Annotated in this window: 109 protein-coding genes, 1 tRNA gene and 3 pseudogenes (1 of these 113 cut by a window edge); 62 read left to right on the top strand and 51 right to left on the bottom strand. The window is 63.1% G+C overall.

Translation table 11 applies throughout. The annotated features are described in order from the left end of the window. The 4 genes in view from IPL79_14310 to IPL79_14295 are tightly spaced (at most 55 nt apart) and all read right to left on the bottom strand, a layout consistent with a single transcriptional unit that may run on beyond the window. A protein-coding gene (locus tag IPL79_14310) for a PEGA domain-containing protein (GenBank protein ID MBK9072156.1) crosses the window boundary here: on the bottom strand, positions 1–928 show its 5' portion. Its footprint begins 503 nt before the window's first position; the window shows 928 of its 1,431 coding nt (coding positions 1–928); the start codon lies at positions 926–928; its stop codon lies off the left edge, out of view. Between the two features lie 55 nt (positions 929–983). Then, positions 984–1,469 carry a hypothetical protein gene (locus IPL79_14305; GenBank protein ID MBK9072155.1) on the bottom strand — a complete coding sequence of 162 codons (486 nt, stop codon included), beginning with the start codon at positions 1,467–1,469 and terminating at the stop codon, positions 984–986. A 38-nt stretch (positions 1,470–1,507) separates the two neighbouring features. Beyond that, on the bottom strand, positions 1,508–2,227 hold the full coding sequence (locus IPL79_14300; GenBank protein MBK9072154.1) for a nitroreductase: 720 nt from the start codon (positions 2,225–2,227) through the stop codon (positions 1,508–1,510). Beyond that, positions 2,224–2,559, bottom strand: coding sequence for a DUF971 domain-containing protein (locus IPL79_14295; GenBank protein MBK9072153.1), 336 nt, complete (start codon positions 2,557–2,559; stop codon positions 2,224–2,226). Before IPL79_14295 ends, IPL79_14300 begins: the two co-directional genes overlap by 4 nt. A gap of 70 nt (positions 2,560–2,629) precedes the next feature. Here IPL79_14295 and IPL79_14290 point away from each other — a divergent pair, with 70 nt between their 5' ends. Both IPL79_14290 and queC read left to right on the top strand, forming a co-directional pair. Then, complete coding sequence (locus IPL79_14290) at positions 2,630–4,249, top strand: hypothetical protein (GenBank protein MBK9072152.1); 1,620 nt, start codon at positions 2,630–2,632, stop codon at positions 4,247–4,249. A 63-nt stretch (positions 4,250–4,312) separates the two neighbouring features. Then, positions 4,313–5,011, top strand: coding sequence for a 7-cyano-7-deazaguanine synthase QueC (gene queC / locus IPL79_14285; GenBank protein ID MBK9072151.1), 699 nt, complete (start codon positions 4,313–4,315; stop codon positions 5,009–5,011). A gap of 357 nt (positions 5,012–5,368) precedes the next feature. Here queC and lpdA read toward each other — a convergent pair. After that, positions 5,369–6,788: pseudogene (gene lpdA / locus IPL79_14280) on the bottom strand (dihydrolipoyl dehydrogenase). Positions 6,789–6,864: 76 nt separating this feature from the next. On the opposite strand from lpdA, the gene IPL79_14275 reads away from it, so the two are divergent. Together IPL79_14275 and IPL79_14270 are read left to right on the top strand one after the other, a co-directional pair. After that, positions 6,865–7,332 (top strand): hypothetical protein, encoded by a 468-nt coding sequence (locus IPL79_14275; GenBank protein MBK9072150.1) that lies wholly within the window; start codon positions 6,865–6,867, stop codon positions 7,330–7,332. Beyond that, positions 7,274–8,200 carry a hypothetical protein gene (locus IPL79_14270; GenBank protein ID MBK9072149.1) on the top strand — a complete coding sequence of 309 codons (927 nt, stop codon included), beginning with the start codon at positions 7,274–7,276 and terminating at the stop codon, positions 8,198–8,200. Before IPL79_14275 ends, IPL79_14270 begins: the two co-directional genes overlap by 59 nt. Positions 8,201–8,206: 6 nt before the next feature. On the opposite strand, the gene IPL79_14265 is transcribed toward IPL79_14270, so the two are convergent. The 4 genes and pseudogenes from IPL79_14265 to IPL79_14250 all read right to left on the bottom strand — a co-directional run bounded on the left by IPL79_14265 (position 8,207) and on the right by IPL79_14250 (position 12,771). Continuing rightward, the gene (locus tag IPL79_14265) at positions 8,207–9,358 is read right to left on the bottom strand and encodes a hypothetical protein (protein MBK9072148.1); all 1,152 of its coding nucleotides are present in this window, start codon (positions 9,356–9,358) and stop codon (positions 8,207–8,209) included. Positions 9,359–9,370: 12 nt separating this feature from the next. After that, positions 9,371–10,623, bottom strand: a pseudogene (locus IPL79_14260) (2-oxo acid dehydrogenase subunit E2). 3 nt (positions 10,624–10,626) lie between these two features. Next, positions 10,627–11,601, bottom strand: a complete 975-nt coding sequence (locus tag IPL79_14255) for an alpha-ketoacid dehydrogenase subunit beta (protein MBK9072147.1) — start codon at positions 11,599–11,601, stop codon at positions 10,627–10,629. Positions 11,602–11,628: 27 nt separating this feature from the next. Beyond that, entirely contained in the window at positions 11,629–12,771 is a 1,143-nt protein-coding gene (locus IPL79_14250; GenBank protein ID MBK9072146.1) for a thiamine pyrophosphate-dependent dehydrogenase E1 component subunit alpha, read from the bottom strand. A 196-nt stretch (positions 12,772–12,967) separates the two neighbouring features. Here IPL79_14250 and IPL79_14245 point away from each other — a divergent pair, with 196 nt between their 5' ends. From IPL79_14245 to IPL79_14230, 4 genes are read left to right on the top strand one after another with little or no spacing between them, the layout of a single operon-like run. Next, positions 12,968–14,392, top strand: coding sequence for an alginate export family protein (locus IPL79_14245; protein ID MBK9072145.1), 1,425 nt, complete (start codon positions 12,968–12,970; stop codon positions 14,390–14,392). 13 nt (positions 14,393–14,405) lie between these two features. Beyond that, positions 14,406–15,113 carry a response regulator transcription factor gene (locus IPL79_14240; protein ID MBK9072144.1) on the top strand — a complete coding sequence of 236 codons (708 nt, stop codon included), beginning with the start codon at positions 14,406–14,408 and terminating at the stop codon, positions 15,111–15,113. A 5-nt stretch (positions 15,114–15,118) separates the two neighbouring features. Next, entirely contained in the window at positions 15,119–16,579 is a 1,461-nt protein-coding gene (locus tag IPL79_14235) for a HAMP domain-containing protein (protein ID MBK9072143.1), read from the top strand. Between the two features lie 38 nt (positions 16,580–16,617). Further along, complete coding sequence (locus IPL79_14230; GenBank protein ID MBK9072142.1) at positions 16,618–17,238, top strand: DUF4178 domain-containing protein; 621 nt, start codon at positions 16,618–16,620, stop codon at positions 17,236–17,238. Positions 17,239–17,245: 7 nt separating this feature from the next. Here the strand turns inward: IPL79_14230 and IPL79_14225 are convergent, their stop codons facing one another. Beyond that, on the bottom strand, positions 17,246–19,534 hold the full coding sequence (locus IPL79_14225; GenBank protein ID MBK9072141.1) for a S46 family peptidase: 2,289 nt from the start codon (positions 19,532–19,534) through the stop codon (positions 17,246–17,248). Positions 19,535–19,558: 24 nt separating this feature from the next. Further along, a complete protein-coding gene (locus IPL79_14220; protein MBK9072140.1) occupies positions 19,559–21,691 on the bottom strand; it encodes a UvrD-helicase domain-containing protein in 2,133 nt (710 codons plus the stop codon). Positions 21,692–21,783: 92 nt separating this feature from the next. On the opposite strand from IPL79_14220, the gene IPL79_14215 reads away from it, so the two are divergent. Beyond that, positions 21,784–22,338 carry a hypothetical protein gene (locus IPL79_14215; protein ID MBK9072139.1) on the top strand — a complete coding sequence of 185 codons (555 nt, stop codon included), beginning with the start codon at positions 21,784–21,786 and terminating at the stop codon, positions 22,336–22,338. Positions 22,339–22,435: 97 nt separating this feature from the next. After that, positions 22,436–23,035: a methyltransferase domain-containing protein gene (locus IPL79_14210; protein MBK9072138.1), complete on the top strand. Its 600-nt coding sequence runs from the start codon at positions 22,436–22,438 to the stop codon at positions 23,033–23,035. Between the two features lie 2 nt (positions 23,036–23,037). Here IPL79_14210 and IPL79_14205 read toward each other — a convergent pair whose 3' ends face one another. The 6 genes from IPL79_14205 to IPL79_14180 all read right to left on the bottom strand — a co-directional run bounded on the left by IPL79_14205 (position 23,038) and on the right by IPL79_14180 (position 29,067). Then, positions 23,038–24,207, bottom strand: coding sequence for a hypothetical protein (locus tag IPL79_14205; protein MBK9072137.1), 1,170 nt, complete (start codon positions 24,205–24,207; stop codon positions 23,038–23,040). 52 nt (positions 24,208–24,259) lie between these two features. Next, the gene (gene serS / locus IPL79_14200; GenBank protein ID MBK9072136.1) at positions 24,260–25,552 is read right to left on the bottom strand and encodes a serine--tRNA ligase; all 1,293 of its coding nucleotides are present in this window, start codon (positions 25,550–25,552) and stop codon (positions 24,260–24,262) included. A gap of 81 nt (positions 25,553–25,633) precedes the next feature. Beyond that, the gene (gene gatB / locus IPL79_14195) at positions 25,634–27,094 is read right to left on the bottom strand and encodes an Asp-tRNA(Asn)/Glu-tRNA(Gln) amidotransferase subunit GatB (GenBank protein ID MBK9072135.1); all 1,461 of its coding nucleotides are present in this window, start codon (positions 27,092–27,094) and stop codon (positions 25,634–25,636) included. 11 nt (positions 27,095–27,105) lie between these two features. Further along, a complete protein-coding gene (gatA, locus tag IPL79_14190; protein MBK9072134.1) occupies positions 27,106–28,578 on the bottom strand; it encodes an Asp-tRNA(Asn)/Glu-tRNA(Gln) amidotransferase subunit GatA in 1,473 nt (490 codons plus the stop codon). 32 nt (positions 28,579–28,610) lie between these two features. Beyond that, entirely contained in the window at positions 28,611–28,925 is a 315-nt protein-coding gene (locus IPL79_14185; protein ID MBK9072133.1) for a hypothetical protein, read from the bottom strand. A 69-nt stretch (positions 28,926–28,994) separates the two neighbouring features. Beyond that, a tRNA-Ala gene (locus tag IPL79_14180) sits at positions 28,995–29,067 on the bottom strand. 197 nt (positions 29,068–29,264) lie between these two features. Here IPL79_14180 and mtgA point away from each other — a divergent pair. Next, complete coding sequence (gene mtgA / locus IPL79_14175; GenBank protein ID MBK9072132.1) at positions 29,265–30,008, top strand: monofunctional biosynthetic peptidoglycan transglycosylase; 744 nt, start codon at positions 29,265–29,267, stop codon at positions 30,006–30,008. Between the two features lie 11 nt (positions 30,009–30,019). On the opposite strand, the gene IPL79_14170 is transcribed toward mtgA, so the two are convergent. Together IPL79_14170 and IPL79_14165 are read right to left on the bottom strand one after the other, a co-directional pair. Next, positions 30,020–30,766: a hypothetical protein gene (locus IPL79_14170; protein MBK9072131.1), complete on the bottom strand. Its 747-nt coding sequence runs from the start codon at positions 30,764–30,766 to the stop codon at positions 30,020–30,022. A gap of 104 nt (positions 30,767–30,870) precedes the next feature. Continuing rightward, positions 30,871–31,506, bottom strand: coding sequence for a hypothetical protein (locus IPL79_14165; GenBank protein ID MBK9072130.1), 636 nt, complete (start codon positions 31,504–31,506; stop codon positions 30,871–30,873). A gap of 134 nt (positions 31,507–31,640) precedes the next feature. On the opposite strand from IPL79_14165, the gene IPL79_14160 reads away from it, so the two are divergent. Further along, positions 31,641–32,264, top strand: a complete 624-nt coding sequence (locus IPL79_14160) for a thymidine kinase (protein ID MBK9072129.1) — start codon at positions 31,641–31,643, stop codon at positions 32,262–32,264. Positions 32,265–32,300: 36 nt separating this feature from the next. On the opposite strand, the gene IPL79_14155 is transcribed toward IPL79_14160, so the two are convergent. The 4 genes from IPL79_14155 to IPL79_14140 form a co-directional block, all read right to left on the bottom strand. Then, positions 32,301–32,927, bottom strand: a complete 627-nt coding sequence (locus IPL79_14155; protein ID MBK9072128.1) for a C-type lectin domain-containing protein — start codon at positions 32,925–32,927, stop codon at positions 32,301–32,303. A gap of 32 nt (positions 32,928–32,959) precedes the next feature. After that, positions 32,960–33,883 carry a neutral zinc metallopeptidase gene (locus IPL79_14150; GenBank protein ID MBK9072127.1) on the bottom strand — a complete coding sequence of 308 codons (924 nt, stop codon included), beginning with the start codon at positions 33,881–33,883 and terminating at the stop codon, positions 32,960–32,962. Between the two features lie 71 nt (positions 33,884–33,954). Continuing rightward, positions 33,955–34,374 carry a hypothetical protein gene (locus IPL79_14145; GenBank protein MBK9072126.1) on the bottom strand — a complete coding sequence of 140 codons (420 nt, stop codon included), beginning with the start codon at positions 34,372–34,374 and terminating at the stop codon, positions 33,955–33,957. After that, entirely contained in the window at positions 34,371–35,165 is a 795-nt protein-coding gene (locus tag IPL79_14140; GenBank protein ID MBK9072125.1) for a Stp1/IreP family PP2C-type Ser/Thr phosphatase, read from the bottom strand. Before IPL79_14140 ends, IPL79_14145 begins: the two co-directional genes overlap by 4 nt. A 231-nt stretch (positions 35,166–35,396) precedes the next feature. Here IPL79_14140 and IPL79_14135 point away from each other — a divergent pair, with 231 nt between their 5' ends. The 6 genes from IPL79_14135 to IPL79_14110 all read left to right on the top strand — a co-directional run bounded on the left by IPL79_14135 (position 35,397) and on the right by IPL79_14110 (position 41,941). After that, a complete protein-coding gene (locus IPL79_14135; protein ID MBK9072124.1) occupies positions 35,397–37,052 on the top strand; it encodes a DnaJ domain-containing protein in 1,656 nt (551 codons plus the stop codon). 3 nt (positions 37,053–37,055) lie between these two features. Beyond that, entirely contained in the window at positions 37,056–37,817 is a 762-nt protein-coding gene (locus IPL79_14130; protein ID MBK9072123.1) for a TlyA family RNA methyltransferase, read from the top strand. 86 nt (positions 37,818–37,903) lie between these two features. Next, positions 37,904–39,394, top strand: coding sequence for an alkaline phosphatase D family protein (locus IPL79_14125; protein ID MBK9072122.1), 1,491 nt, complete (start codon positions 37,904–37,906; stop codon positions 39,392–39,394). A gap of 6 nt (positions 39,395–39,400) precedes the next feature. Next, positions 39,401–40,285, top strand: coding sequence for a GNAT family N-acetyltransferase (locus IPL79_14120; GenBank protein MBK9072121.1), 885 nt, complete (start codon positions 39,401–39,403; stop codon positions 40,283–40,285). Positions 40,286–40,295: 10 nt separating this feature from the next. Then, a complete protein-coding gene (locus IPL79_14115; protein MBK9072120.1) occupies positions 40,296–41,282 on the top strand; it encodes an NDP-sugar synthase in 987 nt (328 codons plus the stop codon). Beyond that, positions 41,279–41,941, top strand: a complete 663-nt coding sequence (locus tag IPL79_14110) for a hypothetical protein (GenBank protein ID MBK9072119.1) — start codon at positions 41,279–41,281, stop codon at positions 41,939–41,941. Before IPL79_14115 ends, IPL79_14110 begins: the two co-directional genes overlap by 4 nt. Here IPL79_14110 and IPL79_14105 read toward each other — a convergent pair. The 5 genes and pseudogenes from IPL79_14105 to IPL79_14085 form a co-directional block, all read right to left on the bottom strand. Continuing rightward, a pseudogene (locus IPL79_14105) lies at positions 41,927–42,483 on the bottom strand (RNA polymerase sigma factor). The gene IPL79_14110 and the pseudogene IPL79_14105 sit on opposite strands and share 15 nt — an antisense overlap. A gap of 20 nt (positions 42,484–42,503) precedes the next feature. Continuing rightward, on the bottom strand, positions 42,504–43,352 hold the full coding sequence (gene mutM, locus IPL79_14100; GenBank protein MBK9072118.1) for a bifunctional DNA-formamidopyrimidine glycosylase/DNA-(apurinic or apyrimidinic site) lyase: 849 nt from the start codon (positions 43,350–43,352) through the stop codon (positions 42,504–42,506). Positions 43,353–43,358: 6 nt separating this feature from the next. Further along, complete coding sequence (gene rsmA, locus IPL79_14095; GenBank protein ID MBK9072117.1) at positions 43,359–44,216, bottom strand: ribosomal RNA small subunit methyltransferase A; 858 nt, start codon at positions 44,214–44,216, stop codon at positions 43,359–43,361. After that, the gene (gene tsaD / locus IPL79_14090; protein MBK9072116.1) at positions 44,213–45,292 is read right to left on the bottom strand and encodes a tRNA (adenosine(37)-N6)-threonylcarbamoyltransferase complex transferase subunit TsaD; all 1,080 of its coding nucleotides are present in this window, start codon (positions 45,290–45,292) and stop codon (positions 44,213–44,215) included. Before tsaD ends, rsmA begins: the two co-directional genes overlap by 4 nt. 40 nt (positions 45,293–45,332) lie before the next feature. Next, the gene (locus IPL79_14085; GenBank protein MBK9072115.1) at positions 45,333–48,704 is read right to left on the bottom strand and encodes a DUF4388 domain-containing protein; all 3,372 of its coding nucleotides are present in this window, start codon (positions 48,702–48,704) and stop codon (positions 45,333–45,335) included. A gap of 286 nt (positions 48,705–48,990) precedes the next feature. On the opposite strand from IPL79_14085, the gene IPL79_14080 reads away from it, so the two are divergent. Next, complete coding sequence (locus tag IPL79_14080; GenBank protein ID MBK9072114.1) at positions 48,991–49,578, top strand: class I SAM-dependent methyltransferase; 588 nt, start codon at positions 48,991–48,993, stop codon at positions 49,576–49,578. Between the two features lie 20 nt (positions 49,579–49,598). On the opposite strand, the gene IPL79_14075 is transcribed toward IPL79_14080, so the two are convergent. Beyond that, positions 49,599–50,285, bottom strand: a complete 687-nt coding sequence (locus IPL79_14075) for a dethiobiotin synthase (GenBank protein MBK9072113.1) — start codon at positions 50,283–50,285, stop codon at positions 49,599–49,601. A 220-nt stretch (positions 50,286–50,505) separates the two neighbouring features. On the opposite strand from IPL79_14075, the gene IPL79_14070 reads away from it, so the two are divergent. Beyond that, on the top strand, positions 50,506–51,915 hold the full coding sequence (locus IPL79_14070) for an 8-amino-7-oxononanoate synthase (GenBank protein MBK9072112.1): 1,410 nt from the start codon (positions 50,506–50,508) through the stop codon (positions 51,913–51,915). Between the two features lie 58 nt (positions 51,916–51,973). Here IPL79_14070 and dnaA read toward each other — a convergent pair whose 3' ends face one another. Beyond that, positions 51,974–53,422, bottom strand: coding sequence for a chromosomal replication initiator protein DnaA (gene dnaA, locus IPL79_14065; protein ID MBK9072111.1), 1,449 nt, complete (start codon positions 53,420–53,422; stop codon positions 51,974–51,976). Positions 53,423–53,989: 567 nt separating this feature from the next. Between dnaA and rpmH the strand changes: the two genes are divergently transcribed. From rpmH to IPL79_14015, 10 genes are all read left to right on the top strand, one after another. Beyond that, on the top strand, positions 53,990–54,142 hold the full coding sequence (rpmH, locus tag IPL79_14060) for a 50S ribosomal protein L34 (protein MBK9072110.1): 153 nt from the start codon (positions 53,990–53,992) through the stop codon (positions 54,140–54,142). Between the two features lie 32 nt (positions 54,143–54,174). Further along, positions 54,175–54,555 carry a ribonuclease P protein component gene (gene rnpA / locus IPL79_14055; GenBank protein MBK9072109.1) on the top strand — a complete coding sequence of 127 codons (381 nt, stop codon included), beginning with the start codon at positions 54,175–54,177 and terminating at the stop codon, positions 54,553–54,555. Beyond that, entirely contained in the window at positions 54,552–54,785 is a 234-nt protein-coding gene (gene yidD / locus IPL79_14050; GenBank protein ID MBK9072108.1) for a membrane protein insertion efficiency factor YidD, read from the top strand. Before rnpA ends, yidD begins: the two co-directional genes overlap by 4 nt. Before the next feature lie 24 nt (positions 54,786–54,809). After that, entirely contained in the window at positions 54,810–56,501 is a 1,692-nt protein-coding gene (locus tag IPL79_14045; GenBank protein MBK9072107.1) for a YidC/Oxa1 family insertase periplasmic-domain containing protein, read from the top strand. A gap of 30 nt (positions 56,502–56,531) precedes the next feature. Then, positions 56,532–56,981 (top strand): KH domain-containing protein, encoded by a 450-nt coding sequence (locus IPL79_14040; GenBank protein ID MBK9072106.1) that lies wholly within the window; start codon positions 56,532–56,534, stop codon positions 56,979–56,981. Further along, positions 56,978–58,321 carry a tRNA uridine-5-carboxymethylaminomethyl(34) synthesis GTPase MnmE gene (mnmE, locus tag IPL79_14035; GenBank protein ID MBK9072105.1) on the top strand — a complete coding sequence of 448 codons (1,344 nt, stop codon included), beginning with the start codon at positions 56,978–56,980 and terminating at the stop codon, positions 58,319–58,321. The genes IPL79_14040 and mnmE overlap by 4 nt, the downstream gene beginning before the upstream one ends. 247 nt (positions 58,322–58,568) lie before the next feature. Next, complete coding sequence (gene dnaN, locus IPL79_14030) at positions 58,569–59,666, top strand: DNA polymerase III subunit beta (protein MBK9072104.1); 1,098 nt, start codon at positions 58,569–58,571, stop codon at positions 59,664–59,666. Positions 59,667–59,681: 15 nt separating this feature from the next. Further along, complete coding sequence (locus IPL79_14025) at positions 59,682–60,815, top strand: DNA replication/repair protein RecF (GenBank protein ID MBK9072103.1); 1,134 nt, start codon at positions 59,682–59,684, stop codon at positions 60,813–60,815. A 119-nt stretch (positions 60,816–60,934) separates the two neighbouring features. Next, complete coding sequence (gene gyrB, locus IPL79_14020; protein MBK9072102.1) at positions 60,935–63,391, top strand: DNA topoisomerase (ATP-hydrolyzing) subunit B; 2,457 nt, start codon at positions 60,935–60,937, stop codon at positions 63,389–63,391. 216 nt (positions 63,392–63,607) lie between these two features. After that, positions 63,608–64,606 carry a ketoacyl-ACP synthase III gene (locus tag IPL79_14015; GenBank protein ID MBK9072101.1) on the top strand — a complete coding sequence of 333 codons (999 nt, stop codon included), beginning with the start codon at positions 63,608–63,610 and terminating at the stop codon, positions 64,604–64,606. A gap of 467 nt (positions 64,607–65,073) precedes the next feature. On the opposite strand, the gene IPL79_14010 is transcribed toward IPL79_14015, so the two are convergent. The 5 genes from IPL79_14010 to IPL79_13990 form a co-directional block, all read right to left on the bottom strand. Further along, complete coding sequence (locus IPL79_14010) at positions 65,074–65,511, bottom strand: hypothetical protein (GenBank protein ID MBK9072100.1); 438 nt, start codon at positions 65,509–65,511, stop codon at positions 65,074–65,076. Between the two features lie 954 nt (positions 65,512–66,465). Further along, on the bottom strand, positions 66,466–66,978 hold the full coding sequence (locus tag IPL79_14005) for a CarD family transcriptional regulator (GenBank protein MBK9072099.1): 513 nt from the start codon (positions 66,976–66,978) through the stop codon (positions 66,466–66,468). A 181-nt stretch (positions 66,979–67,159) separates the two neighbouring features. After that, complete coding sequence (locus tag IPL79_14000; GenBank protein ID MBK9072098.1) at positions 67,160–68,716, bottom strand: leucyl aminopeptidase; 1,557 nt, start codon at positions 68,714–68,716, stop codon at positions 67,160–67,162. A gap of 94 nt (positions 68,717–68,810) precedes the next feature. Next, positions 68,811–69,566, bottom strand: coding sequence for a hypothetical protein (locus tag IPL79_13995; protein MBK9072097.1), 756 nt, complete (start codon positions 69,564–69,566; stop codon positions 68,811–68,813). Between the two features lie 69 nt (positions 69,567–69,635). Next, positions 69,636–71,279 carry a hypothetical protein gene (locus IPL79_13990; GenBank protein ID MBK9072096.1) on the bottom strand — a complete coding sequence of 548 codons (1,644 nt, stop codon included), beginning with the start codon at positions 71,277–71,279 and terminating at the stop codon, positions 69,636–69,638. 64 nt (positions 71,280–71,343) lie between these two features. Here IPL79_13990 and fsa point away from each other — a divergent pair, with 64 nt between their 5' ends. Genes fsa through hisB form a run of 3 tightly spaced genes read left to right on the top strand, consistent with a single transcriptional unit; the run spans position 71,344 to position 73,129 of the window. Then, positions 71,344–71,988, top strand: coding sequence for a fructose-6-phosphate aldolase (gene fsa, locus IPL79_13985; protein ID MBK9072095.1), 645 nt, complete (start codon positions 71,344–71,346; stop codon positions 71,986–71,988). Positions 71,989–72,008: 20 nt separating this feature from the next. Then, complete coding sequence (locus tag IPL79_13980; GenBank protein MBK9072094.1) at positions 72,009–72,461, top strand: NUDIX domain-containing protein; 453 nt, start codon at positions 72,009–72,011, stop codon at positions 72,459–72,461. A gap of 32 nt (positions 72,462–72,493) precedes the next feature. Continuing rightward, entirely contained in the window at positions 72,494–73,129 is a 636-nt protein-coding gene (hisB, locus tag IPL79_13975; GenBank protein MBK9072093.1) for an imidazoleglycerol-phosphate dehydratase HisB, read from the top strand. On the opposite strand, the gene IPL79_13970 is transcribed toward hisB, so the two are convergent. Both IPL79_13970 and IPL79_13965 read right to left on the bottom strand, forming a co-directional pair. Continuing rightward, positions 73,078–73,701, bottom strand: a complete 624-nt coding sequence (locus IPL79_13970) for a hypothetical protein (GenBank protein ID MBK9072092.1) — start codon at positions 73,699–73,701, stop codon at positions 73,078–73,080. The genes hisB and IPL79_13970 overlap by 52 nt on opposite strands. A 19-nt stretch (positions 73,702–73,720) precedes the next feature. Then, a complete protein-coding gene (locus IPL79_13965; GenBank protein ID MBK9072091.1) occupies positions 73,721–74,176 on the bottom strand; it encodes a hypothetical protein in 456 nt (151 codons plus the stop codon). Positions 74,177–74,321: 145 nt separating this feature from the next. Between IPL79_13965 and IPL79_13960 the strand changes: the two genes are divergently transcribed. The 3 genes from IPL79_13960 to IPL79_13950 are packed head-to-tail and all read left to right on the top strand — an operon-like array spanning position 74,322 to position 76,571. Beyond that, positions 74,322–75,185 carry a hypothetical protein gene (locus tag IPL79_13960; protein ID MBK9072090.1) on the top strand — a complete coding sequence of 288 codons (864 nt, stop codon included), beginning with the start codon at positions 74,322–74,324 and terminating at the stop codon, positions 75,183–75,185. Beyond that, positions 75,115–76,041 carry a hypothetical protein gene (locus IPL79_13955; GenBank protein MBK9072089.1) on the top strand — a complete coding sequence of 309 codons (927 nt, stop codon included), beginning with the start codon at positions 75,115–75,117 and terminating at the stop codon, positions 76,039–76,041. The genes IPL79_13960 and IPL79_13955 overlap by 71 nt, the downstream gene beginning before the upstream one ends. A 5-nt stretch (positions 76,042–76,046) precedes the next feature. Next, positions 76,047–76,571, top strand: a complete 525-nt coding sequence (locus IPL79_13950; GenBank protein MBK9072088.1) for a hypothetical protein — start codon at positions 76,047–76,049, stop codon at positions 76,569–76,571. An 11-nt stretch (positions 76,572–76,582) separates the two neighbouring features. Here the strand turns inward: IPL79_13950 and IPL79_13945 are convergent, their stop codons facing one another. Beyond that, positions 76,583–77,383, bottom strand: a complete 801-nt coding sequence (locus tag IPL79_13945; GenBank protein ID MBK9072087.1) for an SDR family NAD(P)-dependent oxidoreductase — start codon at positions 77,381–77,383, stop codon at positions 76,583–76,585. Positions 77,384–77,453: 70 nt separating this feature from the next. Between IPL79_13945 and hisH the strand changes: the two genes are divergently transcribed. The 7 genes from hisH to IPL79_13910 all read left to right on the top strand — a co-directional run bounded on the left by hisH (position 77,454) and on the right by IPL79_13910 (position 82,286). Further along, entirely contained in the window at positions 77,454–78,143 is a 690-nt protein-coding gene (gene hisH, locus IPL79_13940; protein MBK9072086.1) for an imidazole glycerol phosphate synthase subunit HisH, read from the top strand. Beyond that, on the top strand, positions 78,140–78,850 hold the full coding sequence (gene hisA, locus IPL79_13935) for a 1-(5-phosphoribosyl)-5-[(5-phosphoribosylamino)methylideneamino]imidazole-4-carboxamide isomerase (GenBank protein ID MBK9072085.1): 711 nt from the start codon (positions 78,140–78,142) through the stop codon (positions 78,848–78,850). Before hisH ends, hisA begins: the two co-directional genes overlap by 4 nt. Continuing rightward, complete coding sequence (gene hisF / locus IPL79_13930; protein MBK9072084.1) at positions 78,840–79,634, top strand: imidazole glycerol phosphate synthase subunit HisF; 795 nt, start codon at positions 78,840–78,842, stop codon at positions 79,632–79,634. The genes hisA and hisF overlap by 11 nt, the downstream gene beginning before the upstream one ends. Before the next feature lie 68 nt (positions 79,635–79,702). Then, a complete protein-coding gene (locus tag IPL79_13925; protein MBK9072083.1) occupies positions 79,703–80,383 on the top strand; it encodes a bifunctional phosphoribosyl-AMP cyclohydrolase/phosphoribosyl-ATP diphosphatase HisIE in 681 nt (226 codons plus the stop codon). Further along, positions 80,380–81,054, top strand: coding sequence for a lipoyl(octanoyl) transferase LipB (gene lipB / locus IPL79_13920; protein MBK9072082.1), 675 nt, complete (start codon positions 80,380–80,382; stop codon positions 81,052–81,054). Before IPL79_13925 ends, lipB begins: the two co-directional genes overlap by 4 nt. A 93-nt stretch (positions 81,055–81,147) precedes the next feature. Further along, positions 81,148–82,029: an SPFH domain-containing protein gene (locus IPL79_13915; protein MBK9072081.1), complete on the top strand. Its 882-nt coding sequence runs from the start codon at positions 81,148–81,150 to the stop codon at positions 82,027–82,029. Positions 82,030–82,046: 17 nt separating this feature from the next. After that, entirely contained in the window at positions 82,047–82,286 is a 240-nt protein-coding gene (locus IPL79_13910; GenBank protein MBK9072080.1) for an Arc family DNA-binding protein, read from the top strand. Positions 82,287–82,311: 25 nt separating this feature from the next. Here the strand turns inward: IPL79_13910 and IPL79_13905 are convergent, their stop codons facing one another. Continuing rightward, positions 82,312–84,393 (bottom strand): FHIPEP family type III secretion protein, encoded by a 2,082-nt coding sequence (locus tag IPL79_13905; protein MBK9072079.1) that lies wholly within the window; start codon positions 84,391–84,393, stop codon positions 82,312–82,314. Positions 84,394–84,583: 190 nt separating this feature from the next. Here IPL79_13905 and murA point away from each other — a divergent pair, with 190 nt between their 5' ends. From murA to IPL79_13885, 4 genes are all read left to right on the top strand, one after another. Then, the gene (murA, locus tag IPL79_13900) at positions 84,584–85,840 is read left to right on the top strand and encodes a UDP-N-acetylglucosamine 1-carboxyvinyltransferase (protein ID MBK9072078.1); all 1,257 of its coding nucleotides are present in this window, start codon (positions 84,584–84,586) and stop codon (positions 85,838–85,840) included. Continuing rightward, entirely contained in the window at positions 85,840–86,520 is a 681-nt protein-coding gene (locus tag IPL79_13895) for an ATP phosphoribosyltransferase (GenBank protein MBK9072077.1), read from the top strand. The genes murA and IPL79_13895 overlap by 1 nt, the downstream gene beginning before the upstream one ends. Positions 86,521–86,530: 10 nt before the next feature. Further along, the gene (locus tag IPL79_13890; protein ID MBK9072076.1) at positions 86,531–87,223 is read left to right on the top strand and encodes a hypothetical protein; all 693 of its coding nucleotides are present in this window, start codon (positions 86,531–86,533) and stop codon (positions 87,221–87,223) included. A gap of 292 nt (positions 87,224–87,515) precedes the next feature. After that, positions 87,516–88,244, top strand: a complete 729-nt coding sequence (locus tag IPL79_13885; GenBank protein MBK9072075.1) for a hypothetical protein — start codon at positions 87,516–87,518, stop codon at positions 88,242–88,244. Positions 88,245–88,309: 65 nt separating this feature from the next. On the opposite strand, the gene IPL79_13880 is transcribed toward IPL79_13885, so the two are convergent. After that, positions 88,310–89,077: a hypothetical protein gene (locus IPL79_13880; GenBank protein ID MBK9072074.1), complete on the bottom strand. Its 768-nt coding sequence runs from the start codon at positions 89,075–89,077 to the stop codon at positions 88,310–88,312. A gap of 93 nt (positions 89,078–89,170) precedes the next feature. Here IPL79_13880 and IPL79_13875 point away from each other — a divergent pair, with 93 nt between their 5' ends. From IPL79_13875 to IPL79_13830, 10 genes are all read left to right on the top strand, one after another. Beyond that, positions 89,171–90,667 (top strand): hypothetical protein, encoded by a 1,497-nt coding sequence (locus tag IPL79_13875; GenBank protein MBK9072073.1) that lies wholly within the window; start codon positions 89,171–89,173, stop codon positions 90,665–90,667. Beyond that, positions 90,664–91,287: a HEAT repeat domain-containing protein gene (locus IPL79_13870; GenBank protein MBK9072072.1), complete on the top strand. Its 624-nt coding sequence runs from the start codon at positions 90,664–90,666 to the stop codon at positions 91,285–91,287. The genes IPL79_13875 and IPL79_13870 overlap by 4 nt, the downstream gene beginning before the upstream one ends. A gap of 346 nt (positions 91,288–91,633) precedes the next feature. Further along, on the top strand, positions 91,634–92,755 hold the full coding sequence (locus tag IPL79_13865; protein ID MBK9072071.1) for a matrixin family metalloprotease: 1,122 nt from the start codon (positions 91,634–91,636) through the stop codon (positions 92,753–92,755). 113 nt (positions 92,756–92,868) lie between these two features. Continuing rightward, entirely contained in the window at positions 92,869–93,846 is a 978-nt protein-coding gene (locus IPL79_13860; protein ID MBK9072070.1) for an ATP-binding cassette domain-containing protein, read from the top strand. Further along, a complete protein-coding gene (locus IPL79_13855; protein MBK9072069.1) occupies positions 93,836–94,822 on the top strand; it encodes a hypothetical protein in 987 nt (328 codons plus the stop codon). Before IPL79_13860 ends, IPL79_13855 begins: the two co-directional genes overlap by 11 nt. Before the next feature lie 43 nt (positions 94,823–94,865). Next, positions 94,866–95,702 (top strand): peptidoglycan DD-metalloendopeptidase family protein, encoded by an 837-nt coding sequence (locus IPL79_13850; GenBank protein ID MBK9072068.1) that lies wholly within the window; start codon positions 94,866–94,868, stop codon positions 95,700–95,702. A 77-nt stretch (positions 95,703–95,779) separates the two neighbouring features. After that, positions 95,780–97,570, top strand: coding sequence for an FHA domain-containing protein (locus IPL79_13845; protein MBK9072067.1), 1,791 nt, complete (start codon positions 95,780–95,782; stop codon positions 97,568–97,570). Positions 97,571–97,716: 146 nt separating this feature from the next. Beyond that, positions 97,717–99,555, top strand: coding sequence for an OmpA family protein (locus tag IPL79_13840; GenBank protein ID MBK9072066.1), 1,839 nt, complete (start codon positions 97,717–97,719; stop codon positions 99,553–99,555). Positions 99,556–99,577: 22 nt separating this feature from the next. Beyond that, positions 99,578–100,093, top strand: coding sequence for a hypothetical protein (locus IPL79_13835; protein MBK9072065.1), 516 nt, complete (start codon positions 99,578–99,580; stop codon positions 100,091–100,093). Further along, on the top strand, positions 100,080–100,967 hold the full coding sequence (locus IPL79_13830) for a pseudouridine-5'-phosphate glycosidase (protein MBK9072064.1): 888 nt from the start codon (positions 100,080–100,082) through the stop codon (positions 100,965–100,967). The genes IPL79_13835 and IPL79_13830 overlap by 14 nt, the downstream gene beginning before the upstream one ends. 9 nt (positions 100,968–100,976) lie before the next feature. On the opposite strand, the gene IPL79_13825 is transcribed toward IPL79_13830, so the two are convergent. Genes IPL79_13825 through IPL79_13815 form a run of 3 tightly spaced genes read right to left on the bottom strand, consistent with a single transcriptional unit; the run spans position 100,977 to position 104,762 of the window. After that, a complete protein-coding gene (locus tag IPL79_13825) occupies positions 100,977–101,822 on the bottom strand; it encodes a glutamate racemase (GenBank protein ID MBK9072063.1) in 846 nt (281 codons plus the stop codon). 51 nt (positions 101,823–101,873) lie between these two features. Continuing rightward, the gene (locus IPL79_13820) at positions 101,874–103,148 is read right to left on the bottom strand and encodes a patatin-like phospholipase family protein (protein ID MBK9072062.1); all 1,275 of its coding nucleotides are present in this window, start codon (positions 103,146–103,148) and stop codon (positions 101,874–101,876) included. 54 nt (positions 103,149–103,202) lie between these two features. Beyond that, positions 103,203–104,762, bottom strand: a complete 1,560-nt coding sequence (locus IPL79_13815; protein ID MBK9072061.1) for a YifB family Mg chelatase-like AAA ATPase — start codon at positions 104,760–104,762, stop codon at positions 103,203–103,205. 199 nt (positions 104,763–104,961) lie between these two features. Between IPL79_13815 and IPL79_13810 the strand changes: the two genes are divergently transcribed. Then, positions 104,962–105,363, top strand: a complete 402-nt coding sequence (locus tag IPL79_13810; GenBank protein MBK9072060.1) for a PEGA domain-containing protein — start codon at positions 104,962–104,964, stop codon at positions 105,361–105,363. A gap of 31 nt (positions 105,364–105,394) precedes the next feature. On the opposite strand, the gene IPL79_13805 is transcribed toward IPL79_13810, so the two are convergent. Then, entirely contained in the window at positions 105,395–106,378 is a 984-nt protein-coding gene (locus IPL79_13805; GenBank protein MBK9072059.1) for a hypothetical protein, read from the bottom strand. Between the two features lie 253 nt (positions 106,379–106,631). Here IPL79_13805 and IPL79_13800 point away from each other — a divergent pair, with 253 nt between their 5' ends. Both IPL79_13800 and IPL79_13795 read left to right on the top strand, forming a co-directional pair. Then, positions 106,632–107,216 (top strand): hypothetical protein, encoded by a 585-nt coding sequence (locus IPL79_13800; GenBank protein ID MBK9072058.1) that lies wholly within the window; start codon positions 106,632–106,634, stop codon positions 107,214–107,216. A gap of 94 nt (positions 107,217–107,310) precedes the next feature. Continuing rightward, the gene (locus tag IPL79_13795; GenBank protein MBK9072057.1) at positions 107,311–107,835 is read left to right on the top strand and encodes a hypothetical protein; all 525 of its coding nucleotides are present in this window, start codon (positions 107,311–107,313) and stop codon (positions 107,833–107,835) included. Here IPL79_13795 and IPL79_13790 read toward each other — a convergent pair. Then, on the bottom strand, positions 107,832–108,134 hold the full coding sequence (locus IPL79_13790; GenBank protein MBK9072056.1) for a hypothetical protein: 303 nt from the start codon (positions 108,132–108,134) through the stop codon (positions 107,832–107,834). The two genes, IPL79_13795 and IPL79_13790, sit on opposite strands and share 4 nt — an antisense overlap. 387 nt (positions 108,135–108,521) lie before the next feature. Further along, positions 108,522–109,346 (bottom strand): 1-acyl-sn-glycerol-3-phosphate acyltransferase, encoded by an 825-nt coding sequence (locus tag IPL79_13785; protein ID MBK9072055.1) that lies wholly within the window; start codon positions 109,344–109,346, stop codon positions 108,522–108,524. Positions 109,347–109,366: 20 nt separating this feature from the next. On the opposite strand from IPL79_13785, the gene IPL79_13780 reads away from it, so the two are divergent. Continuing rightward, entirely contained in the window at positions 109,367–110,650 is a 1,284-nt protein-coding gene (locus IPL79_13780) for a cytochrome P450 (GenBank protein ID MBK9072054.1), read from the top strand. A gap of 17 nt (positions 110,651–110,667) precedes the next feature. On the opposite strand, the gene IPL79_13775 is transcribed toward IPL79_13780, so the two are convergent. Together IPL79_13775 and IPL79_13770 are read right to left on the bottom strand one after the other, a co-directional pair. Further along, complete coding sequence (locus IPL79_13775; GenBank protein ID MBK9072053.1) at positions 110,668–111,186, bottom strand: hypothetical protein; 519 nt, start codon at positions 111,184–111,186, stop codon at positions 110,668–110,670. Between the two features lie 19 nt (positions 111,187–111,205). Further along, entirely contained in the window at positions 111,206–112,708 is a 1,503-nt protein-coding gene (locus tag IPL79_13770) for a cysteine--tRNA ligase (protein MBK9072052.1), read from the bottom strand. A 464-nt stretch (positions 112,709–113,172) separates the two neighbouring features. Here IPL79_13770 and IPL79_13765 point away from each other — a divergent pair, with 464 nt between their 5' ends. Beyond that, positions 113,173–113,649, top strand: coding sequence for a hypothetical protein (locus tag IPL79_13765; GenBank protein ID MBK9072051.1), 477 nt, complete (start codon positions 113,173–113,175; stop codon positions 113,647–113,649). A gap of 86 nt (positions 113,650–113,735) precedes the next feature. Here IPL79_13765 and IPL79_13760 read toward each other — a convergent pair whose 3' ends face one another. The 3 genes from IPL79_13760 to rplU all read right to left on the bottom strand — a co-directional run bounded on the left by IPL79_13760 (position 113,736) and on the right by rplU (position 115,188). Beyond that, positions 113,736–114,404 (bottom strand): hypothetical protein, encoded by a 669-nt coding sequence (locus tag IPL79_13760; GenBank protein MBK9072050.1) that lies wholly within the window; start codon positions 114,402–114,404, stop codon positions 113,736–113,738. A gap of 157 nt (positions 114,405–114,561) precedes the next feature. Continuing rightward, the gene (rpmA, locus tag IPL79_13755) at positions 114,562–114,828 is read right to left on the bottom strand and encodes a 50S ribosomal protein L27 (GenBank protein MBK9072049.1); all 267 of its coding nucleotides are present in this window, start codon (positions 114,826–114,828) and stop codon (positions 114,562–114,564) included. A gap of 42 nt (positions 114,829–114,870) precedes the next feature. Then, positions 114,871–115,188 carry a 50S ribosomal protein L21 gene (gene rplU / locus IPL79_13750; protein MBK9072048.1) on the bottom strand — a complete coding sequence of 106 codons (318 nt, stop codon included), beginning with the start codon at positions 115,186–115,188 and terminating at the stop codon, positions 114,871–114,873. Positions 115,189–115,343 lie beyond the last annotated feature (155 nt).

Here is a 115,343-nt window from a genome sequence, read left to right as displayed (position 1 = left end):
GCTTGCCGTCGACATAAATGCGCGCGCTTTCGATGCCGGTCCCGCGAAAGTTGAGATAGCCAACCGGCGAACCCTTGAGCGTCGCTGTGACTTCTTGATCTTGGCCGCGAATGATTTCGACCTCAGCGGTGAACTCGTCGTAGCCCTCGGCGGTCACCCACACCTTGTGCTTGCCGGGCGGCAGCTCGCTGCGATAAGGCGCCTTGCCCACGGGCGCGACCTTGTCGTCGATGTAGACCACGGCGTCGGGAATGTTTGCCTTGACCGCGAGAAAACCGAGATAGCCGGCCTCGGCGAGGCCAACTGGCACGTAGTAAAAGCGCGTCGGATCGAAATCGAGTTCTTTTTCGTACGGCTTGTAGCCATCTTTTTTAAGGGTCAGCACGTGCTTGCCTTCGATTTGGCCCGACCACGGCGTTTTGCCGAGCACCTTGCCATCGAGCAAGATGGTGGCGTCTTGCGGCGTGGTTTCGATGGTCACGCCGCCCTTGGTTTTTTGTTCGCCGAGTTGTTCGACTTCTTTTGATGTGGTGGCCGGTGCCTCGGCGGTAGCGGCCGGCAGGGCCTTGAGCCGCGCCGATTCGGTTTGCAGCACGGCGACGATTTTTTCGACCTTCGCGCGATCGGCGGCCGCCTTGTCAGCGTCGAGGTATTTCTTGTAATACGTAATGGCCTTGTCGTACGCGGCGGCGTCGGCCTTCTTCTTGCCCTTCATGTGCTGGGCCGCGGCGGCGTTATAGAGAAACTGCGGAAACGGCCGTGCCGAGTACGCCTTGAGAAAGCCGTCGCTGGCCTCGTCAAATTTCTCGGCGACGTAATCCGCCTGCGCTTGATCAAACGCCTGCTGCGCTTTTTCCAAATCGTTGGAGGCGGCCGCCGGCGCGGCGCCGAGCGCCACCGCAAACACACCGCAAACAAATACCGTCATTAACCGCGAAAAGTTCATAGAGTTCTCCGAGCGATTAGCCTATCGCTTCCCGCGGCTAGTCGCCAGTTTCGCAAGTAAATTCCGAGGTTTGCTCTGCCGCTATCGACGCCGGCGGAAACAGAGAGTCACCTACAGTAGACGACTTGCGGCCGCGGCGCTTGGGGGATGCGTCGGCACCGCGCGGCAGCGGCGCCTGGGCACTCACGTGAATGCGTTCCTGGAGCGCGGTGACAGTCGCGGCGAGGCCGAGGCGGTCCGCAGCGGCGCCGGCATAGATGCTAGCGTAGGCCAAGCCGCGCTGGGTCGTCTGGCGCAAGACCGCTTCGGCGCCTGACGCTTCTTCGCGAAGCTTGCTCAGCGTGGCAGCCGCGGCTGCGACCTCGCGGCTTAGGCTTCGATACGCCTCGGCCTGTTTTGCGAGGGTTTCGCGCGAGACGTCTGGAAACGATATCCCTTTCAAATCATTATTGAAAAGTTCGATAACCGCCTCGATTTCCGGGGCCAGAGAAGCAGCGTCTTCGCAATGTTGGTGTATTTTCATATTGAACATAGGTTCAGTAACGCAGCCTGAACAAATGGTCAAGTTATTGGCGCATAAGGCGTCGAGGTCGCGACGAACTGCACATTGTCGCTAACCGGCGAGCGCGTCGTGCGGCAGGCGTTGGCGGCGACGTCGGTGTCTTCGTAGCCAATGGCGATGCCAAATATGATCGCCTCGTCGGGCGAAATTGGCAGGTGCTTGCGCAGGGCCTGTGGGTAGTGCGCGAGCACCGCCATCGCGCACATGTCGATGCCGAGCGCCGAGGCGCTCATCATGAGCATGCCGAGCCAGATGCCGATGTCGAGGTTGGCATAGGCTCCAAGGCGCTTGTCAACGCTGACGATGGCCACGTGTGGCGCGCCAAAAATTTCATAGTTGCGCATCCAGGCGCGCAAGCGGCCTTCCTTATCGTCGCGCGCCACGCCCATCGCGCCATACAGCGCGCCACCGCACTGGCGGCGATGCGTCGCATACGGTTCGGGGTACACCAGCGGAAAGCTGACGTCGGTGTTTGGCAGGCCCGCCTTGGCGCACGACACGATCTCATCGGCGACGATTTGGGTCAGCGGCGGCATCGTGACGACGACGCGCCACGGTTGGATGTTGCACCACGAGGCCGCGCGTTGCGCCAGCTCGAACCATTCCGTGAGCTGCGCCTGCGTCAGCGGCTCAGGGCGATAGCCGCGCACGCTTTTGCGCTGCAGCAGATGCTTTCGCATTGCCTCGACGGCGGGCTCATCTCGCAACGGCGGGTTCATGATGGCCTCCCGGTCGGCGTGGCAGCCTCGTCGGCCTCGCGTTCGCGGCGCACCCGCCACAGCTCGCGAAAGCGATAGATGCCGGTGCCGTGCTTGTCGGAAAAATGAATGTTGAGGCCGTAGTTGCCGATGAGGTTCATCGCCTCGACGCTTAGCTCGGCTGGCACCGACGCTGGATCGAGCAAGCGCTCGCCAGTGGCCTCGGATTGGCAATGAGCGCACGTACAACGCAGGCGCAGATCGCGCGCTTCCCATACGTCGCTGGGACCCTCTTCCCAGACTAGGGTTACCGTGGTTTGGCCGAGGCCAATAATTTCTGCGGGTACCGCCATGGCCGACGTGTAGCACGCAGACCGTGGCCGCGAAACTCGCCGCGCCGCCGCCGCCGTGATAGATGGCTATATGCCGCAAAAACCGCGCAAAAAGGGCATGCCCGAGCTGTTCCCGCCGCGCCTGTTTGCGCCGCTGGCGCGCCAGTCCGAGGTGGAGCGCAAGGCGGCCAAATCGGAGCGCCGGGCGGCGCGGCGCGCGCCATGGGAGCCGCGCCTTCCCGAGGCGCCTGCGGTAAAAGCCAAGCCCGCGGCAAAACCAACTGCGGCGGCGCCGGCGAAGGCGACCAAACTCGCGGCATCGTCGTCGGCCAAGCGCAAGCCCGCGAACGCCGCTGGGCCGCAGTCGGCTTCGCCCCGGCCATCGTTCGGCAAGGGCCCACTCGCCACCCCCGACGCGCGCGATACATTTATTCCGCGCGACAAGCGCCGGCGCGCGCTGTCGATGGCCGAGAGCCGCGGCCGCATGATGGAGCGCGGTGATCGCACGTGGTCGACCTATGCCGCCTCCGCGTTGCGAGCGGCCTCGATGGATAGCGATCATGCGTATGCGTACACGCACGGCTTTCACACCTATCCCGCCAAGGCCCATCCGGCAAGCATTGCCTATCTGCTGCGGCGGGTGCCCGAGGCGGCGGGGATCAAAAGTAAGCCGCTGGTGCTCGATCCATTTTGCGGCTCGGGCACCGTGCTGGTCGAGGCGCGCGCGCTTGCGATGCCCGCGCGCGGCTTTGATCTAAACCCGCTCGCCGTCGCGCTCGCCAGCGTTAAGACGACGGCGGCAACCCATGCCGAGCTCGAGCGCATGGTCGACCGCGCGCGCGCAATTACCAATGCCGTTGTCGCGGAAGGCAAGCAGGCGCGTCGCTCCGGCTATCAGGCGCCCACGCACCACCACGCCGAGGCGCTGTCGGCGCGGCATCGCAACAAGCTGCTCGCCGAGTGGTTTGCGCCGCACGTGCGCCGCGAGCTCGAGGCACTCGCCGCGCGCGTCGACGAGCTTGCCACCAAGCATCCGGCGAGCGCCGACGTGTTTCGCATGGTGCTCTCCGCGATCTTGTACAAGGTATCGCGTCGCACGTCGGACACCGACCCGACGCCAAAAGAAAAACAAATTGGCCGCGGCTCGGTCGCGCGGCTCTTCTTGGCCAAGTGCGATGAGCTGTCGCGCAGCATCGCCGAGCTGCCGCCGCGCGGCGACGTGCAAGTGCGGGCGCATGACGCGCGCGAACTCGCCGCCGTCATTACGCCAGGCAGCGCGACGCATATTATTACCTCGCCGCCGTACCCCGGCACCTACGACTACGCGCACCACCACGATCTGCGCTTTGCCTTCCTGGGCCTGCCCGCCGGCGCGTTTTCCACTCGCGAGCTTGGCAGCCGGCGCTCGTTTAGCAAGGCGCCCACCACCGCGCTGCAGGCGTGGCGCGCCGACACCAAGACGGTGCTCACCGCGCTAAGCGTCGCCTTGGCGCCCGATGGCTTTGTCGCGCTCATCGTCGGCGATTCGCTGGCAGGCGGCAACGCGGTGTTCGCGCTCGACGAATTGCCGCTGCTCTTGCCGACCTCGCTCGTCATCGTCGCCAGCGCGTCGCAAGAGCGGCCCAAGCTCGGCAGCGCAGAAGGCCAGGCCTTTGGCGATCGCATCAAGGGCGAACACATTGTCATCTTGCGGCACCCCGCGAAGGCGTAAGCCGCGCTGGAATGCGCCGCCCTCGTTTTGACAGGTGCCACCAAATACCCTAGGTTCCCGCCGATGGCCGCTTTAGACGATGTTGGCAAACCCGCCGTGGTGCTGCTCTCGGGCGGCCTCGACTCCACCACCGCGCTCGCGATGGCGACGAAGCGCGGCTTTGTCTGCCACGCGCTCACCGTGCGCTACGGACAATTGCATGAGGTTGAGCTCCAGGCCGCGGCGCGCGCTGCCACTGCATGGAAGGCCGCGGCTCACCGCGTCTTGCAATTAGATCTGGCGCCCATTGCCGTATCGTCGCTGACCACCGCGAGCATGAGCGTGCCCAAAGATCGCTCGATGGTCGACATTGGCGCGCCCGGCGACGTGCCGAGCACCTACGTCCCTGCGCGCAATACCGTGCTCCTTTCGCTGGCCTTGGCATGGGCGGAAACGCTTGGCGCGCGCGATATCTTCCTCGGCGTAAACGTCCTCGACGCCAGCGGCTATCCCGATTGTCGCCCGGCGTTCGTACAAGCGTTCCAAGCGCTGGCTCAGGTCGCGACCCGCAGCGGCGGCGTACAGATTCACGCGCCGCTCATCGACATGACCAAGGCTGACATCATCCGCGCCGGTCTCGCGATCGGCGTCGACTACGGCCAAACCCACTCCTGCTACGATCCGGGCGCCGGCGGCGGCGCCTGCGGCCGCTGCGACGCCTGCCAACTCCGCCGCAAAGGTTTTGCCGACGCGGGCATCGCCGATCCGACACACTACGCCTAACACCTTCGGATCAAGTAAGTCAAAACGTCCGCGGCGCTTCCACAACGCATAGACCTACCGGCAGGTGGCGCACGTTTCTTCCGCGAGCATAGATTGCAGGGCAGTGTTTTTGGCACTGACGGATGTGGATACCACAGCCGTCTCGCTGCGCCCCGGAGGAGTGCTATCTGCGAGCAGGAAGACACGTGCGCTCACCTGCCGGTCCACACTCTATCTGCGAGCAGGAAGATACGTGCGCCCACCTGCCGGTCCACACTCTATCTGCGAGCAGGAAGATACGTGCGCCCACCTGCCGGTCCACGCGCTATCTGCGAGCAGGAAGACACGTGCGCCTGCCTGCCGGTCTGTGCCGAGGCACTAGCGATTAATAATGTGCACGGCCTCGCCGAGCGCGGCGGCGGTGGCTTCGCGCATGGCCTCGGCCAGCGTTGGGTGCGCGTGGACGGTGAGGTTGACGTCTTGCGCCACCGCGCCCATTTCGATGGCGAGCGTGCCCTCAGCGATGAGGTCCGATGCGCCGTTACCGACGATGTGCACGCCCAAGATTTCTTGCGTCTTGGCATCTAAGATCACCTTGGCAAAGCCGTCGGTGTCGTGGACGCTCACCGCGCGGCCCAAAGCCGCAAACGGAAACTTGCCGACTTTAACGGTAAGTCCCTTGGCCTTGGCTTCGTCTTCGGTAAGGCCGGCGCTGGCGACTTCCGGATCGGTGAAGACCACGGCAGGAATCGTACGCACGTCAACCGCGGCGCGATGTCCGGCGATGACCTCGGCCACCACCTCGCCGTCCTTGGTCGCCTTGTGCGCCAGCATCATGCCGCCGATGACATCGCCGATGGCGTAGATATTAGGCACGTTGGTGCGCAGTTGGTCGTCGGCGATGATGTAACCGCGCGCGTCGAGCTTTACGCCAACGGCTTCGAGGCCGAGGTTTTCGCTGTTGGGGCGACGGCCGACGGACAACAAGATTTTATCGGCATCGATCGTCGCGCTCTTGCCGTCCTTGAGTTCTACGGTGAGCACGGCGCGGTCGCCCTTGTCTTCCCAGCCCTTGGCCTTGGCGTCGAGCATAATCTCGACGCCGAGCTTGGCGAGTTTTTTCGCCACTACCGCGACGCAGTCTTTGTCCATGGCGCCAAGCAAGCTGCCGCTCGCCTCGACGACGGTTACCTTGCTGCCGAGCTTGGCGTAGACCGTGCCGAGCTCAAGGCCGATATAGCCGCCGCCGATGACGATGAGGCGCTTTGGCACTTCCTCTAGCGCCAGCGCGCCGGTGGAATCGATGATGCGTTTTTGATCGACCTTGAAGCCGGGGATTTCCATTGGCCGCGAACCGGTGGCGATCACCACGTTCTTCGCGATCACCGTGTCTTCGCCGCTCGCGGTCTTAACCGCCAGGCGAAAGCCATCGGGCCCAGCGCTGACAAACCGTGCGTCGCCATTTAGCATGTCGCACTTGTTGCCCTTGAGCAGCTGCTGCACGCCGTTTTTCATTTTAGTGACGACGCCACCCCTTCCACGCCTGCATCTTTTTCATGTCGATGACCGGCTTGCCGACCGTGATGCCGAGGTCGTCCGCGTGGCCGATTTTTTCAAACGTTTTGGCGGCGTGGATCACGGCCTTGGACGGGATGCATCCCACATTGAGGCACACGCCGCCCCAGTATTCTTTCTCGATGACGGCGGCCTTAACGCCGAGTTGGCCGAGGCGAATACCCGTGGGATATCCACCAGGTCCAGCGCCAATGATAACTGCGTCAAATCGATGTTCCGCCATAGTCTCTCCCGCTTAAGTTGGGCCAGAGATAGCAGATTTCGCCACGCCCATCAGCAAGAAGGTGTAACCTTATCAGGTGATTCTCGGACGACTATGCGTCGTGATCTTGCTGTGTTGCGGGCCAAGTTGCTACCGCGCACCGTCAGCCAGTGACCTCGATCCGGACGCGGCGCCCGATGGCGGGCCCGATGCGCAACCGGATTCGCCCGATGATGCGCCAGGCGACGGCAATCCAGATGCGCCACCGGACTCGCCCACGGATGGCCCTGGTTGTTCCCCTGCGTGCAGCGCCGACGACACGCAGCTGCTCACGTGCAACGGAAACGCGCCAGGCCCAACGATTGACTGTGCCATCGCTTGCGGTGACACGCCATCACCCCACTGCTTACAGCCGATCTTGTCCAACGACGTCGAAGCCGGTATTCCCGCGGGCATCGGGGCACTGGTGACGAGTTGTGGCGGCGATAAGCTAGTCTTTTTTAGCGATGGAAAAATTACCCAGGCTTCCCGTCACGATTCGCAACGCCGGCGCTGGCTTGGATAGCGGCATCGGGTTTCATTCCATTAGCGGCTTGTCGGTATTTTCGTTCAGCTCGCTCTCACTAACCGATTGCGAGATCTCCGCAGATGGCAATCAACCGTTGGCATTGGTGTCGCTTTCAACGATGACGCTGGATTCGGTGCGCGCGCAGTTTACCGGATCGCTCAACGGCTCAGGCGTGGTCAGTTCCGGACTTTGTGCATCGGGAGGCAGCGACGATGGGAGTGGCGGCGGCGGCGCGGGCGCTGCCACCGTTGGCGCCAAGGGCGCTGAAACCGCCCTTGGTGGGGGCACCTGCGCTACGCCGTTTGCTGGGCCGAAGACAGGCTCGGGTGGGGGTCCCGGCCTGCAAGTTAACGGCATCCTGGCGAACCGCGGCGGGCCGCCCGGTGGTGCGCTCCAGCTGTCCGCGCGTTATCAAATCTCAATCTCCGGCAGCTTTTCATTTGGCGGTGGTGGCGGCGAAGGCGCGAGCGACAATGAGCCAGGCGGCGGCGGCGGCAGCGGCGGCACCTTGATTGTTGAAGCCAATGTGGTCGAGTTTGATGGTCGTGTCTACGCCAATGGTGGCGGTGGTGGCGGCACGGTAAGCGGGGTGCCCACGGATGGAGAAGACGGCCCGGACGCCCTCGGGCCGCTGACGGCACCGGTCGGATTTGCTTTCGGTGGCCTTGGCAGCTCCCGCAATGGCAACAACTTCTACCCTGCGACCGCGGGCACCTCGGGCACAACTGGTGGCAGCCTGAACATCTTGCGCGGCGGCGGCGGCGGCGGCCTTGGCTTTTTCCGCATCAACACAAACAGCCTCACGCTAGACCCCGCGAGCGTCGTCGTCTCCAACTATTCAACCGCGGCGCTGCCGCTGCAATAGCCCGCACTATTTTAGGGCGGCGGCTTGCTCGAAGAGCAACCACGTCGGCGTCTCGAAGACGTCGTCGATAATCGATGAGGCCGGCGGCGCGGCGGGCGCGGCCTCTTGGCGGGCGATGGCGTCGCGCACCTCTTGCTCGACGGTGGCGGCGAGCACTGCGGCCTCGCCGGGCGCGAGGTAGCCGCGCGCTTCGAGAAACGTCTGCATGCGCGCCAGCGGATCCCGCTGGCGACGCCACATGTCGGTGACGGACTCATCGCGATAGCGGGTTGGGTCGTCGCTCGAGGAGTGCGCGCTGACGCGATAGGTGAGCAGTTCGATGAAGGTTGGGCCCTCGCCGGCGCGTGCCTTATCGAAGGCGTATTTGCAAATATCGTGCACCGCGAGCACGTCGTTGCCATCGGCGCGCAGCGACTCGATGCCGTAGCCAAGGCCCTTAAGCGCGATGGTGTCGGCCGCGGTTTGTTCGTTGCCGGGCGTCGAGATCGCCCATTGATTGTTTTGGCAGATGATGACCGCAGGCACCTTGAACACCGCGGCAAAATTCATCGCCGCGTGAAAGTCGCCCTCGCTGGTGCCGCCGTCGCCGATATAGCCGACGGCCACCTTGCCCAGGTCGCCCTTTAGCTTCATCGCCATCGCGATGCCCACGGCGTGCGGCAGCTGGGTCGCGATGCACGACGACATCACAACATAGTTATGCGCCCGATCGCAGGGATGACACGGCATCTGGCGGCCCTTAGTTACATCCTCGCCGTTGCCGTAAATTTGCGCGATGTAGCTATCGAGCGTCATGCCGCGTTGCAGGCCAACCCCCGCCTCGCGCAGCGCCGGCACGATCCAGTCGTGCGGCTCGGTGGCCGCCGCAGAGCCGACGATGGCGGCCTCTTGCCCCACGGCCTCGCCGTAAAAGCCGATGCGGCCTTGGCGTTGCAACGCGATGAGCCGTGCGTCCATAACGCGTATGCGAAGCATGCCGTCAAAGAGCGCGCGCAGTTGGTCGCGATCGAAATGCGCGACGTCGTTGGCGTCGGCGGTGCCGTCCTCGCCCAAGATGCTAAATAGGCCGCGCGCCTTGGCGTCGGCGTCGCCATTAAAGTAGGCGAAGGCGCCGACCATGGTCGCGTCGGGTGCGAGCTCTTGCACGGCGTCGGCCATGACGGGCGCTCCCTACACCATTTCCAAGAACATGGTGGTGGGGTCTTCGAGCAGCGCCTTGACGTCTTGCACAAACATGGCGCCGTCCCAGCCATCGACCAGGCGGTGATCGAGCGAGATCGACAGATTCATCATCCAGCGAATGACGATCTGGCCATTACGCACCGCGGGGCGCTCTTGCAGGTTGTGCACGCCGAGCACGCCAACCTCAGGAAAGTTAATAATCGGCGTCGCGTGCAGGCCACCGAGCTTGCCGAGCGACGAGATGGTGAAGGTTGAGCCGGTGAGGTCCTCGCGCGTCGCGGTGCCTTTTTGCACCGCTTCGCCAAGTCGTTGCACTTCTGCGGCGAGATCAAAGATGGACCGTTTGTCCGCATCTCGGACATTCGTCACGACCAGGCCGCCAGGCCCTTGTGCGGCGATGCCGATGTTGTAATAGCGCTTGCGGACGATTTCTTGCGTCTGCTCGTCGAGGCTGGCGTTGAGGTTGGGCCATTTTTTAAGGCCCGACACGACCGCCTTGATGATGAACGGCAAGTACGTCAGCTTGACGCCCTTGGCCGCGGCTTTTTCTTTCGCGCGATCGCGCACCGCCACGAGGTCGGTCATGTCGACCTCTTCGACGTAGGTGAAGTGTGCCGCGGTGTTTACGCTGCGCGACATGGATTCGGCGATTTTTTACGCAGACCGCGAAATGGCACGCGCTCTTCGTCACCGCCTTTGGCGATCGCGATCGGCGCGTAGCCGATGGCTGCCGTTTTGCCACCGCCGTTCGTGGCGCCGCCATCCGCGACGCGCTTGACGTCGACCGCGGTGACGCGGCCATGCTTGCCTGTGGCCTCCACGGCACTTAACTCGACGCCGAGTTGCCGCGCCATGCGGCGGGTCGACGGCGTCGCGAGCACGCGTGCGCCGCCTTTGGAAAGATCGACGACTTCGATCGCGCTGCGCGATGCGGGCGGGGGAATTGGCGCCGCCGCTGCTGGGGCCGCCGCGTGCGCCGTCGCCGGCTTGCTCGCGCTGCCGCCTTCTTCATCGATGACGAGCAGCACTTGCCCAACCGGGCACACTTGGCCGTCGCCGTAGTTGATCTTGGCGATGGTGCCTGCGCGCGGCGAGGGAATTTCCACCGTCGCCTTGTCGGTCATGATCTCGACGATGGGTTGATCCATACGGACCTTGTCGCCAACTTTGACTTTCCACGCGACGACTTCGCCTTCAACGACGCCTTCACCAATATCGGGGAGATGAAATTCAAAGGCCATAGCTCACCACTCCAGGGTCTTGCGGATCGCGGTCAGCACGCGGTCGGCGTTGGGCATGTATTCGTGTTCGAGCGTATACGGAAACGGCGTGTCGAGCCCGGTGACGCGCAAGATCGGCGCCTCGAGATATTCCATCGCGCGCTCTTGGATGCTGGCGATGAGCTCGGCGCCAAAGCCGCAGGTGCGCGGCGCTTCGTGCACGATGACGCAGCGCCCAGTTTTTTTCACCGACGCCAAGATGGTGTCGATGTCGAATGGCATCAGCGTGCGCAAGTCGACGAGTTCCACCGAAATGCCGGCTTCGGCGGCCTTCTTGACGGTTTCTTCGCCGATCGAAACCATGCCGCTATAGGCGAGCAGCGTGACTTGGCTACCCTCGGCGACCACGTTCGCCTTGCCAATCTCCAGCGTGTATTCGCCTTCTGGCACCTCGCCCTTGGAAGCGCGATAGATGCGCTTAGGCTCCATAAACAGCACCGGATCGTTTTGCCGCATCGCCGCGAGCAGGAGGCCTTTAGCGTCATATGGGTTTGACGGCGCGATGATCTTGAGGCCTGGCGTGTGAATAAACAGAGCCTCGGGCGATTGGCTGTGATAGTGACCGCCGCGAATGCCGCCGCCCACCGGCGTGCGGATGATGACAGGGCACGGATACTGGCCGCCCGAGCGATAGCGAAACTTCGCCAGCTCGTTGACGATCTGATCAAAGGCCGGAAAAATAAAATCGGAAAATTGAATCTCCGGCACCGGCCGCAGGCCGTACAGCGCCATGCCAATCGCGGTGCCGATGATGCCGTTTTCGGCGAGCGGCGTATTGATGACGCGGTCGGCGCCGAACTCGTCAAAGAGCCCGGCAGTGGCGCGAAACACGCCGCCAAACTTGCCGACGTCTTCGCCAAGAATAACGACGCGGGGATCGAGCTTCATCTGCGTTCGCAGCGCGTCGCGAACGGCTTCAAGTAGATTCATCGTTGCCATGGTGATCTCCGTAGGTGCTCGCGAAAATTAATGTTGATGCGGCGATTTAGTGCGGCCCTGCGCCATCAGCCATTCTTTTTGCTCGCGCAAATGCCATGGCATTTCTTCGTAGACATCTTCAAACAGGGTATCGAGATCGGGCGGCGGCAGCGCTTCGGCTCGCGCCATGGCCTCGGTGATTTCGGTGTTGTAGCGCTCGGTCAGCGCTTTTTCGTGCGCCTCGCTCCACAGCCCTTCGAGCTTCATATAGTTGCGCAGCCGGTTAAGCGGATCGCGTTTGATCCACGGCGCGGGCTCGTTTGGATCGCGATACACCGACGGGTCGTCTGAGCTCGAGTGGCCTTCGACGCGGTAGGTGAGCATTTCGATCAGCGTTGGGCCCTCGCCGGCGCGCGCGCGCGCGGTGGCCTCGTTCATGACTTGCAGGATGGCGAGGATGTCGTTGCCATCGACGCGAATGCCCGGCATGCCGTAGCCGACGCCCTTGCTGGCATAGGTCTTGGCGGCGGTCTGCGTGCTGCTCGGCACCGAAATCGCCCAGCCGTTGTTGCGGCAGATGAAGATCGCCGGCGATTTGTAAGCCGCCGCAAAGTTGAGCGCGACGTGAAACTCGCCGGTGGAAGACGTGCCCTCGCCGAAGTAAGCGACCGCGACGTCGTCCTTGCCTTGCAACTTGGCGGCGTGCGCCACACCCGCGGCTTGTGGAATTTGCGTGCCAACCGGTGAGCTGACGCTGACTAGGTTGAGCCAATTAGCCGAGTGGTGTACCGGCATTTGCCGACCCTTGATTGGGTCTTGCACGTTGCCAAAGAGTTGGTTCAAAAACATGTCGAGCGTGTAGCCGCGGTAAAACCACGCGCCCTGCTCGCGATAACTCGGAAATACCCAATCGCTGGGGCGCAGCGCCGCGACCGCAAAGTGCGTCGCCTCTTCGCCGAGCGACTTCATGTAGAAGCCGAGCTTGCCTTGGCGTTGGATGCGCATCATGCGGTCGTCGAGCACCCGCACCATGAGCATCGTGTCGAAGATTTTTTTGAGGGTCTCGGGCGCCACCTTGGGCACGGTGACCCCCGGGAGCACGTTGCCGTTGTCGTCTAAGACGCGGCGCAGTTCTTCGCCGTCGATAGGCGAACGCTGAGAGTCCCCGCTAAGCGTTTTGGTGGCTACCATTGGCAGCCGGTTTACTGGTAGCCCTGCGGCGAGTCAAGGATGCCAATCGGGTTACCGTTGAGTTTAATTCATGGCAGTGTGCGGCGGTCGCGCGCGGGTTGGCCGCTTCGACACCGTTGCGATTCGTAAGCGCTTGCTACTATTACATTTTTGTTACGAGCTGGCGGTGTTTCGTCGCTCGCGTTACAACCGTCCGATGACCTCCTACTTGTCTCACCTCGGACGCCCTGCGCGGCGGCAAATGTCGCGGCATTTTGCGTGGCTTGTGGCTGGTGCGCTTTGCAGCTTTTGGGGCGGCGCAACCGCGCAGCCCAAGCCGACGCCGACCGCAGCGGCGACGCCGATGTTCTCGTGGCATCTCGAACACCGATCGCGCGTTGAGGACGTCTCGGGCGATTTCCATAACAACGTCTTCGGCAGCAGCACGGGTTATTCGATGCGGACCTTGGCGCGGGTCGAGTTTCGTCACCGCGCATTTGCAGCGACGCTTGAGCTCGCCGATTCTCGGCTTTACGCAACGGAGGACACGCCACGAAATACCACCCACGTAAATGTGTTCGAGCCGCTGCAAGCTTTCGTCGCCTGGCGCGGCAAGGGCTTGTTCTCTAGCAACGACGCCCTGATCGTAAAGGCGGGGCGCATGACCATGGATCTCGGCAGCCGCCGCGTGCTTGCGCGCAGCGAGTATCGAAATACGATCAATGGCTTTACCGGCATCGACGCGTCTTGGCGGACCAACCGGGGCGACGCCGCGGTGCGCTTGTTTGCGGTAATGCCGGTGGTACGCCGCCCCCGCGATGCCTTCTTGCTGGCGGACAACAAATTTGAACTCGACCGCGAGGCAACTCGAGCATTGCTCGCAGGCGCCGTCTACAGCCGCCCGGCCGGCGACGGCACGCCGGGCGGTGAGGCTTATTTGCTCGGCTACATCGAACGAGATGGCGATGGCCAAGATATGCCGACCGCGAATCGCCGCCTGCTTATGCCAGGGGCGCGTATTCTGCTGCCGCCAGCGATCGGCATGCCAGATGGCCAGATTGAGGTGATCGGCCAATTCGGGCGTTCACACGAAACGGCTGACGACGACGACGTGACGTCGCTACGACACCGCGCCATGGCGTTGCATGCCACGGCAGGCTACACGCTAACGACGTCATGGCACCCACGCGGCGCCTTGCAGTTCGACTACGCCAGCGGCGATCGCGATCGCGACGACAATCGCAACAACCGCTTTGATCCGCTATTTGGCGCGCGTCGGTTTGATTTTGGCCCGACCGGGCTATGGGGTCCGATCGCTCGCTCCAACATAGTCGCCCCTGGCGCTCGGGTCGAAGTCACGCCAAGCAAGCGCGTCGATGGCCTGATCGCCTATCGCGCGGTGTGGCTGGCATCGGCGAGCGATGTGTGGGTCGGGGCCGGCCTAATCGACGTGCTAGGCGACACCAGCCGTTTTATTGGCCACCACCTTGAGGCAAGAGTCCGGGTAACGCTACGACCTAAACAGCTCGTGCTCGAGCTTGGCGGCGCGAGATTGGATAAGAGCGCTAAGGCTAGGAACATGGCGACTGGGCAGCTAGACCGCTCGCTATTTTCATACATCCAGCTGACGGGAACATTGTAACGTCGCGACGATTATGACGACTGCGACCATACGGCCCAAGATCGTGGTGATCGACGACGACGCCGCGATCGGCCGATTGCTGACGTTTGGCCTCGGCGAGGCCGGGTTCGAGGCGTTCTGGGCCGCGACCGGCGCCGAGGGCATCGCGCTTGTGTTGCGCGAACAACCAGCGGTGGCAATTGTCGATATGATGCTGCCCGACATCTTTGGCACCAAGGTTTGCGAACGGTTGCGCTCCGATCCCGCGGTTGGGGATGTCGCTATCTTGATCCTAAGCGCGCTAGGCGAAGAAGATGATCGCGTGGTTGGGTTTGAGGCAGGGGCCGACGATTACGTGGTCAAGCCTTTTAGTCCGCGCGAGTTTGCCTTGCGCGTGAAGGCCCTGGTGCGCCGAACCGAGCAAGTGGCGCCGGCTCGTGCCGCCCGACTCGCATGGGGAGGCTTGGTGCTTGATGACGTTCGCCACGCCGTGTTGCTCAATGGTTCGGAGATCGTGTTGCGGCCGCTCGAGTATAGATTGCTGGCAGCGTTTCTCGAGCATCCGGCACAAATGTTTTCCCGCGCAGCGCTGCTCGAATTAGTCTGGGGGATGACAACGGGCATTGGTGATCGCACGGTGGATGTGCACGTGCGCCGCTTGCGCAGTCGTCTCGGCGGATATGCCGAACTCATCGAAACCGTGCCGGGCTATGGCTATCGCCTCAAGGCGCCGCCACGCTGATCCCTATGCTCGGCCGCCGTCTGCCATTTTTTGTCAAGCTCGTGCTCAGCCATGTGCTCGTGGCGATCGTCGTTGTCGCGATTATGGCGGTGGTGCTTCACGGCGCCTTGCGACGCGAACTGTTGGCCACCACCCATGCGCATAGCCATGCCCAAGCGCGTGGCACTGCGCAATGGGTAGACCGAGACCGCCATCCCGAGCGACTCGCGCCGCGACTTGCCGCCGTGATGGGATCGCGCGTCAGCATCTTGGACGCCGATGGCGTCGTGCTTGGTGATTCCGAATTTCCCGGTGAGCCATCGCCAACGCTGGCAAATCAGGCAAATCATCCAGAAGTTGTCGCGGCGCTCGCCAGCGGTAGCGGGCGCTCGGTGCGGCGTGATGAAAACCAGGTGCTCACGCAGTATTCGGTGGTCCAAGCTGGCGATGGCTTGTATGTGCGCGTCGGCGTACCTGTTGCCGAGGCGATCGCGCCGCTGGGCGGGATGCGAATGCAGCTGCTATGGGCTGCCTTGTTAAGCGCGATGTTTGCGATCGTGCTCGGCCTGCTTGCCGCGCGGCTGGGAGCGCGCCCCTTGCGGGCAATGCGTCTGGCCGCCGAGCGCATTTCCGCGGGTGACCACGACGCGTCGTTTACCGACCTTGCAACTGGCTCGGGTCGCGGCGAGAAAGCCCCGATTGCACCGGCAAACGACGACATCTCCGCGCTGCAACAATCATTGACGACGATGGCTGCGCAACTGCGCACGCAAATTAGTGACCTCACCGCCCAACGCGATCAGCTCACGCGGATGGCGCAAAGCGCGCGCGAGCTGGTGGCCAACGTGTCGCACGAACTGCGCACGCCCGTGACAACCATCGGCGGCTTTGCTGAAACCTTGCTGAACAGCGATCTCGACCCGGCGACGCGGCGCGAGTTCACCGAGATCATCGCCCGTAGCAGCGAGCGTATGGCGCGACTAATTGCCGATTTGTTGCAACTGGCACGGCTCGACAACCAAGGTGCGTCGGCGCTTCCGCTGGAGTCGGTCGACCTGCGCGACGTCGTCGCCGCAATTTCTCCGAGTGCGCGCGACGGCCTTGCATCGCTACCGGTTCACTGGCACGCCGAGCCGCCCGTCGTCCAGGCCAATGCTGACGCGTTGGCGCAAATCTTAGAAAATTTGCTCATCAACGCTCGTCGGCACGGCGCGGCGACTAGCGTGTCTCTGGCCACCAAAGCCACACAGTCGCCGAATCGCGTATGCCTTACTATTACCGACAACGGCATCGGCATCGCGGCGACCGATTTACCGCGCGTCACCGAACGCTTCTATTGCGCCGACCCGGCGCGGTCCAGACAGGCGGGCGGCGCGGGCCTTGGCCTCGCCCTCGTCAAGCAATTGGTGGAGCTGCAAGGCGGCGTTCTGCGGGTTACCAGTGAATCTGGCCAGGGCACCGCGGTTTCGATCGAGCTAACCACGTGACGGCTTGACTGCGTTGGCTTTTCTGCCACCCTTGCGACGTGTTCGCTGGCATCGTCCTCTTCGTCATTATCGTCATCGTGTTTGGCGCGGGCGCGGTCGGTTATACGCTCTACAAGGCGCTTCCCACTGGCGCCGTGCAAAAACTTCTCGCGCCGCAGGCCGATGCGATGCGCGAGCGGAGCCTGCGCGAGCTACGCAGCGGCGATATCGTCACGCGAGGCGGCGTTGACTTTGTCTGCGAGGGTGCTATTGCTTACGAAGAACTCGGTCACCGCTGGGTGGCGGGCCTGCTCGTCGATACGCACGCGTCGCACTGGCTGATCGCTGGCATCGAACGCTCCGGCGATGCGACGGTGCGGCTGCTCGATGTCGAACCAAACCTCAAACTTGCCGAGTACCCTCCCGAGCGCATTCCCCTCGGCGAGCAAATTTTCGCACTCGACAAGCGCGGCATCGCCACCTGCACCCTTACCGGCAATGTTCGCTTCCTCGCCAAGAGTGCCAACCCCATGCGTGGCAGCGCCGAACGCTGCCGATGGTGGTTGTACAGCTCGGCCTCCGGCGAAACCTTGCTCATTGAGCAATGGGGCTCCGACTATCGCGCCCTGCGCGGCTCCAAAGTCGCAGTCGCCGAGTTCGCGATCATCCACGGCAGCTAACGCGACGTTACGGCGCCGGGGCGGACACGTTCATTTCGGCAAGCAAGTGTTTTGCGTTGTCGACGGTGTCCATGATCCAAAGCATGTAGCGAATATCGAGCGTGATGGTGCGCGTTGCGCGGCCGTCGAACACGACGTCAGAAGACATACCCTCGATGTTGCCGTCAAACGCAAGTCCGACTAGTTCGCCTTTGCCATTTAGCACCGGGGAGCCCGAGTTGCCATTGGTGATGTCGAGGTCCGAGAGAAAGTTGACCGGCACTTCGCCAAGGCGCTTATCGGCCCAGCCTCCCCAGTTCTTGGCTTCAATCGCGGCCACCAGCGCCGCCGGGGCATCAAACGGCTCCTTGCCGGTTTGCTTGGCGAGGATTTCGCTCGCCTTGGTAAACGGCGTATATGCCTCTTTGGCGCCATCGGCGGTGTAGCCGCGCACCGTGCCAAAGCTGACGCGCAGCGAGCTATTGGCGTCGGGGGCAACCATGCCGCCGGCCGACGCGATGAGGCCTTCCATGTACGTATTCATCGGCACCAGCAAATCGCCGCTGCGGGTCTCGCCGATTTTCTCGCGCTCAAGCCACAACGGCTTCACCATTAGCGCGGCGGCGATGAAGGGATCTTTCGAGGCCTTGAGTTGCTTGGCGGTGCCCTTGGTTAAAAGCTCGAGGCGCAGTTTTTCGTCGGCGAGCTTGGTCTGCCCGTAGAAACGATCGAGCGCGGCGTCGATGACCTTGTCGTCGATCGTTGCGCCGGCCTTGAGGCCGAGCAGGCCATGCAGCCATGGTCGAAGCTCGGCGGCTTCGCCCGCGGCATTTTGCAGCGCCAGCTTAAACATCGCGCGATCGATGGTTAGGTCGACGTTCTTGGTGAACGACTTTTGGCTCGCCTCGCGCATCGGCATGTCTCGCGCTTGGTAGCCCGGCTTGCGATCGGCATCCGCCTTTGCGCGCTCCTCGGCGATGCGCGCCAGCCCCAGCGCGGTGCCCATCAAGCGCGACGACGTCACCGTGTTCATGAACACTTCATCCGCGCGCTCGTGCTTCCGCGCCTCGGCGAGGATGGTTTCCACCTTGGCCAGCGCATCGCCGTACTTGGCACGCGAGGCGTCCGCCGCGACCCAGGCCGCAAACGTCGTCTCGGCGGCCTGCTTCTGCGCCAGCGTGCCGTTCTTGGCAAAGCCGGTCATCATGCCTTCGTATTTTTCGAGGTAGTTCTGCACGCCCTGATGCATGACGCCGGCCTTGATCGCCGTGGCCTTTTGCGCCTCGGTGGCGTCGGGCTTAGCGGCGGCGGCGATGAAGCCGTCGAGCAACGCCATGCGCTGCTTGGAATAGGCGATGAAGCGCGGATGGTTTGATTCGATGTCGGCCGCAAGCTCGCTCGCGGTTTGCAGGCGATTGGTGCTGCCGGGATAGCCCGTCACCATCACGAAGTCACTTGGGGCCAAGCCCGCGGTGCTGACCTTGAGCCAGTGCTTGGGCGCGAACGGCACGTTGTCTTTGCTGTATTCGGCCGGCTTGCCGTCCTTGCCAACGTAGGCGCGCATGAACGAATAGTCGCCTGTGTGCCGCGGCCACGCCCAGTTGTCGATGTCGCCGCCGTAGTTGCCAATGCTGCGCGCCGGCACGTACACGAGGCGCACGTCGCGCAATTCAAGATACTCGGCTTCGATGACGAGGGCGCCGCGAAAATAGGTGTGCAGGCGGCAACGCAGCTCGGGGCGATCTTTCTCGCACGCCGCGATTTGCTCCTTGCCGCGTTTTTCCAGCGCGGCAAAGCGCGCGGCTGGATCGGTAATGTCTGCCAGGCCGCCGTTGATCTTGGCCGTGACATCGGTGAAGGCTTGCGCCACCCAAATGCGGCCGCTGGGGCCTATCGATTTCTCGTCGGCCATGGCCTTGGCGAGAAAGCCGTTTTCGACCAGGTTATCGCTCGGCGTCGCATTGAATTGCAGGCCGCCCTGAACGCAGTGATGGTTGGTAATGATGAGGCCTTGCGGCGAGACGAATGACGCCGTGCAGCCACCCGTCGTTACGACCGCGGCCAACGGCGCGGCGAGTGGGTTGGTAAGCGCCTCGGCCGCGACCTCCACACCGAGGGTCTTAAACAACTCGGCGAAGCCCGCCATCTGTTGTGGCATCCACATGCCACCGGCGTTGACATGCGCGGCACGCGCGGTCGCGGTGACGTCGCTGCCGGCTTGGCTGCCCGCGCCGCTGCCGGTCATGCCCGCCGCCGAGCCCGATTTCTTAGAACACGCCGCCGCGAGCAGCAGCGCACACAATGCTATTTTTCTCATGCGCGCGTGATAGCAAGCGCAGCGTCATTCCTCAAACCGAAACTGCGCAAAGAAGCTCTTTACTTCCTCTGTGGGCACGGCCTGCGCCGCTTCCTCTGCAATATCGCGGACATCCAGCAGGTCATCGGGAATCTCGAGGAGAAACCTCGACGGCGTGCGCGGCACCGCCTTGCCGCGCGCGACCCGAGTGAGGGCGCGGGTGAGGTAGAGCTTGCGCTGGGCGCGCGTAATGCCGACGTACGCCAGGCGACGTTCCTCGCTGACGTCGGTGGCGTGGTCGCCATCCATAATATCGGTCGCTTGCGGCTGCAGCGTGCGTACGTGCGGCAGCAATTCTTCCTCCAGCCCGACCACAAAACACACCGGGAATTCGAGCCCCTTGGCGGCATGCAACGTGGTGAGGATAACGCGGTCGCCCTGCTCTTCCTCGTCCTTGTCGGTCTGCAGCGAGAGGTTGCGCAGGTATTGCGCCAGCGCCTCGCGGCCCGGCGCGCGCGCCTGCTGCTTTTGCAGCGACGCGATGAGGCCCTCGACGTTTTCGATGCGGCGCTGGGCAATGCCGCCCGAGGTCGAGGCGGCGCGCAAATCGGCATACAAATCGATGCGTTCGATGAGCGCACGTACCGCGGCGGCGACGTCCGTCGTCGCCAGATCGCGCGTGAGCTGGTTCATGATGCCAACAAAGCCTGCCAGCGCCGTCTGCGTGGCCGGTCGAATCTCTTCGTCGATCAGGTCTTCGCGCGTCGCCTTGCTCGGCGCATCATGCGCGGCCGTCGCACCGTCAAGCAATGAGCCTTGTCGTCCCGACCCCTGCGCCGTCGCGTGCACCGCCTCCCACAGGTGGGCATGCCGGTCGTGCGCGCGCGCCAGCAAGCGCTCAAGCGTGTTCCCGCCGATGCCACGGCCCGGATAATTGATGATGCGTCGGATTGCCAACTCATCGCGCGGGTTGAGCGCCGCGCGCAGATACGCGATAACGTCTTTGACCTCCTTGCGCTCGAAAAACTGCTGACCGCCAAACATCACGTAGGGCACGCTATGGGCCCGCAGCTCCTCTTCTAGGGCTTTTGCCTGAATGTTGGAACGGTACATCACCGCAATGTCTTGCCAGCGCCGCCCCTCGTCGTGCAGCCTAGTCAGCTCGCGCGCGACAAACTGCGCCTCTTGTTCGACCGTCGCCGCGACCGCATGCGTGATGGCGTCGCCGGACGTCAGGTCTGACCACAGCGTCTTGCCGTGGCGATTGCTGTTGTTCGCAATCACCGCATTGGCCGCGCCGAGAATGGTCTTGGTCGAGCGATAGTTTTGCTCGAGCTTGACCACCTTGGCGCCGGCGAACATGTCGGCAAACTTCAGAATGTTGGTCGGATCGGCACCGCGCCACGAATAGATCGATTGATCGTCATCGCCGACGACGCACAAATTATTGTGCTGCTCGACCAGCGCCTTGACCATGCGCAGCTGCGCCGCATTGGTGTCTTGATACTCATCGACCATGACGTAGGCAAAGCGTGCCTTCCACCGCGCGCCGATTTCGGGCGTATCGAGCAGGCGCACCGGCTCGACGATCAAGTCGTCAAAATCAAATGCCGCGCAGGCGCGCAGCTGTTCTTGGTAATTTGGATACACCTGTGCCGTGACCCAGTCGTATTCATCGGCGTCGCGCGGCACGTAGGCCTCGGGCGTGATGAACTTGTTTTTCGCGAGCGAGATGCGCGCCAAGATTGCCTTGACGTCATAGCGGCGCTCGCCATCGCGACCGATATCGTGGGTATTTCGCAGCGCCTCCCGCAGCACGCCCATTTGGTCGGCTTGGTCATAGATGATAAAGCCCTTGGGCATGCGCATGGCCTTGCGCTCGCTGCGCAGAATGGTCAAACCCAGCGCGTGAAAGGTGCCCATAGAGAGCTGCGCCGCAGTCTTGCGATCGCCCAGGAGGTGCGCCACGCGCTCGCGCATTTCTTCGGCCGCCTTGTTGGTAAACGTGAGCGCGCAGATCGCCTGCGGCGGCACCCCGCGCTCGAGCAACTGGGCGATGCGATACGTGATGACGCGCGTCTTGCCGGAGCCGGCCCCGGCGAGCACCAGCAGCGGGCCGCTTCCGTGCACCACCGCTTCGCGTTGCGGCGCATTTAGTCTGGCGAGGTCGAGCGACACGGGCTGCACACTCTAGGGCAGGGTTAAAAAATGATCAGCCCGCGCGCGCGGTTTTTGGCTCGTTTGTGCGCGTTTTGCGTTACGCTTTTGGCTTGCAAATCGCGGCCGACGTTGGTGCTCGCCTAGGCGAATTCGAGGCGGAGCTGCGCGCAAGGTTTCCGCGCTATGCCGTCCTCGAAAAGGCCGGCCGCAAGTCGCAGCGCGTTGTCGGCACCTTGCTCGCCATCGTTACGTTGGGCGCGGCGCGTGGCTACGTTCGCCATTTTCACACCACATGGGGCCAGCGCCTTTATGTCTGCGGCGCGTGGCATGACCTGAGCCCGGCTGCGCGCTACATCTTGCTGCGCCACGAAGCCGTCCACATGGCGCAGTTCAAGCGCTATGGGCACCTGGGGATGATGCTGCGGTACGCCGGCTGGCCGCTGCCGCTTGGGCTCGCCTATTCGCGGGCGCGGCTGGAATGGGAGGCCTATGCGCAGACCATCGCGGCCACCTACGAAGTGTACGGGGCGGCGGCCTTAACCCCGGCGTTTCGAGCGCACATCATCGCGCAGTTTTGTGGCGGCGATTATGGCTGGATGTGGCCCTTTCGCCGCCGCGTCGGCGCTTGGTACGACCAAGTAGCCGCCGAGCTCGCCGCGAATTAGGGGCCGCGGCGCATTGCCTCGCTTTTGCCGTTGCGGCCCCGGCGCCTCGGTGGCAGTTTGCCGCGTCCCTATGCGCGTGCGGCAACACGTTAATCCGATGGCGGCGAGCTTCGATGTGTTTCGCGGCTCGCCACCTGTGCTCGATCTAACTCGGCCAATCGAAGTGGAGATTGGCTGTGCCGAGGCGCAGTTTCTCTTTGAGCGCGCGGCGGTTGATCCGCAGCGGCAATACGTCGGCCTCGAAATCCGCGAGGACCTCGTCGACCTCGTGAACAAGCAAGCGGCTACCACAGGCGCGCCGGTGCACGCCGTATTTTGCCACGCCCAGGTGCACGCCGACATGCTGTTTCCCGAGGCGAGCGTCGATCGCGTCTACATTAATTTTCCCGACCCGTGGTTTAAACGCCGGCACCACAAACGACGCATGGTCGACGACGTCCTCATGCGCAGCGTCGCGCGCATGACCAAGCCTGGCGGTGACGTGCTGATGCAGACCGACGTCTGGGAGCTCGCGATCGAGTCGCTGGCGTTGTTTGAGGGCCTGGAGGCCTATTTCGTTAATCAGCACGAACCGTGGCGATTTTGGCGCGGCCGGCATCCGTTTGGCGTGCGCTCATGGCGCGAGATGAACGCCGAGCAGACCGGCCTACCGATTTGGCGCATGCTGTATCGCCGCACCGACACGCCGCTGCGCTAGCCCTAGGCAACCGAATTGCGCTGCAAATCGCGCAGCAACTGTTGCGCGCGGGCTTCTTGCGCCTCGTAGCGCCACGCGCGCACAAAGGCCCAAATAAATAGCCCAAGCAAGATGACCAATGCGATCACCAGCGGCGTGATGTACCAATAGGTAGACCCGTCGTCGTGAACCAGGATAACGCGCGCATCGCTGGGCACCGCGCGCGGCAGCCACAACGCGACCACGTCGATATCGCGCCAGGCCAGTGCCACGTTATCCGAAATGCGGACAACATCATTGGCCGCGGCTACCTCCGCCAGCGTCGCGACGTGGCGCACCATCGCCGGCGAAACTTCCACCGTCCATGCCAGGCCGGCAGCAGCTAGCGCCTGCGTCACCGCGGCCGGCGTCGGCAGCGCAGGCGGCAGCGCGTCGAGGCGAAACGTGGCGACGTACGGCGTTTCCGCTACCGGCGCGCCAACATCGACGCCAAGCACGGTCTGCAGCTTCTGCCTCCACGCCGCGACATCGACATGTTTGGCGACAAACACGCACTGCAACTGCACGGCGCCGGGATTTGCAACCTCGAACTCGAGCTTGGTGGCCGGCGGAGGCATAGCAATCGCATCGCCAGTCACCGATATAATCGATGATGCGCCCGATGCCAGCGCCGCGCGCAAGTCGGCGGCAGCAAAGGCAACCGGCTGCGGCTGCTTCATATAAGCCGTGAGCTGGTCGGCGAACTTGGTGTCCGCGATCCTACGCAATCGTCCTTGGTAGGCGACGGCTTGCGCGGCTGGGCGGTCGGCTTCCGCGACGTTCGGCGCGCTCCACGCGTGGCCATCGGCGGCCACCCACAGGGATAAGTTGCTGCCACCGACCGGCGCCAGCCGTATCCCTCGATCGTGCTTGCCGGTGCGAATGCGGAGCGCGCTGCCATAGTCGAGCGTCGCCTCAGGCAGCTTCACCATGGACTCCACGTGGGCGGCGCCTGCACCACGTGCCGTGATGGTCGTGACCTCACCGGCGCGCCAAACAAACTTCCGATCGGCATTGGTGCGCCACAACAGCACCACGGCGACGAGGACCACCGCCGCCGCCGTGATCATCGTGATCGTCGGACGCGGTCGGCTGAGCGCGATGAGCTCCGGATCCAGCGGTTGCGCCGAGCGTTGAGGGAGATCGTCGGACATGTTGGTCACAATGTACCTACTCTTGGGACACCTGCCCAGCTAACTGGGTTCCTCAAAGTTTGGTAATTCGTTCAATTCCGCCGACATACGGGCGCAGCGCCGGCGGCACCAACACCGATCCGTCGGCTTGTTGATATTGCTCGATAATTGCCACCAGCGTGCGCCCAATGGCCAGGCCCGACCCATTGATGGTGTGCAGCGGGCGCGGCTTTTCCCCCGCTGCGGGGCGATATCGGATTTTGGCGCGGCGTGCCTGGAAGTCTTCGAAGTTCGAGCATGACGAGATCTCGCGGTAGGCGTTTTGCCCCGGCAACCAGACCTCGAGATCGTAGGTCTTGGCCGCGCCAAAGCCGAGGTCGCCCGTGCAAAGCGTCATCGCGCGGTAGTGAAGGCCAAGGCCCTGCAAGATGTGCTCGGCATCGGCGCGTAAGCGGTCGAGCTCGTCGTAGCTGGTCTCGGGCGCAACAAATTTCACCAGCTCGACCTTGTCGAATTGGTGTTGGCGAATTAGGCCACGCGTATCCTTGCCATAGGCGCCCGCCTCGGCGCGAAAACATGGCGAGTACGCGCAGAAGTAAGCCGGCACCGCGTCGGCTTCGAAGATTTCGTCGCGATACATGTTGGTGACCTGCACCTCCGCGGTCGGCGACAAAAACAAATCGTTTGCGGGCAGTTGCTCACTCGGCTCGTTGCCCTCGAGACGCTCGATTTTAAACACGTCGGCCGCAAACTTTGGTAGCTGGCCGGTGCCCTCGAGCGAGGCGCGCTTGACCAAGGCAGGCGGCCACACCTCGCGATAGCCGCGGCTGGTGTGGCTGTCGATCATGTAGTTCATCAGCGCGCGGGTGAGCCGGGCGCCCCAATCGCGCAGCACCGTGAAGCGCGCGCCCGAGATTTTGGCGCCCGTCGCGAAATCGAGGATACCGAGCGCCTCGCCCAAGTCCCAGTGCGCCTTTGGCTCGAACGCGAACGTCGGTTTGTCCCCCCACGTGTGCAGCACGGTGTTGCCGCCTTCGCCGCCGCCCTCGGGCACAGACGGATGGGGCGCATTAGGAATATTGACCAGCGCCGCGTCGCACTGCGCTTCGAGCTGCGCGAGCTCTCCCTCGCCGCTCTTGATGCGCCCCGATAGATCTTTAAGTTCATCGCGCGCGGCGGCAAACTCCGGCGATTTCTTATCGAGCCTGGCCATCTTGTCGTTGGCGCCGTTGCGCGCCTGGCGCAGCGTATCTAGGTCGCCTTGCAGTTTGCGACGGCGTTCGTCAGCCGCGCGCCACCCCGCGACGACCGTGGCGACATCGCCACCACGGCGCAATACGGCATCCATCTTGGCTGGGTCGAGCATGGCGCAAACCTACCGGCAGCGCCCGAGGCATGCAATTAGAGCCCGCGGCCAATTCGCGCCCAAGGCGGCTGGGGCACGCGGCTAAGCGCCCGGGGCGCCACCAGCGAGCAACGCCTCGCGCACCAAGCGCTGCACAATTTTTGGATCGGCGCGGCCGCCGAATTCCTTGAGCACCTGGCCGACGAAGAAGCCGATGAGCTTGTCGTTGCCAGCGCGGTAGGCTTCGGCCTGACGCGCGTTGGCTAGGACGATGCGCTGCGCGACCGCGGCGATGGCCGCCTCGTCGCGAATCTGCGACCAGCCGTTGGCCTCGACGATCGCCGCGGGTTCGCGCACGTCGTCGAACATCGCGACCACGACATCTTTGCCAATCTTGCCGCTGATGGCCTCGCTGTGGACCAAGGCAACCAAGGCTGCCAGCCGCGGCGGCGTGACCGGGCAATCGGCGAGCAGCAGCCCGCGCGCGCCGAGCGCGCCGACCAGCTCGCTGACGATCCAATTAGCCAAGGTCTTGGGCGCGAGCGCCTGCTCGGCGGCGCACGCGTCGTCGAGATAGGCCGCGAGCTCCGGCGCGGCGACCAGGGTCTTGGCGTCATCGCTCGCCAGCCCCGCCGCCACATAGCGCCGATAGGTGGCCATCGGCAGTTCCGGCAGCGCGACGCGCAAGTGCGCGATCTCGTCGTTGGTAAGCACGAGCGGCGGCAGATCCGGATCCGGCATGTAGCGATAGTCGTTGGCTTCCTCTTTGCTGCGCATCGGCACCGATACGGCGTGGTCCGGATCCCATAGCCGCGTTTCCTGGGTCACCACGCCGCCGGCCTCGACCAAGGCAATTTGTCGCGCGATTTCGTGTTCGATCGCGCGCTCGACGAAGCGAAACGAATTGATATTTTTAAGCTCGGTGCGGGTGCCTAGGGCGGTGGCGCCGACGCGGCGAATTGACACGTTGGCGTCGCAACGCAGCTGGCCTTTTTCCAGGTCGCCATGACACACGCCAAGCGCCACCACTAAGCGATGCAGCGCGCGCATAAACTCTGCGGCCTGCGCCGCCGAGCTCATGCACGGCGTGGTAACCACTTCAACCAGCGGCACGCCAGCGCGATTTAAGTCGACAAGGGAATGTGCCCCCGCATGCGTACTCTTGCCGGCATCTTCTTCCATGTGGATGCGCGCCAGCTGCGCCGATGCCACCTCGGTTCCGGCAAAGTATTCCACCGCCCCGCCCTCGCAGATCGGCAGGTCCCACTGCGTAATTTGATAGCCCTTGGGCAAATCTGGGTAAAAATACTGCTTGCGAGAAAAATTCGACGTTTGGTTGAGCGTGCCGCCCACTGCCAGCGTGAGCCTTGCCGCGAGCAGCCCCGCCTCGCGATTGAGCACCGGCAACGCACCGGGCAAACCGAGTACCACGGGGCTAGTCAGCTCGTTCGGATCAGCGCCAAAGGCGACGGGGACCCGCGAGAGTAGTTTGTGCGTGGTGGCGAGCTGCACGTGCACCTCGAGGCCAATGACCGCTTCCCACGCGCCCTGAGCCAGGGGCATCGCCGCATCGCTCACGCGGCCTCCTGCTTGGCCATCATCGGTGGCCGCAACGTCACCATGCCCGCGCCCGCCTCAATTACCGCGCCGGCGCGCAGCAGCTTTGCCTCGCCAAACCATTTGCCCATCAGCTGCACCCCAATGGGCAGACCGTCGGCCATGGCCACCGGCACCGACATGCCAGGCACGCCGGCGAGATTGCACGCCAAGGTGAAGATATCGGCGAGATACATCGCCACCGGATCGCTTTTTTCGCCGGCGCGAAACGCTGTGGTCGGTGTCGTCGGCGTTAGCACCATGTCGACCGGCATGTCGATGAAGTCTTGGCGAATCAGCGCGCGCACTTGCTGTGCCTTCTTGAAATAGGCGTCGTAATAGCCGGTGCGCAGCGCATACGTGCCGAGCATGATGCGGCGCTTTACCTCGGGGCCAAAGCCACGGCCGCGCGTTTGTTCATACATCTCCGTAAGCGGGGCGGCGGCGTCCGCGAGGTTTTTGCCATAGCGAATGCCGTCGAACCGCGCGAGGTTGGCCGAGGCCTCCGCCGGTGCGATGAGGTAGTAGGTCGGCAAGGCCAAGGTCGTATGCGGCAAAGACATTTCCACCACGTCGGCGCCCGCGTCGCGCAACATGGTGGCGGCGGCGGCAACCGCGGTGGCAATCGCGGGCGCGACCTCGCCCTCCATGTATTCGCGCGGCAAGCCGACGCGCAGCCCCTGCAACGAGCCAGCGTGGGGCGAATGGGCCGCGATTTCGCGCACCACGCGCTCGGCCTGCGGCGCGGCGACGCTTGTGCCATCGTGCGGATCATGCGCGATCATTGCCTCGAGCAAGATCGCTAGATCGTCGACGTGACGCCCCATCGGGCCTATCTGATCAAGCGACGACGCGAAGGCAATGAGGCCATAGCGCGACACCAAGCCATACGTTGGTTTTAGCCCGGCGATGCCGCAAAAGGCCGCCGGTTGGCGAATCGAGCCACCGGTATCGCTCCCAAGGCTGGCCGCACACAAGCCCGCCGCAACCGCCGCGGCGCTGCCGCCCGAGCTGCCGCCTGGTACGCGCGTCAGGTCCCATGGATTTTTGCAAGGCCCATAGGCCGAGTGCTCGTTGCTGCTGCCCATCGCGAACTCGTCGCAATTGAGCTTGCCAAGCATGACCGCGTCTTGCCCGCGCAGCCGCGTCATCACCGTTGCGTCGTAGGGCGGGACCCAGTCTTGCAATAGTTTTGATCCTGCCGTCGTCGCCACCCCGCGCGTTACGATGACATCTTTGATGCCGAGCGGCACGCCGGCCAGCGTGCCCAAGGCCTCGCCACGCGCACGCTTGTGATCGACGGCTTCGGCGACGGCCATCGCGCTATGCTCGCCATCGCGAGGCACGGCGAGGTAGGCGCCAAGCACGTCGTTTTGCGCCGCGATCCGCGTCAGATACGTTTCCGCCAACGCGCGGGCGCTGATCTCGCCGCGCGCAACCGCGCCGCGCATGTGGCGCACGCTCCATGTCAACACCTCGGCGCTCACGGCCGCTCCGGCATGACGTTAGGCACGACAAATTGCCCGGCGCGCACCACCGCGGCGCCGCCGACCGCGACCGCGACCGGCAAGACGTCTTCGGCGACGGTGTCGCCGCCACTTGTGTTCGCGGCCTCGCCTCCCGCGTGGGGCGCGGCGCCGTAGATCATGGGGGCGATGCCCTCGGTGTTCACCGCGGCGAGTACCGCCATGTGGGCCAGCACGTCGGTTAGTTCGCCGGCGAGCTCGTGTTGCTCCGCGGCGTCTAAGTGCAACCGCGCGAGCTTGGCAATCGCTGATAATTCCGTGGCACCGAGCACCACGACGTTTTAGCGCCAGGCGCCCCGCCGCGGAAGCGACGTGGCCGCCAAACCCAACCCTAATGCTTGTGGAGTTAAGGGGTCTCGAACCCCTGACCTCTAGAGTGCGATTCTAGCGCTCTACCAACTGAGCTATAACCCCAAGCGATCGGCGGTTTCGTACCCCGATGGTCCAATGCTGTCAATAGCGCGGGCCGCGCAGATCTGGTAGGCATCTGGTTTCGGGCGACGCGCATGGGCAAGGCAAAGCAACACGTATCGGCCTCCCGAAAGGCAGCGGCGGTGCGTGGGGCGTCGCCTCGGTCTTGGTCGCGCGTGCTGGGCCGATGGCTTGCGCGGATGGCCGAACTCCTCACGCTCGTCGGCGCCATAGTCACCCTCGGTTTTTGGTGGTCGGTGCCCAGCGTCACACGGCTCGCCGCGCACAATCCTCCCACAAGCGCTTTTATCGAGATGCGAAAACAGGCGGCGGCCGCGAGCAAAAAGCCATGGCGACTGCAATGGACCTGGCGTCGCCTCGATGAGATTTCGCCGTTCATGCGCCACGCCGTGGTGCTCGCCGAGGATGATACGTTCTGGCGGCACGACGGCTTTGACATGGATGCGCTCGAGGCCGCGGCCGAGTCGGCGCTTGAAGCTGGCGTGGAGGCCACCCAGCGCGGGGGCTCGACCATCACACAGCAGCTCGCAAAAAACCTCTACCTCTCGCCGGACCGCACCTATATTCGCAAGGCGCGCGAATTATTGATCGCGATGCGGCTCGAGCGCGATCTGTCCAAGGAACGCATCCTGGAGCTTTATCTCAACCTCGCAGAGTGGGGCGACGGCATCTTTGGCATCGAGGCGGCCAGCCGGCGCTACTACAAGCGATCCGCGCGCGAGCTGTCGCCCGCGCAAGCGGCGCGCCTCGCCGTCGCCCTGCCCAATCCTTTTCGCCGCAATCCCAGCGTGCGCGCCGCGTGGCTGGGTCGACGCGCCGCGCGCTTAGTGCGTAGCATGCATGCGCAGCGTTATATCAGCAGTGCGCAGCGCGACCTGGCGCTGGCTGAGCTTGGCGTTGGCCTGACGGCGCCTGCGCCCTAGCGCGCTTGGCCTTACGGCGTCGGCGGCGGCGGCGTGCTGATGATAACGTTGAGCGAGAACGTGCCGCCGGTGTTGATGTAATAGGCATCGACATAGAGATAGAACGTGGACGTCGCGTCGGCGATCCACACCATCACCTCTTGATCGTCGGTGAACCCCGAGTCCGCAGCGTTCGCGCAGATGTCGGCCGAGCCGCAGCCATTGTTTAGGGACAGCGCCATGTCGACGCCACTGCCGCCGGTAGGCGCCGCCAGCACCGTCAAGATGTCGCCTACGGCGAGGTCGAAGCGATACACGCGGTCGAGCCCCGCGTACGAACCAAAACCGCAACTATTGTATTCGTCGCTGTTAAAGCCAAGCGTCGTGGCCTGCGCCGCATAGCCGCCGGCGAGCTTGGCCTGCGCCGTAATATCGAAGGCCGTGGCGCAGACGTCGCCGGGCGGCGGCGGCGGTGCATCGACGGGCGCGTCAACCGGGCCATCAGTGCCGCCATCAACAGGTCCGTCAGTCGATGCGTCTGCACCCGCATCGCTCGATCCACTATCAGGTAGCGCATCAATGGGGGCATCGAGCGAGGGCGCATCAGGCACCACGGGCGCGTCCTCGGGTGGCGCGTCGGTAGGTGGGTTTGGCGGTGGCGGTGCATCCGGCGCCGCAATGACTTCGAATTTTGCTTCGGCACAGTGGCACAAGCCCAGCGCGAGGACCGCCAACGCCATCCGCCCGACCCACCCGCTTGGCCCCGTATGCTTGCTCATTATGGGTCGGACATAACCCTGGCCGCGGCTGCTGCGCAAGCACAAACCGCGCTTACGTGGCCGCGAGCCGGTGCATGGCTCATGTCCCATCAGGCTCAGCGCGACTACGGGTGCGTGATGATAACGGTAAGGGCATAGGGGCCGCTCACGCCTGAGTCCCAGCTATCCGCGACGACGTAAAACGTGCCTGCCGCGGTGAAGGTGTGCTGCACCAGCTCCGTGATGCCGGATAGGCCGCCGTCAGTACCGGCAAGGCAGGACACCTCCCCGCAAGCCGCCACTAACTGAACGCTAGCGTCCCATGAGGTTGTGGGGTCCATTGTGATCGACACGACATCCCCTGCAATCACGGTGATCGCGTACACATCATCGGGGCCATCGGTTCCATAGCCAGTGCACGTAGATGGCGTCAGCACGTTATCGACGCCGCCCGTGGTAGTGCCGTTGATCGTGGTGCCACCCGCTTGCGAAGCGGCGGCCGTAATATTTTGTGCGGTGGCGCACGCATCGCCGGGCCCCGCATCCGGAGCCGCGTCTGGGCTGCCATCGGGTGAGCTATCAGGGGAGCTATCGGGTGTTGCGTCGGCTGGCCCATCCTCCCCAGGGCTGTCGGGCGCGGCATCAACCGGGGGAGGGCCATCTGGCTGCGGCCCAAGGGTGGTATCTGCGGTGGCGCAGGCGTGGAGCGCCATCGACAGCACCATTAGCGCGCCGCGCCATCCGCCTCGTGAATTTGCCATGTTCTTTTTTAGGCAGTTTGCGGCCCAGGCACAAGCGAAATGATCGCGCGATCCGGCCCCAATTCGCTAATTGAGGCGACGTCATGGCCCGGCGTCTGATGGTGCTATCAGCCCAACCGGGTAAGCTACGCCCCGTGGCGAAACTCTATTTTCGATACGGCACCATGGACAGCGCCAAGACGCTCAACCTCTTGGCCGTCGCGCACAATTATCGCAGCCAGGGCAAGCGCGTCGTGCTGGTTAAGCCGCGCCTCGACGACCGCTTCGGCGCCGATCTGATCGCGTCGCGCGCGGGCCTCGAGGCGCGGGCCGATATCATGATCGATGCGGACACCGTGCTGTCGCCCGATCAGTTTGCCGGTGTCGATTGCATCTTGGTCGACGAGGCGCAGTTCTTAAGCCCCGCGATCATCGACGCGTTTCGCCGCATCACCATCTCGCCCGGCGTGCCCGTGATTTGCTATGGCCTGCGCACCGACTTTCGCACCCGCCTCTTTCCCGGCGCGCAACGCTTGATGGAAGTCGCCGATGCGCTCGAAGAAATCAAGGTGACCTGCGTGCGTTGTCATCGCAAGGCGACCTGCAACCTGCGCCTGGTCGATGGCGTCGCGGCCATCGATGGTCCCCAGGTCTTGCTCGGCGGCAATGAACACTATGTGCCGGTGTGTTGGAGCCACTATGATGAGCTCACGACCGAGGCGCGCGTGCAGCTTTCTTTGCCGCAGAGCGCTGGCACCGATTCACGCGCACCTCGTTGAAGGACATAGTCCTGATTTAGGGAAACAAGTCGTCGCCTAGACCGTCTTGGCATTCGCAGACAAATTTGCGTTTATGTGCCTTAGGCAACCTGCGCCGTACACGCGCATCACGCCGCCGGACCCTTGTGGACCGTCGAGCTCGTCGACCTGCGCGCAAAAATCGTAACTTTCTGGCTCGCCCTGCGCCCAGGGCACCAAGTCCATGTCCGCGATCTCTGCCGTGACCCACTCCCACTGGGCATCCTGATTAACTCTTGTCAGGCCTAGGTGATGCTCGTCGGTGTCGTAGAGGGTGGCGATGGCGTCAAATTCGGCGGGCGTTTCGAGCGTTACCAAGTGCGTCCGCGACACCGCATTTTCATCAGCTTCAAATGCACAGATGGTGCGCGCGTCGGCCCACGTTTCTTTTGAATTTCGCAGTTTATACTTTGATGTGCCCGGCGCGCCCGGCACCGCGAGATAGTCGTTCGGGCAGTCCGCCGGCGCGACCTCCACCGGGCCATCGGGTGGCGCGTCGTCACCACCATCCGGGGGCGGATTGTTGCCGTCATCGGTATACGCCGCCGCGCGCGTATCAAACTGGCACCCAGCCACGGACGCACCGCCAAGCACCGCCAGCACCACGCCTAGGCCGTTACGACGATAGGTGGCCCAAACGCTCATGTGTAAAGGTTCTTTCATATTGCCGGCCCTGTCTACAGCGATTTATAGGCGCCTGAAAACGTGTCACATGCCGACAGCTTGCCGGCCTCCAGGCCGCGGCGAAACCAGCTTATTCGCTGCGCCGACGACCCGTGGGTCCATTGCTCAGGATTTACCCCACCGCCGGCGCGTTTTTGTAGTCGATCGTCGCCAATCTCGAGGGCCGCCTTGATGCCTTCGTCGATATCGCCAGGCTCAAGCACAAAGCCGCCCGTCGATTTCCCGGGCTGCTTGTAATGACCCCACACGCCGGCATAGCAATCGGCTTGCAGCTCTTGTCTAACCGACCATTGGTTGCCTTCTTCTTCGGGTAGCGCGCGCTGTTTTTGCGCGACCAAGTCGTTTATGCCCAAGATCTTCTGCGCATGGTGACCCATCTCATGCGCGATGACATAGGCCTGTGCAAAGTCGCCTGGCGCATCGAGCTTGTCGGCGAGCGTCTTGAAAAATGACATGTCGAGGTAGGCGAATTCATCGCCGGGGCAATAGAACGGCCCGGTGTCGGAGCCGGCGACGCCGCAGCTGGTCTGCACCGCTTCCGCAAACACCTTGAGCTTGGAGAGCCGATAGGGCTTAGCCAACCGCTCTTGGCTGAACTGCGTCGCGAAGACGTCTTGCACGTCGTTCATGACGCGGTTGAGAAATACCTTCATCTCGCGCGTTTGCTCGGTTTCTTCGACCGCCACATCGGTTTGCGCCGGCGCAGACGTTCCGCCGCCGGTGCCGCCACCGCTGCCACCACCGCCGCCGACCAGGCCCATGAGATTGATCCCGGTCACCTGGCTGAGCACCGCCGCAATGATCACGACGATGATGCTGCCGCCGCCAAGCTTCATCGCGCCGCCGCGCGCGGGCCGCGTGCCGCGCACGTCTTGAATATCGTCGCGCCGCCCCTTATCTGATCCTTGCCACCTCATGTGTGCTCCTTGCCGTCCCCAGCTGTAGCGGCTTTAAGAGGCAGGCGCAAGCGACGGCGTCCCACGCCACGCTAGGGCACAGCTGAGGGGCAGCCCTGGGCGGGCAGCTGCGCCAACCGCTCGACACACGTCGCCGTCATGCGGCGCAATTGATGCTGCGCCATCTTGCGCTTTTCGGTGTCGCGCACCGAGCCCTCAACGGTCAGCATGTGCGAAACGCCTTGTTGCAGCGATAGGTCTAAATCACAGGTCGCTTGCAGCTCGGGCTTAGCCTTGGCGCAGCCGCAGAGCGCCGCAACGTAGGCGTCGCAGGCTTCTACCGAGCGCGTGCGCTCGACCTCGGAAAGTGGCGCGATGGCGGCGCCGGTGGGCGTGCCACTTGGCGGTGACGATGGCGATGAGCAGCTCAGCACCAGCAGGCCTGCGGCCAAAAGCCCAGCCAGCGCGAGGTAAGCCGTGTGTGCAGCGCGCGGGCTGCGCACTAGCTTCAAGCGGCCTCCTCGATCCGCGCCAGCACGACTGAAATGTTGTCGTTGCCGCCCTCTTCGTTGGCAGCCTCTATCAGCGTGGTAACCGCGACGTCGAGATCGCGCTCGGCGCGCAAGATGTGCGCGATTTGCGCGTCGCTCAGCATGCCGGTCAGGCCATCGCTGCACAGCAGGTAGATGTCACCGATCATCGGCACCTCGACTAAGATGTCCACTTGCACGCTCTCCTTCATGCCAAGGGCACGGACGATGACGTTTTTTTGCGGCCACGACTCGGCCTCCTCGGCCGTCACGCGCTTCATCTTGACGTAGTCGTTGATGAGCGAGTGATCCTCGGTGATTTGGCGCAGGGCATTGGCGCGCAGCCGGTACACGCGGCTATCGCCGACGTGGCCAATGACCACGGCGTCGTCGAGCACGCTCATCGCGACGCAGGTGGTGCCCATGCCTTTGGATTTGCCTTCCTTTTGCGCGCGCTCCCAGATTTCGAGGTTGGCGAGCATGATCGCCGAGGTCATCCGATTGCTTTCGGCGCGCAGGTCGCGGTCGACCTTGTACGGCCACGTTAGCGTCTGCGTATCGGCGGTGCGACGGTAATAGTTGGTGACGACATCTACCGCCATGCGGCTGGCCACCTCCCCCGAAGCGTGCCCGCCCATGCCGTCGGCGACGATCGCGACGCGCATGCCATCGGGCAACGCCACCGAGTCTTCGTTGTGCTCACGTTTGCGTCCAATGTGGGTGTCCGCCGCAAATCGCAGCCGCTTGCCGTCGAGGGCGAAAGTGGAGCTCATTGCGCCAATTGTACGCAATACTTGGCGATGCAGGGTTTTCCCGCGCCCACTAAAACGCTACGCTTTTAAGCCGGTCGCGACCCGCGACCCTATGCGTGCCATGCCTATCCTTTTGACGGTCTCCCCTGGCATCATGTCGGCCTTGCTGCTCGCGTTTTGCGCGGCGGGGGTTGCGTACGCAATTAGGGTGCGGAAACGTCCCACCAGGCGCCCTCCGCCGGGAGCGCCGCGATGAGCATCGTGCACCAGGGTGATCTGGCTGATAGGCCTTGGGGCGGCCTGCTTTGGCGGCTGGCGAGCAAGGCCTTTAGCGGCGAGATCGCGATTAACGTCGCGGGCAAGGATGTGCGGCTTGCGCTGCATCAAGGCCTGCTCGTCGGCGGCGAGAGCCCGTACGCCGCCGACGGTGCGCTGCGTTTGGCCGCGCAGTCGCAAGTCGTTTCGGCAGCGCAGGTGGCATCGTTGGCCGGCAAGGTCACTGGCACGCGCGCCGAAGCCGACGCGGTCGGGCGGCTTGCCGGCCTGTCAATGCAAGATACCGCGCGCCTGCGCCGGCGCGCCATCGCGCAGGCCGCGGCGCGGACGTTTCAGGTCGAACAAGGCGCGCTGCAGGTGGACGATCGCACCAGCATCGACACCGCCGAGTCGCTCGCCCTTGATATCAGGACCATCATTATGGTCGGCGCGCGACAGCACTTTACGCAGGAACGCGCGCGGGTAGAGGTCGCGCGTTTTGGCGACGTGTTTGTCTTGCCGGTGAGCGACGACACCGCGCTTGGACCCTTTGCGTTGTCGCCAGTCGAACAGCTTGTGGTCGAGGCATTGGCCCGCGAGGCGACCTTCGATCAAATCTGTCGCCGCTGTCCGCAAACCGATCCAACGTTGGTCGGCGCGGTGATGTACGCCCTGCTCTGTGGCGGCTTACTCAACGTTACGCAAGGTGCGCCGACGCATCGCCAGCGCACCGCTTCACTGGGCAACCAAAGCAGCGGCCACTCTGGGGTACGGCCGGTGCCCTCGGCCACGCCATATTCGGGCGTTCACCCGGTGCCGCGCGCGGGCACGCAATCTGGGGTTCATCGCGTGCCGTCAGTGACCGACCAAGGCCGTCTCTATGGCGGTGGCCGGCGCATGCCGAGCCAGAGCGGCGGACCCGATCAGACCAGCAACGCCGCGGCGGCCGAAATCTTGATCAACGAGAAAATGGCGATCGTCGAGCGCGGCGGCGACCACTATGAACTCCTTGGGCTTGACCGCGCCGCGCAAGATGCCGCGATTGCCAAGGCCTACTTCGCGCTGGCGCGGCAGCTGCATCCTGACAAGATCGCCGCGCTTGGCATCGACGATGAAACGCGCGCGGCGGAGAAAGTCTTTGCACAGATCAACCTCGCCTTCGCGGTGCTCTCGGATAAGGCCAAGCGCGTCGAATACCACGAAGTGCTCAAGGCCGGCGGCAGCGCGGCGATGCGGCAAAAGCAAGCCGAGCTGCAAAAAGCCACGGCGGCGATGATTGCCGCCGAAGAGGCCTTCCATCGCGGCGAGCACGCGCTGCGCAGCGAGGATTTTCGCACCGCCTTGCAAGAATTCGAGCGCGCCATCGCGCTCAACGACAAGGAAGGCGAGTACCTCGCTTACAAGGGGTGGTGCATCTGGGTGGCGGCGACGGACCGCGTTGCCGCGCTAGCCAAGGTTCAGCCAATGTTTGAACACGCGCTTAAGCTAGCTCCCAATGGCGCGTCGGTGCCATTTTTCCTCGGCCGGATCGCGCGCATCGAGGGCCGCCTCGACGAAGCCATGACTTATTTTCAGCGCGTCTTGGCGCGCCAACCAAGCCACCAAGAAGCCAAAATCGAGATCCGCGCAATTCGCGCGCGGCGCGGGCGGTAAGGCTTGGCGGCCAAAGGCGGCAAGGTTGCCAAGGCGCGAGCCGACGTGGTCGTGGTGCGGCAAGGCCTGGCGCCGGACATCGCCAAGGCCGCGGCGATGATCATGGCGGGCGAGGTGCTCCATGGCGATCATCGGGTCGACAAGCCCGGGGTGATGCTGCCCATCGATGCCGCGCTGCGCCTCCGCGCCGAGGCGCATGACTATGTATCGCGCGGCGCGCTCAAGCTCGCGCACGCGCTTGACGTTTATAAGCTCGATGTCGCAGGCGCGATTGCGCTCGATGTCGGCGCCTCGACGGGCGGCTTCACCGAGGTGCTGCTTCGTCGTGGGGCAGCCCGCGTCTACGCGATCGACGTGGGGTACGGCCAGCTCGCGTGGTCGCTGCAGCAAGACCCGCGCGTCGTGGTGATGGACAGGCAGCATATTCGCGACGTCGCACCCGCCGCCGTTGCCGGCGCTCAGCTTGCGGTCATCGATGTCTCGTTCATCTCGCTGGGCGCCGTTTTGCCCGCGGTCGCGGGGCTGCTCGCAGACGCCGGCGCTGGGCGCGCGCGCACGATCATCGCGTTGATCAAGCCGCAATTCGAGCTGCCTCGCGAGGCGCTGGTCGGCGGCGTCGCGGTGCGCCAGGAGGATCGCGACACGGCGGTTGCCAGCATTTGTGCGATATGTCGCGCGGCGGGCTGGACAACCAGCGACGTCGTGCCTTCGCCCATCACGGGGCCCGCCGGCAACATTGAATATTTGCTTCATATTGCCCTTTAGGCTGCTTGTGGATAGGCTGCGCCGGCAGCGCCGTCTTGGGACGGTTGGCCGCAAGGAGCCCCATGTCTCGCGCACACGTAGCTAAAATGATTGCGACCGCCACGGCCTTGCTCATGACGCACGCCGGCTGCGACAAAGACGATGCTGGGCCAGTTGGCGTCAATTGCGATCTAGTGCCGCGCGTAACCAAGCGCGGTCCGGCGTCGCCGACGACCGCGGGCCTTGATCCGCAACCGATTGACGGGGCCGCCGCAGCGGCGTTTGATTACACCGCGCTTTCCGAGGATCTGGTCGCTTTTCCACTCGGGGTGCAGGCCGGCGAGACCACGCTTGATGGCTTCCTCGCGTGGACGCATACCGCGCCGGCGGCGATGGCCACCTTGCGCGTTTGGCGCGACGTCGATGGCGAGCCAATGACGGTGCTTGAAACCGAGGCCACCGCTGACGCGAGCGGCGCGATCAAGGTTGACGTCGAAGGCCTCGCCGCTGATACCGTTTATGCCTACGGCTTTTTCACCACGGCGAACAACGACGCCGGCCGCAGCCTCATCGGTCGCGTTAAGACCGCGCCGCCAGCCGGCAGCAAGCAGCAGCTCACGCTCGCCACCACCACGTGCGTCGGCACGTCATCGCCTTCGGAGCTCGCCGAGTTGGTGCCTTTTGTCGCGTTGTCGGAGATGGCGCAGGAGCCGGCAGATCTGCTGCTGCACGTGGGTGACATTGTCTATAACGACGGGGCGCTCACCGCAGAGGACTATGCGGCGAGTTGGGGAGCGCAACTATCGCAGGCCGGCTATCGCGAGCTCTTGGCCTCGACGAGCTGGTTTATGTCATGGGACGACCACGAGGTTACCGACAACTACGATCCAGAAACGATTGACCCGGCGCGCTTTGCGATCGCGCAAGATGCATTTTTTAGCCATGTCGCCCGGCGCCGAGATGAAGCAAGCCGCGTGTGGACATCGCATCAGTGGGGCGACACCGCGACCATCGTCGTGACCGATCTACGTAGCGAGCGCAAGCCTTCGACCCTGGGCACGCCGGCTGCGGAGTTTGTTTCGCCGGCGCAACTCGAATTTATCAAGACCACGCTGGCGAACTCCACGGCGCACTTTAAGATCGTGTTTTCGTCGGTCAACATGACGGCGATGCCGGGCGCGTGGATGACGCCGCTCTCGCTTAACGACCGCTGGAGCGGCTATGCGGCGCAACGCACGGAGCTGCTGCAATTTATCAAGGATAGCGACATCAAGAACGTATGGTTCATCGCCGGTGATATTCACATGGGCTTCGTCGGCCGCATCGATCGCCCGGGCGATGCGGATGATGGCGCCTTCGACAATATGTGGGAGCTCACCGTGGGTCCAGGCGCGTCCGACGTCAATCCGCTGGGCCTGCTCTACGAGGATGGGCTTTCGATCGATACGATCTTGCCGGAGGACCAATTCGTGTTTGGCCACGGGCGTTCGCAAGTGGCGACCAAACTTATCTTGGACCCGGGCACCGACACCATTCGCGCCATCTATACCGACGTCCTTACCGACGAAGTCTTATTTGACTGCGAGCTCCAGCAATAGCCGGCCATGCCGGCGCGCCGCACGACCATCGTACGCGTCGATGCGGACGCCGTGCCGCTTGAGGCGTGCGCCCGGCTAATTGCCGACGCCTATGGCCCATGGGCCGCTTTGGTCGCGCTAGAAAAATTGACCGGCGAGTCGCCGCATGGACCTTCCTCCATTTGGATCGCGCACGGCGCTAGGGGCGAGGTGCACGGCGTCGCCGTCGGGTGCGGTGCGTATCTGCGCGTGCTCGCGGTGGGCGCGGCGTGGCGACGCCAAGGCCTGGGCAGTCGCCTCTTGCAAGCGGTCGAAGCGGGCTGCGGCGCGGCCGCACTGCATGTGCATGCGGAACCTGGCAACTATTTGCTGCCCGGCATCGACGCGAGCGATACCGTTGCGCGGGCGTGGCTTATCCACCGCGGTTACCGCCCCGGCGCGTCGTGCCTAAACATGCGCGTGCCGCTGCAAGGTGCGGGCGCACCCTCGGCGGCGGCGTTGGCACATGCGATCGCCGCGATCGCGCGTCATGGCGTTACCATCTCGTCAGCCGATGCCGCGCAGCGAGCGGCCGCGCTGCCGATCATTCGAGGCGAATTTTCCCACGCCTGGGCCCATGAATGCGCGCGCGCAAAGGCGCTCTGGCTGGCGAGGACGACGGCTGGCGACATCGTTGGGTTCGCCGCGACCGGCGGCAACAATGCCGCGCTGAACTGGTTTGGCCCCACCGGCACCCTGCCCGCTCATCGTGGCCGTGGCATTGCTACCGCGCTGCTGCTCGCGGCCGTGCGCAAGCTGGCGGCGATGCAGGCCTACACCGTGATCCCGTGGACCAATGCCGATCGTTTTTACATCCACGCTTGTGGCGCGCAGGTGGAGCGGCGCTTTGTGGCGATGTCAAAAACCATGTAGGATGCCGCCCATGAAGGCCATGTTGCTCTGCGCGGGATATGGCACGCGCCTGGGGGCGCTTTCCGATGATTGCCCCAAGCCGATGCTCCCGGTGTGCGATATCCCCATCGTTCGCTATGGCATCGCCAATCTCGTCGCGCACGGCATCACCGACATCGTTATCAACCTCCACCATCGCGGCGACGTGTTTCAGCGCGAGCTTGGCGATGGCCGCGCCTTCGGCGCCAACCTCAGCTATAGCCAGGAAGAGACCATTCTCGGCACGGGCGGTGGCCTCAAGCACGCCTTGTCGCTGCTTGATCCGCAGGGCACCGACGAGCCGTTTATTTCATGCAATGGCAAGCTAATTTTCGATTTTGACGTGGCCGCGTTGCGCGCGCAGTTTGCGATCGCCGAGCGCGCCCACGGCAGCCTCGGCATGATGGTCGTGCAGCCCGTCGACGATGCCGCGGCTTGGGGCGCCGTGCAGGTCGATACGGCGGGCGATGTACCGCGGGTCGAGGATATTCTCGGGGCGGGTCGGCATATGTTTTGCGGCGTCCACATCACGCGGCCATCGGTGGTCGCGCGGCTACCCGATGGCGAGGCGTGCATGGTGCGGCAAGGCTATTTGCCATGGTTGCGCGGCGGCGCGCACGTTGGGGCCTACGTACATCGCGACGGCTACTTCGCCGAGCACTCAACACCGCAGCGCTATCTCGCCAGCAATTGGGCAATGCTCGACCGCGTCGTGCTGCGCCATCCGCCCGCGACGCTCACAGGCGTCGACCCTCGCGCCGAAATTGCCGCCGACGTGGTCATTCGCGAACCCGTGCGCATCGCGGCGGGTGCGCGCATCGGCGAAGGCGCGGTGGTTGGGCCGTACGTGGTCGTTGGCGCCGGCGCGCGTGTGGCGCCGCATGTGACGCTGCGCCACGCGGTGGTGTGGCGCGGCGCGGCCTGCGTCCGCGACGCCGAGAACGCCATCATCAATCAGCACGGCGTCGTGCAAGCGTGATTACGCTGGGCATTGATGAGGCTGGCCGCGGGCCGGCGATCGGTGAGATGGTCGTTGCCGCGGTCGCCGTCACCGAGGCGCAGGCACTGCGGCTGCGCGCCCTCGGCGTTGCCGATAGCAAGTCGTTCGGTGCTGGCGCGCGCGCCAAGTCGCGGCGGGCCGAGCTAGCCGCGGCCATTGGCGACATTGCCGACTTTGCGCAGCTTGAGGTCGCGACCGTGGAGGTCATCGATGAGCGCGTCACGCGCGGCGAGCTCAACGTGCTCGAGCGCGAGCTTGCGACGGCCTTGATCGTACGCGCCGAGCAGCGCAGTGGACCGTGTGCCCGCATCGTCGCCGACGGGACAGCGGTGTTTGGACCGCTTAGCTCACGGCATCCCGCGCTTGAGGCCCATAATGGCGGCGAGGACGTGCACATCGCCGTGGCGGCGGCCTCGGTGATCGCCAAGGCCAAGCGGGACGCGCTTTATGCCGAGATCTGCGCGCGCTATGCCGACGACTTCGGAGAGATCCGCGGAGGCGGCTATCTGAACGACGCCACGCGCGCGTTTCTCGTCGCCTATGCCAAGCTGCATGGCCGCCTGCTGCCGGAGGCGCGAAGGTCATGGCCGTATCCGTTTCTCGCGACCTACGTAACGCACGAGCTACGCATCGACTAAGAATTCGGCCAGCCCACCGCGCAGTTTTTCGAGCGCGTAGCGCATGCGGTTTTCGCGGTGTTCTCGGAGCTGCCGGTAATGTCGGCGATTTCCTTGAACGACAAATCTTGCAGCTCGCGCATAACAAAGACCTCGCGCTGATCTTGCGGCAACTGCGCCAAGAGGCGCTGCAAGGCGGCGCTAAATTCGGCATCGCCCAGCAGCGCGTCTTGCCCGCCACCAGGCGCCGCCTGCCGATCGAGCAGCGTGCTTGCGTCATCGCCTCCCATGGGTGCGTCGAGCGAGGCATGGTTGCGATGCTTGCCGCGCCGCGCGAAGTCAACGCACAGGTTGCGCGCGATGGTATAGAGCCACGTCGAGAATTTGGCTTGCTGTTGATAGCTTTGGTTCATGCGAATGACGCGCATGAAGGTGTCTTGCAGTACGTCCTCCGCGGCCGCCTGCGAACCGACGCTGCGATAAATGAATTGAAACAGGGGGCGCTTATAGCGCTCGAGCAACTGGTCAAAGGCGCGAACCTCACCCGCCTGATAGCGCAGCATGAGCTCTTCGTCGGTCGGGCTCAAAGCGTCGTTACCTTACCCCGGCGTGGTGCGGGCTGACAACGGGGGCAGCAGTACGTGTTGCGGCCCGCAACCACAAATGACTTGATCGCGACGCCGCAGCGAAGGCACGGCTTGCCGGCCCGGCCATAGACCTGCAGATAGCCCGCATTGCCCCCTGCCTCGCCGGTGCCGCTCACAAAGTCGCGCAGGCTCGTGCCATGGTTCTCGATCGCGTCGCGCATCACCTGCACCACCCCATGCGCGACCTCATCGTAGGCATGTGCCGAGAGGCGGTTTGCCGCGCGTAGGGGATGCACCTTGGCTAGCCACAGCGCTTCGGACGCGTAAATGTTGCCGACACCGGCGAGCGCGGCTTGATCAAGCAGTAGCGATTTGATTGGCGTGCGGCGCGCGCGCGCGAGCGCGGCGAGTTGCGCGCCCGCGAGGCCTTCGGCAATCGGATCAACGCCAAGCGGTGCGAGCGATGGGTGCGCCGCCAACGCGGGCGTCATCACGACCTCAAATTGGCCAAAGCGCCGCGGATCGACGAATCGCAGCTCGTGACCGCACCCGTCGGCCAGCACGGCATGGGTGTGCTTGGGGCGTGGCACGCTGGCGGCGCTCCACAACAGTCGCCCACTCATGCCGAGATGCGCGATAATCGCGCGGGCACCAAATTGCAGCACGAGATATTTGCCGCGCCGATCAATGGCACGCAAGGCAGCGCCGATGAGCGGCGTCAGCTCCGCGCGGCGGACCGCTTTACCGCGCAACGCTTGGCCGGATGCGAAGACGGCATCAACGCGCATGCCAAGCGCCGGCGCCAACGTTCGCCGCACCGTTTCGACTTCGGGCAACTCGGGCATAGATTGCTAATTGGTCCGCTTTAGATCCGGCAACGCTGCCGCCAGTTGGCCAAATTCGGCGAGGTTCAGGGTCTCGGCGCGCCGGCCTCCATCGAGGCCGGTCTGGCTAAGCGCGGCCGCGACGTCGTCGCCCGAAAACGCGGACTGCAGCGAGTTGCGCAGCGTCTTGCGCCGTTGCGCAAAGGCGGCATGCACCACCATATGATAGTGGGTTTCATCGACGTCAAAGCGGCCACGGCCTTCCGGCAACGGCGTTAGCTGCACCACCGCTGACTCAACTTTAGGCGGCGGCACAAACGAGCCCGCGGCGACCTTGGCCACCATTTTTACGTCGGCGTAGGTCTGCAGCATGACGCTCATCGCGCCATACGCGCGCGTGTCGGGCACGGCGACGATGCGGTCAGCCATCTCGCGCTGCACCATAACGACCAAGCGACTGACATGCGCGCGCGCCTCCATGATGCGGAAGATGAGCGGCGCGGCGATGTGATATGGCAAATTGCCGCAGACCGCGATGGGACCCGCCGCCCACTTTGCGGCCATTTCATAGTTGTAGGCGAGCGCGTCGCACGGCTCGATGTGGACCACGTCGTGTTGCCCAAGCTCGCCTCGTAACACGCTGATCATGTCGGGATCGCGTTCGAGCGCGATGACCTTACCCTCATAGGCGCGTTGGGCTAGGCGCGCGGTGAGCGTGCCAATGCCGGCGCCAACCTCGACCACCCAGTCCATTTCTGACTGCACGGTGGCGTCGACGATGGCGCGAAACACGCGATCAGAGGTCAAGAAATTCTGGCTAAACGACTTCTTGGCACGCAGCCCGTATTTGGCCAGCAGCTCGTGCGCAGTGGGAAACATGGTCATGCGCCCCTCACCCATTGTGGCGTCGCATGCGGTAGCGGCCAATTGGCGCGCGAATCGAGCGTGAGCTCATCGCGACCACCAGCGGCAAATCGAAAATAGCCGCGCATGGCAATCATCGCGGCATTGTCGGTGCAGTGGCTAGGTTTGGGCACGAAGAGCTCAAAGCCGTCGGCCAGCCCTGCCTGCGCCATGCCCGCACGCAGCGCGCTGTTGGCCGCGACGCCGCCACATAGCTGCACCGCCGCAACCCCGGTCGCCTCGACGGCGGCGCGCGTCTTGCGCACTAGGACTTCCACGATGGCGTGCTGATAGCTCGCGCAAACGTCCTGCATGCTTTGCGTTTGCGCAACGGCGGTGGTCGCCGTGCTCGCGGGTGAGCCCGGCACGCCGTTGGCGCGCACCCAGTGCAGCAGCGCGGTCTTCAGGCCGCTAAACGAAAAATCTAGATTGCTCTCTTTGTGCAGCATCGCGCGCGGAAATGAAATCGCCTGCGGATCGCCACCGTTGGCTAGTTGGTCGATCAGCACCCCGCCGGGATAGCCAAGCCCAAGCAACTTGGCGCCCTTATCAAAGGCCTCGCCCGCGGCGTCATCGCGCGTTTGCCCGAGCACGCCGTAGCTGCCGTGGTCGGTAACTAGCACCAGCGAGGTGTGCCCGCCCGACACAATGAGCGCCAGATGCGGCATCGGCGGCGCGCGTTCTTCAAGATAGATGGCGCTCATGTGACCTTCGAGGTGATGCACGCCGACCAGCGGCTTGCCTGCGCCATACGCCATCGCCTTGGCCGTCTGCACGGCGACCAGCAAGGCGCCGATGAGGCCCGGCCCACAGGTCACGGCGATTGCGTCAAGGTCGGCGAGCGTCACGCCCGCTGCCGTGAGCGCCGCGTCCACGACTGGAATCACATGCTCAATATGTGCGCGCGACGCCAGCTCGGGCACGACGCCTCCAAACGGCCGGTGCACGTCGTGCTGGCTCGCGACGACGTCGGCGAGCACGTGCCCGCGCGCGCCACGGCCCCGCACCACCGCGGCGGCGGTTTCGTCGCACGAGCTCTCCAGCCCCAGGATCAACATGCGCCCGTGGTGTAGCGCCGAAGCAACTTTGACGTCATGGTCAAGGACCTATAATCTCGCGGATTCGCTCGGCCGTATCACCAGTCGGCTTGCGCTTCAGATATTCGCCCCACGCCGCGCGGGCCTCGGCCTTGCGGCCGAGCGACCACAGCAGGCGGCCGCGCGCGTCCCACGCATTGGCGTAGTTGCTGGACATCGCGAGGGCTTCGTCGATCGTGGCCAATGCCTTGGTATTTTCGCCTTGGCGCCGCAAAATATCCGCCTTGACCAGCAGCGCGCGCGCGGTGCGCTTAGCAGCGAGTGATTTCTCGATGGCGAGGCGGGCGCGCGGTAGATCGCTTTGCTCGAGCCGTGCCCTCGCCTCGCTGAGGTGCTTGCGATAGGGCTCGGTGGTGCCAGCGTCGCCGCTGTCCTCAAGCTCGATTTCGCGATCTGTCGTTGGCGGTGGCGCGTCGGCGATTGCCGCATCTACTGGTGGCGGCACGATCGCGATGGCGGCATCTTTCGGCGACGCCATGGCATCGACGATGGGATCTGGCGTGGCGGCATCTGGGAGCGCGAGGCCGGCGCCGCCGCTTGCCGCATCTTGCAAGTTGCTCGGCACGGCGACGGGCTGATCGCTGGTTGCGGCCCTGCCCCCTCGCGCTTGCAACCAAAGCGCAGCCACCGCGACCGCAACGAGACAGATCGCACCTAGCAGCACCATCGGCCAGCGCCGAGGCGTGGACGCCAGATACGCCGATGTACCAGTCGACTCGCGCGCGCGCGTGCGCGTACGAGGCACCGCGATGTCGGTCGCCGTCGGCGCGCGGGGCGCCACCCGTGACACGGAAAGTTCCGTGACGGCCGAGTGCTCGCTCGTTCGTGTTCGACTCAGAGCGGGAGTCTGTTCGGCCACCTCAACGACATCGGCCGTTGTTAGGGCGTGGTCATCGACACCTAAATTTGAAAACACTTCTTCGAACTGCAACGCTTGCGCAAGTGGCGTCGCTTTCATCGCCGACGTGCTCGCTACCGCGGCTAAATCACGTGCCGCTGCTTCCGCCGCCGCTTGCTCGCGTGCCGCCGCCGCCGCTTGTTCGCGCGCCGCTGCCGCCGCTTGCTCGCGTGCCGCCGCCGCCGCTTGTTCGCGCGCCGCTGCCGCCGCTTGTTCGCGCGCCGCCGCCGCAGCTTGCTCGCGTGCCGCCGCCGCAGCTTGCTCGCGTGCCGCCGCCGCCGCTTGCTCGCGTGCCGCCGCCGCAGCTTGCTCGCGTGCCGCCACCGCCGCTTGCTCGCGTGCTGCCGCCGCCGCCGCCGCTTGTTCGCGTGCCGCTGTCACCGCTTCGGGATCTATTGCACCCGCCGCTTGTGCCACTCCTCCGCCGGGAGGGTTTGAAATACCAGGCACAATTTCTTCTCGGCTTGGCGGCGTCCACGGAACTGGCGGTGCTGGCATCGGCAAGTTTGCGACGGTTTGTGGCATGAGCGGCGCCGGCAGGAGGCGTGGCTGCGCAAGCCCTCGTGGCCGAAGCAGTTTACCAAGGCCCGGATCTGTCATTTCCTCCGTCACTTCGGTCGAAGAAAACTCATTGACCTCGTGCTCGACCAAGCCTGCGCTGCGCGCAATTGCGCCACTTGGTTCTACAGCGGCTTGTACGATCGCGGCATCGATGAGCGCACTCCGACGTCGGCTTTGGCGCGGTGATGAGATTTCGCCCGACCCGCCTTGCGCGTGCGCGAGGCCGATCGCCACCGGCACGCCATCGCCCGCAAGCGGCGCGCCAGTTCGCCGCGCACGCGGCGTAATTGTCACCCGTTGCAACGGTTCATCGCCAGATGGCGCAGCCGTCCTCGCGAGCTGCGCCAGCAGCATTTGCCCCTGCGACATGCCCGCCATCCCAGGCATGAGGGAGGCTGCTTTCGGCATCCCCAGCGGGACTATCTGGCGCGTCGCCGTATCGCTTTCAAACTCGTCATTTGCTTTTAGCGCGGCGCGAGCGATTTCGGCGGCCTTGCTCGTAATCGTGCGCGGCGTCGCGCCCGAGATGGGCGGGGACAGCGAGTCTAGGGGATTGCGCGCAGAACGTAGCGGCTCTTGTCCAAGCGGCGCGGTGTTTGGTTTCAGCCGGCGTGGCGTAATAACCGCCGGCACCGTAATCGGCGGCCTTATCGCCAAGCGTTGCGGTGCGGTGACCTTGGCGGCGTGCGGACTGGTTTGTTTTGGCTCCGTCGACAATGACGTGTCAGATGACCCAGGCGTAATGGTTGCTACCGGTGGAGACGCGGGCATGCGCAGTTGCTCCAGATGTTCGGATTCGGTCACGCGCGAGGGCACGCCGTCGAAGGCTTCTTCGAAACTAACTGTTTCGTGCGCGGGGTTCACGTTGCCGCCGACGGCGCGCGCCGCCGTTGCAGCAACAGCCTCGGCGCCGGCGCCTTCCGCTGGCCCCCGGTCCTGCAGCAAGCCCTCGAAGTAGAGCTTGGCGAGTTGGGCTAGCGCCTCTAGGTCAGCAACCCCACTCGCGTCGATTACTTGCAAAGCCGTGCGCTTGCCGTCCAGCAAGCGCAACAGGTCATTATACTCATCAGGCACATCGCCCAGCCGCCGCCTGACCTGCGCCATGTCAAAGTCGAGCCTGTGACCCAGCGGCGGCAGCTGTTCGCATAGACGGTTCCATTCGTCGAGCCGTCGCAGGCCCTCCATAAGCACCGCTTGGGTGCTTGTCGTGATGCGACGTTCATTTGGGATGTCGCGGAAGGTCACCTCGAAATTGCCGTCAAGCCACGTTAAGAAGCGATAGATCGCGCGCTCGCCTTGCAGTATCCCGAGCTGCGCGTCAACGACACTTCCATCCTTAAAATAGATGGTACCGACCTGATTTTCGAGGTCTGCCAACGCGATCGCGCCCGACTTGCGACTGATCTCGACGGTTTGCAATAGATCGACGACGCCCATGTCCGCGAGCTGGCCCGCAAAGCGCGTGCGATCACCCGCGGCCGCCTGCGTCAACTTGTTGTGCGACCGGCGCTGCAAGATCAGGCGCAAGCGCGCGACTATCTCTTTTGCAAAAATAGGCTTCGTCAGAAACTCGTCGGCGCCCAGCTCGAGACCCGCTATTTTACTTTCGACGTCGGTGAGCGCGGTCACGAACACAAACGCCGTGTTTTCAAAACGCGTCGAAGCTCGGACCATCCGTAGCAGGTCGTACCCACCCGTTGGGCGCGCCGCCTCGGTGACCCCGGGCTGTGCGGAGGTATAGAAAACCTCGCTCACAATTAAGTCTGGGGTCGCGCTGGCCAGATAGGCCTGCGCCTCAGCGAGGTCCGTGGCGCAGGCGACGTGAAACCCCGCCTTGCGCAACATCACCTCAAGCACGCGCAGGCTCGGAGCGTCGCTGTCGACGATGAGCAGGTGTTGTTGTGATTCAGGCATGCGCGGGCGGTTGACAGCGGTGCCGGTCAAACAACGGCACCACTTGGCCATTTATTTTAGTGCAGCATAGAGGGCCATACCAGGCCTGCTCAGGCAAGAACCTTTGGCGACCTCACATTTGCGGTCGTGCGGCGGCTTCAAAGGGCGCGGTGTAGTTTTGCCTCCCACCTCTTCCTAAGCTCATTTGCTACTGCTTGATTATCGATGGTTCATTTGTCGGCGTATTTCTATTGTCCGAAAACCGGACATTGTGGTCATATGTCGAGGCTTGTGGTAGCCAAGCGCCATGGCCTTTTCTGCCGCGGATTTCCTCGCCGAACTCTCTGAGGAACGGCGCAAACAAATGGAAACATTTGCAGAGGCTATGCTGCGCTGGAACAAGAAAATTAACGTCACCGCGGCCAAGAATATTGCCGATGTGCTTGACCATTGCGTTGATGGCATCGTCGCCAGTCGCCTTATTCCGCGTGATGCCAAAATGCTCGTTGACGTCGGCTCGGGCGGTGGTCTCCCGCTCGTGCCCATGGCAATCATGCGACCCGACGTCGCGATGGTCGGCGTCGAACCCATTGCAAAAAAATGGGCCTTTATCCTTTCCTGCAGCCGTGATCTTGGGCTTGCGAATCTCGAGGCCAAGCAATCTCGCGTAGAGGAGCTGGGCGCTATTGGGACGTTCGATGTTGCAACGTCAAAAGCCACGTTCGAGATGGCGCGCTGGCTGGATGTTGGACTAAGCCTGGTCAAACCAAACGGCGCGGTGCTTGGCTTTGGCTCCGCGGCAGCGATTCCGACGATTTCGTCCGAGAACGACATCATTCGTTTTTCGCGTGGTGGCTCAAATTATTGGATTTCTCGAACGTGGCGCTCCAACTAATTGTGACCGTACTCGGGGCTTCACCAACCCCACGAGCGGTCTTCTTGGATCGTCGCAATCAGTAGATCGGCATCCTCGTCGGACCTAACCCTCATGGTCGTGAGGCCGGTGCGCTGCGCGATTGCGCTTTCATTTTGGGCCGCCAGAGCGTCGTCATCGGATGCGCGTTGGGACAGGATGAGCGCGACGATCGGCAGTTGCGAAGCCTTTACCGCGCTGACGGTGAGCCTAAGTTGATTTATCGCACCAAGTCCTGCATGGCCGACGATGAGCACTGGCGCCGCTAACATCACAGCGAACTCTCTAACATCGCCATGACTACTGAGCGGCGAGAACCAGCCGCCCGCGGTCTCTACAAAGCAAAGAGTCGGCGGCGGCCCTGCTGCGCCGTCTTGCTGCGTACTGTCTGCCACGTTGCAGCGAACTTGGACAAAATTGACTAACTCGGCAATTTCGGTGGAGTTGCCTGGAACCAGCCCGGGTGCAACCGCGGGCCCAAACTGTATAAAATTGGTTTCTTTGGCGGTGCGGCCAGAGACGTTCGCCAGTACTGCGGTATCTGAGCTCGATGCGCCAGTCGCCCCAGATTCAACTGGTTTTAAGCCAAAGGCAACATAGCCTGCCCTGACTGCCGCCCTAATTAGACCGGCTGTAACAAACGTTTTGCCAACACCGGTGTCGGTACCAACGATGGTGAAGCGGCGCATATCTATCAGAGGATAGCAGATTTAAGGCGTAGCCAGAGCTGGCCCAACGCCCGGGAACTGCTGGTGCAGCGAGGGCGACATTGGGGTGTTTCACGTGAAACGACGGTCTCACCGCAGCCAGTCCAACTTGAACGGCACAAACAATGTTTCACGTGGAACACCGACAGGGGGGGGGCATACGACCCGTCGAAAGTGTCTCCGTTCCACGTGAAACATTGCTGTGCAGAGCCGCGAATCTACGCCAAATTCCAAGCGGGAACCGTCGGGACAAAATGAGACAGAGTCGCTCAAGACTCTCAACCGTCCGAGAATGGTCAACCATCAGGTCATCCCAACTCAAACTCGAAGCAATCCGCGGAATCAGCGGCTCCACGTGAAAGTTAAAGGACGGGTGTTGCGACAATTATCACCCCGAAGTGCGTTTCCTCGGCGTGCGATATATGATCACTCGGTAATGCCGATCAGCTTCCGAGAGCGACTCGCCGCGCTAGCTGAAAAGCATCTTATCCGCGAACGCTACACTCGGCAGGGAACCCAGGGCGCGACCATATCGTGGGAGCGCTCTAATGCCGACCTGGGCGCCCTGACGACTAGCGATGGGCGAGACGGTACCTCCCTAGTCAACGTGTCCTCGAACGACTACCTCGGCCTTGCACACCATCCAGCGCTGCAATCCGGTGCCATCACCGCCATGGCGTCCCATGGCAATGGCGCGGGCGCCTCGCGCCTTTTGAGCGGCAATTTTGCGTTACTCGACGAGCTGGAAAATGCCGTCGCACGCTGGCTCGGGTTCGAGAAAGCTCTGTGGTTCTCATCCGGCTATCTAGCAAATATTGGGTTGGTGCCAGCGCTTGCGGAGGAGGGCGATCACATCTTTTCCGATGCGCTCAACCACGCAAGTACCATCGATGGCTGCCGGCTCAGCAAGGCGACGCTCCACATCTACCCCCACCGCGATGTCGCTGCGCTCGAACGTGCCTTGCAACATTGTCCGAATACCGGACATAAATTCATCTTGAGCGAGAGTGTTTTTTCAATGGACGGCGACATCGCCGACGTTGCAAAGCTTCGAGAGCTCGCCGATCAACACGACGCTTTTTTAGTCCTCGATGAAGCCCACGCGCTTGGCTGCTACGGGCCACAGGGCACCGGCATAGCCCGCGCGCAGGGCGTTACCCCCGACGTAATTATTGGGACGTTTGGCAAGGCCCTGGGCAGCCAAGGCGCCTTCGTCGCCGCAAGCCAAGACGTAATTTCCTGGCTGTGGAACCGCGCGCGTTCACACGTTTTTGCGACCGCGCCGCATCCCGCGGTCGTAGGGAGCTGCCTCGCCGCTATCCAGTTAATGCCCACGCCCGAGGCCGCCGCGCGGCGTGCTAACTTGCGCCGACACATCGATCGTTTCGGCGCCGCCTCTGCCATCGTGCCGTGGATCATTGGTGCGGAAGCCGATGCATTGGCCATGGCCAAGAAGCTTGCCGACGCAGGCTACTGGGCACAGGCGGTCCGTCCACCGACCGTCGCACCCGGGACGTCGCGAGTGCGTCTCGTGCTATCTGCCGCGCATAGCGACGAGCAAATCGAAACGCTACGCGCACTGTGCCAACGCTACGGGTTCGCGCAGAAATAAGACTTCAAAATTCTCGGCTTGCACCTACGGTCGAATCAACCAAGACGCGCCCCAGCGGTCACTTCGGCAGGGTCGACTCGATCGCCATGATCTCGCCACGCAACGTCACGTCGGCGGCAAGCTTGACCGCGATCTTTTCCACCGCCGAAATAATCGTGGTGTGGTGCTTGCCACCAAACGCGCGCCCCAAGTCGGGATAGCTTTCTTGCGTGTGCTGGCGCGCCAAATACATGGCCACGGCACGTGGCGCGGCAATCGACTTGTGTCGCCGTTCGCCCTTGAGATCTGCGGCGCGGACGCCATAGTACGTGGCCACAGCCTTGATGATGGTTTCCACCGCCAGGTGCTCACGCGGCCGCATGAACGCGGGCCCAAGCGTTTCTCTGGCAAATTCGACGTCGATGACGCGCTTGGACAGCGAGGAGTATGCGGCCAACCGAATTAGCGCGCCCTCGAGCTCGCGCACGTTGGATTTGACCGCCGTCGCCACCAACATGGCTACATCGTCTGGCAAGGCAATGCCCTCCGACGCGGCCTTCTTGCGCAAAATGGCTAAGCGGACCTCTAGCTCAGGTGGCTCGATGTCGGCGAGCAAGCCCCACGCGAAGCGCGTGCGCAGGCGATCAGCGATATCCGAGATCTCATGCGGCTTGCGATCCGAGGTGAGCACGATCTGCTTGTGCGTTTCATAGAGCGCGTTGAACGTGTGGAAGAACTCGTCCTGCGTGCCTTCCTTGCCCGCCAAAAATTGAACGTCGTCGACCAGCAACACGTCGATGTCTTCGCGGTAGCGCTTGCGAAACGCGTTCATGCTGCGCGTCTGCACGCCACTGACGTACTCGTTCATAAAGCGCTCGCCGGTGGTGTAGTGAATGCGCGTGCCAGGGCGATCGGTCGCATGGACATGCCCGATGGCGTGCAGCAGATGCGTTTTGCCCAGCCCAACGCCTCCGCACAAAAAGACGGGATTATATTTTGGCGGATAAGATGCCGCTGCCGACTGCGCCGCGGCAAACGCGAGCTGGTTGGAAGGCCCCGAGACAAACGATTCAAACACGTAGCGAGGATTTAAGTTAGCGGCGGCCGTCGCGGCGGCACCCGCTTCAAGCGAACCCACCCGCCCATAGCCCTCACCGGCATCGCTATTTACGATAGCTGGCGCGCCTGCCGGCACGTCGGGGGCCTTGCCGGCCGTGGCGAACGCAACATCCGTGTCACCCACGGGAGAGGCAGGTGACCGCCGCAAAATCGCGCCTTCGGGCGCGTCGGAGGCAAATTCTACTGAAATGGGGCGGCCCGCGACGCTCACTAGCTCCGCGACGACCTCGGGCAGGAAATTGGTTTCAAACCACAGCCGGATGTAGGCGTTGGGAGCGCGCAATTTGACTATCTCGGCTCCGACATCGACACATTCGAGAGGCCGAATCCACATATCAAAATTTTGTGGGGAGACGCGTGTTTGCACGCGCTGCAGAGCGTCAAACCAGATCGAATGAGTGTCGTTCACTCTATCTTCTCCACATCCGGTTAGCTGTCCGGATTCCGGCCAGTGTTGAACAAATACTGCTAGTTAAGAGATGTGGAATCAGCGAATCCCTAAAATAATTCATAGGTTATTCACAGCGTGCATTCCCACCAACGTCCCCACGAAATGGATCGCCCGTCTAGCAGAGGCGAAGGTCATAACGCAAGAGGCTATGTGACACGCCGGTGTCGGAACGCGTCCAAGACCGCGAACTTATGGCGCTCCGGACACAAATTTTTTTTCACAATTTTTCTCGTCAAATGCGCAGCGCCGTTATCGAAAAAGAGGAGATCGGTTTCAACCCACGTCGACTACGCCTAAACAAACGAACGAATTCAGCTGATTATGGCAAAAACTAGTCGAATCCGCGCCGACATCGCGCGAACTCGAACCGTCTCTGCACCTAATTTTCGCCGAGCGCTGGTTAGCAGCCGGTCACGCAAGTAGCACTGCATAAACACCACCACGCCTCAGCCAACCCTTGCGTGCGCCGTTTGCTTGACACATGGCCCGATCCAATAGTACTCGATCCCCTCCCTAGAGGTCCTTATGCCAAAGCGCACATACCAACCGCACAATAAAAGCCGCAAACGCACGCACGGATATCGCGCTCGCAAAAAGACCCGCGCAGGCCGCGAAGTTTTGCGTCGACGCCGATCCAAAGGCCGTAAGCGCTTGTCCGTAACCACCGCCAAAAAATAGGCGTCCTAGGTCGACAACGACCTTTGTTACCCATGCCGGCGGCTGAGCGACATACCTTTCCGGCCAGACATCGAATCGCCAAGCGAAGAGAATTTCTCGCCATCGGTCACCACGGTCGACGTCACGACACTCGGCTCTTGCGCGCGTTTGTCTCGCAAGCCGCCGATATCAACGCGGGCGCGCGGCTCGGCATCACCGTCACCAAGCGGGTCGGCAACGCCGTCATGCGCAATCGCATCAAGCGCCATGTGCGGGAAGCCTTTCGCACCAATACCTGGCCCTCGGGCGTCGACATAGTCTTGATCGCGACTGCTGCAGCCGCCACGGCGACCGGCGCCGAGCTGGCGCGCTGCGTCCAAACCCTGGCTGGCCGGCTTGCAGGGCAGGCGAGGCCCACCGGCAAGCAACCATGAAACGGGTCTTGCTTTGGCTCATCTCCCTCTACCAGCGGTTTTTATCACCGCTCAAGCAAGTGCCAACCTGTAAGTACTTGCCAACCTGCTCAGAATACGCGAAAGACGCCATAACCAATCGAGGCACGCTGCATGGCAGTTGGCTAGCCATCTGGCGGATCCTCCGCTGCAATCCATTCTCACGCGGCGGGGTCGACCCCGTGCCGCAAAAACGCCACCACCGTCACTAGCAAGCAATCACGGAGTCACCATCCATGGAAGACCAAGGCAAACGACTACTCCTAGCGGCGGCGCTGGCAATTTTGGTGATGTTCGTGTGGGGCAAGCTATTTCCGCCGCCTCAGCCGACCAAACCAGCCGACACCGCGACGACGACGGCCACGACCGAAACCAAACCTATTGTGGCAGAGCGCCTGTTTGGGACCCTTCCCGACGATAGCAAGCCGGCCGCCATAGCGCGATCCGGCCGCACCCACGCCGCAAGGTTCGACAAGATTTCCGCTGAATTCTCCGACGTCGACGCCGCCATCACGCAATGGAATCTGCTCGATCCACAATTTGTCCGCAGCGAACAAAAAGGCCGCCTCGTAGAGCCTTCGCACCCCGCGCTAACCCTAAATTTTATTCGCAGCACCGCGGCCATACCTGCAGGCGCGACCTGGCAAACCACCGAAAACTCAGATCGCGGCGTCACCTATACGTACCGCGACGCGGACATGGTCGTCACCAAGCGCTTCACCGTCGACGCGCATACGTTCTCGGTGCGCCTCGCCGTTGAGCTCGAAAACATCGGCACGCGCACGCTGCAACAGCGCATGGCGATCAGCGTGCCAGGCGCGCAAGATCCAAAAGGCAAGACCCAGGCCGGCATGGGTGGCGAACAGGCGCGTGACTGGCGCGCCGCCTGTTCACGCGACGAAAAAGTCCACAACAGCGAGGTCATCAAGTGCAGCGCGTATCGCACCACCGACGCCGGCAACATGGTGGTCGACATCGAGTACCCACCCTTTACGCTCAAGCCCGGCGATCCACCCATCAAACGCGAGCTGGTCGCCTATATCGGACCCAAGTTCTACGACCGCCTTGAGGCCGTGGACGCCGTCGCGGGGTTTAACACCCACGCTCGCGACGCGGTCGACTTTGGCTGGCTCAGCGCCATCGCGCGCCCGATGCTGTGGATCTTGCAAAAGAGCTACGGCTTCCTCGGCAGCTGGGGCTTTTCCATCATCTTTCTGACGTTCCTCGTCAAGCTGGCGACGCTGTACTGGACCAACAAGTCCATGCGCTCGATGAAGGCCATGAGCGCGCTCAAGCCCAAGCTCGAGGACCTGCAAAAAAAATACGCCGACGACAAGCAGCGCCTAAATACCGAGATGATGGCGCTTTACAAGACCCACGGCGTCAACCCGGTAGCGGGATGCCTGCCCATGTTGCTGCAAATGCCGATCTGGTTCGCGCTCTATCGCATGCTGTCGACCGCCGGCGAGCTCTATCACGCGAAATTTTTCTGGCTCTCGGACCTCACCGCAGCCGATCCGCTCTACATCCTTCCCGTCGTGCTCACCGGCACGATGTTTATCCAATCGCGCCTGACGCCGGTCGCTGGCGATGCCATGCAGCAGAAGATGCTGATGTACGGCATGCCGCTGCTATTTGGCGTGATGTCGTTCTTTTTTCCGTCGGGCCTTAGCGTCTACATCCTCACCAATACGCTGCTCACCATCGGCCATACCATGTACATGAACCGCAACAACCCCGCGGCGATCAGCGCGCCAGCCGGTGGTGGTGGTGGTGCCTTGGCGACGGTTAGCGGCGTCATTGACAGCGACGACGAGGGCTCCACCGACGTGCTCGCCGCCGCGCCATCAAATGGCGACCTGCGCAAGCAAGGCGCGGGCAAATCCCCTTCCAAACAGCAACCGCGCAACAAGCGCAAAACCAACTAGAACCCTGCTTTCCAGCAAAAAGGCTGTCTTATGGATCCAATTGAAAAAGCTAGCGAATTCCTCATGGGCGTGCTCGAACGAATGGGCATCAAGGCCGACATCGACATTCACGAGACCGAAGATAACGTGACGCTCGAGGTGCATTGCGCCAATCCCGAGATGGTCATCGGCCGCCACGGCAAGACCATCGAGGCGCTGCAACACCTCATCACCAAGTCGGTCTATCGCGATCGCAGCCAAGAAAAAGGCAAGCCGATCTACGTCGACACCAATGGCCATCGCGCCAAGCATGTCGAACGCCTCGAATCGATCGCCGCGCGCACGGCGGAAAAGGTGAAGGCCTCCGGCGCACCGGTACCGATGTCGCCGATGCCCGCGTACGACCGCCGCATCGTCCACATGTACATCGCGAACATGGGCCTTGGCACGCAGAGCGAAGGCGAAGGCGACGATCGCCACATTGTCGTTCTGCCGTCATGACCACGGGCGGTGGGCACGCCGCCCCCGATACCATTGTTGCCATCGCTAGCGCGGTCGGCCCTGGCGCCGTCGGCATCTTGCGACTAAGCGGGCCTGGGGCGATGGCCGCCGCCGCCGCGCTTGTGCGCAGGCCAGCTGCAACCTTGCCCGACCGGGTCGCCACCCTCGCTACCGCCTACGATCGCAACGGCGCCGTGCTCGATCAACTCGTCGTCTTGCCCATGCGTGGGCCGCGCTCATTTACCGGCGAAGACGTCGTCGAGCTGCAGGCCCATGGCGGGACGCTGAACTTGACACGGCTCCTCGCCGCATGTGTCGACAGCGGGCTTAGAATAGCCGATCCTGGCGAGTTTACGCGCCGCGCGGTGGAAGCTGGCAAGCTCGACCTTACGCGCGCTGAGGGTCTCTTAGCGGTCATCGAGGCGACCAGCGAACGCGCCCTGCGCGTCGCGCAGGCCCAACTCGCCGGCTCGCTCGGGGAAGCAGTTGCAGGCCTAGAACGTGAAAGCACCGGCGTCCTAGCCGAAATCGAGGCCAACCTGGATTTTCCCGACGAGCAACTGCCAACCGCCTCAGCGACCGCCCTGCGTACGCAACTGCAGGCAACCATCGCTGCGTGCGACAAGCTGCTCGCGGGCTTTGCCGAGGGCAAGGCGCTGCGCTCGGGCATCACGGTCGCGCTGACCGGTCCTGTCAACGCCGGCAAGTCGTCGCTATTTAACGCCTTGCTCGGTCGCACGCGTTCGATCGTCTCGCCGACCGCCGGCACCACGCGCGACTATGTCGAGGCGACGGCGCTATGGCAGGGCGTCGAGGTTACGCTCGTCGATACCGCGGGACTACGCGCGGGCGCGGACGAAATCGAACAACAAGGCATCGACCTCGCCCAGGCTCAAATCCGCAATGCCGATCTACAGCTCATCGTTCGCGATGCGGGCGCGTCGCTCGAAACCACCGAGCTTGCCGCGCGCCAACTCCTGGTATTCACCAAATGCGATACCGTGGCAAGGCCGCCAACAGAGGCTCCTGCCATCGCCACGTCGTCAACCACCGGGATGGGCCTAGAAAGCCTCAAAACCGCGATCCTTGCGCGCGTGGGCCTTGCCGGCTCCAGCGGCGAATCGGACCCGCTTGTGACCACTGAGCGCCAGCGGCAGCATCTTGCGGGCGCGCGCCGTTATCTCGATGCGAGCCTAACTGCGTTGCGCGCGGAAGCGGACCTCTCCATCTGCGCTATTGAATTGCGGGCGGCGAGAGGCGAATTCGCCAAATTGACCGGCCGCGACACCACCGAGACGCTGCTCGACGAAATATTTAGCCGCTTTTGCATCGGCAAATAGCGTGTGCATAACGCTGTGGGAGACCCTGTGATCTAGCCACCTACCTAGGGTGTGTGTGCCCCCGAGGGTTGATGTTCCTCACCTTAAGCCCTATGCAATCCTCACCTCTACGGCTCGCGCGCCAGCCCTATTGTCGGGTAATGTCAGCGCGCTACAGAGTTGTTCACAAAACTGCATGTCTTACTATCTCTACGATCTGATCAGATCTTTCTTATAAAGATCATTATAAGAAGAGCGGGCACCCATCATGGAATTCACCATCGCAAAATCCGAATTTCTTCGCGGTCTCCGCATCGCGCAAAGCATCGCCGATCGAAAAAGCACGATGCCCATGCTGGCAAATGTGTTATTGCGCGCCACCTCGGCGGGAGGCCTCTCCATCGCCGCAACGGATCTCAACGTGTCAGTCAGCGCCAACCTCAAAGCCACGGTCGCCAAAGAAGGCGGCCTAACCGTCGAAGCCAAAGCGCTGCACGATTTGGTCGCCGCCGCCCCGGGTGACAACGTCACCTTGCGCAAGGCCGATAACAACTGGGCCGAAGTTAAAGCGGGCAAGGCTACCTACAAATTGGTCGGGATGTCCGACCGCGATTTTCCGCGCGTGCCCGATGCCAAGGAAGCAACCTTGGCACCCATCAGCGGCGCCATCTTGCGTGAAATGGCCGACCGCACGCTGTTTTCTGTCTGCAACGACGAAACCCGGTTTCACCTCAACGGCATATTCTTCGAAAGCAACGGACAAACCTCGCGCATGGTTTCTACCGACGGCCATCGCTTAAGCAAGGTCGAACGTCAAATCGCCGCGGGCCCGGTGCTCGCCGCGGGCGTTATCATTCCCAAAAAAGGAATGGTCGAATTGCGCAAGCTCGCTGACACCGCGAGCGAATGCCAGATCGCGATCAAGAGTCCTTACGTGTACCTCGTAGCCGATGACATGACGCTCGCGATCAAGCTCATCGATGCGCAGTTTCCACCGTATGAGCAGGTGATCCCAAAAACGCACAAACGAACCGCCGTGGTTAGTAGGACGGCGCTGGTGGATGCCCTGAGGCGCACGCAGCTCATGTCCTCTGAAAACCGTGGCGTCAAGTTTGCGTTCGACGCGGCCACGCTCACCGTGACTAGTGACAACCCTGATCGCGGCGAGGTGCGAGAAGAGGTCGAAATAGCCCTCGATGGCGAACCCATTACCATCGGCTTTAACCCAAAATATGTCGTCGAAATGCTGCAGCAAGTGACCGCTGAAAAAGTAGCGATCGAACTCGGCACGGAAACCGATCCTGCCGTGATTAGGCCGCAAAGCGACGAGGCATATCTTGGCCTCGTTATGCCGATGAAACTGTAAGACGCCCAAGGCCACGTGAATATCGCGCGCCTCGAGGCCCATAACTTTCGAAACCTGCAGCCGCTCAGCTTTACCCCGGGACCGCGCTTTACGGTTATCTCGGGGCAAAACGGGCAGGGCAAAACGAATCTGCTCGAGGCGATCTACGTCGTCGCGGCGCTGCGGTCGTTTCGTACCACCAAACTCGCCGATTGCATTGCGCACGGCCAACCGGCGGCGAAGTTAGCCGCACAGGTACACACGGGCGGCCTCGATCGACACTACGAGGTGACGCTCGACGAGGAGGGACGCCACGCCAAGCTCGATGGCAAAGCAGCGAGGCCGCTAAGTAAATATTTTGGTGGTTTTAACGCCGTGATGTTTGCGCCCGAAGATTTACTCTTGCCGCGGGCGTCACCTAGTGATCGACGCGATGTTCTCAACCGCTCGGTGTTTCACGCAACGCCGGCCTACCTCGGGGTTATGGCCAGCTATGACAAGACCTTGCGATCGCGAAATGCCGTGCTCCGCGACCGCGCACGTGGCTCGACAACCCATGAAGCCGCGACGCGGTTGCTCGAGGTCTACGACGTGCAGCTTGCAGAATTTGGCGCGCAACTTACGCAGGCGCGCTTTGATCACGTGCGCCGCCTAGCCGCGCGTTATCCACACAACTTTGCTGCCATCATGCGCATTGATGAGGCCAGCCTGGTGACGCTAATTGACCAGTTTGGACCGGTCGCTGATGAGCCGCTCGAAGCGAGGAGGCAGCGGTTGATCGAGCTGCTGACGCAACGGCGGCCGCAAGACCTGGTGCGAGGCACCACCACCGCTGGACCGCATCGTCAAGATCTCCATTTTCAATTTGGCGGCCGCGACGCAGCTACCACGGCCTCGCAGGGGCAGTTGCGCGCCATGGCGCTGGCATGGAAGGTCGCCGAGCTTGACGACTTGCGCGACCGGTTTGGGGCGCCGCCCGTGCTGCTGCTGGACGACGTTTCTAGCGAGCTCGACGCCGCGCGCAACGCGTACCTGTTCGAGTATCTCGACGGCAAAGTAGGCCAATGTTTTATAACCACAACGGATGCAAAATTGATTCGCTTGCAGGGCGAGCGCTACGACGTCTCCACGAGCCACGGGCGCTTTCAAATATATGATGCAAATACTTAATATTATTATATAAAATAAGATGTTACGAGACGCTTGAGCGTCGCGTTTGAGCCCCGGAATTGCTTTCGCAATTTGGGCCCGTATGGTAGAAACGCCTGCTGCAAAAAGAGAGAGCGGATATGGCCGAAATCACAGATACACCTACCGGCGACGGCACCGTTGCCGCGGGCGAATATACGGCAGATAGCATCGGCGTCCTAAAGGGCCTCGAGGGCGTGCGCAAGCGTCCGGGCATGTACATCGGCGACACCGATGACGGCACCGGCCTGCACCACCTAGTCTACGAAGTCGTCGACAACGCGGTCGACGAACACTTGGCCGGTCACTGTGGCGTTATCAACGTCGTTATCCATTACGACAACTCGGTTACCGTCGAAGACGACGGCCGCGGCATCCCGGTCGACATGCACCCGATCGAAAATCGTCCCGCCGCAGAGGTCGTGATGACCGTGCTGCACGCAGGCGCCAAGTTTGGCGGCTCGGGTTACAAGGTCTCCGGCGGTCTGCACGGCGTCGGTGTTTCCGCCGTCAATGCGCTCTCCAGCCTGCTCAAGCTCGAAATTCGTCGCGGCGGCAAGGTGTACTATCAAGAGTATTCCTGCGGCGTGCCGACCACCGAGCTCAAGTCGACTGGCGTCACTGATCGCCGCGGCACCAAGGTGACGTTTTCACCTGACGTCACCATCTTTAAGAACATCATCGAGTTCTCCTACGACCAGATCGCGCAGAAGTTGCGCGAACTCGCCTATCTCAACAGCGGCCTGGTCATCAACATCCGTGACGAACGCAACGACCGCGCCGATACGTTTCACGCCGTTGGCGGCATTCGCGATTACGTCGCGGATTTGAACTCAAACAAGACCACCTTGTCCGAGGTCATCGCCTTTTCCGGCGAGAGCGAAGGCATCGCCGTCGACGTCGCGCTGCAGTGGAATGACACGTACAGCGAAATCGTCACCTGCTTTACCAACACCATCAAAAATCGCGATGGCGGGACGCATCTCACCGGTTTTCGCCAGGCGCTGACCCGCACGGTGAATAACTACGCTACCGAGTACAAGCTGATCAAAGATGCCAAGCAATCGCTCTCGGGCGAAGATTTGCGCGAGGGCCTTACCGGCGTCATTTCGATCAAGGTCAGCGACCCAAAGTACTCCAACCAAGCCAAGGACAAGCTGGTCTCGTCTGAAGTTACGCCGGCGGTCAACGCCGCGGTTAGCGAGAAGCTTTCGGAATACCTCGAGCGTCATCCCAAGGATGCCAAGGCCATCGTCGAAAAGGCAATGCTCGCCGCGCGGGCACGCGACGCGGCCAAACGCGCTCGCGAACTCGTTCAGCGCAAAGGCGCGCTCGAGCTCAGCTCCCTGCCGGGCAAGCTTGCAGACTGTCAGGAGCGCGATCCGGCCAAGTGTGAGCTCTTCCTCGTCGAAGGCGAGTCCGCCGGTGGCTCCGCCAAGCAAGGGCGGGATCGCCATTTTCAGGCCATCCTGCCGCTCAAGGGCAAGATCTTAAACGTTGAGAAGGTGCGGTTTGACCGCATGCTGACCTCGCAAGAAATCACCACGCTCATCACCGCGCTCGGCACGAGCGTTGGTTCAGAAAAAGATGTGGAGAAGCTGCGCTACCACAAGATCATCATCATGACGGATGCCGATGTCGACGGCTCGCACATCCGCACGCTCTTGCTGACGTTCTTTTTTCGCCACTACGGCGAGTTGTTCGATCGCGGCAACATCTACATCGCGCAGCCACCGCTCTATAAAATCAAAAAGGGCAAAGTGGAGATGTATATCAAGAACGAGCAGGCGCTCGAAGACTACCTGCTGCAATCAGTGTGCAGCGACACCGTGCTCACAAGCACCAAACCTGGTGTTAATGCAGTTATCGCGGGGCCCGCGCTCGTCGAGTTTGCGCGCCGCCAACTGCAAATCGATAAGGTTCGCGCCATGCTCGGCAAGCGGGGCGAGGGCCGCATCTTGAGCGCCTTTGTCGACGCGAATCTCACGCTGGCCGATCTAAACGATCTGCCACGGCTGCAAGAGGTAACGGCAGCGGTGCGCGCGCGCCTCAAGGTCGAGTCGCCGGAGCTTGGCGCGTTTGAATTTACCTTTCGCGCGGATCCCGAACACGGCGCCCACATGGCCCGCGTTGCGGCGGGTTCAGGCTCGGTGCGCAAAGAGTCGGTTATCAGCGTCGATTTTGTACGCAGCGGCGAGTTCAAAGAGTTGCGCCGCTTGATCGATCAAAATCAAACCGCGGCGCCAGGGCCGTATTCGCTTACCTATGAAAAAGGTGAGGCACGCATCGTCAACACGCCCGAAGAGGTGGGCACCGTGATTGATGAGCTTGGCCGCAAGGGCCTGCAGATCCAACGCTACAAAGGTCTGGGCGAAATGAATGCCGAGCAATTGTGGGAGACCACGATGGATCCGAGCAAGCGCAATTTATTGAAGGTAAAGGTCGAAGAACTCGAAGAGGCCGATCGGGTATTCACCAAGCTCATGGGCGATCTGGTCGAGCCGCGACGTCTCTTCATTGAAGAGAACGCGCTCAACGTGCGCAATCTCGACATCTAACCAAGGCAAGGCCGCGAATCGGACGCCTGCGAGATCTGGTGGATGCTCACGCGCGGCGCGGCCAGCCTAACCCCTTGAATTGGCGACCGGCCTTCCTGGCATGGTCCGCGTAACGAAGTGCGCAGGTGCGTGGAAATCTTCGCGCAGCCGCAAATTTAAGCGCCAGGTCGTTCGCAAAGGTTGCGCGCTTTGCGCCGGCTCGGCTAGCTTGGCCGCATGAATCACCGCAGCCGCATCGCGGGCATTGGCGCCTACGTACCATCAAAGGTCGTCACCAACCACGACCTTTCAAAATTTATGGAGACGAGCCACGAATGGATTTTAGAGCGCAGCGGGATCGAAGAGCGTCGTTGGGTCGAGCCTGGCGAAGGCACGGCCGAGCTCGCGGCCAAGGCCGCGACCGAGGCTCTCACAGACGCCGGCATTGATGTCAAAGATATCGACATGCTCATCGTCGCGACGCTGTCGCCGGACTACTGTTTTCCTGGCACTGGCGTCTTCGTGCAACGTCTCATCGGGCTGCGCGAGATTCCCTGCTACGACATTCGCCAACAGTGCAGCGGCTTTGTCTACGCCACTGCCATGGCCGATGCCTTCATCCGCATGGGCCAGTATAAGAACATCTTGGTCATCGGCGCCGAGGTGCAATCCACCGGCATCGACGTTTCGACTGCGGGACGCGACGTGACCGTGCTGTTTGGCGACGGTGCCGGCGCGGTCGTTATGACCCGGTCGACAGACGAAAGCAGCATGGTGCTATCAACGCATCTGCACGCCGATGGCCGCGAAGCCGAGATCCTTTGGTGCGAGTTTCCTTCCAGCAAGGCGCACCCCCGCATTGATGAAAAGGCCCTCGCCGAGCGCCGCCAGTACCCGCGCATGGAAGGCAAGAAGGTCTTCAAACATGCCGTCACCAAATTGCCGCAGGTGCTCATGGAGGGCATGGTCACCAACAATCTCAAGCTCGAGCAGATCGACATGCTCATCCCGCACCAGGCCAACCTCCGCATCAACCAGATGTTCGCCAAGATGATTGGCCTGCCCGAAGAAAAGATGCACAACAACATCCAGAAGTACGGCAACACCACCGCCGCCTCCATCCCCATCTGCATGAACGAGGCTGTCAAACTCGGCAAAATAAAGCGCGGCGACATGGTGTGCCTCATCGCCTTTGGCGCCGGCCTCACCTGGGGCTCCGCCTTCCTCCGTTACTAGGCGCGAAGTCCAGCAGGCCGGTGGCCGCACGTGTCTTCCTGCTCGCAGATAGCGACCCGCTGGGGTCATACGAGAACGCTGTGGTATCCACCTCCCTCGGTGCCACCCACAGAGCGGTGCAATCTATGCTCGCGGAAGAAACGTGCGGCACCAGCCTGCTACGGTCACCGGGCACTAAGGGTCACTCCACACGCCAAATTCCATATACATTACGTTTAGTTAATAGCCGTGCTGCGTAATCGATAGGCAGGCCGGTGGGCGCACGTGTCTTCCTGCTCGCAGATAGCGACCCGAAGGGGTCATACAGGAACGCTGTGGTACCCACCGCGCTCGGTGCAAACACCACTGCCGTGCAATCTATGCTCGCGGAAGAAACGTGCGGCACCAGCCTGCTGCGGTCACAGCATCGTAGCTGGTGGAACTAGCGCGCACTGGAAGGTGCCACTAACACGGGTGGTGTGTGATCTCTACGATCCAGCACGCAGCGCTGAGATTCGCGCGCTCACATCGCGATAGCGAGCGCTGACCTCAGCGCGATCCCATTCATCCAGGAGGCGATCCGCGTGCGCTAAAACGTACGCGCACAGGTGGTCGATGGTTGACCATGCGTCAGCGATTTCTGCTGCTTCGTGATCGAGCCGGAAGGCTATCGTTCCCGGTAATGCCCCCACGACGTCCCATTCATCGCAATCGGTGGTAGCGCCCTCAAGGTAACGCAACGCTGCGGGCAGGTAGTAGACAAATGCGCGCGGCCCCATCCACATTAAATCCTCAACCGAACCGCCCTGCTTCGCGAACAACTGGGCGGCTTCCTCCACGGTCTTGCCAAGGAAATTGCGCTGAGCGACTTGCCCGTCTAGATCGTCTGGGAACGGGTTCAGCTCGCTTGCCGTTGGGAGCGCCACCTGGCTAGCCTATCATAGACAACAGGGTCACTCTCGGCCCCCGATTAACTCGTAATTTCAATATGTTAGATCCTGTGCTGCGTAGTTACGCTTGCTTGAACGTGACTACGCAGTAGCGTAGCTAACCCCTTAAAATATATTCGGGATTTCGGGCCGGGAGTGACCCCTACACAACCCCAAGTACGGCGACCCAAGGCGACGGTGAGCCAGCACGTGTTAGTCGCCACGAAACGCAAAATCGCGAGTGAATGGATACAGTCGCGAGATGCAAATTCAAATTCGCGCCGCGACGATGATGGTGCTTACGTTCGCGGTTGGATGTCGGGCAACGGAAGCCCCGTTGGCGACACCCCGAGCAACCACGGCCGTCGTCGTCTCTACTGACTGTTGGCCGTCGCTAAACGACGCGCTTTCGCCGATACGAATTGCGGTCCCTCTTCCACCGGGCGTTATGCATGGGGAGACGGGTCTAGAAAGTTGCTATGTGGTTGACGGCATTGACACCAGAGGCATGAGCCTCTGGGAATCAGACACGACCTTGCCTACAAACACCTCGGAACTGAGTCTTCATTGGACGGAACCCGTGCAAACCTGGGTGTTGCCGCATAGCGTTTCCATGCACTCAAGCTTCAACCCAGCGAGCAACCTAGCGCGGTTCTCGGCGAACCCACTGCGCTAATGGCGCCATGCGTACGGATCAAGAAGCGCCGTTACGTAACCAACAAAGCCGCGTCAGGCAGGAGGATGCACGTTTCTTCCGCGAGCATAGATTGCACGGAAGTGGTGTTGGCACCACCGGATGTGGATACCACCGCGGTCTCGCGGCGCCCCGGAGGAGTGCTATCTGCGAGCAGGAAGACACGTGCATCCCCCTGCCTGGCGTCGCCAGTGCAACCGATTTCTATCTGCGAGCAGGAAGACACGTGCGCTCACCTGCTCCGTAAGCAGCAGCCATTACGACGGCGGGACTTTTAGAGGAATGTCGGCGAAGATGGTGTCGACTTCGACTGTCGCCACGTCGTCGGCCAATTTTTTGACGGTCGAGATTTCTTTAACCATCCGCTTCTTGGCCTTGGCGAGTACGCGCTTTTCGCCAAACGAAAGTTCTTTGCGCGCGCCGAGCACGCGCAAGTCGCGTACGAGTTCGGCAATCTCGTAGAGGCTGCCGGTGTTGATCTTTTCTTCGTATTCGCGGCTGCGGCGATTCCACGTTTGGTTATCGCGCGGCACCTCGCGGCTCTTGAGCATCTCGTAGATTTCGTCGATTTCCTCTTTGGAGACGAGATTGCGAATGCCCACCGTGCCGGCATTTTTTACCGGTACCATGACCTTGAGGCCCGACTCGACGATTTTGAGGACGTAGAATTGCGCTTTGGTGCCGGCGAGTTCGCGGTGTTCAACCGACACCATTTCGGCGACGCCGTGGGTCGGATAGACAACCATTTCGCCGGGTTTAAACTCGCTCACAACCATGTCCTCGTGGGTTTCGTCACCAGCCGGCGTCTAGACGGCTGGCGCCTGCCTGCAGGTGGCGAACTTTACCCTGAATGAGGCCTAAACCCTAACAAATTCTCATGAAATTGAGGCGTTGCGGCCCCGGCTTCCAGATGGCTCACGGTCACAACGCGATGCGATTAGCACAATAATTTCAGCGATCAACGCCGTGGACTGCCACTGCGCCTGCGGCCCTTTGCGCGCGCTTAGCAAAGATACTGGACGATGGTCGCCACGGCAAACCCGGTGCCTCCACGGGGTTGCGCTGGGCGCCCCGTGTGGTAATCGAGGCTGGTCCGGCGATGTCAACGTGCACCCATGGCGTGTCCTTGGCAAAGTGCTTGAGAAACAGGCCGGCCGTGATGGTGCCGCCCCAGCGCTCACCGGTGTTGCGCATGTCGGCGATTGGGCTGCGCAATTGCTCTTTGAGGCGGCTGTTGAGTGGCAAGCGCCACATGTCTTCGCCCGTGGCCGCGGCCGCGGACAGCCACGACGATGCAAGCTTGCCGTGGTCGCTGAGCACGCCCGCGGTGTAGGGTCCAAGCGCCACCAAGCAAGCGCCGGTGAGCGTAGCAAAGTCGAACATCTCGTCGGGTTTTACTTTTTCGCGCGTGTACGTGATGGCGTCGCCCAAGGTGAGGCGGCCCTCGGCGTCGGTGTTGTTGATCTCGACGCTGGTGCCGTCCATGCCGATGAGGATGTCGCCAAGCTTGTACGCGCCGCCCGAGACCATGTTTTCGCAACAGGCCGCGATGACGTGAACCTCGTGCTCGCAGCCAAGCGTGGCGATGGCGTCCATCGCGGCGATGACGGCGGCCGAGCCCGACATGTCGACCTTCATGTCAAACATCGAGTCAGATGGCTTGAGCGAGTAACCGCCCGAGTCGAACATGAGGCCCTTGCCGATCAGCGCGACGCGCTTTTTGGCTTTTTTGGCCGGCGTATAGACCATGTGAATAAACGTTGGCTCTTCGGCGGCGCCCTTGGCGACCGCGAGGAACATGCCCATCTTGAGCTTTTCGCAGGCGGCGCGGTTGAGCACCGACGCCGTAACCGATTTGTGCTTTTTGGCCACGGCGCGCGCGTTGTTGGCCATTTCCGTTGGCGTCATGAAGGCCGCGGGCTCGTTGATCCAGTTGCGCGCGGCATTGACCGCGTGGCCGATGGCGGTGCCACGCGTAATGCCGGTGGCGAGGCTACGCGCGACGCCGGCGGCGACCTTGTCGCTCTTGCCGTGGGCCAGCAAGTGCACCGCGGTGACCGGCGAATTCTTCTTGCCCTCTTCCGTGGTGAGGTACTTGTTGAAGCGATAGGCGCCGCCAAGCACGCCCTCGACGACGAGTTGCGCGGTGGTGGTGGGCGCGCCGGCGGGGAGCACAAAGGCTAAGGTGTGCGCCTTGAGCTTTTCACCGCATTGATGCGCCAACGCCGCGAGATCGCGCAGCTGCAGCGGCGTGGCCTCGCGCTTGCCTGTGCCCGCGCCGAGCACGACGATCCGTTTAACATTTAGCCGACCAAGCGTCGGCACGACGAGCGTGGTGAGATTGGCGCCCGTGAACGACTCCGCGCTTGCGGCTTCCGCGAGCGCCCCGCCTAGCGCCTTGTTGAGCGCCGTAAACAGCGCGTCTTTGGCTGGATCGCCAAATACGATGAATGCAAGTAGGTCTCCCTTGGCCGCAAGCGGCGCCTCGGCAACGTGGACAAATTTCATAGGCGCGCAGTGTAGAGAGCGCCATCTAAAACCGCAAATGCGCCGCCCTAGAATTGGAGCGGGAAGGCAAATCGCGGACGGCGCACGCAGCGCGTTAGCCGTTGTCGCTGATCGCCTCTACCGCCGAGCGCGCATCTATAAACGCGGTTTCGGTGGCAAAGACGAGGTGCGCTGCGGGAAAGGCCCCGGCGACGCTGACCAGGGTCTCGACATTGCCTGGCCGCAGGCGCCCACGCAGCCCGAAGCCGACGACGCGGAAATACGCGTGCGTAAGCGGCAGCTGCGCGAACTCTTCGACATGCTGGCCCGGCGCGACGGCGAGCGGATCGAGGCAGGGCACGATGCCGGCGCCATTTGCCAAGGCGACCATGGTGCTGGGTTCCCAGAGGCCATCGGCGCGCCACACGCGCAAGGCGCTGCCAAAAAGCGCCTTGGTTGCCACCTCGGCGAAAAAGTGCTCGATCCGGGCGCGATTGCTCGCGGTGGGCGCAAAATCAGATGGGGTGGCAAATACCACCACGGGTGCCGAGATGGCGGCGGCGCGTTTGGCAAATTCGGCAATGATTTCGCGTGCCGCGGCATGGTCAGCGAGGTGTCCTAGCTCACCTCGAGCCGCCGCCGGCACCGCGTATCCCTGCGCCAGTGGGCTGCTGCGATGATGGGTTAAAATCGCGGGCGCGACCAGGCCAACGGCTCCGAGCGCGGCGTCGTCGGAGATGCGTTGCCATGCCTTGGGCTTGGGTGCGCGCTGAAAGAGCGCGGCCGATTCTAAATATGGGATGCGCGCGAAATACTGGCTCGCGGTCGCTCCAAACGGCAGCTCGGCACATCCAACAACAATCGATGACACGCTACCTACTTCCAACGGGCGCCAGGCAGACGCAAGCGCTGGGGCGTGGAATCGCCTCCGCCGCTGGGGCTAAGGCGTAAATTGCAGCAACATGTAGCCGTCGCCGCGCGGCCGCACCTCGAGATTGGTGACGTCGTAACCAATTGTCGCGATATCCTTCGCGATGGGCACGTTTTCAAGCACGGCTTGGGCCAACGCGCGCCCGTATCCGTTGTCATCGCGCTGCAAGTCCTTACGGCCCCGGTAGAGTTCCTCGGCGCGCTGGGTGATTAAATCCGGAAGCGCCCTCGAGATCACCTGGCGAATGATGGGCTTGGTCTTGCCCTTGTACGCAGCCAAGCCCTCGCGCAACGCGACCTGTTCGTACGGCATGCCGTCGACGACGAGCGCCGTAGGTTGGCCGCTGACGTCATCGACGACGATGTTGTTGAGGGGGCCGATGTCAATGGATGCCACGTCGACGAGAATGCCGGCGACATCGATGCTCTTGCGCTTGCCCTTGGCCTGCGCCGTCAACGTGATGAGGCGACCGGTTTCGGTAAGCTTTTTAGCGGTCTTGGTGTATTTGGAGTTGATGCCCGACGTGCCGTCGACGCCGATGACGAGATTTTTCGCATTTGGCTTGCCCGCGCGCTTCAAGATGCCGGGCTTGCGAAACTCCCCGGTTAACACGACCGAAAATGTTTGTATCATGAGCGTGACCGCGTTGTGGGCGCGCGGCTTTTCACTGGTGGTGACGCGCAATTCGGCATGGCCGTCAGGGCCTTGGGGCATGAAGGTGACGCGCAACTTGCCGGTGTCGTAGCCATGCTTCTTGAAGCTCCGCACGATGCCGGGATTGAGCGTTGTGTACGCCTGGTTCGCGGCGTCATCAACTGAAAGCTGCGGGTCCTTGGCGCGCAGCTCCCCCGCCAGCGCCTTTACGTCTTCAACTCGCGGATCGGGCGCATCATTGCTGCCACCGTACGTGATCGTGATTTGCGTACGTTTGCGGCCATTGTAGAACTTGGCGACCTCCGGCACGGCATCGAGCACGTACTCGTCTTGGTCGACCAGCTTGCCGTTGTCTGAGAACTGGCGCCGAACCTCGTCGCCATTGACGGCAATCTCGGGCGGCGTCATGCGCACGTTCGCCGCGCCGGTTTGATTATTATATTCGAAGGCGACGACCGCCACATCCGGTCCGCCTTCCTCGGTGCGCCCGAAAATTCGAACCAGCGCGTTCGTCTCGTCGATCATCTGGTGGTTGAGGCTGGGCTTCATGCGCACGCGCTTGATCGGCCTTGCGGGCCGTTTCGCTAGCGGCGCCGCGGAGGTTGTCAACTTGCGCGAGGTGCGGCTGGCCGGCCCCGTCGTGCCAAATGCAAACACCGGGATGTCGCTTTGAGCCGTGTTGGGTTCGCCGGCCTCGCCGAAAACGAGCCTATTTTGCAGCTCGGTGCGTACGGCCGCGCCCCGCGCGGTGCGGGGGCGCCCGATGGTGCGGGCGGTGCGTTTAAGCGCACGATAGCCTCGCGGCTGGTGTCGCCCCATGGGCGAGTCGAGCGCGCTATGCCGTTGATGAGACGAAAAGCCGCGGCGGAATTCGCGTCCGGCCTGGTAGTCGCCAGGTCGCATCTGAATGCCGCGGTGTTGCGCCATGGCTGGCGAAATATCGCCCGCCCAAACGCCCCAGCTGCAAAGCGCGGCGACGACGAGCAAGGGCAGGCGCATGCGTAAATGTAACATCCGGGCGATGCCGTTGCCACCGCTTTGGGCCGGGCGTAGGCTCCGCGCCATGAAGTTTTTTATCGACACCGCCGACGTCAAGGAAATCAAGGAAGCCACCGCCATGGGCCTGGTCGATGGCGTCACCACCAATCCCAGCCTGATCGCCAAATCCGGTCGCAAGTTTCGCGACGTCGTGATGGAAATCTGTGATTTGGTGCCGGGTCCGGTGTCGGCGGAGGTGGTCGGGCTAGACGCGACGACCATGATGAGCGAGGCGCGCGACCTGGCGGCCTTGCGCAAAAACATTGTCGTGAAGATTCCGCTTACCGCGGAGGGACTGAAGGCAACGCGTCAGTGCAGCGAGGCCGGCATCAAGACCAACGTCACCCTGTGCTTCTCGGCGACGCAGGCGTTGCTCGCCGCCAAGGCAGGCGCGACGTACATCTCACCCTTTGTCGGCCGGCTCGACGACATTTCGCACGAGGGCATGGGCCTCATCGCCGACATCCTGCAGATCTATGACAACTACAACTTTGAGACCGAGGTGTTGGTGGCCTCCGTGCGGCATCCGATCCACGTCCTCGAGGCGGCGAAGATGGGTGCCCACGTCGCGACGTGTCCATTGTCGGTGCTGCTGCAGCTGGCCAAGCATCCGCTCACGGACCTTGGGCTCGACAAGTTTATGGCCGATTGGAAAAAAGTTCCTCAATGAGCATGGCGGATGGTTCGGTGATGATGGCGGCCGCGCGCATCGCGGGCCGGCGTGCATTTTCTGTCGCCATCTATGCGCGACGCGGTGGGGTTGGCGGCCAGGTCTTGATGATCATGCACCGTCGGCTGCAAACCTGGTTGCCGGTAGGTGGCGAGCTGGAGTCGGGCGAGACACCGCTAGAGGCCGCGATGCGCGAGCTCGGCGAAGAGACTGGCTTAGCGGGATCGTTTCCGCGCCTGACCGAGGCGCATGCTGGCGTGCCGCCAGGGCTCCTCGGGTATGAAGAGCACATGGCGGGCAGCAAGGGCCTGCATATGAATTTTGTCTTCGTGGCAGATGTGCCCGCGGATGCCGAGGTGACGCCCAATGACGAGTTCAGCGAGTTTCGCTGGGTTGACTCGGAGGCGCTGACGGCGATGGAAATGCCGCTCAACGCGGAACAGTTTGCGCGCAGCGCGATCGCCGCAAAATAGGTACGTGCGGCCTTACGTGCTACCGTTTGCGCATGCGTCGCTTTGATGTCACGCGCACCACGCGCGAAACCGATATTTCGTTGTCGCTCAATCTCGATGGCCCTGGTGGTGCCAGCGGTGCCGTGACCGCCGAAGGGGGCGGCGCCGGCGAGGCGATCGCGACCCCGCTGCCCTTTCTCTCCCACATGCTCGAGGCCTTTGCCAAGCACGGCCGCTTTGGGCTGGACTTGCAGGCGCAGGGCGACACCGAAATCGACGGCCATCACACCACCGAGGATATTGGCCTCGTGCTCGGACAGGCCTTCAAAGGCGCGCTCGGCGACCGCGGCGGCATCGCGCGCTATGGCCATGCGGTGATTCCAATGGACGAGACGCTCGTCACCGTCGCGATCGACTTTTCAGGCCGGCCGGCCTTTGTGTGGAGCGCCGCCAGCCTAGAAGGCAAATGGATCGGCACCTTTGACTGCGAGCTCGCAAAGGAATTTTTTGCCGCGTTTGCGACGCGCGCCGAATGCAATCTGCACGTGCTGGTGCATTACGGCAGCAACGCGCATCACATCATCGAGGCCATCTTTAAGGCGTTTGCCAAGGCGTGCGATATGGCGACGACCGTCGATCAGCGGATTGCCGGCGCGGTGCCGTCGACCAAAGGCACGCTGACCGCATAGGGGCGCACGAGCCGCAACGCGAAGCCAAACGGCGAAAACCGCCCGCCGCGGCCGCCAACGTGGCGCACGTAGCGATGGCCTTGATTGTCGATCACGCGCGCTAGGAGGCGTTTGCGCTTCGTCCACGCCATAAACACGTAAACGTGGGTAGGTGCCTCGGGGGGCCCGGCAAAAACGATATCTCCACGTTGCAGGTGCGCGGCCTCGATGCGCTGGCTCTCGTAGTTCGCCGCCAGCCAACTCGCAAATGGCACGGTGAGACGGCTGGCGAAGGCGCCTTCGTGGACGGTAGTGGGCGTCAGCGGCGCGCCGAGGTGCCCCAGCGCGGTAGCGACAAACGCGACGCAGCTGTTGCGTGTGGTGCGATGCCATCCTTTGACGTCAGCGCGGACGCGGGCGTCATGCGCAAAGTCGTCCAAGTAGGTGGCGAGCTGCGCACTCGTGGTTGGCGCGGACGTTGACGGCGTTACGTCAGCACCTGCTGCACGCGGCGGGACGACCGTCGCAAGTGCAACCCACAGCGCGAGCGAGCAAGGACGCCGCCGAGGGACTTGCCGCAAGCTTTGGGGCACGTCGACAGCGTAGCGCTATTTAGTTATCGTCGCCGCCGTGCGGTTGGCAGAAGCTGGTGCCGTGTTCGATTTCGCACTCGAGGCCGGCACCACAATCGGCGTCGGTTAGGCATTCGCCGGCGGGTGGGGTTGGGTTGCTAGGATCGACCGGTTGATCGTCGCCGCTGCCGTGCGGTTGGCAGAAGCTGGTGCCGTGTTCGACTTCGCACTCGAGGCCGGCGCCGCAATCGGCGTCGGTTTGGCACTCGCCGCTCGACGGGGCCGGGTTCGTAGGATCAGCTGGCTGGCCACCGTGAGGCTGGCACGTGCCAACGCCGTGCTCGATCTCACACTCAAGTCCACCGCTGCAGTCGGCATTGCTGCTGCACGCCTCAATGGCCTGACGATCAGATTTGGAATCGAGCATCGAAATACAGCTGGGGGAGATGACGGAGGCGAGGAGACAGGTTGCGAGTAAATTGAATTTCTTTTTCATAGGTATCCTTTGGGTGCGAACCCAAGCTAACCCGCGTATCCCGTCACCGCGCTTACGGGTGATTGCAGCCTAGGTGACGGGATGAATGGCGCTGGCGCGGTGCGCGGCCGTGGTGTACCAAGAGCGGGTAGAACGGGCAAAAACGGTGCAGCAACTCCTCTTTGCGGGCAAATACGACGAGGTCATCGCGGCCTCGCATCGGCGCGACTCGTTGGCACCTGCGGAGGCCGCGGTGGTGCTTGGCGCGTACGCCTTTAGCGGCCGCATGGATGAGGCGGTCGCGCTATTTCGGCTCTATGGTCGCGATGGCGATGCCGATTTTAGCGAGGCCGCGCGCTTCTACTTGGTTGCGGGCTATTGCCATGCCGGCGACGTCAAGCGCGCCGCCACCTTGATTCATCGCGCGCCCAATCCGGCGTGGACGCCGACGCAGCGGTTTTATGCGGCGCAAGCGCACGGCCTAGTTAGTTTCTTTCGCGGGCGCATGGTGCGGTCGGCCAAGGCGGCGCGGCTGGCGCTTGAAGCCGCGGTCGCGAGCAAATTTATTTACGGCCAAATGTTGGCGCACGATCTGCGCGCATCGGCGCTTGCCGCCATGGGACGCCTAGGCGCCAGCCAACGGCTATGGGATGCCGCGCGCGAACTGGCAGGCGCGCTGGGGTTGGCACGCAACGCCGCGAGCATCGGCTGCAGCCAACTGGTGGTGATGGTGACCGCAGATCCTCACGATATCGAACTCGACGCGCGGCTTGAGGCGCGCTTGCTCGCCGGCGACGTTAGCTATTTTGCCGAACGCCACGGCTGGACCACGCTGGCCATGGCCCGCAGCCTGCGCGGCGAAACCACCGGGGCGGAGCATGCAATCGCCAAGGCAGCCAGTATTTCGCTCGCAAGCAATGACTTGCGGGCGCGCGTCCGCTGGCTGGTGGCGAGCGCCTATGTTCGCCGCTTTCGCGGCGCGGCCCCTCGGACATGCGGCGTTGCTGGCCGAGGCCTATGCGCTGGCTAAGCGCTCAGCGAACCGCGCGCTGATGGTCGACGTCTTGTGCGCACAGTACATGCTTGACCTCAGCTCCATCGCCGCTTCACGGGTGGAGATGGAAACGCTGCACGCTGTCACCGGCATTGCGCGGTTGCGGTGGATGCTCGACGCCATGGCCGGCGTGCCGCCTTATCCAGTAGAAGACTGGCTATTTTCTCAACTGCTCGACACCAGCGCCATGACCGCGGCCGAGCGCTGCATGTATTTTGCGGGTGCGGGGCTGTTTGGGTTGGCCATTGCGGCGCTGCAATTGCCGCCCCGCCATCGCATCTATCTCGCCCACGATCGCTTGCTGGTAGAACAAGGCGATGGCGTGCGCGGCTATCCCTTGCCCCTGGCCAACGCGGTGCGGGTGCTGATCGCGTTGCAGAGCGGCCCGCGCAGCAAGGCCAGTCTCTTGGCGGAGATTTGGAACGTGCACACCTACCACGCACAGGTGCACGACAATGCCCTGTTTACGGCCATCGCGCGCTTGCGAGCCTCGCTCGGCGACGCCGCCGCGTGGGTGACCAAGACCACGACCGGTTATGCGCTTGCCGCCGAGGTAGAGGTCGTCGATCTGCGCGGAACAGTGGTTGCCGCGGTGCCGCCAACGGCTGACGTGCCACCGCCTGAACTCGACGTGCGGTCACGGGCCGTGCTGGCGCTAGTGGCACGGGGTGCGGTACAATCAGCGGACGTTATGCGCGGTCTGCGCGTGTCTGAGGCGACGGCGCTGCGCGTGCTGCGCGCGCTCGTCGAGCGCGGGGCCTTGCGGCGCCGAGGCACAGGGCGCGCGACGCAATACGAACTGCAGCCTGCATCGAATCAGGAATCATCATGAAACCAATGCCTACTAGCTCTGTAATGATCAGCGCGGCGTCCGCTTGCATCATCGCCGCTGCCCCTGGACTGGGCGGCGGGTGCGCGGATGATCCAAGCGCCGCGGCACCGCCCCTGGCGCTAGAATTTGAAAGCGGGGAGTACGAGGTGCCGACCGACGATCCCGCGCTCGCCGGCGCCAACATCTACCCGACCACCAAAGTAGAGCTGCAGTCCGTGGGGGCGCAATTTGTGCTCGAATACGATCTGCCCGAGGGCTTGATTGGGGGCGAACTGTCGCTTGAGTTTACGGGACCGCGGCTCGCCAGCGGGGTTTACCAATTGGTTGGCGCGAACGGCGACGCCGACTGCACGTATGAAGATGGCGCGTTGGTGTGCAATGAAACATTTACGGATCTGGTGATCGATCATGCGGCCGTGACCAGCTATTGGAGCGCCCAGGGCTTGGAGGGCGCGGCGCTGCTACGTCGGCAAGAGGTTAGCCAGTTGTTTGAGGCCGATCCGATTGGCATCTTGCGCGCTGGCACGTGACGCCAGGTGCGTTACGGCGCGAGTTTCAATAGCCTGCGGAAGACATACCCGGCGCCGGCGACCACAGTCTGTTGCGGCAGCAAGCGCGTGCTCCAAACCCCAAGCCGTTGTACCAACCCCGGCACGACAAGGCCCCGGCGCTTTACCAACGCGTCGACTAAGTCGGCGGCACTTTGCTTAGCCGACGCGAGCCACGGGCCACCCACCGACATGCCGGCGCCCTTGACGAGATCGGTATCAATGCCCCCCGGCGCAAACACCGTGACTGACACGTTGCTGCCCGCGAGCTCCTCGCCAAGGCTCGCGCCAAAAGAGATGAGAAACGCCTTGGTGGCGGCGTACGCGGCTTGGTAGGGCAGGGGGATGAGCCCCGCGATGCTGCTGACGAGGAGCAGGGCCCCGTCGCCGCCTTGCGCGCGAAAATGCGGCACCAGCTCGCTCGCGAGCTGCACCGTGCCGGTGACGTTGAGCGCAAGCATGTGCTTGAAGTCGGCAAATGGCAGGACCTCGTGCCCGCCCATTTTTGTCATGCCGGCATTTAGTACCGCGGCGGTGACGCCTCGCTGCTTGGCGCGGGCCGCAACCTGCGCGACATCAGCCTCGTTCGCTAAATCGGCGACGAGGACCTCGACGCCGACTTGAAACTGCGTCGTCAGCTCGGCCGCGCACTGCTGCAATAAGTCGCCGCGGCGTGCGACGAGGAGCAAATTTGCCCGGTGATGCCTTGCCAGCTCGCTGGCGACGGCCCGGCCAAGCCCGGCCGAGGCGCCGGTAACGAGGACCCATTGTTGTTGTAAGGCGAGCTGCTTCATAAGAGGTTGTCTTGCGCGCGGGCATGGAAACGCAATTCGCATCAGCGGCGTGTTAGCATGACGCTGCTGAATGCGCCGCGTGGTGATCTTAGACGTTTGCTCGGGCAATGTGCGCTCTGTGCAGCGAGCCTTGCAAGCGGCGAGCGAGACCGCAACCGCAAACGATAGGGCGGCCCCTGCGCATGAGATCATATTGACAAGCGACGTGGCGGCGATTGCCACCGCGGAGGCGCTCGTGGTGCCGGGGCAGGGCGCGTTTGGCACGTTTCGCGCGGCCATGGAACGCGGCGGCTATGAGGCGCCGTTACGCGCGTATCTCGCGAGCGGCAAGCCTTATCTCGGGATTTGCCTCGGCATGCAGGTGCTTTTTGAACGCAGCGAAGAACAAGGTGAGCACCAAGGTCTTGGCGTGGTCGCAGGCGCGGTGCGGCGGTTCGCGACGGTCGGGGCAAGCGGCGCGCCGCGCAAGGTACCTCATATGGGGTGGAACCAAGTAACGTGGCACGCTGGCAACGAGGCGACGCCGCATCCGTTGCGCATGGGGCTCGCCAACGGGCAGCATTTCTATTTTGTTCACTCGTATTACGCCGATGCGGGCGAGAGCGACGCGGCGCGCGCAACCTTGGCGACCACCGACTACGACGGACGTTTTTGCGCCGCGGTGGTGCGGGGTAATATCGCGGGCGTCCAATTTCATCCTGAAAAAAGCCACGACGCGGGGCTGAAGTTCTTGACCAATTTTTTGCGGTGGCAACCATGAAGCTCTACCCGGCGATCGATCTGCTTGATGGCAAGGTGGTGCGGCTGCGTGAAGGCAAGCGCGACGAAGTCACCATGTATGGCGACGATCCGGTGGCGGTGGCGCAGGCGTACCGCGACGCGGGCGCGGCGATGATTCATGTGGTTGATCTAAACGGCGCGTTTGATCAAAGCGACGTGCAATTGCCGCTCGTCGCCGACCTCATCGCCAAGGCAGGCGTCGCGGCGCAGGTGGGCGGCGGCATTCGCAGCTTGGCGCGAGCCGCGGCGTATGTGGCACAAGGTTGTTCGCGCGTGGTCATCGGCACCGCGGCGCTCGACGAGAATTTTTTGGAAGACGTGTGCGCGGCGCATCCGGGACGCGTGGTCGTGGCGGTGGATGCCAAAGACGGCATGGTGGCGACGCACGGTTGGACGCAGGCCAGCGGCGTCACCGCGCTCGCGCTGGCGCAGCGCGCCGAGGCGGCCGGCGCGGCGGCGGTGCTTTATACCGATGTCGCGCGCGACGGCACCGGCGTGGGGCCCAACGTCGAGGCGACCGCGGCGTTGCAAACGAAGCTGAGCATCGAGGTGATCGCTTCGGGCGGCATCGGCGCGTTGGAACACTTGCAGGCCCTGGCGGCGCACGGGGTGCAGGCCAGCGTCATCGGACGCGCGCTGTTTGAAAAGCAGTTTTCGTTCGCGGAGGCGATGGCGCTTGTTGGCTAAACGCATCATTCCCTGCCTTGACGTCAAGGATGGCCGCGTGGTCAAGGGCGTGCAGTTTGAGGCCTTGCGCGACGCCGGGGACCCAGTCGAACAGGCCGCTTTTTACGACGCGCAAGGCGCCGACGAGGTGTGCTTTCTCGATATCTCTGCCGCACCCGAGGGCCGCTCGACGTTGGTCGACGTAGTGGCGCGCACGGCCGATCGCTTGTTCATTCCGCTCACCGTTGGTGGCGGCGTGCGCAGTGTTGCCGATGCCGAGCGGTTGCTGGCTGCCGGCGCCGATAAGGTCGCGCTAAATACGGCGGCGATCGATCGTCCGGAGCTGATTGCGGAGCTTGCCGATCGCTTTGGCAGCCAGGCGATCGTGGTGGCGATCGATGCCAAGCGCGACGTGCATGGGGGCGACGTGGACGCTGATGCTGGCGCGATCACGTGGCAAGTCTTCAGCCACGGCGGCCGCACGCCGCGCGGGCTCGATGCAATTGCCTGGTGCGCGCGCGTCGCGGCGCTCGGCGCAGGCGAGATCTTGCTTACCAGCATGGATCGAGACGGGACGCGCCAGGGTTATGATCTTGCGCTGTTGCGAGCGGCGGGCGCCGCGAGCGATGTGCCGCTCATCGCGTCGGGCGGGGTGGGCTCGCTCGCAGACTTGGCGGCGGGCTTGCTGCAAGGCGGCGCGCAGGCGGTGCTCGCGGCCTCGATTTTTCATTTTGGCGAGGCGAGCATTGCGGAGGCCAAGTTGTATTTGGCGGCACAGGGCATCGCGGTGCGACAGGGCGGGTAGTGTCGCGTCGCGCCCGTTGCCAGTTTGCAGGCAGGTAAAACCAGAGTAGCCTCTCGCCCATGTCAGGCATGCCAGGCGACGATGCAGCGGCCCAAATAAGCCAAATGCCCGTATTTGGCGAAAATGGCCTTGTACCAGCGATTGCGCAAGACGCGCGCAGCGGCCGCGTCCTCATGCTGGCGTGGATGAACGAGGCGGCGTGGCGGCTGACGCGCGACACCGGCGTCATGCATTTTTGGTCGCGCTCGCGGGGGGCGCTGTGGCGCAAGGGCGAGACCTCGGGCAACGAATTGCGCGTGCTAAGCCTGCGCCTGGATTGCGATCGCGATGCGGTGCTCGCCTTGGTCGAGGCGGCGGGCCCCGCCTGTCATAACGGCAGCGAAACATGTTTTTTTGATGCCGCCAGCGGTGGCGAACTAGCAACCGGAGCCAGCGTGCTCGCCGAGCTCGAGCGCACGATCAGCGCGCGGCGTGCCGCAGATGCGGGCGCTAGCTATACCAAGAGCTTGCTCGATGGCGGCGCGGCGAAGATAGGCGGCAAGGTGGTCGAAGAGGCGGCCGAGCTGGTTGCCGAGCTGCATCGCGGCGATGCGGCGGCGCTGACCCGCGAAAGCGCCGATCTGCTCTTTCATATGCTGGTTGCCTTGGCGTCGCAGCATGTGAGCTTTGGCGACGTGCTGGGCGAGCTGGCGCGGCGCGCGGGCACCAGCGGTCACGTCGAAAAAGCCAGTCGCGCCAAGTTGCCATGAAAGCGCCACCCCCGCTGCAAGTGCTTGAGCTTGGCCTGGTCGCCTATGAACAGGCGCATGCACGGCAGCTCGAGTTGGTGGGCAAACGTCAGCGCGGCGACTGCGAAGACGTCTTGCTGCTATGCGAACACCCGCATGTCATTACCAAGGGTCGTAGCAAGGCGTCAGATGCAAATGTGTTGGCGCCCGGTGACGTGCCCGTTATCGAGGTCGAGCGCGGTGGCGATGTGACGTATCACGGGCCGGGGCAGCTGGTGGCGTATCCCATCGTGTTGCTGCGCGAAGGCGAGCGCGACCTCCACAAATATCTGCGTAACCTAGAGGCGGCGGTGATCGAAACCATGGCCGCCTTTGGCCTCACCGGCGATCGCGAAGCTGGCAAGACCGGCGTGTGGACCAGCGATGTACATGGTGCCCGTCGCAAGCTGTGCTCCTTGGGCATCGCGTGTCGGCGTTGGGTTTGTTTCCATGGCTTGGCGCTCAACGTGGTCACCGATTTGACATATTTTTCCCGTATCAATCCGTGTGGTTTTGACGCTGCCGTGATGACGAGCATGTCGGCCGAGCAGACAGCGCGAGGGCTCGTGGCCCCTCCAGCGACGCTGAGCGCGGTCAAAGAGGGGCTTGCCGCGGCCTTGGCGAAGGCCCTCGTGCGGGATTTGAGAAGATGATGCGAATAATTTATTATATAAAATTATATAGTTATGCGATCACCGGCGAGTTGAACTTGCATGCTGTAATCTAAATGATATCACTTAGACATCATGTCACAACAAGTTAACGAAACGACGTCAGATGGTTATTCGGGCATTGGCGCGATTGGCGTCGGCTTGCTTGCCGGCGCGATCGCGTTTGCGGCCTTCGTCAGCGCGACCACCAGCGCCGCCCCCTTGGCCAGCATTGCGGTGGTCATCGTGGCCGCGCTCACCGCGCTCACCATGTTCGCTGGCATCTACATGCTCGAGCCCAACGCCGCCGCGATCATGCAGCTGTTTGGCCGCTACGTTGGCACCGCGCGCACCGCGGGCCTGCGCTGGCGCAACCCGTTTTATTCGCTCCACAAGATCTCCGTACGCGTGCGCACGCTCGAGACCCCGACCATCAAGGTCAATGACGTCGAAGGCAACCCCATCGAGATTCGCACGCTGGCGGTATGGCGCGTCCGCGACACCGCGCGCGCGGTGTTCGAGGTCGACCACTTTGAGCGCTTCATGGCGTCGCAGGCCGAGGCGGCGCTGCGCGATGTCTCGACCAAGCATCCCTACGACGCGCACGACGACAATCAGGTGTCGTTGCGCGGCCACACCGAAATTGTCGCGGCCGATCTGGCGAAAGACATGACCAAACGCGTCGCGCTGGCGGGCCTTGAGCTGGTCGAGGCGCGCATCACCCACTTGGCCTACGCCCCAGAAATCGCGCAGGCCATGTTGCAGCGGCAACAAGCGGGCGCGATCATCGCGGCGAGGCAGCGCATCGTCGAGGGCGCGGTTGGCATGGTCGAGATGGCGCTCAATATGCTGGCCCATCGCGGCGTCGTGGAGCTCGATAGCGAGCGCAAGGCGGCCATGGTCTCTAACCTCTTGGTCGTGCTGTGCGGCGAACGCTCGACGCAACCCATCATCAACACCGGCACGCTAAATAGCTAAGACCCGGGTCCTTGGCCATGGCGCGCAAACCCGTTCTCATTCGCATCCCCGAGGAGCTCTACGACGCCCTCGCGAAGTGGGCGGATGATAAGCTGCGCAGCACCAATGCGCAAATTGAATATCTCTTGCAAGACGCGGTGAAGAAAGCGGGTCGGAGCAAGAAGCCCAAAGCGGTCGCTGAGCCGCCACCGCGTGCCGACCGCAGCGCAACCAAGCCAACCGACGACGAGGCAGACGCCGACGACCCTGCGCCGTAAAGTGCCCGCAAGCGCGGCCGTCGCGCTAGATCGCAATCTGTCCGCGCGGCACGACGATGGCGCCGGGTCGCAATTCGCCATGCGCAACCACCGCGACATGCGGTAGCTCGGGGGCTAGCAGGGCGCGCACGTGATAGCGAATGTCGCCTGGCACCAAAATGGTTTGCGACGAGAAGGGCACGGCGTCTTGTCCAGCAAGCGCGCGCTTGGTGGCCTCGACGAGCTCGCTTGCAAGCTCGGGAGTCAGCGCGAGATGCGCTTGTGCGCCGCGCTGCGTGATCGCGCCGCGAATCGCATCCTCGGCGAGGGGATCAATATGCCACGCGGCGACGACCTGACCTTCAGCCACACTTTGCGTAATTTGATCGCTCAGCGTGAGTCGAATCCGCGCCAGCCGCAGCATCTCCGACCCGTCGCTCGCTGGCGTGGTGGCAATGGCGCGCAAGATCGCTTCGAGATCCGCAACCCCCACTTGCTCACGGGCCAGCTCGCGCAGCAGCTCGGTGATTTCCGCAAGCGAGGCGCGGGCTGGCACGACCTCGCCTATCAGCGCCGCGCGATGCGGTGTGGCGGCAAAAGCGACGCACCAAGCGCGCGCGACATCGCTGGTGATCAACGTATGCGCGGCCTCGAGCAGCCCGAGCGCAAGGGCGTCCGCTACGCCCTTTGGATCATCGGCGAATGATACGCGCTGCCAGCTGCGGGCGACGCCGCGCCACACCAGACAAATTTCGTCGCTGGCGAGTGAAATCGGCGGCAGCGCCACCGCGGCGTTCGCCGACGGCGCGATCAGGACTATCGGGGGTAGCGCAAAGCCAAGCCGCTGGCTGACGCGTTCGCGCATGAGCCCAAGTGCGGCAAGCTCTGGGCCCAAGGTAGTTGCCGTTAGGTTGGAGGCGACCTGCGCGCCGAGCACTACATAAATCGCTTCGCCACCAGCCGGCTCGTGGTGCGCGTCAACTGGCCACGGCAGGACGCCCTCGGCGTGTCCGCTTGGCACCGTGAGGCCGTCCCATAGCCGCTGGCTAACCGCGATGTGTGCGCGGCGGGGTTGCCAGAGCTTGCGACCGTATGCCGCGAGCAGACAAACGATCGCCAAGATGGCAAAGGGCGCCATCGGCATGCCCGGCAGCACGGCTAGCAACAGCAACACCAGCCCGCTGACTACCAGCGCCGCCGGCGTCGCGCCAAGCTGCGAAAACAGATCGAAACCCAGGGCCCCGTCATCGCGCGTTGCACTGCCATCGCGCGCGCGCCGGGCGACCAGGATGCCCGCGGCCGCGGCGGCCATGAGCGCCGGCACTTGCGCCGCCAAGCCCTCGCCGATCGACAGCACGCTATAGGTCGCGGCAGCCTCGCCTAGGCTCATGCCTTGCTGCCCGAGCGCGACGATCATGCCCCCGAGCAAATTGATCATGACGACGATGACCGTGGCGATCGCGTCGCCCTTGATGAACTTCATCGCGCCGTCCATCGAGCCGAAAAATTGTGATTCTGTCGCCAGGCGTGCCCGCCGCCGGCTCGCCTCGTGGCGATCGATCGCGCCCGCGCGCACGTCGGCATCGATGGCCTGTTGCTTGCCAGGCAGCGCATCGAGCATAAAGCGCGCGGTGACCTCGGCGATGCGTTCGGCGCCGCGCGCGATCACGACGAATTGAATCACGGTGATCAGCGCAAAAACTACCAAGCCCACCACCACGCTGTCGGCAAAGACGACGTTGCCAAACGCGCGCACCACGGCGCCCCCGTCCGCGCCACCCAAGATGAGCCGCGTCGTCGAGACGTTGGCCGCAAGCCGGACCAAGGTGGCGATGATGAGGAGGCTGGGAAACGCCGCCAAGCGCAGCGGATCGGCCAAGAGCACGACGCTGCTCAGCATGACCAGCCCCAGCGCTAAGTTCGCCGCCAACAGCAAGTCGACGACCGCCGTGGGCACCGGCACCAGCATGAGCGCGATCGCGAGCAGCACGATCGTCGCGAGCACGACGTCTTGCCGAAGCGATCCAAACACGCGCCCCGTGCCGCGGAATGCCTGCGGGCGGTTTGCGGGTTCCAAGGGGGCGCGCATGCGTTCGTGGTCGGCCATGTCGCCGCCACTGTCGCGCACGCCAAAACCCGAGGGCAAGCGATGCCCTCGCGAAGCGACGCACCGGCGCGCTTTTCGCCCGCGCCGCGAACGCCCAGGGCCCAGATTTTTAAGCGGCCAGGTGCCGCTCAGAGGCCGCCACCTCGGCAAAGCATGTATAATGCCAACCTCGCTGGAATGCGCCGGACGGCCGGCTGTTCATAAGGAAACCATGGATAAAATTGTCGTCGAAGGCGGCGCGCGCTTGCAGGGAGACATTAAGATCAGCGGCGCAAAAAATGCCGCGCTGCCGCTGCTAACCGCCACCTTGCTGGTCGAGGAGCCGTGCACGCTTCGCAATGTGCCGCAGCTGCAAGACGTGCTCACCATGTGCAAGCTGCTGCGCATCCTCGGCCGCGATATCGAGGGCACGCGCAACTTGGTGCTCTCGCCGACCGCGAGCCGCAAGCGCGCAATCGAAGCCCCTTACGAGCTGGTGAAAACCATGCGCGCCAGCATCTTGGTGCTCGGCCCGCTGGTCGCGCGTTATGGCAAGGCCCGCGTCTCGTTGCCAGGCGGCTGCGCGATCGGCGCGCGGCCCATCGATCAACATCTCAAAGGGCTCGAGGCCATGGGCGCTAAGGTCACGCTCGCCCACGGCTATGTCGACGTCGAGGCCAAGCGCTTGCGCGGCGCCCGCATCGTGCTCGACATGCCGACGGTAACCGGCTGCGAAAACTTGATGATGGCGGCGACCCTGGCCAAGGGGCGAACCATCCTCGAGAACGCCGCACGCGAACCCGAGATCGAAGACCTGGCGCTGATGCTCAACGCCATGGGCGCGCGCGTGACCGGCGCCGGCACGGCGACCATCACCATCGACGGCGTCGACGAGCTGCATGGCGTCGACCACAGCATCGTCGCCGATCGCATTGAAGCCGGCACCTTCGCGATTGCCGCCGCCATCACGCGCGGCGACGTTTACTTGCAGGGCGCGCGCGCCGAGCATCTCGAAGCGGTGATAGCCAAGCTGCGCGCCGCCGGCGTCACCGTCGTGCCGGATGAGGGCGGCCTTCGCGTCAAGGGCACCGGTGACCTCGCGCCATTTGACCTCATCACGCAGCCGCATCCCGGTTTTCCCACCGACATGCAGGCGCAGTTCATGGTCCTGGCGAACATGGCCAAGGGCAAGAGCGTGATCAAGGAAATGATCTTTGAGAATCGCTTCATGCACGTGCCTGAGCTGGTGCGCATGGGCGCGGACATTACGGTCGATGGCCGCGTCGCGGTGATCTCCGGCGGCAAGAAGCTTTCGGGCGCCGCGGTGATGGCAACCGACCTGCGCGCGTCGGCCAGCCTCGTCCTTGCCGGCCTGGTCGCGCAAGGCAAGACCGAGGTGCTGCGCGTCTATCACTTAGATCGCGGCTACGAAGCCATCGAAAAGAAGCTGCGCGCCGTGGGCGCCAAGATCAAACGGATGAAGGCCTGATGGCGGCCGCGGGCAAATCCTCGCCGCGCCGCGCGGGCCCTGGCGACCTATTAACGCTGGCGCTGCCCAAAGGGCGCATCTTGCAAGAAGCCGCGGCGTTGCTGGCAAAGGCCGGCTATGACGTCTCGCCCGCGCTGGGCGAGTCGCGCGAGTTGCAATTTGTTTGCGGCCCACTGCGGGTGCTAGTCGTTCGGTCGTCGGATGTCATTACTTATGTAAGCCGGGGTGCGGCCGACCTCGGCGTCGCCGGCAGCGACGTCCTCGAGGAGGCCGGCGTCGACATGTATGCGCCACTTTGCCTCGGCATCGGCCGCTGCGACATGGTGGTGGCGGCGCGCGCGGACGAGCAGACGCGGCCAACGTCGATGCAGCTCATCCGCGTCGGGACCAAGTATCCCCGCACCGCGGCCAAATACTACGATAGCCGGGGGCTCGCCGCCGACATCATCGAGCTTTCAGGTTCCATCGAACTCGGGCCGTGGACGGGCCTTTGCGACCAGATCGTCGACATCACTCAGAGCGGCGAGACGCTGCGGCAGAATCATCTTACCATTGTCGACAAGGTAGGACCCGTGGCCAGCATGTTGGTGGTCAATCGCGCGGCGATGAAATTGCGCCACGCCGAGATTTCTACGATGGTGGCGCGGCTGCGCGATCACGTGCAGGCGCCCGTGGTATAAATAGCGTTGCGTGTTTGATGACTTGCACCCGCTGATCGCAGGCGACTTGCGTCGGCATCCACGCGTGGTGCAGCAAGGCCTGTTTGGCGACGCCGAGTCGGCGCGCCGGCTGATCGAGGCCTTGCCGCCATTTCCGAAGCTGCGACAACCCTATGCCGGGCTCATCGCCATCCTCGATTGGGACCATCGGCTGCCGTCGCGCGTCGTCACGTTGCGGCTCAATGCCTACTATACCAAGGCCGCGCAAGCGCGCGCCGAGAACGACTACGTCGGTCGCTGCGACGGAATTGCCGCGCGCAATCTGTATCCCGAATTCGACGTCGCTGATTTCGCCGAGATGCCGGTCGATGAGTCGTATGAGATCGATCTGACGCCGACCGGCGGGCTCATCGAATGCCGCTTTACGGCGCCTTGGCGCCGCGATGTCAACGCGCGCGAAGCGGCCGCCGCGTTGGCGATCACCGAGGCGTCCGCGGAATACCAAGAAATCGTCAAGGAGGCAGGACCACGCCCGGCGTATCTTGGCAAGGCCGAAGCCGTGGCGTGGGCGCCACCGTGCGAAACCGGTTGCGAAGGTTGGACCGTCGACGTGTGGTATTTGCTCTCGTTTGACATGGGGATGGGCCTGGGCAAAAGTTTTTTGTGCGACTTGCGGTCGCAACAAGTATCGTTCGTGCGCGATTTCAACGCGCAGATCACCTAGTGCTCTGTCTCATCTTCGTTGAGACAGAGCACTAGCCGTCGCGAGTTTCGGGGTGTGGCTAGGTAGTGCACCTACACCTGCCCTGAGGGAAAAGCCCCCATAACTGGTGTGGCGCCCCCCGGGATGCGCGTGTCGGTGCCTTGGTTACAGCTTATACGGAAAAATACAAAGCGGAGTCATTGCAGGTAGCTAGTAGAACGCCGTCCATGTCGACTGCGGCGTAACCGCGCGGGCACCGCGCAAACCTGCGTGGCACAGGCTATGCACTAGCTACTGGCAAGAGGAAATGAACATGACCCAACGCCAATCAAATACGCTGTTTGCCGCCTGTCTAATGACCGTTGCCTCGGCCGGCATATTTGCCGGTTGCGCCAACGACGACGCGCCAGACCAAGCCCGCGACGTGCAACCCCTTGGCTCGATTGTCGTCTGTGAAACCACGGCGGCCACGCTGTGCGCTGGCGCCGCCGACCCCGCGGCATGTCTCGCAGGCCTCGTCGCCATTTGTCCCGACGTGATCTCGACCGATGCTGCCACCTGCGAAGCGAAGTTCGCCGCGGCATGCGCCTCGTTTGGCCTGCCACAAGATATTTGCGACGCGGCCGCGGTCAACGTTTGCACCACCTTCACCACGCCCGGCGTCTGCTATGACGACACCTACAATGCTTGTATCAGCCTCGGCGGCGCCGACGTGCTGTGCAACGACGTCGCCACCGCGCTGTGCAGCAATCCCGGCGCCGTCACCTGCGACCAATTTGTCGACAAACTTTGCGCCGCGATTCCGCTGAGCCAAGGCGATTGCGATGCCGCTCACCAGGGCCTTTGCAGCTCAGGTGGCCTCAACCCAAATCCTGGCAGCGTGACGCCCGTGCCGCCCGCCGGTGGTTGCGACGCAAGCACCGTGGTCAACGCCTGCACGCCAGTCGACTGTCCAGCCTGGGTGCAGAGCATGTGTGATGCCGCGCAGCCCCCTGTCGCGGACGCCGAATGTGCCCAGCGCATCGCGCAGATTTGCACCTAGTGCCAAGGCACTAGCAGGCTACCAAGCTGGCCTCGCTCGTGATGGGAGGGGTTTTGAGATACGCGCTAGAGCGCGAGCTGCACGCCAACCGAAATGGTTGGCAAGAGCGCGCGGATGCCGCCATCAATATTGATGGCGATATTTTTTTGTGGTCGCACCTGCAAGCCGACAAAGCCATTGAGCGACGGCAGCACCGGCGGGATATTGTAGGGGTCGTCAACGTTCTCGGCGGCTGGATCGTCGGCACACGACTCGTACGTGTTGGACGTGCACAGCTGGTCGGTGCGATTGACGCCGCCGATCATGACGCCGATGCCAAGGCCGCCGCCATAACGAAACGCCATGGTGTCGTTGAAGGGCTTATAGCCAATCCACGTCAGGTCGGCGGTAATCCAGCTCAAGCCGTCGTTGGTGACGTCGTCGACGTCGCGCCCCATGATGGGCTGGCCTTGCTCGAGATACAGGCCGTTGGGAGCAGACAACGTGTCGTAGTTGAGGCTGACGGCAAACTCGGAATTCTCGCGCCGCCATGCGAGCTCGGCGCCAAAGCCGACGTTGTTGCTCGAGCTTGGCACGCGCTCAACAAACCATTCGATCATGCCGCGCGGCAGCGACAAGTAGCGGACCTTGACGCCGATGCTAAGCTGTTTCTTGGGCCCCGCCGGCGGTGGTGGCGGGGGCTCGTCGTCTTGGCGGGCGAGCGTGCCGGCGTCGGCCGCGGTAGCCGTGGGCGAGGCATCGGTGCTGGCAGCAGCATCATCCGCCGGATCGGCCGCGACCACTGAGGGCAGGGCGAGCGCCGCCAAGAACGCAAAACAAGGGGTACGCTTCATTTGCCGAACCTATCACGTGCGGATTGCCAGCCAACCAAGCTGCCAAGAAAATAGCCCAAGCGCCGTGCACAACGGATATAGTCCGCCGTGGCCATGGCAAATACCTCCGCCGCGATCGCGCTGTTTGTGGCATGCGCCGCAAGCGCTGCTTGTGGCGGGAAGGCGGGCCTTGGTGAGCCATGCGACGTCGCCCGCGATTGCGAACTCGGCGCCCAATGTTTTGCCGGCCGCTGCGTGCCCACCTGCCAACGAGGACCAGAATGTGGCGATGGCTACACGTGCGACGAGGGCGCGTGCGTCGGGGCGGTTGGCGAGCTAGGGCAGCCATGCGCTAGCGAGATGGCTTGTGGCCAGGCGCTTTCATGTCACGTCACAGATGCGGGGTCTGGGGCGGCCAGCTGCGTCGTCGAAACCGCGGCGCTGCCTGATGGAGCGGCCTGCACAAGCCATGCGGCGTGTCGCCACGGGACATGCATGTTTGATCGCTGCGTCTCGCTGTGCGCCGCCGAAATAGATTGCCGCCAAGGCGAGCGATGCCAGGAGTCGCCGTATCTCGTCGATCGGTTTGCCATCGCCAGCCCAGGCGAACCGCCGCCCCCCCTCGTGGCGCATTGCCTCGCCGATGAGCCAACGCTCGTGTTTGAGGTGCCCGTGCATAATTCACCGGCGGCGGCGACATGGCTGCCCATGCCGCGCGGCGCGACCTCGTTTACGGTGGCGACCTTTGTCGGGTCTGGCAAGCCTTTAGTTGGGATGGCCGCGCTCACCTCGCCAAGTGGCACGGCCGATTACGAGTGGCCGCAAACCGATGCCGCGTATCTGGCAGGCGCGCGCTATGCGCCTACCGAGGCAATGTCGCTATTTACGTGGCCACGTCCCAGCGGCCAGGCGATCGAGGCCGGCGCGTATCGCGCGGATTTGGGCGTCTTTACGCCCGCGCGACAGCGACTCGCCGTGCCCGCGGTGGCCAAGGTGGTGGTGCGCATGCTGCCGTTGGTGAGCGTCGATTTAGCGCTGCATGTGCTCGATACGACAGATCACCCGTGTGTGTCGCCGTTTAGCGCCGCGACGATCAACAGCGGCGATGAGATCATGGCGCAGTATCTGCCGGCGCTGCGCGCGATCTTACAACCCGCGGGCATCGCGGTTGGCCGCGTGACGTTTTACGATCTGACCGATCGGGGCGATCTAGACGAAATTGCGGCTACGGACTTGGCCGCGCTCCACGAGGCCGCCACCGCCCCCGGCGCGATTAATATCTATCTGGTGCGCAGCGTGACGCCGGCAGGCCTCGCGGTGGCGACGGCGGCCATTCCTACCACGAGTGCCTCAACCTTCACCGCGGCGCCCGTTGCGCTGTCGTTGGCGGCGCGGTGCTACCTTAGCTGGCGCGACCTGGCGCGCGCCACCGCGCGCACCCTGGCGATCCACGCGGGCATGTGGCCGAGCCTTAATCTCGCAGGGCAAGCCGATAATTTCGCGGACACGCCGCAGAGCAGTGACAACCTCATGCACCCCGCCGAGTATGGCGGGACCAGCCTGTCGACGAGCCAGCGCTACTATTTGCGCGAACATATGGTGGTGCCATGAGCGCGACGCACGCGGGAGCTAGACGGCTTGGCTGGCGAGGCGCTACGTCCGCCTTGGTCATCGCCTTATTTTGCGGCGGCCTCGCCGCCGGCATGAACCCGTCGCCTTCCGCACCGTTGGCGCTCGTACCGACGTTAGATTTTGCGTTGAGCGCCGCGAGCGAGTTGCCTAGCAAGCGCCTGGTTGAAGAAATTACCGGTAGCGCCGAGGCGGCGGCAACGTCGCTACAGCAGATCGCGACCGATCCCAACCGCGCGCCTGGGGTTCGCTTGCGCGCGCTTGCCAGCCTGACCGCATATCCGGGCCCAGCGCTGCGCAACGCCATGAGAGGCCTGCTCGATGGCTACGCCGCGCAAGCCGAGCTTTTGCCGATAGACGTGTGGATGGTGCGCGGCGCGCTCGAGGTGTTGGCGACGTGTGGTGATGCGGGAGACGTCGCGCGCATCACCACGTGGCTCGAATGGGAACCATCGCGCGATGTTCGCGCCCGAGCCGCGTGGGCGCTCGGCGCGCTCGGCGAGGTCGGCGGCATTGACGCGCTCAAGAAGCGTTTCTTGCGCGAGTCGGTGGGCCAAGTAAGCTATCAAATTACGACCGCGCTAGATCTGCTTGAACAATAGCGCAGAGTCAAATTGCCCCAACTTTCATGTGACATCGCGACGCGGTGACAACAAGGAACATCTCGTGTGCGAGATGTCGTCTAACAGACCGGCCTTCATTCTAACAGAGAAGCGCGCAACCGCACGTTCTGCCTACATGCGCGCACTCATCGCGGTAACGGCGCCGCGTGGCCAGCCAACGAGTTACGCACCGCGTGTGAACGCGACGTCACAGCTAGCCGCTCGCGCGGAAGCCCTTGATGTGTCGCGATGACAACACCCTACAACTTGGCACCATGTGTGAAGTGGAAGGTGGTCGGAGGGTGACATGACACAGGCGAGATCAAGAACAATAGCGTGCGCCAGCATGGCCATGGCCATCGCGTGGGCAAGCGGCGCAGGTTGCGCGCTTGAATCATCTGCGACGCTGGGCGTTGATACGGAGGTCCCGGACAACTTCGCCGAGTTTGCGGCGCAAACGTATCGCGAGCCATGGGACGGCGGCCTTTACATTGTGAATGGAGATACGCCCATCGTCGATGATAAAGAACTCTATGAATTTTGGCAGATGCTCCGCGCGGGTGATGGCGGTCTCATCGTCGATCAGGCTGGCAACGGCGATAACGCGTGGAACACGGCCGCCAAGCAAAACCTGACCTACTGTGTCAGCAATAGCTTTGGCGCCAACAAACCGCAAATGTTGGCCGCCCTAACCGCCGCGACAACACAGGGATGGGAAGCCTTCGCCGATATCGATTTCGTCTATCTGGCGGCCCATGACGCCAACTGCACGAAAAACAACAATTCGGTGGTTTTCAACATTAGGCCGGTGTCCGGACAGCAATATTTGGCGCGGGCCTTTTTTCCCAATGACCCACGCAAGGCGCGCGAGGTGTTGGTCGATGCCAGCGCATTTGCGACCGGCGGCTGGCCGCTCAAAAATGTCTTGGCGCATGAGCTTGGCCACGCCCTTGGATTTCGTCACGAGCATACGCGGCCACAGGCGGGCGTCTGCTTCGAAGATGACAACTGGCGGGCCTTAACCGAGTACGACGCCGCCTCGGTCATGCACTATCCACAATGCAACGGCACGTCGACCGCCTTGGCCTTTACGACCAAGGATCGCCAAGGCGCGGTAGCGTTGTACGGTGCGGCTGGCGCGGCACCCGGCGGCACGCCAAGCGGCGAACCCACGACGGTGCATTTTGCGGGCAACGTGAGCAAGAATGCGTTTGCGCGCTTCGCCGCATTCAAGGCCGCTGCCGGAACAACATTTTCGGTCGCGATGACAGGCAGCGGCGACCCAGACTTGTATGTTCGCTTCGGCGCGGCGCCGACGGCGAGCCAGTACCATTGCCGACCTTATCTCGAAGGCGCGACCGAGCTCTGCGAGCTCACGGTACCCGCGGGCATTAGCGAGGTCCATGTTGCGGTCTTTGGTTACACCGCCGCCTCCTATAAGCTCGACGTCGCCTATCAAAAGCCATAAGGCCGGCGTGCGGGCGGCCAACGCGCCTATATAACTGCGCACGCGGTGCACCCGTCGACCTCGCGTGCGGTCAAAAACTTGGTCGCCCTGGCAGGTTCGCGTACGACGTTAGTATGAGCGGATTTGGTCGTCGTTTGCTCCGATTCGCGCGTGGCTCGGCCATTGATCTGCCGGACGTGCAAGGCATCGCCGATACGCCCCCGGCCGTGGCCAGTTTTGTGGCCGGTGCTGATGACGACGTCGCGCTCGGCGAGCACGAGCTATGCCCCGACGAATTCGTCGTCGCCATCAACGACGACGGGGGTGATCTCGACGAGCCGTCTACCTCCCTCGTAGGCATCGCGCCGCACCCCGAATTGCCACCGCCCTTGTTACAAATCGGAACGCTCGCGTTGGCGCGCGGCGACGTTGCGATCTTGCACGCCGAGGCCGGCGCCGGCAGCGAGCAATTAATCGCGCAGGTCTTGGGACTTACCTCGAGGGCCATCGAAGGCGTCGCGTTGTGGGGTCATCATGTGGCGAGGCTTCGCCCCGCGGCGATCCGCGCCATGCGCCAACGCATTGGCGTGGTGCCGCAACGCCTGCAGCTACTAGATCGCCGCAGCGTTTTTGACAATGTTGCCCTGCCGCTCGAAATAGACGGCGTCACCGCCGACGAGCTCAGCGCACGCGCCGACGAGCTCTTGCAAGCCTTTGACCTCGCGAAAGTCGCGGGTCGCACGGTCGGCTCGCTGTCGCTGGCAATGCAGCAACGCGTCGCTTTTGCGCGGGCCTGCATCCGTCGCCCCGAATTGGTCTTAGCTGATCATCCCACCATGCATCAAGATGACGCCGGCGTAACCTTCTTTGCGGATCAGCTCGCGGTGATGCGGCACCTGGGCGCGACCGCGCTCGTCGTCACGAGCGATCTCCGCTTGCTCCATCGCGCGCGCGCCGAGCAGTGGGCACCGTACGTGCTTCACGACGGCCTGCCGGTGGCAGCGCACGCGGCCGCGCGTGACGTAGAATTTTTGTTCGAGTCGGTTGCCACCTCGCCCCGCGAGGAGCAGGGGGCATTTGCTATGGGGAGTGCGACGGGCTATGCGGGCTAGCCATCGCGTCAAGCGCACCCTCCAGCACGCGACGCGCGCGGCGGCGCGCATGTGGCGGGACCAGGGCTCGCAAAATGTACGCGCCATCATTGGCGTCGCCTGCGCGATGCTGTTGCTCGTGGTCGCGCTGGTATGTCGCCGGCCACTGGGCCAAGCGCTGACGCAGCTTGAGGCGAGCAGCCAAATGGTGATCTACCTTTCGCCCTACGTCGAAGATGACGTGGGGCAACGCTTGGCAGATAAGCTGGCCCAACGCGGCGGCGTGGTCGGCAGCGAGTTCGTTAGCCGCGACGCCACGCGCGCGCGCTTGCTCGACGCGTTTCGCGGCCACGAGGCTGTGCTCAGCGAGCTCGACAGCGCAAGCCTTCCGGCGTCGATCGAATTGCGGTTTGCACCTGGCATCGCGGATGTAATTCCGGCCAGCCCGCTGCCTGCCGAATTACGCGCGCTGCCCGAGGTTGCCGAGTTGACGTTTGTCGGCCGCGACGATCACGCGTTGACGCCAGCGCTCGCGGCGGCGGCGCAGGCAAGCGCCTCGATAGGTTGGTTGCTCGCCCTGCTGGCGCTTGGAGTGGCGATCATTTCGCTGCGCTTTGGCACCGTCGATTTGCGCCGCGAGGCCTCCGTCATCGAGCTGCTTGGCGGTCCCCAGCGCATGTGGCGTGCGCCGGCCATCTTAATTGGGGGGCTGCAGGGCCTGGTTGGTGCCGGGTTTGCGCTGATTATCGGTTATTGGTTGACGCGCGCGCTCTTCGCGAACCTGCTGCATACCTACCCCGCGCTCGGCGATCTCGTGTCGCTACGTTTTCTAACCGCCGGCGAAATGGTCGGCGTGCTCATGGGCGCTACCGTACTTGGTATGGTGGTCGCGGCGACGGCGGTGCGCAGCCTGGCGCTATCGGGCACGGCGTGGCGTCGCGCCGACGAGACCTCCAACGCCGCCGTGCGCGCACAACGCGCGGGAGCGTGGAGTTAGCATGGGTCTGAGGCGCGGACGATGGCTAGCTCGCGTCGGCGCCGTGCGCCTGTTATTAACGGCAACCGTCGTAACCGCGCTGCTTGCGCAAAACGACGCCATGCCCGCTGCCAACGCGGCGGCTGGCGTCGATGCGCCCTTGGCGCCGCTCGCGCGCCTCGCGCGCCAACAAGAAATCATCGATGACGCCTCCAAAATTATTCGCGATCGCCTCGCCGTGGTGCTCCGCCAACGTGAGACCTTTGCGCAAGCCGCGACCTTGGCCGTCTTGGCGCCTGCGGCCGGGCGTGGCGTCACCGCGAAGCCGTCGGTGGGGGCCGCGCGGCGGCGAGGCTTTGCCGCCTTCGTGCTCGGCCGATATCAACGCGACATTTCGATGCAACGCGCCGAGGCAACGCGCATGGCGATCGCGGATCGGGCCGCGGCGCAGCGCCTGACCGAGCTGCAGGCGGCGTTGGCGACGCCGCTGACCAAATTGCGATGGCCGACTAACGGCGCCGTGTTGGTTGAGTTTGGTACCCGCCACGATGCCGCGCGCCGACTTACCCTGGCGCAACGAGGCATGCGGCTCGCCGTCGGCGACGACGCGCGCACGCCAAAGGCCGTCGCGGGCGCAGACATCAGCGCGCCTGGCGATGGTACGGTAGCCTATGCGGGACCCCTGCAGGGCCTCGGCCTCGTCGTGGTGCTAGATCACGGCGCCATGATGACCGTCGTCGGCGGCCTTACCTCGGCACATGTGCGCACAGGAGAATACATCGCGCGCGGCGCGCCCATTGGTCGCGCTGTGGGGTCGATCTATCTCGAACTTCGTCTCGGCGCGCGCCTGGGGATGCCGGTCAATCCACGGCCGTACTTCGCCGAGTTTCCTAGCAAATGATGTCAGGCAAGTAGCGGCAAGCCGGAATCGTTGGGTATATTGAAATCCAGGCCCACGCCGTTGGGACGTCTTCGCACATGTTCAAACTAGTGATCTCAGATGACGAGGGCAAGACCACGGTCGTGCCGTTGGTCCGCGACGAAATCACCATTGGGCGCAAGGAGGGCAACACGATCCGGCTCACCGAACGCAATGTGTCGCGGCGTCACGCCCGCATCGTGCGCGCAGGCGATCAGGTCGAAGTCGAAGATCTCGGCAGCTACAACGGCGTGCGCGTCAATGGCGTGCGCATCGACGTCAAGCAAGCGCTTTCCATGGCCGATCGCGTGCAGATTGGCGACTACCTCATTGAGCTCAAGGCGGAGGCCTCGGCGCAGCTCGGCCCCGCGGGCGCACCTACCTCACAAATGGCCGCCGTTGGGGGAGGCAACACCGAGCCGACCGCCATCGGGGTCATGTCGCGCACGATCACCGCCCCGGATGTGGCGGTGGTGCCGCCACCGGAGGCGCTCGCGGCCGATTCGTCACAATTTGTCCGCAACGAGCTCGACGCCGATCCAACGGTACCGGTGCGTGCGAGTGCCAGCGGCAGCCTCGCAAGCCAGGCGGGCTTCGCGCGCTTGGTCGTGTTGTCGACGTCGTATGCCGGCGAAGAGTTTGTGCTCAATCATGCGCAGGCGATCATTGGCCGCGACAGCGATAGCGAGATTAGCCTCGATCATAAGTCGCTGAGCCGCAGCCATGCGCGCATCGTGCGCGAGCTTGATACGGGCGCCTACCATATCGAAGACCTCGAGTCCGCCAACGGCGTGCGCGTCAATGGCTCGCCGCAGCTGCGCAGTCCGCTTGGTCGAGGCGACCTCATCGAACTCGGCGATTTGAAGCTGCGCTTTGTCGCTGCCGGCGAGGAATTCTCGTTTAGCCCCGAACATACGTTGGCCGACGCCAGCGAGCCACCACGCGGCGGCAAGACGCTTTGGATCGTGCTCGGCGTCATCGCCGCAGCCGGTATCATTGGCTGGCAGCTAGTTAGTCAGTCATCGTCGACCGCGAGTCTGACGCCCAAGGCGCCCGATGCCGCCACGCAAGCGCTCGACGCGGCTGTCCCAGTGATCGATGCGGCCCTTGTCGATGCGGCAATCGCCGATGCGGCCCTGGTTGATGCCGCCGCGATCGACGCCACCATGGTGGTGATGGCACCGGACGCCGCGCAAGCGCCCATTGCACCGCGCCCCGAGGCAGCCTTTGCGGTGGCCGTAAAAGCTGGGCAACACGAGGCAGCCTTTGAGCTGTGGCGCGCGAGCGCAGATGATCCGGCCTTCGTTGCAGCCGCGGCGCGCGACAAAAAAACGCTTGAGCGCGCGTACACCGCGGCGCAACTAGCCGCGGCCAAGCCACTATCGGCCGCGAAGGATTGCGCCGCCATCGAAGCGTTAGCCACGCAGGCCGCCGCTAATTCCACCAGCACGGCGACGTCGCTGCGCACGCTCGCCGCCAAGTGCGTCACCGCCGCGGCCGCGCCGGTGACGTCCGAGCCCAAGCCCGAAAAGAAGCCCAAGCCAACGCTCGATGCCAGCACCACGCCCGTGGTGACTGCGCCAACCACGGGTGACCCGAGCAACGCCGCCGAAGCGATCGCCATTGCGCGCGATGCCGCGTTCAATGGCTTTCACGCCAAGGCCGCGCGCTATGCCGCCACGGCGTTAAAATTCGAGGGTGGCAATGTCGATGCCTTGCAGATCTTGGTCTTGTCGAATTGCAAGATGGGCAAAGCCGACGAGGCCAAGCGCTTTGCGGGCAAGCTGCCCGCGGCTAGCCGCAGCGCCGTTCGCCAGGTGTGCCTGTCGCATGGCGTCACCCTTGACTAACGCGGCCGGTCTCCCGGCGGCCCAAGGCTGCGGCCAAAAATAGGCGCGAAATTGTACAAATCCGGCCGAGTCCCATAAGCTACCGCTCCATGGGACCATCGTTTTTTGGGCGTGAGAGACTCGGGCGGGCGTGGCGAGGCTTGGCCATGGCGGCAGCCGCGGTGATCGCGCTGGCGGGCTCGCCGGCGCAAGCGGTGGCGCAAAGCGAAGGCAATCTCTACATCAACTTCTTCCGGCCAGCGATCGACTCGCGCGGCTACATCACGGTTAACGCGTCGTCGGTCTTGGGCAAAGGCGAGTTCTCCTTTGGCCTGCAGGCCATCGACTGGGGCCACGCGCTGCTCGCGCTCAAGAATGGCAATGCGACGTATGACGTGACCGATACGTTTTCGGGGACGTTCGGCGGCGCCTACGGTCTCAAGTTCGGTCCGGTCGAGCTCGAGCTTGGGCTCTCGGTGCCGCTACTCTTGGTCAATGGCGATCGAGGTCCGGATGACGAGGGCGATCCAAATACGCCCAACGACGATCAGGCCTTTGAATTCGCCGAACAAGGCCTCGGCAACGTTGGCGTCCACCTCAAGACGCGCTTTATCAAGACTAGCAAGCCGCCGCACGTTGGCGTCGGCCTTATTCTCAGCGCCTATCTCGACACCGCGAGCGACAACATCTTTGGCGGCGACAACCAGCTCATGCCCGAGGCGACGCTCATTCTCGACAAGGAGTTTGGCAGCGAAGGCAGGTTTCGCGCCGCGCTCACCGGCGGCTTTCGCTACCGCGGCAAGGTAGCCAGCTTCACCGATGTTGGCGTCGGCGGCGCCACCGGCACCAACCAGACCGTGGCGGTCGGCAGCGAGGTGCCGTATGGCCTCGGGCTGTCATATGACCTCTCTTTGCGCAAGGTCTCGCTGGTGGCGGAAGTGATCGGCTCGTATGGCATGGATGCCGAGAACTACAAGCCGCTCGAGGCCTTGCTGGCGCTCAAGCTCTATCTCGCGCGCAATTCGTTTTTCTCGTTCGGTGGCGGCCGCGGCCTGCGACCCTCCGACGGCGCGAGCCCAGACTGGCGCTTGTTTGTCGGCATCGTGTTCGAGCCAAACCTCGGCGATCGAGACGGCGATGGCATTAAAGACGACGTCGACCAATGCCCGCTCGAAAAAGAAGACTTTGACGGCTTCGAGGACGCCGATGGCTGCCCCGATCCGGACAACGACAAGGATGGCATTCTCGATATCGACGACGCTTGTCCTAATGATCCGGAAGATTTCGACGGCAATGAGGACACCGATGGCTGCCCTGAGGGCGAGCCCGGTGACCGCGATGGCGACGGCATCATGGATGTTGACGACCAATGCCCCGATGATCCGGAAGACAAAGACGGCTTCGAAGACGCCGATGGCTGTCCCGATCCAGATAACGACAAGGACGGCATCCTGGACCGCGACGACCTATGTCCAAACGATCCCGAAGACTTTGACAAGTTCGAGGACGAGGACGGCTGTCCTGATCCAGACAACGATAAGGACCGCATCCTCGACAATGACGACCGCTGCCCGAATGAGCCCGAAGACTACGACACCATCGAAGACGAAGACGGCTGTCCTGAGCCGGGCGGGCGCGTCGTGGTCACCGACTCCAAGATCGAGATCCTCGACAAGGTCTACTTTGATCTCGACAAGGCGACCATCAAGCCGGTGTCGTACCCCATCCTCGACGCGGTGGCGGGCACGCTGCTCTCCAACCCCGACATCGAGCTCATCGAGATCCAAGGCCACACCGATCAACAGGGCGGCGAAGACTACAACCTCAAGCTCTCAGATGATCGCGCCCACTCGGTCGAGGCATATCTCATCAGCAAGGGCGTTGAGCCCGTGCGCCTGCAGGCGCAAGGCTACGGCGAATCGCAGCTCATCGACGAGCGCAACAATCAGACCGCTTACGAGAAGAATCGCCGCGTCGAGTTTCTCATCTTGAAACGCGCGAACTAGGGCGCTAGGCTGCCGCGACGACATGATTCGCGCCTTGCTCTCCCTTGCAGTGTTGGCGGTGGTGGCTTGGGCGGTTACCTCGGTGCCGCTTGGCAGCCGTACGTTGTGGGGTCACCTTTCGGCAATTTGGTCGACGCCCGAGGCCAAGGAGATGCAGGCTGGCATTAAAGAGGCGGCCGAGCCAGCGATCGAGAAAGTTAGGCGTGGCGCAGAAGCGGGCCTCAAGGCCGCCAAAGAACCCGCCCCTGACGCGGCAACTCTCCCCCACGCCGAGGCAATGCCCGACGCCACGCAGCTGTGGCGGGCCGCGCAAGACGCGGGCGAGCGTGGGCGACACGGCGAGGCGGCGGCGTTGGCCGAACGCGCCTTCGCCGCGGATACCTCGCTGGCGGCAGCGGCCATGTTCGCGGTCGTGTCATACTGCAAGGCCGAGCAAAAAATTGGCGCCCGTCGCATGGCCAAAGAACTTGGCGCCACCGCGCGCAAGACCGCGGCGGTGGCCTGCAGCGCCAAAGGCATCGCCCTTGACGGCCGTTAGCGCTTCCGCCGGCGCGGCGCGAGTCGCGCTCGAATCGACGATCATCGCGCACGGCTTTCCGTATCCCGACAACGCCGCCTTGGGCAAGGAGCTCGAGCAGGTCGTTCGCGACGCGGGCGCGAGTCCACATACGATCGCGATCATCAAGGGCACGCCAACGATCGGCTTGACCGCTGGGCAACTCGAACACCTGGCGCAACATGGCGCGGCGTACCGCAAGGTGGCCGCGTCAGATCTCGCCGTGGTGTGCGTGCGAGGCGAGTCCGCGGCAACCACCGTCAGCGCTACCTGCGCCTTGGCGGAGGCCGCTGGCATCGAGGTGTTTGCGACGGGCGGCATTGGCGGCGTGCACCGCGGCGCTAGCGGCGACGTCTCGCAAGATCTGCACGCGCTGGCAAGGCACAAGTTGGCGGTGGTCTCGGCCGGCGCGAAATCAATTTTAGATCTGCCACGCACGCTGGAGATGTTCGAGACGCTTGGCGTGCTGGTGGTCGGCTACGGCTGTGACGAGTTTCCCGCGTTCTACAGCGCGCGCAGCGGGCTGGCCTTGGACCACACTGTGTATGAGGTCGGCGAGCTCGCGGCCATGTGCCGTTGGCGTTGGCGCCACGGCGGCGGCGGCGTGCTAATCGTGCAACCTGTGCCCGCTCATGCCGAAGTGCCGCGCGCGGAGGCCGACGAGCTGATCGAAACGGCGCTCGCGGCGGCGGCGCAAGCTGGCATCGTGGGCAAGGCCGTCACACCTTTTTTGCTGCGCCAACTAGCGGCGTCACTCGGCGGCCGCTTCGTCGCCGCCAATCGCGCGCTCGCGGTGGCTAACGCGCAGCTTGCGGCGCAACTGGCGCTTGAGCTGGCTCGCGCGCCTCGGGCCTAACGTCTGGGCTCATGCGGTCTTAAGATCTACGATCTCAAATTTGCCGACCGGCTCGCCGAGAAAGCGAGGCGCCAGCTCAGCCAAGCGCGAATCGTCGGTGGCGTAGCAGCGCAGCGCGCCGCGATGCGCGCGTCGGTTGTCGGTGGCGGCGGGGGCGCCATAGATATGCGCCGCGACCACGCGCGCCATCGCCGACGCCGAGTCCACCACGGCAATTTCGCGCCCGGCGAGCCGCGCCGCCACCCGCGCTATGGTCGGTTGCAACAAGGGATAGTGCGTGCACCCGAGCACGATCGTATCGAGGTCCGGCTGCGCAACCATCAGCTCGCGCAGGTAGCGCGTCGCCACCAGCTCGGCGACTTCATCGGCGACCCAGCCCTCTTCGGCCAGCGGGACAAATAGCGGACACGCCAGCTGGCTGACCTGCGCCCCAGGGCGATGGCTGGCAATGGCGCGGACATAGGCGCCGGACGCCACCGTGCCGAGCGTGCCGAGCACGCCGAGCTGGCCGTTGCGCGTCGTCTCGCAGGCCGTTTGCGCACCAGGCGCCACCGCGCCCACGACGGGCACCGGCGACGCGGCGGTCAAGACGTCGATGGCATTGGCGGTAGCGGTGTTGCACGCAACGACCACTTGTTTGACCTTGTGTTCAAGCAAAAAATTTAGACAAGCCAGCGAATACATCTGGATGGTGCGCGGACTCTTGCTGCCATAGGGCAGCCTCGCGGTGTCGCCGAGATAGACGATATCTTCGCCAGGCAGGGCCGTCCGCAAGGCGCGCACCACGGTCAGCCCGCCCACGCCAGAATCGAACACGCCGATGGGTCGTCGTCGCTCTGCGTCAGCCGTCGTCATGTCGCCCACGCCTGTTTATACGCGCCATCCACGTCCGAGCCAACAACCAGGCTAGCCTGTTATTCCCGCGGGCGCACCCTCGGGTTCATCGATGCGCGAGAATAAGCGCAGCAGCGCCTCCTCGTGCTTGGCCGCGTCGCGCCGGCCCAGCGCGATGAGCTCCGCCGCATAGTCGCCGTCAAACATGAGGTAGGAAAGCAAATCGTTTTCGCGCGGCGATTCGCTTTCGGCCAGCCGCGACAGCAGCTTGCGGGCGAGGCGACTTTGCAGGCGCACCTTGCCGCTGGCAACAAAGTCTGACGCCAGTTGGCCGATATCAAACGACGGCCGGATGTGAACGATTTCGATTTTCTTAAAGCGCGCGCCGCGTTGCTTTTGCATCTCATCGTTCATCATTGACGAAAACGAGGGACCAAACGCGCGCTCGCCGGCATCGATAATGGCGTTGATGCGTTGCAGGCGATCGACATCGTATTCGGTGTGGTCGAGCATGAGCGCGTTGAGCGTCTTGCCGAGCAAGAATAGCGGGCTAGGAAAATTCGCCTTGATCACGGGTTGCTCGATTGGATTGACATGGCGTAGCGACACCAGCAAGAGCCGCGTAGCGCCGAGGCGAATCGCCGGCGACATGGGTGTGTTTTGCCGCAGGCCACCGTCGGTGTAAAAATCGTCGCCAATCTTCACGGATGGAAAAAGCAGCGGCAACGCCGCCGAGGCGAGCACGTGGCGCGGCCCAATCCGCGCCGCCTTGTGGCGCACGAAAGGATCGCGGCTCCACGTCTTGGGCACGCCATCACGCGCCGCGACAAATACAATCGTATGCCCCGTCGCCACCTGCGTCGCGGAAACCGTCATGGCACCCAAGTGACCTCGACGAAGGTTGCGATCGATGTTGCGCCACGGAATGTGCTTGACGACCACGCGCTCAAGGCCCGTCGTATCGACCAGGCCACCATAACGATACGCGCCCGGCGGAGGGGGCTTAGGGGGCCGGCCCAGCAGCATGCGGGCGAGCGACCCAAATTCAAGTTCGCGCGGCGCCAACAACTCCTCGATCCGCAGGCTGCGCCACAGCATGGCCAGGCGATCGGCTTGGGTGTCGAGGTCTTCGGCGCAGGCGGCGAGGAACGCGCAGTTAATGGCACCGACGCTGGTGCCGGTCATGACGTCGATCGGCGCATGCTTGCCAAACACTTTTGGAAAGTCGTTGCGCAGGTACTGCAACACCCCCACCTCATAGGCACCGCGTGATCCACCGCCGGACAACACCAAGCCGGTGCGCGAACCGGTTGAAGGCGGGATCTGGAACTCGTCGACCACAGTCATTAAATGATCGCCTGATCGTCTTAAAAATGCCAGCACGACCGTCTCATCACCGAGCTAGACCGCCGCGGAGGTTGCCGAGATGTGCGCGGGTGTAGTCTCCTGCGCGCCATGAAGGTGTTGCATCGAGCGAAACGCCGCGGCGTCGAGCAGGTGCTCGCGGCTAATTTGGGCTTCGCCCGCGAGGTCGGCGACGGTGCGCGCCACCTTCACTAGCCGATCGAGTCCACGCGCGGTCATGCCACCGCGTTGTTTATAGATGCGTGCCAGCAACGCCTCCCCATCGGCCGCGAGCGGACAGTAGTGGCGAAGCTGGCGCGAGCTCAGCTCGGCGTTTGTGGTTAGCGCGGTATTTCTGTAGCGCCAACGCTGACGCTCGCGCGCCGCCACGATGCGCGCGCGCATGGTGGCCGACGACGCCGTCTCCGGGCTGCTGCGCAATTCCTCGATCGTGAGCGCACGAACATAGACGTGTAGATCGAGGCGATCGAGGATGGGCCCAGATAACCTGGCGCGGTAGCGCTGGAGCTGCTGCGCCGAGCACACGCATTCGCGCATCGCCGAGCCGAGCCAGCCACACGGACAAGGGTTGGCGGCGGCAACCAACAGAAAGCTCGCCGCCATGTGGGCCGACCCCGCGGCACGGTGAATGGTCACCCGCCGCTCCTCCAGGGGCTGCCGCAGGCTATCGATTATGTGGCGAGGAAATTCGGTCAACTCATCTAAAAAAAGCACGCCGTTGTGGGCCAGCGAGATCTCGCCGGGTCGCGGTACCTTGCCGCCGCCAATGATCGCCGCGCCACTGGCGGTGTGGTGGGGCGCGCGAAACGGACGCTCGCTTACGAGGGCCCCTGAGGTTAGGCCCGCGGCCGAGTGAATCTTGGTTGTCTCAATAATCTCGCTAGGCGTCATATCTGGCTGCACGGTAGGAATGCGTCTCGCCAGCATGGTCTTTCCAATGCCAGGTGGCCCGAGCAAAAATAAATTATGCCCGCCCGCGACGGCGATTTCGGCCGCCGCCTTGGCCCCGCGCTGGCCGCGCACATCGGCCATGTCCAGCGCCTCGACCGGGGAGCTTGTTCGCGTCAAGGGCGCCAGGGGCGGCACCACGCCATGCAAAAACTCGATGGCCTCGCGCAGCGATGCCACGGCGATCACGGTCAGGCCATCGATGAGCTGGGCCTCTGAGGCATTGCACGTTGGCAAAATAATTCCAGTATAGCCAGCCTGCTTCGCGGCGATGGCGGCAGCCAACGCGCCTCTTACGCCGCGCACGCTGCCATCAAGACCGAGCTCACCAATGGCGACCACGCCGGTCAGCGCACCAAGGTCTGCCTGCGTCTCCATCCCAGCAATGACCAGCGCGATGGGAAGGTCAAAGGCCGCGCCTTCCTTTTTGAAGTCGGCCGGCGCCAAGTTCACGGTGATTTTGCGCGCAGGCATCGAAATGCCCACTTGTTCGAGTGCGGTGCGCACGCGCGTCCCGCCTTCGCGAACGCCCTGCGCCGGCAAGCCAACGACATGGTAGCCAGGCAGGCCCACTGACAAATCGACTTCAACATCGACGATCGTCGCCTCGACGCCGCACAGCGCTGCGGTATGGGTGGTCGCCAGCATTAGCGCTTGCTAAGCAATTGCCGCGCCATGCGCGCCTGTCATGGAATCAGCAACCTAGGACGAGCGATCGGCCACTCGCTTCTGCGCCGCGGCTTAATGGGCCACGCCGTTGGCCACGCAGCCCACGTGCCGCGCACCGATCCCGCGACGCCTTCATCTAGCGATAGACGACGCGTCCGAGCAGTGCTACCGATAAAGGGTGAACCTAGCCGCGCCACATGTTGTTTGCATCGCGCTCGCGTTTTGGTTTGGCGCCTGTACGGGCGACGGCACCCCGCCGCCAACGCCTAAAGCTGATGACGCACCCACGACCACGGCGCCCACAATTGACGCCCCAGCGGCAACGCCGACCGGCACCCCGATGCAACTACGCCTCAACTCGACACCGGTAGGCGCAATCGCCTTTGTCAACGGCAAACAAATCGGGGCGACGCCGATCAGCCACACCATCTATGTCACTGGCGCGCCGGTAGAATTTGCATTTAAGCTCGCCGGCTACCAGCCCGCGACATACACCTTCGTGCCGCAGGTAGCAGGCGAAGTGCACGGCCGCTTGGTGCCCGTCGCTATCGAACCACCGACCGCGACCCCGTCGCCATGATCGACTGCGCTGCGCGCGTGCGCAACCTCGCCTAGCGTTCGTCGGTGAGGTAGGCCAAGATCACCTCGTCGAGACTTTTTTCGGAGATGATGTCCTTGGCGAATTCTCGATCGAGCGGCAAATCAACCACGGTTTTTCCACGGTCTTCAACCGGCGGCGGCGCACCCGCGGCCGCCCCCACCGCGATAGGCGCCGAGGCAACGCGTGGTGAGGTCGCGCTTGCTCCTGGCGAAGTCGGCGGCCGGTTGCCCCCGATCACGTGCGCCGGCGCATTGACGATCACGCCCTGCTTGCTCGTCGTCACCCCGCCCGCCGTCGCGGTTCGCGCATCCGTGACGCGCCGCGGTCGCGGCGCCGCGGCCGCGCCCGCCGCCGCCTGCGCCGAGGCGCGCAAAGCGGCCGTCACATTGCGGGCTTGATCCTCCGATACCGTGCGCGCCGCATGGGCGTGTTTAGCGGTCGCCACGGCCGCCGCCAAATTTTCGCCTGTGCCAGCCCGAGCCACCGCAACCGGCGCCGGGGGACCAACTTGCGTTCGCGGCGCAGCCACCGGCACCGTGACATCCCCAGCGGCCGCCGCGGGCACCGCCACCGCGCCGACGCGATGGGCCACGGCTTCGAGCGAGCCAGAGTCTGCCGCGGAACCTACGGTAGGCACCGACGATGACGAATCGCCCGCGGCGCCACCGCTGCCGCCCTCTTCGGGCGCACCGCGCGGCAAGAGGCCAGGCGTCGCGCCGAGGTAATCGTCGATCTTGTCGTCAAAGACGTTCGCCTTAAGCTCGCGCAGCACCGTCTTATGTTGCGTCTGCATCAGCGCCTTGACGGCATCCTCGGGCGCACCTGGGTCGTAGACGTGCTTGCGCGTATGCACGATGACGCCCCCGTGGAAGAGGTGCGTGAAAATGTGCGGCGCCGCGGTCCCGGAATCTTCGGTCTGCACGTGAAACACAAGGCCGCGATAGCGGACGTTGTGATTGTATCCAAGCACCGGAGAACGCTTAGGAAGTGCCACGACCAGCTTCTAGGATACCCATTTTACCCAGACTGGGCCCCTCCGAGGCCTTGTTTTTCGGGTCCTAGGCTGATACTGGTTAGAGACGTAAACGAACCCAGCCGCTGGACCTCGGCGTGCCTACATTGTACCACGCGTGTCGCCTCTAAATAGACGCGCGGGGTCGCTAGGGGCGCGGAGCTAGGCAGCTAGGTTTCAGGGGTCAGGAGAGCCCATCCTCGTTAGTGTCGTCGCGATTGAGAGATATGTTGTGGTGAATGTAGAGACAGATTTTGTTGAGCTCATGCGTGCGTGGTTGGTGTCGCTGCCGCACGATATGAAAATTGCATTCGACGCGATGGACGACGAAAACCTCGCCCGCGAAGATCGCGAGCTGGCCGCCGCCGCCATGCTGCATATCTTCGGCAAGGCCGATCCGATCAAGGCTCGGCGCGAGCCGGTGGCCTTTTTCGCCGACGACGCGGTCATGTTGCACCTTGCGCTCCGCCGCATCGCCGATCGCGGCAACGAAGATGCGCAGACGTTTACGGAGCGCTTTCCCGAATTATTCGAAAGCCTCCCCGCCGGCTTGGCCACCTGCAAATCGCATCTCGAAAAAACGCTTTACGACGCGGTCGAAGCCCGTGTGGTTGGCCTGCCCGCCGCAATGCGCGCCAAGAAGGTCGCGCAATACCTCGACAACGATGAGGCGCGCGAATCGCTCTACGAAAAGATGCTCGAATTTCGCACCAACTATCCGATCGATGAAACGCTCATCGTCGATAAGCTCAAGCGCTCGGCCACGGTGATCGAGGCGCTGCGCAAGACCTACGCCGACGACGCCCGCGCGATCGCTTAGCCTCGCGTCTCGTGACGCGGCGCACGGCCCCCGCATTTTGCCAGCCTCGCCGCTTCGAGCCCTCGTGCGCTCGTGTCACACTTGGCATCAAACAATGACCAAAATCATCGCGCTGCGAAACTTGCTGCCCTCAATCCTCGCCTCGCTTATCGCGACGAGCAGCCTCACGGCCTGTGGTAGCAACGACGGCGGCGGCTATTCGGTAGATACCTCCAAGCCGCTTAATACGCTCACGGAAGCCGAGCAGTTGACGCTGTGTGAGGAGTTTCGAGATAATAGCGCGAGCGCCACGACCGAGGGCCTGCGTCGCCTGGCCTGCGTGCTAGAGGCGACAGATTTTGACAGCAGCGAGTGCAGCGCTACCGACTTTGAGGCCTGCATGGATGAGCCTTTAGTGCCCGTCGCCTGCGAGCCGTTTGATGCGAACGACGCGGAGGCAACCTGTAGCGCGACGGCCGCGGCGTATCTCGATTGCCTCGATGCCTACGCCTCTCAATTTGCCCAATTCGCGGATCTCACCTGCACGTCGGGCGGTAGCGGCGACGACTTGCTATCACCCGACGATCTCCCCGCGTGCGACGCGTTGCTCGCCGCGTGCCCAGACGTTTCAATCGACTAAGGCGTGCCCTTAGCGTTTTCTTCGGGCGAACTAAATAGCGTCGAGATGGCGATCTTGCCGCTGACGACGAATAGTGAAGCGACCACCGTGTAGACGCCACCTTCTTGCCACGAGGCGGGGAGCGTCGACAGGATAGGCAAAATAAATGAGCCTAACGTCGAGAGCAATACGGTCGAGCCGATGGCACCGCCGATCACAAATGTTGCCGCCTTGCCGACCGTGCGGCTAGCTGAGAAGCTGCGTGAGGTCTTGGACTTGGTCGCGGTGACCTCTTGCGGCTTTACCGTGGTTTTTTTCACGCCGAGTAAGCGCGCGCGTTTGGAGCTAATACCCCGCGGGCCCGGCGCAGCCGACCCCTTGCCGCGCACACCCGTGACTTGGTCAGCTGTCGTTTTGCCAGGCCTATTGACCGCGGCAGCCGAGCCGGCCGTTAGCGAGAAGGCAACAGAAAGTAGGATAATGAGTGATGTGATGTTGTGTGGTTTTTTCATTGTGGAAAGAGACTTAGCAACTGCTATGCCACAGCGGTGCAACGCGGCGCGTCGTCGCGACCCCATAGATTATAACAACATACCAGACTTAACTGGGACCGACCGCGGGCCCGCCCCTAGCCAGGTGGAGGGCGGAAGTGCCAGCGCATGGGGCGTCGAGTCCCCGCTCGCAGCGGGTGGAAGTCACTTGCTGGCTTAGGCCAGCGCATCCTGAAAACAAGCTCGTCGCACAACGTCGGTAATTTGCGTGGGCGAAGCAGCTGCGGCAAAGCTAGCAAACGGCAATGGCTTGCCAATATGTAAGCGGACGTGTTGGGTGCACGTCATCATGTCGCGCACGAGGAGCGCCAGGCGAAGCCTCGGGATTGCCGTGCCGAGATAATGAAACGCGTTGCTGCCACGGCCCTCAATAAACACGGGCACGACTGTGGCGCGCGCGCTCGCGATGAGTTTCCCTGTATGCGCGTTCCACGGTACCTCGACGACCGTGCGGTTGCGCAGCGACGGAAACGACGCGACCTCGCCGGCAGGAAAAATCCCGAGCGTGCCCCCCGCGTGCAACAGCCGCAGACACGCGCGCAGCGGACCAAGGTTGCGCGCATGCCGCTGCTGCGCGGCGTCGCGTTTCATGATGTGCACGCCGAGGAATCCCGCCTTCAATTCGGGCACGAAATCGGCGGCCGCATTGACCATCAGGCGTGCCCCAGGTCTGGTCTGATCCATCAGCGCCATGAGGACCAACGCGTCGATGGCGCCCATTGGGTGATTGGCCGCGAAAATGACGGGCCCCGGCAGCTGGGTCAGCTCTGCGGCTTTGGCGGCATCCCAATCGTAGTGAATGCCTAGGTCGCGTAAGACACGACCGCAAAATTCGCCGGCACTTGCCGCCGGTGGTTGTTGCGTTCTAACTCTATGATAGAGCGCCTCGACCATGTCCAGGCCAACCGCGCGTTTGACAAGGGCTTCAACCCCGCGTGGCAGTCCCAAGGAAAAGGCTGGCGCTGCCTTGGTATTGTCCACCGCTGCGGTATACCCGATCGATGGCCCCGTCGCATCAGCCGAGTCAACCGAGCTGGGTGACCCGTGCGGCGCACAACGTGCTCGGTGCCCTGCGTTACGGCAACGGTCCGGTGGATATTAGATCGTGGCTAATGCGCGCGGTGGGGGCGCTGCAACGCAAGCCAACGGTGATCTTGGACGCCGATCCGCAGCTATGCGGGCGCGTGCTCGCGGCATCTGATACCAAGGGCACCATGCTCGAAACGCTGATCGCGACGCCGGCGTGGCATCCTATCTACTCGATCGAGTCTGTTGATGGCGAGCTTTGGCAGCAGTTGTCAAATGACTTCAAGTTGCTGATGAAAGACTTGCATTGGCATCAGCGGTTGGCGCCAATAGCCCGCCGCGAGCTTAGCGCGCTCGCAAACCACACAGGCACGCGTGTGGACGGTGTCGTCGACGCGGAGGCGATCTCGCGGGTGGTGCTGCGGGTTTTATATGAGCTGCTGTTTGACGCGCCGATTGCGGAGGCCGACGAGACGCTGTTTTACCGAGCCTCGATTCAGTGGCGCAAGGAAATTGCGGTCAAGGGTGTGGCCGACGAGGCAATCAAGCAGCAGTTCTGGTCCCGGCTAGGAGACATCGTCCACACGTCGCGATTTAGCCAGGGGATGTCTACGTACGCGCACGAGCCGTCGCGGTGGTTGTCGCTGTTCGCGCAGCCGTTTCTCATCTCGCCGCAGATCAACATCAGCGATATCTTCGTTAGCGTGTTTCATTTCCTGCGTGCCGATGAAGCCTTGCGAGCGCAGGTCACGTGCTGGGCCACGAGCTATCGTGAAGGCCACATCGAGGAGCCAACCGCGGGCGCAAGCAATGCGCGGGGGCTACTCGAAGGCGTCTTGCTAGAAGCAATTCGCTTGCGCCACCCCTTTCCCGTGCTCGAACGCGAGCTGCAAGCCGATCTAGTGACCGCTACCAAGACGTATCGCGCCGGCACGCATTTCTTCATCTTGCTCGACAAGTTCAAGCAAGATCAAACCTTCGATCCACGGCGCTGGCTGCTGCCCCACGCGGAAAACCCGTATGCCGCCTTGCCGTTTGCGGCGGGGCCCCGCATGTGCGTTGGCAAGCCCATCGCGACCGAGCTCTTAGTCGAGATGCTCGCCTCCTTGCTCACGGAGTTTCCGTTTGACGCCATCGCCCCGACGCAGGGACATATGTTTAGCGGCCGCGACAACGACAACACTGAAACGTTGACCGAGTCGTTATATCAGGTGCGCGTATTTGGCCGCGTGCTGCGCGCCAGCGCACGACGGCCGTAGTTGGTAGTAGCGCTCGCTCAGCGAGCCACCACGGCGGGGCAATACGCGCGCAGGGCATCGAGGAAAGGCCCGGGACTGTGACCGGCGAGCCCATTGCCGGCGAACAAGCGGTGCGTCTGCGTGCCGTACCGAACGTCGAGCGCACGCGCTGAGCTGGTAAATTGAAACGCGCTGGCAAACGTTACGTCGGTAAGCGGCGCCAGCGTGCGGCCGGTGCCATCGAGCAAGAGGCCTTGCCCGAGGTCTAGCACTAGCACCGGAGGCACGTCGGCGACGGTGTTGCGTTTGCGCCGGGCCTTGCCAAGCGCCAGAAAAGTGAGCGCGCACAAACCGCCCACGGCGAGCAAAGGCAGTCCGACTACCAGGTTATGCAGCGCAACCTGCGCGATGCCATTTGCCAGCAAAATCGCCGCAAGCAAGCCCGAGACAAAACGGGCCGTTGTTGCCTGCGAACCGCGATCGCAAAAAAGCAGGCGTGCACCCTCCTTGTAGAGCAGCAGCGAGCCCTGCGCGACGAGCAGTTGGCGTTGGTTCATTGGCTACCACCGCTACGCACTACTCACCTTCGACAATGCGCCAGTCCGAGCCGGTCTGGGTATCGAGCACTTCGATGTTCATCGCGGTGAGCTGGCCGCGGATCACGTCGGCGGCGGCGTAGTCTTTCGCCGCCCGCGCGGCATAGCGATCGGCGACAAGTTTTTCCACGGCCGCCACGTCAAGCTTTAAACGCGTCGCCACGCGGTCGCGGCGGCTGCGCAAGAAGGCGACAGGCTCAGACGCGAGCACGCCTATCGCGGTGCCCACACTCCGCATATTTTTTGCGAACGCTGCGATCGAGCGGCGTCGCACGCCCTTGTCAATGCCCTTGCCATCCTCGACCAAACGGTTGGCGACCTTGGCCGCCTCGCCGAGCGCGGCAATGACCACCGGCGCGTTGAAGTCATCTTCTAGCGCGATGCGCACGGCCGCGACCAGCGCGCCCGCCTCGGGCACGGCGTCGCCTTCACCGCCATCGCCACCTTGAGCCAAGAAGGCGTCGAGCCGCGCCAGCGTGTTGTAAAAATACGCCAAGCGCCGGTCGGCCGCCTCGACGCCTGGAAAGCGCGCGGTTGCGATGCCATTCGCCTCTTCGACCGCGACCTCAAATTCAATCGGCGAGCGATAGTGGTGGCTTAGAAAGTAAAACCGCACGGCCTCGGTGCCGACCGAATTTGCTAGTTCGCCGCAACTAAACACGTTGCCGAGCGATTTAGACATCTTCTCGCCGTCAAAATTGAGAAAGCCGTTGTGCACCCAGTAGTGCGCAAACGTGCCTTCGCCGAGCGCGCCCTGCGATTGCGCAATCTCGTTTTCATGGTGCGGAAATACCAAGTCTTTGCCGCCGCCGTGAATGTCAAAGGTGACGCCCAAGTGCTTGTGGCTCATCGCCGAGCACTCGATATGCCAACCCGGCCGCCCGTTACCCCAAGGCGAAGGCCAGCTCGGCTCGCCCGGCTTGGCTGTCTTCCACAGCGCAAAATCCGCCGGCGATTCTTTTTGTTCATTCACGTCGACGCGGGCGCCGGCGCGCAAATCGTCGAGCGATTGCCCCGACAGCTTGCCATACGGCGCGAAGGCATCGACGCGGTAATACACGTCGCCCCCACTCTCATACGCCTTGCCGGCTTCGATCAGCCGCTTGGTAAAATCGACAATCTCTACAATATGCGTCGAAACCTTGGGTTCGACCGTTGGCGTCAGCACGCCAAACGCGCTCATGTCACGGTTGTATTCGTCGGCGTAGCGCGCCGCGAGTTCCATAGGGTTTTGCTTTTCTTCATTGGCGCGCTTGATGATCTTGTCGTCGACATCCGTAATGTTGCGGACGTACGTCACCTCAAAACCCAGCCACGTCAGCGAGCGGCGAATTAGGTCAAAGCAAATCGCCGAATACGCATGTCCAATATGCGCCGCCGCATACGGCGTAGGTCCGCACACATACATGCCCACCTTGCCCGGCACCACCGGCACGAACTCCACCTTCTGCCGCGTAAACGAATCAAACAACCGCAAAGCCATAGCCCATAAGTATAGACGGTTCGCGTCGCAAGTTCGCCGGCCCCACCGCGGCTTGTCGGGCCTTTTGGGCGCCGCCGGCCCCGCGCCACCCCTGTCCGCCGCGCGCCTCCCACGTCGGCCGGCCGGTCGCCTGCGGGGTCCGCGCTCTCGCGCTGCCGTTTTCGCCGGCCACGGCGCGCCTGCCAGCCCTCCGCCCATCCCGCTCGCCGGCTCAAACCGGGCGGCCCGTCGGGCCGCCCGCCCTCCGTCTCCCTGGCGCGGGAGGATGGCCCCCGCCACGCAGTGTGAGCCCGCCGCCCTCGTCATCCTCGGCGTCTTCGCTACCCACGCCGCGCGCGCCACGCCCGCATGTACCTTTTCCGGCCCCACGGCTGTTCGCTCTGCTCACGACGCCTGTCACTCGGTAGGCGATTGACGAAACAACGGTCACGATACAGAACCTCGCGACGGGTCCGAAAAGGAACATGCGGCGCGGCGCGCGTGACGCGTATCTTGCGTACCGCCGTAGGCTTGATTCAACAAATCCTGATGACCATAGAATCAACCCCGCTGAAAAACGCCTCGCAGTCTTTTTGCTTCATTTGAAAGAGCTAGCTGAGGCGAAATGGACCGAACTCGAGTGGGAGGTTCTACGCTTCGATCCATTTTACACGCACAACGAAAATATGATTGCGCAGCAAGGCACGTTTACGCTCGTCAAACGTAAGGCTAGAGATAACAATTGCGACATGCCTCATCTGAAACAGGTGATCGAATCGTCCAACCATCCGCAGCACTGGTTGCGCAAGCTCACGTTGCCTTGGGCCGAAGCAAGTAGGTTGAGAGCGTTGCTGTACAAGCTTGGCATCTATGCGGGGAGCGTCATGCCAGGACCAGATGGCGCGCGCGAAGACGCGGCGGGCGAAGCGCGTGACCAACGCGCACTATTTAAAGCGAGATAACGTCTCCAATTCAAAAACGAAAATCAATCAATTAAGTTCAGGGTCTGTGGGGCGCCGCGATTTCACACACGCCCAAGCGCTCAGCGCTAACATCCTGCCGAGGCCTGCCAGACCATACGGCTGAGGGCGGTGCTCCACTGGGTCGGCGTCATGGAAGCGGCCACGCTGTCGCAGGCAGGCGCAACCACGGCTTGGTCGCTGGGTAGCCAGCGACATTCGATGGCGATCGAGGCGTCGCCGTCGATCAGCAAATAGTGACGGCCTGTCATCGCCGGCGCCGCGGTGGCGGCGTCGGCGGGCGTGCCGATATCTACGCGTAGGGCTTGGTAGCTGCCAATTTTTACGACGCGCGGTTCGCCGGCGTGTGGCGAGCGCGCCTTCATGACCTCCCCATACGCTTGGAGCGCCTTTGGCGTAAGGGGCTGCGCACCGTCAAAGCCGAGGCTTTTGCTATCTGAAAATGCGATGATCGCATTTGGATTGTTGTGCCCACTATGTGGCGTAAACCCAATGCCACCCGCGCGGTCAGCGACAAAACTGGCAAGCCCTACGGCTTGTTCAACGTGGCCGGCAAGCGGCGAAAAATTCGAGGGCACATCAAAACGGTAGCGCGCGGCCTCGTCGCCGAATTCAACCCAGCGGGTCGCCGGCGCGCCACCGGCTGTTTTTTCGGCGGATGCTGGTGCCGGCCCTACCTCGTTGCCACATGCAAAAAGCGAGACGGCCAGTAACGCGACGGATGAAGGTTGTTGCACAAAATCACGATAGCACCGCGACGTGGCTGGTGCCAGGATGACTCTTGACCGGCCGACTAACCGGAACCGCCCGTCGTTGGTGCGGAAAAATTAACGCTTCGCGATGGGCACTGGCGTTCTGCTTTCGCAACGCCGTCAAACCAGCCGCGTGCCTAGTTTACGCAGCGGCGGCAACAGGGGCCACGGCGACGCGGGTTTTGGTCTTGCCGTAACGTTGGAACTCGACGGTGCCTTGGATTAAGGCAAACAGCGTGTGGTCGCGGCCCATGCCGACGTTGGCGCCGGCGTGGAATTTGGTTCCTACTTGGCGCACGAGAATGCTGCCCGCGTTGACCACTTGGCCACCGAAGCGCTTAACGCCGCGCATTTTTGGTTGTGAATCGCGGCCGTTCTTAGTTGAGCCTGCACCTTTTTTACTTGCCATGACGTGGTCTCCTAAACCTCTTAAAAATGAATGGAAATGGGCCTAGCCGTTGATCGCCGCGATTTTCACCGCGGTGTAATCTTGACGATGGCCGTTGCGACGGACGTAGTTCTTGCGACGCGCAAACTTGAACACGGTGAGCTTGTCGCCGCGGCCTTGTTCAACGATTTCGCCGGTCACCGTCGCGCCCGCCACCGTCGGCTTGCCGATGGCGATCTTGGCGCCGTCGCCGCTCGAGATGAGCAACACTTGGTCAAATTTTACAGGCGTGCCCTTGTCGCCTTCGAGCTTCTCGACGACGACCGTCGTGCCCGCGCTCACTCGATATTGTTTTCCACCAGTTTCAATTACCGCGTACATATATGCTCCACCCCAAACGTTGAATGTTAGCGCCCGGCAACATCTTGCCCCGGGCCTTTGGGAGGCGAGAGATTACTCAGCGGCGTCCCAAGATCAAGCTGGATCAGGGGTTCAATGTGAAACCCGAGCTGCGATTTCGCCGCCGGGGGACCGCG

Source organism: Myxococcales bacterium, assembly GCA_016716835.1.
Taxonomy (GTDB): Bacteria; Myxococcota_A; Polyangia; order Haliangiales; family Haliangiaceae; genus JADJUW01.
The sequence above is the reverse complement of the archived record's forward strand: the minus strand, read 5'-3'. Positions and strand labels throughout refer to the sequence as shown.

Coding starts and splice junctions, on each gene's coding strand:
- IPL79_14135 (MBK9072124.1), top strand. CDS start 35,397: ATGAGCATCGTGCACCAGGGTGATCTGGCTGATAGGCCTTGGGGCGGC.
- IPL79_13765 (MBK9072051.1), top strand. CDS start 113,173: ATGCGGCGCGGCGCGCGTGACGCGTATCTTGCGTACCGCCGTAGGCTT.
- IPL79_14155 (MBK9072128.1), bottom strand. CDS start 32,927: ATGAGCGTTTGGGCCACCTATCGTCGTAACGGCCTAGGCGTGGTGCTG.
- IPL79_13965 (MBK9072091.1), bottom strand. CDS start 74,176: ATGAAAAAGAAATTCAATTTACTCGCAACCTGTCTCCTCGCCTCCGTC.
- IPL79_13815 (MBK9072061.1), bottom strand. CDS start 104,762: ATGCTGGCGACCACCCATACCGCAGCGCTGTGCGGCGTCGAGGCGACG.
- IPL79_14250 (MBK9072146.1), bottom strand. CDS start 12,771: ATGGTAGCCACCAAAACGCTTAGCGGGGACTCTCAGCGTTCGCCTATC.
- IPL79_14255 (MBK9072147.1), bottom strand. CDS start 11,601: ATGGCAACGATGAATCTACTTGAAGCCGTTCGCGACGCGCTGCGAACG.
- mnmE (MBK9072105.1), top strand. CDS start 56,978: ATGACCACGGGCGGTGGGCACGCCGCCCCCGATACCATTGTTGCCATC.
- IPL79_13795 (MBK9072057.1), top strand. CDS start 107,311: ATGACCAAAATCATCGCGCTGCGAAACTTGCTGCCCTCAATCCTCGCC.
- rpmH (MBK9072110.1), top strand. CDS start 53,990: ATGCCAAAGCGCACATACCAACCGCACAATAAAAGCCGCAAACGCACG.
- IPL79_13875 (MBK9072073.1), top strand. CDS start 89,171: ATGGCAAATACCTCCGCCGCGATCGCGCTGTTTGTGGCATGCGCCGCA.
- IPL79_13880 (MBK9072074.1), bottom strand. CDS start 89,077: ATGAAGCGTACCCCTTGTTTTGCGTTCTTGGCGGCGCTCGCCCTGCCC.
- IPL79_13925 (MBK9072083.1), top strand. CDS start 79,703: ATGCCAGGCGACGATGCAGCGGCCCAAATAAGCCAAATGCCCGTATTT.
- tsaD (MBK9072116.1), bottom strand. CDS start 45,292: ATGTTGATCCTGGGGCTGGAGAGCTCGTGCGACGAAACCGCCGCCGCG.
- IPL79_14290 (MBK9072152.1), top strand. CDS start 2,630: ATGCCGCAAAAACCGCGCAAAAAGGGCATGCCCGAGCTGTTCCCGCCG.
- gatB (MBK9072135.1), bottom strand. CDS start 27,094: ATGCCCCTGGCTCAGGGCGCGTGGGAAGCGGTCATTGGCCTCGAGGTG.
- IPL79_13950 (MBK9072088.1), top strand. CDS start 76,047: ATGCCTACTAGCTCTGTAATGATCAGCGCGGCGTCCGCTTGCATCATC.
- IPL79_14170 (MBK9072131.1), bottom strand. CDS start 30,766: ATGAGCAAGCATACGGGGCCAAGCGGGTGGGTCGGGCGGATGGCGTTG.
- mutM (MBK9072118.1), bottom strand. CDS start 43,352: ATGCCCGAGTTGCCCGAAGTCGAAACGGTGCGGCGAACGTTGGCGCCG.
- IPL79_14235 (MBK9072143.1), top strand. CDS start 15,119: ATGCTCGGCCGCCGTCTGCCATTTTTTGTCAAGCTCGTGCTCAGCCAT.
- IPL79_14300 (MBK9072154.1), bottom strand. CDS start 2,227: ATGAACCCGCCGTTGCGAGATGAGCCCGCCGTCGAGGCAATGCGAAAG.
- rpmA (MBK9072049.1), bottom strand. CDS start 114,828: ATGGCAAGTAAAAAAGGTGCAGGCTCAACTAAGAACGGCCGCGATTCA.
- IPL79_14140 (MBK9072125.1), bottom strand. CDS start 35,165: ATGAGCTCCACTTTCGCCCTCGACGGCAAGCGGCTGCGATTTGCGGCG.
- dnaN (MBK9072104.1), top strand. CDS start 58,569: ATGGAATTCACCATCGCAAAATCCGAATTTCTTCGCGGTCTCCGCATC.
- murA (MBK9072078.1), top strand. CDS start 84,584: ATGGATAAAATTGTCGTCGAAGGCGGCGCGCGCTTGCAGGGAGACATT.
- IPL79_14040 (MBK9072106.1), top strand. CDS start 56,532: ATGGATCCAATTGAAAAAGCTAGCGAATTCCTCATGGGCGTGCTCGAA.
- queC (MBK9072151.1), top strand. CDS start 4,313: ATGGCCGCTTTAGACGATGTTGGCAAACCCGCCGTGGTGCTGCTCTCG.
- serS (MBK9072136.1), bottom strand. CDS start 25,552: ATGCTCGACCCAGCCAAGATGGATGCCGTATTGCGCCGTGGTGGCGAT.
- IPL79_14165 (MBK9072130.1), bottom strand. CDS start 31,506: ATGGCAAATTCACGAGGCGGATGGCGCGGCGCGCTAATGGTGCTGTCG.
- IPL79_14075 (MBK9072113.1), bottom strand. CDS start 50,285: ATGCGCCGCTTCACCATCGTTGGTACCGACACCGGTGTTGGCAAAACG.
- IPL79_13845 (MBK9072067.1), top strand. CDS start 95,780: ATGTTCAAACTAGTGATCTCAGATGACGAGGGCAAGACCACGGTCGTG.
- IPL79_14270 (MBK9072149.1), top strand. CDS start 7,274: ATGGAAAAATTACCCAGGCTTCCCGTCACGATTCGCAACGCCGGCGCT.
- IPL79_13990 (MBK9072096.1), bottom strand. CDS start 71,279: ATGCGCCTGCCCTTGCTCGTCGTCGCCGCGCTTTGCAGCTGGGGCGTT.
- IPL79_14115 (MBK9072120.1), top strand. CDS start 40,296: ATGAAGGCCATGTTGCTCTGCGCGGGATATGGCACGCGCCTGGGGGCG.
- IPL79_13840 (MBK9072066.1), top strand. CDS start 97,717: ATGGCGGCAGCCGCGGTGATCGCGCTGGCGGGCTCGCCGGCGCAAGCG.
- IPL79_14015 (MBK9072101.1), top strand. CDS start 63,608: ATGAATCACCGCAGCCGCATCGCGGGCATTGGCGCCTACGTACCATCA.
- IPL79_13895 (MBK9072077.1), top strand. CDS start 85,840: ATGGCGGCCGCGGGCAAATCCTCGCCGCGCCGCGCGGGCCCTGGCGAC.
- IPL79_13855 (MBK9072069.1), top strand. CDS start 93,836: ATGCGGGCTAGCCATCGCGTCAAGCGCACCCTCCAGCACGCGACGCGC.
- IPL79_13835 (MBK9072065.1), top strand. CDS start 99,578: ATGATTCGCGCCTTGCTCTCCCTTGCAGTGTTGGCGGTGGTGGCTTGG.
- rnpA (MBK9072109.1), top strand. CDS start 54,175: ATGCCGGCGGCTGAGCGACATACCTTTCCGGCCAGACATCGAATCGCC.
- IPL79_13885 (MBK9072075.1), top strand. CDS start 87,516: ATGACCCAACGCCAATCAAATACGCTGTTTGCCGCCTGTCTAATGACC.
- IPL79_13825 (MBK9072063.1), bottom strand. CDS start 101,822: ATGACGACGGCTGACGCAGAGCGACGACGACCCATCGGCGTGTTCGAT.
- IPL79_14125 (MBK9072122.1), top strand. CDS start 37,904: ATGATTGCGACCGCCACGGCCTTGCTCATGACGCACGCCGGCTGCGAC.
- lipB (MBK9072082.1), top strand. CDS start 80,380: ATGAAAGCGCCACCCCCGCTGCAAGTGCTTGAGCTTGGCCTGGTCGCC.
- hisB (MBK9072093.1), top strand. CDS start 72,494: ATGCGTCGCTTTGATGTCACGCGCACCACGCGCGAAACCGATATTTCG.
- IPL79_13945 (MBK9072087.1), bottom strand. CDS start 77,383: ATGAAGCAGCTCGCCTTACAACAACAATGGGTCCTCGTTACCGGCGCC.
- IPL79_14080 (MBK9072114.1), top strand. CDS start 48,991: ATGGCCTTTTCTGCCGCGGATTTCCTCGCCGAACTCTCTGAGGAACGG.
- hisH (MBK9072086.1), top strand. CDS start 77,454: ATGCGCCGCGTGGTGATCTTAGACGTTTGCTCGGGCAATGTGCGCTCT.
- IPL79_13770 (MBK9072052.1), bottom strand. CDS start 112,708: ATGGCTTTGCGGTTGTTTGATTCGTTTACGCGGCAGAAGGTGGAGTTC.
- rplU (MBK9072048.1), bottom strand. CDS start 115,188: ATGTACGCGGTAATTGAAACTGGTGGAAAACAATATCGAGTGAGCGCG.
- IPL79_14225 (MBK9072141.1), bottom strand. CDS start 19,534: ATGAGAAAAATAGCATTGTGTGCGCTGCTGCTCGCGGCGGCGTGTTCT.
- IPL79_14265 (MBK9072148.1), bottom strand. CDS start 9,358: ATGGCCGACGCCGTGCAAGAGCTCGCACCCGACGCGACCATGGTCGGC.
- rsmA (MBK9072117.1), bottom strand. CDS start 44,216: ATGACCATGTTTCCCACTGCGCACGAGCTGCTGGCCAAATACGGGCTG.
- IPL79_13915 (MBK9072081.1), top strand. CDS start 81,148: ATGTCACAACAAGTTAACGAAACGACGTCAGATGGTTATTCGGGCATT.
- IPL79_14245 (MBK9072145.1), top strand. CDS start 12,968: ATGACCTCCTACTTGTCTCACCTCGGACGCCCTGCGCGGCGGCAAATG.
- IPL79_14000 (MBK9072098.1), bottom strand. CDS start 68,716: ATGAAATTTGTCCACGTTGCCGAGGCGCCGCTTGCGGCCAAGGGAGAC.
- IPL79_14045 (MBK9072107.1), top strand. CDS start 54,810: ATGGAAGACCAAGGCAAACGACTACTCCTAGCGGCGGCGCTGGCAATT.
- IPL79_14240 (MBK9072144.1), top strand. CDS start 14,406: ATGACGACTGCGACCATACGGCCCAAGATCGTGGTGATCGACGACGAC.
- IPL79_13860 (MBK9072070.1), top strand. CDS start 92,869: ATGAGCGGATTTGGTCGTCGTTTGCTCCGATTCGCGCGTGGCTCGGCC.
- IPL79_13775 (MBK9072053.1), bottom strand. CDS start 111,186: ATGAACCAACGCCAACTGCTCGTCGCGCAGGGCTCGCTGCTGCTCTAC.
- IPL79_13980 (MBK9072094.1), top strand. CDS start 72,009: ATGATGGCGGCCGCGCGCATCGCGGGCCGGCGTGCATTTTCTGTCGCC.
- IPL79_13955 (MBK9072089.1), top strand. CDS start 75,115: ATGTTCGCCGCTTTCGCGGCGCGGCCCCTCGGACATGCGGCGTTGCTG.
- hisA (MBK9072085.1), top strand. CDS start 78,140: ATGAAGCTCTACCCGGCGATCGATCTGCTTGATGGCAAGGTGGTGCGG.
- IPL79_13820 (MBK9072062.1), bottom strand. CDS start 103,148: ATGACTGTGGTCGACGAGTTCCAGATCCCGCCTTCAACCGGTTCGCGC.
- IPL79_14120 (MBK9072121.1), top strand. CDS start 39,401: ATGCCGGCGCGCCGCACGACCATCGTACGCGTCGATGCGGACGCCGTG.
- IPL79_13870 (MBK9072072.1), top strand. CDS start 90,664: ATGAGCGCGACGCACGCGGGAGCTAGACGGCTTGGCTGGCGAGGCGCT.
- IPL79_14085 (MBK9072115.1), bottom strand. CDS start 48,704: ATGCCTGAATCACAACAACACCTGCTCATCGTCGACAGCGACGCTCCG.
- IPL79_14150 (MBK9072127.1), bottom strand. CDS start 33,883: ATGAGGTGGCAAGGATCAGATAAGGGGCGGCGCGACGATATTCAAGAC.
- yidD (MBK9072108.1), top strand. CDS start 54,552: ATGAAACGGGTCTTGCTTTGGCTCATCTCCCTCTACCAGCGGTTTTTA.
- fsa (MBK9072095.1), top strand. CDS start 71,344: ATGAAGTTTTTTATCGACACCGCCGACGTCAAGGAAATCAAGGAAGCC.
- mtgA (MBK9072132.1), top strand. CDS start 29,265: ATGGCCGAACTCCTCACGCTCGTCGGCGCCATAGTCACCCTCGGTTTT.
- IPL79_14295 (MBK9072153.1), bottom strand. CDS start 2,559: ATGGCGGTACCCGCAGAAATTATTGGCCTCGGCCAAACCACGGTAACC.
- gyrB (MBK9072102.1), top strand. CDS start 60,935: ATGGCCGAAATCACAGATACACCTACCGGCGACGGCACCGTTGCCGCG.
- IPL79_13780 (MBK9072054.1), top strand. CDS start 109,367: ATGGCCCCGTCGCATCAGCCGAGTCAACCGAGCTGGGTGACCCGTGCG.
- IPL79_14205 (MBK9072137.1), bottom strand. CDS start 24,207: ATGTCCGACGATCTCCCTCAACGCTCGGCGCAACCGCTGGATCCGGAG.
- IPL79_13865 (MBK9072071.1), top strand. CDS start 91,634: ATGGCCATGGCCATCGCGTGGGCAAGCGGCGCAGGTTGCGCGCTTGAA.
- IPL79_14305 (MBK9072155.1), bottom strand. CDS start 1,469: ATGAAAATACACCAACATTGCGAAGACGCTGCTTCTCTGGCCCCGGAA.
- IPL79_13910 (MBK9072080.1), top strand. CDS start 82,047: ATGGCGCGCAAACCCGTTCTCATTCGCATCCCCGAGGAGCTCTACGAC.
- gatA (MBK9072134.1), bottom strand. CDS start 28,578: ATGCGCGGCGCGGTTGCGCGCGGCGAGATCAGCGCCCGCGCGTTGGCG.
- IPL79_14210 (MBK9072138.1), top strand. CDS start 22,436: ATGGCGGCGAGCTTCGATGTGTTTCGCGGCTCGCCACCTGTGCTCGAT.